The organism is Glutamicibacter sp. GQ173, from assembly GCF_059759215.1.
Map to the genome: position 1 here is coordinate 573,132 of NZ_JCAXDT010000001.1, position 113,962 is coordinate 687,093.

Annotated in this window: 110 protein-coding genes and 1 pseudogene (1 of these 111 running past the window's edge); 46 read left to right on the forward strand and 65 right to left on the reverse strand. The window is 59.2% G+C overall.

Annotation, left to right across the window (positions count from 1 at the left end; translation table 11 throughout):
- The 4 genes from AC6CHO_RS02710 to pdhA form a co-directional block, all read right to left on the reverse strand.
- On the reverse strand, positions 1-440 hold the 5' end (the start) of the coding sequence (locus AC6CHO_RS02710) for a DUF3093 family protein (protein WP_498213524.1). It extends 577 nt beyond the left edge of the window; only the first 440 of its 1,017 coding nucleotides appear in the window; the start codon lies at positions 438-440; its stop codon lies off the left edge, out of view.
- Positions 441-678: 238 nt separating this feature from the next.
- Complete coding sequence (locus AC6CHO_RS02715) at positions 679-2,115, reverse strand: dihydrolipoamide acetyltransferase family protein (protein ID WP_498213526.1); 1,437 nt, start codon at positions 2,113-2,115, stop codon at positions 679-681.
- Positions 2,116-3,198 carry an alpha-ketoacid dehydrogenase subunit beta gene (locus AC6CHO_RS02720; RefSeq protein WP_444662604.1) on the reverse strand — a complete coding sequence of 361 codons (1,083 nt, stop codon included), beginning with the start codon at positions 3,196-3,198 and terminating at the stop codon, positions 2,116-2,118. It lies immediately after the preceding gene.
- 1 nt (position 3,199) lies between these two features.
- Complete coding sequence (pdhA, locus tag AC6CHO_RS02725) at positions 3,200-4,363, reverse strand: pyruvate dehydrogenase (acetyl-transferring) E1 component subunit alpha (RefSeq protein WP_444662602.1); 1,164 nt, start codon at positions 4,361-4,363, stop codon at positions 3,200-3,202.
- 225 nt (positions 4,364-4,588) lie between these two features.
- Here pdhA and AC6CHO_RS02730 point away from each other — a divergent pair, with 225 nt between their 5' ends.
- A complete protein-coding gene (locus AC6CHO_RS02730) occupies positions 4,589-5,041 on the forward strand; it encodes an Lrp/AsnC family transcriptional regulator (protein ID WP_146275808.1) in 453 nt (150 codons plus the stop codon).
- A 130-nt stretch (positions 5,042-5,171) separates the two neighbouring features.
- On the opposite strand, the gene AC6CHO_RS02735 is transcribed toward AC6CHO_RS02730, so the two are convergent.
- From AC6CHO_RS02735 to AC6CHO_RS02775, 9 genes are all read right to left on the reverse strand, one after another.
- Positions 5,172-5,957 (reverse strand): enoyl-CoA hydratase/isomerase family protein, encoded by a 786-nt coding sequence (locus AC6CHO_RS02735; RefSeq protein WP_444662600.1) that lies wholly within the window; start codon positions 5,955-5,957, stop codon positions 5,172-5,174.
- Between the two features lie 17 nt (positions 5,958-5,974).
- Positions 5,975-7,135, reverse strand: coding sequence for a 1,2-phenylacetyl-CoA epoxidase subunit PaaE (paaE, locus tag AC6CHO_RS02740; protein WP_498213529.1), 1,161 nt, complete (start codon positions 7,133-7,135; stop codon positions 5,975-5,977).
- Positions 7,132-7,629: a 1,2-phenylacetyl-CoA epoxidase subunit PaaD gene (gene paaD / locus AC6CHO_RS02745; protein ID WP_444662596.1), complete on the reverse strand. Its 498-nt coding sequence runs from the start codon at positions 7,627-7,629 to the stop codon at positions 7,132-7,134. Before paaD ends, paaE begins: the two co-directional genes overlap by 4 nt.
- A gap of 31 nt (positions 7,630-7,660) precedes the next feature.
- Complete coding sequence (gene paaC, locus AC6CHO_RS02750) at positions 7,661-8,521, reverse strand: 1,2-phenylacetyl-CoA epoxidase subunit PaaC (protein ID WP_444662594.1); 861 nt, start codon at positions 8,519-8,521, stop codon at positions 7,661-7,663.
- A complete protein-coding gene (gene paaB, locus AC6CHO_RS02755) occupies positions 8,518-8,808 on the reverse strand; it encodes a 1,2-phenylacetyl-CoA epoxidase subunit PaaB (RefSeq protein ID WP_060702310.1) in 291 nt (96 codons plus the stop codon). Before paaB ends, paaC begins: the two co-directional genes overlap by 4 nt.
- 1 nt (position 8,809) lies before the next feature.
- Complete coding sequence (gene paaA / locus AC6CHO_RS02760; RefSeq protein WP_498213532.1) at positions 8,810-9,796, reverse strand: 1,2-phenylacetyl-CoA epoxidase subunit PaaA; 987 nt, start codon at positions 9,794-9,796, stop codon at positions 8,810-8,812.
- Positions 9,797-9,937: 141 nt separating this feature from the next.
- Positions 9,938-10,387, reverse strand: coding sequence for a DoxX family protein (locus AC6CHO_RS02765; protein WP_498213534.1), 450 nt, complete (start codon positions 10,385-10,387; stop codon positions 9,938-9,940).
- Between the two features lie 201 nt (positions 10,388-10,588).
- Complete coding sequence (locus tag AC6CHO_RS02770; RefSeq protein WP_444662586.1) at positions 10,589-11,344, reverse strand: amino acid ABC transporter ATP-binding protein; 756 nt, start codon at positions 11,342-11,344, stop codon at positions 10,589-10,591.
- Positions 11,341-12,807, reverse strand: a complete 1,467-nt coding sequence (locus AC6CHO_RS02775) for an amino acid ABC transporter substrate-binding protein/permease (protein ID WP_498213536.1) — start codon at positions 12,805-12,807, stop codon at positions 11,341-11,343. The genes AC6CHO_RS02770 and AC6CHO_RS02775 overlap by 4 nt, the downstream gene beginning before the upstream one ends.
- A gap of 200 nt (positions 12,808-13,007) precedes the next feature.
- Here AC6CHO_RS02775 and AC6CHO_RS02780 point away from each other — a divergent pair, with 200 nt between their 5' ends.
- The 6 genes from AC6CHO_RS02780 (at position 13,008) to AC6CHO_RS02805 (ending at position 19,698) form a co-directional block, all read left to right on the forward strand.
- Entirely contained in the window at positions 13,008-15,161 is a 2,154-nt protein-coding gene (locus tag AC6CHO_RS02780) for a S9 family peptidase (protein ID WP_498213538.1), read from the forward strand.
- A gap of 28 nt (positions 15,162-15,189) precedes the next feature.
- Positions 15,190-16,203: a GNAT family N-acetyltransferase gene (locus tag AC6CHO_RS02785; RefSeq protein ID WP_498213540.1), complete on the forward strand. Its 1,014-nt coding sequence runs from the start codon at positions 15,190-15,192 to the stop codon at positions 16,201-16,203.
- Positions 16,204-16,317: 114 nt separating this feature from the next.
- Positions 16,318-16,758, forward strand: a complete 441-nt coding sequence (locus tag AC6CHO_RS02790) for a hotdog fold thioesterase (protein WP_060703449.1) — start codon at positions 16,318-16,320, stop codon at positions 16,756-16,758.
- Positions 16,759-16,795: 37 nt separating this feature from the next.
- Positions 16,796-18,115 carry a phenylacetate--CoA ligase family protein gene (locus tag AC6CHO_RS02795; protein WP_498213543.1) on the forward strand — a complete coding sequence of 440 codons (1,320 nt, stop codon included), beginning with the start codon at positions 16,796-16,798 and terminating at the stop codon, positions 18,113-18,115.
- Positions 18,116-18,147: 32 nt separating this feature from the next.
- The gene (locus tag AC6CHO_RS02800; protein WP_498213545.1) at positions 18,148-18,765 is read left to right on the forward strand and encodes a TetR/AcrR family transcriptional regulator; all 618 of its coding nucleotides are present in this window, start codon (positions 18,148-18,150) and stop codon (positions 18,763-18,765) included.
- Between the two features lie 192 nt (positions 18,766-18,957).
- A complete protein-coding gene (locus AC6CHO_RS02805; RefSeq protein ID WP_498213547.1) occupies positions 18,958-19,698 on the forward strand; it encodes a hypothetical protein in 741 nt (246 codons plus the stop codon).
- 52 nt (positions 19,699-19,750) lie between these two features.
- Here AC6CHO_RS02805 and AC6CHO_RS02810 read toward each other — a convergent pair whose 3' ends face one another.
- From AC6CHO_RS02810 to AC6CHO_RS02820, 3 genes are all read right to left on the reverse strand, one after another.
- The gene (locus AC6CHO_RS02810) at positions 19,751-21,535 is read right to left on the reverse strand and encodes a carbohydrate-binding module family 20 domain-containing protein (protein WP_498213549.1); all 1,785 of its coding nucleotides are present in this window, start codon (positions 21,533-21,535) and stop codon (positions 19,751-19,753) included.
- A gap of 326 nt (positions 21,536-21,861) precedes the next feature.
- A complete protein-coding gene (gene paaZ, locus AC6CHO_RS02815; protein WP_498213551.1) occupies positions 21,862-23,985 on the reverse strand; it encodes a phenylacetic acid degradation bifunctional protein PaaZ in 2,124 nt (707 codons plus the stop codon).
- 143 nt (positions 23,986-24,128) lie between these two features.
- Positions 24,129-24,851 carry a tyrosine-protein phosphatase gene (locus AC6CHO_RS02820; RefSeq protein ID WP_498213553.1) on the reverse strand — a complete coding sequence of 241 codons (723 nt, stop codon included), beginning with the start codon at positions 24,849-24,851 and terminating at the stop codon, positions 24,129-24,131.
- 140 nt (positions 24,852-24,991) lie between these two features.
- On the opposite strand from AC6CHO_RS02820, the gene AC6CHO_RS02825 reads away from it, so the two are divergent.
- Positions 24,992-25,894, forward strand: coding sequence for a serine protein kinase RIO (locus AC6CHO_RS02825; RefSeq protein ID WP_498213555.1), 903 nt, complete (start codon positions 24,992-24,994; stop codon positions 25,892-25,894).
- Positions 25,895-25,974: 80 nt separating this feature from the next.
- Here AC6CHO_RS02825 and AC6CHO_RS02830 read toward each other — a convergent pair whose 3' ends face one another.
- From AC6CHO_RS02830 to AC6CHO_RS02840, 3 genes are read right to left on the reverse strand one after another with little or no spacing between them, the layout of a single operon-like run.
- Entirely contained in the window at positions 25,975-26,847 is an 873-nt protein-coding gene (locus tag AC6CHO_RS02830; protein WP_498213557.1) for a 3-hydroxyacyl-CoA dehydrogenase family protein, read from the reverse strand.
- A 2-nt stretch (positions 26,848-26,849) separates the two neighbouring features.
- Positions 26,850-27,644 carry an enoyl-CoA hydratase/isomerase family protein gene (locus tag AC6CHO_RS02835; RefSeq protein WP_498213559.1) on the reverse strand — a complete coding sequence of 265 codons (795 nt, stop codon included), beginning with the start codon at positions 27,642-27,644 and terminating at the stop codon, positions 26,850-26,852.
- A gap of 2 nt (positions 27,645-27,646) precedes the next feature.
- A complete protein-coding gene (locus AC6CHO_RS02840) occupies positions 27,647-28,870 on the reverse strand; it encodes a thiolase family protein (RefSeq protein ID WP_498213561.1) in 1,224 nt (407 codons plus the stop codon).
- A gap of 137 nt (positions 28,871-29,007) precedes the next feature.
- On the opposite strand from AC6CHO_RS02840, the gene AC6CHO_RS02845 reads away from it, so the two are divergent.
- The 3 genes from AC6CHO_RS02845 to AC6CHO_RS02855 all read left to right on the forward strand — a co-directional run bounded on the left by AC6CHO_RS02845 (position 29,008) and on the right by AC6CHO_RS02855 (position 32,087).
- Positions 29,008-29,970, forward strand: coding sequence for a 1,4-dihydroxy-2-naphthoyl-CoA synthase (locus AC6CHO_RS02845; protein WP_498213563.1), 963 nt, complete (start codon positions 29,008-29,010; stop codon positions 29,968-29,970).
- A 28-nt stretch (positions 29,971-29,998) separates the two neighbouring features.
- Positions 29,999-31,126 carry an AMP-binding protein gene (locus tag AC6CHO_RS02850; protein WP_060702326.1) on the forward strand — a complete coding sequence of 376 codons (1,128 nt, stop codon included), beginning with the start codon at positions 29,999-30,001 and terminating at the stop codon, positions 31,124-31,126.
- Between the two features lie 76 nt (positions 31,127-31,202).
- The gene (locus AC6CHO_RS02855; RefSeq protein ID WP_498213565.1) at positions 31,203-32,087 is read left to right on the forward strand and encodes a 1,4-dihydroxy-2-naphthoate polyprenyltransferase; all 885 of its coding nucleotides are present in this window, start codon (positions 31,203-31,205) and stop codon (positions 32,085-32,087) included.
- Between the two features lie 109 nt (positions 32,088-32,196).
- On the opposite strand, the gene AC6CHO_RS02860 is transcribed toward AC6CHO_RS02855, so the two are convergent.
- On the reverse strand, positions 32,197-32,487 hold the full coding sequence (locus tag AC6CHO_RS02860; protein ID WP_498213567.1) for a DUF4229 domain-containing protein: 291 nt from the start codon (positions 32,485-32,487) through the stop codon (positions 32,197-32,199).
- Between the two features lie 53 nt (positions 32,488-32,540).
- Here AC6CHO_RS02860 and AC6CHO_RS02865 point away from each other — a divergent pair, with 53 nt between their 5' ends.
- Positions 32,541-32,972, forward strand: coding sequence for a PLD nuclease N-terminal domain-containing protein (locus tag AC6CHO_RS02865; RefSeq protein WP_498213569.1), 432 nt, complete (start codon positions 32,541-32,543; stop codon positions 32,970-32,972).
- 267 nt (positions 32,973-33,239) lie between these two features.
- Here the strand turns inward: AC6CHO_RS02865 and ccsB are convergent, their stop codons facing one another.
- Genes ccsB through AC6CHO_RS02890 form a run of 5 tightly spaced genes read right to left on the reverse strand, consistent with a single transcriptional unit; the run spans position 33,240 to position 37,979 of the window.
- Positions 33,240-34,304 (reverse strand): c-type cytochrome biogenesis protein CcsB, encoded by a 1,065-nt coding sequence (gene ccsB / locus AC6CHO_RS02870; RefSeq protein WP_498213571.1) that lies wholly within the window; start codon positions 34,302-34,304, stop codon positions 33,240-33,242.
- Positions 34,297-35,925 (reverse strand): cytochrome c biogenesis protein ResB, encoded by a 1,629-nt coding sequence (resB, locus tag AC6CHO_RS02875; RefSeq protein ID WP_498213573.1) that lies wholly within the window; start codon positions 35,923-35,925, stop codon positions 34,297-34,299. Before resB ends, ccsB begins: the two co-directional genes overlap by 8 nt.
- Positions 35,925-36,680: a cytochrome c biogenesis CcdA family protein gene (locus tag AC6CHO_RS02880; RefSeq protein ID WP_257745372.1), complete on the reverse strand. Its 756-nt coding sequence runs from the start codon at positions 36,678-36,680 to the stop codon at positions 35,925-35,927. The genes resB and AC6CHO_RS02880 overlap by 1 nt, the downstream gene beginning before the upstream one ends.
- Positions 36,681-36,688: 8 nt before the next feature.
- Positions 36,689-37,312: a TlpA family protein disulfide reductase gene (locus tag AC6CHO_RS02885; RefSeq protein ID WP_498213576.1), complete on the reverse strand. Its 624-nt coding sequence runs from the start codon at positions 37,310-37,312 to the stop codon at positions 36,689-36,691.
- A gap of 4 nt (positions 37,313-37,316) precedes the next feature.
- Entirely contained in the window at positions 37,317-37,979 is a 663-nt protein-coding gene (locus tag AC6CHO_RS02890; protein ID WP_498213577.1) for a histidine phosphatase family protein, read from the reverse strand.
- Between the two features lie 176 nt (positions 37,980-38,155).
- Between AC6CHO_RS02890 and AC6CHO_RS02895 the strand changes: the two genes are divergently transcribed.
- Positions 38,156-38,914, forward strand: a complete 759-nt coding sequence (locus tag AC6CHO_RS02895; protein WP_444662543.1) for a hypothetical protein — start codon at positions 38,156-38,158, stop codon at positions 38,912-38,914.
- Between the two features lie 91 nt (positions 38,915-39,005).
- Here AC6CHO_RS02895 and AC6CHO_RS02900 read toward each other — a convergent pair whose 3' ends face one another.
- Both AC6CHO_RS02900 and AC6CHO_RS02905 read right to left on the reverse strand, forming a co-directional pair.
- Complete coding sequence (locus AC6CHO_RS02900; protein ID WP_498213579.1) at positions 39,006-39,641, reverse strand: redox-sensing transcriptional repressor Rex; 636 nt, start codon at positions 39,639-39,641, stop codon at positions 39,006-39,008.
- A 66-nt stretch (positions 39,642-39,707) separates the two neighbouring features.
- On the reverse strand, positions 39,708-39,953 hold the full coding sequence (locus AC6CHO_RS02905; RefSeq protein ID WP_498213581.1) for a glutaredoxin family protein: 246 nt from the start codon (positions 39,951-39,953) through the stop codon (positions 39,708-39,710).
- Positions 39,954-40,015: 62 nt separating this feature from the next.
- Here AC6CHO_RS02905 and AC6CHO_RS02910 point away from each other — a divergent pair, with 62 nt between their 5' ends.
- Positions 40,016-40,822, forward strand: a complete 807-nt coding sequence (locus AC6CHO_RS02910; protein WP_498213583.1) for an HAD family hydrolase — start codon at positions 40,016-40,018, stop codon at positions 40,820-40,822.
- Positions 40,823-40,922: 100 nt separating this feature from the next.
- On the opposite strand, the gene AC6CHO_RS02915 is transcribed toward AC6CHO_RS02910, so the two are convergent.
- From AC6CHO_RS02915 to AC6CHO_RS02935, 5 genes are all read right to left on the reverse strand, one after another.
- Positions 40,923-41,021: a 30S ribosomal protein bS22 gene (locus AC6CHO_RS02915; protein ID WP_005504750.1), complete on the reverse strand. Its 99-nt coding sequence runs from the start codon at positions 41,019-41,021 to the stop codon at positions 40,923-40,925.
- Between the two features lie 139 nt (positions 41,022-41,160).
- Entirely contained in the window at positions 41,161-41,385 is a 225-nt protein-coding gene (locus tag AC6CHO_RS02920) for a helix-turn-helix domain-containing protein (protein ID WP_022874253.1), read from the reverse strand.
- A gap of 254 nt (positions 41,386-41,639) precedes the next feature.
- Positions 41,640-42,983: an NADP-specific glutamate dehydrogenase gene (gene gdhA, locus AC6CHO_RS02925; protein WP_498213586.1), complete on the reverse strand. Its 1,344-nt coding sequence runs from the start codon at positions 42,981-42,983 to the stop codon at positions 41,640-41,642.
- A gap of 188 nt (positions 42,984-43,171) precedes the next feature.
- A complete protein-coding gene (locus AC6CHO_RS02930) occupies positions 43,172-43,609 on the reverse strand; it encodes an ArsR/SmtB family transcription factor (RefSeq protein ID WP_498213588.1) in 438 nt (145 codons plus the stop codon).
- 94 nt (positions 43,610-43,703) lie between these two features.
- Complete coding sequence (locus AC6CHO_RS02935; RefSeq protein ID WP_498213789.1) at positions 43,704-44,873, reverse strand: acetoin utilization protein AcuC; 1,170 nt, start codon at positions 44,871-44,873, stop codon at positions 43,704-43,706.
- A gap of 207 nt (positions 44,874-45,080) precedes the next feature.
- Here AC6CHO_RS02935 and AC6CHO_RS02940 point away from each other — a divergent pair, with 207 nt between their 5' ends.
- Complete coding sequence (locus AC6CHO_RS02940) at positions 45,081-46,514, forward strand: TrkH family potassium uptake protein (protein ID WP_498213590.1); 1,434 nt, start codon at positions 45,081-45,083, stop codon at positions 46,512-46,514.
- Between the two features lie 7 nt (positions 46,515-46,521).
- Positions 46,522-47,178: a potassium channel family protein gene (locus AC6CHO_RS02945; RefSeq protein WP_060703454.1), complete on the forward strand. Its 657-nt coding sequence runs from the start codon at positions 46,522-46,524 to the stop codon at positions 47,176-47,178.
- Between the two features lie 84 nt (positions 47,179-47,262).
- Here the strand turns inward: AC6CHO_RS02945 and proC are convergent, their stop codons facing one another.
- The 6 genes from proC to AC6CHO_RS02975 form a co-directional block, all read right to left on the reverse strand.
- The gene (gene proC / locus AC6CHO_RS02950) at positions 47,263-48,105 is read right to left on the reverse strand and encodes a pyrroline-5-carboxylate reductase (protein ID WP_498213592.1); all 843 of its coding nucleotides are present in this window, start codon (positions 48,103-48,105) and stop codon (positions 47,263-47,265) included.
- 4 nt (positions 48,106-48,109) lie between these two features.
- Positions 48,110-48,934 carry a sugar phosphate isomerase/epimerase family protein gene (locus tag AC6CHO_RS02955; RefSeq protein WP_498213594.1) on the reverse strand — a complete coding sequence of 275 codons (825 nt, stop codon included), beginning with the start codon at positions 48,932-48,934 and terminating at the stop codon, positions 48,110-48,112.
- 59 nt (positions 48,935-48,993) lie between these two features.
- The gene (locus tag AC6CHO_RS02960) at positions 48,994-50,013 is read right to left on the reverse strand and encodes a Ppx/GppA family phosphatase (protein WP_498213596.1); all 1,020 of its coding nucleotides are present in this window, start codon (positions 50,011-50,013) and stop codon (positions 48,994-48,996) included.
- A gap of 32 nt (positions 50,014-50,045) precedes the next feature.
- Positions 50,046-52,835 (reverse strand): type I DNA topoisomerase, encoded by a 2,790-nt coding sequence (gene topA / locus AC6CHO_RS02965; RefSeq protein ID WP_060702343.1) that lies wholly within the window; start codon positions 52,833-52,835, stop codon positions 50,046-50,048.
- Positions 52,836-52,983: 148 nt separating this feature from the next.
- Positions 52,984-53,634 carry an ArsR/SmtB family transcription factor gene (locus tag AC6CHO_RS02970; protein WP_498213598.1) on the reverse strand — a complete coding sequence of 217 codons (651 nt, stop codon included), beginning with the start codon at positions 53,632-53,634 and terminating at the stop codon, positions 52,984-52,986.
- A 23-nt stretch (positions 53,635-53,657) separates the two neighbouring features.
- The gene (locus AC6CHO_RS02975) at positions 53,658-55,247 is read right to left on the reverse strand and encodes a DUF7059 domain-containing protein (protein WP_498213600.1); all 1,590 of its coding nucleotides are present in this window, start codon (positions 55,245-55,247) and stop codon (positions 53,658-53,660) included.
- A gap of 73 nt (positions 55,248-55,320) precedes the next feature.
- Between AC6CHO_RS02975 and AC6CHO_RS02980 the strand changes: the two genes are divergently transcribed.
- A complete protein-coding gene (locus AC6CHO_RS02980; RefSeq protein ID WP_498213602.1) occupies positions 55,321-55,899 on the forward strand; it encodes a GNAT family N-acetyltransferase in 579 nt (192 codons plus the stop codon).
- A 71-nt stretch (positions 55,900-55,970) separates the two neighbouring features.
- On the opposite strand, the gene trhO is transcribed toward AC6CHO_RS02980, so the two are convergent.
- Entirely contained in the window at positions 55,971-56,870 is a 900-nt protein-coding gene (gene trhO, locus AC6CHO_RS02985) for an oxygen-dependent tRNA uridine(34) hydroxylase TrhO (RefSeq protein ID WP_498213604.1), read from the reverse strand.
- Between the two features lie 156 nt (positions 56,871-57,026).
- Here trhO and AC6CHO_RS02990 point away from each other — a divergent pair, with 156 nt between their 5' ends.
- The gene (locus tag AC6CHO_RS02990) at positions 57,027-57,683 is read left to right on the forward strand and encodes a GNAT family N-acetyltransferase (protein ID WP_444662516.1); all 657 of its coding nucleotides are present in this window, start codon (positions 57,027-57,029) and stop codon (positions 57,681-57,683) included.
- 100 nt (positions 57,684-57,783) lie between these two features.
- Positions 57,784-60,114 carry a DEAD/DEAH box helicase gene (locus AC6CHO_RS02995; RefSeq protein WP_498213606.1) on the forward strand — a complete coding sequence of 777 codons (2,331 nt, stop codon included), beginning with the start codon at positions 57,784-57,786 and terminating at the stop codon, positions 60,112-60,114.
- Between the two features lie 14 nt (positions 60,115-60,128).
- Here the strand turns inward: AC6CHO_RS02995 and AC6CHO_RS03000 are convergent, their stop codons facing one another.
- The 7 genes from AC6CHO_RS03000 to AC6CHO_RS03030 all read right to left on the reverse strand — a co-directional run bounded on the left by AC6CHO_RS03000 (position 60,129) and on the right by AC6CHO_RS03030 (position 64,759).
- On the reverse strand, positions 60,129-60,524 hold the full coding sequence (locus tag AC6CHO_RS03000) for an Rv3654c family TadE-like protein (protein ID WP_498213608.1): 396 nt from the start codon (positions 60,522-60,524) through the stop codon (positions 60,129-60,131).
- Entirely contained in the window at positions 60,521-60,856 is a 336-nt protein-coding gene (locus AC6CHO_RS03005) for a TadE family type IV pilus minor pilin (RefSeq protein ID WP_498213610.1), read from the reverse strand. The genes AC6CHO_RS03000 and AC6CHO_RS03005 overlap by 4 nt, the downstream gene beginning before the upstream one ends.
- A 3-nt stretch (positions 60,857-60,859) precedes the next feature.
- The gene (locus AC6CHO_RS03010) at positions 60,860-61,042 is read right to left on the reverse strand and encodes a DUF4244 domain-containing protein (protein WP_060702350.1); all 183 of its coding nucleotides are present in this window, start codon (positions 61,040-61,042) and stop codon (positions 60,860-60,862) included.
- Between the two features lie 141 nt (positions 61,043-61,183).
- A complete protein-coding gene (locus tag AC6CHO_RS03015; protein ID WP_498213612.1) occupies positions 61,184-61,720 on the reverse strand; it encodes a type II secretion system F family protein in 537 nt (178 codons plus the stop codon).
- Entirely contained in the window at positions 61,717-62,397 is a 681-nt protein-coding gene (locus AC6CHO_RS03020) for a type II secretion system F family protein (protein ID WP_498213614.1), read from the reverse strand. The genes AC6CHO_RS03015 and AC6CHO_RS03020 overlap by 4 nt, the downstream gene beginning before the upstream one ends.
- Positions 62,391-63,641 carry a TadA family conjugal transfer-associated ATPase gene (locus AC6CHO_RS03025; RefSeq protein WP_498213616.1) on the reverse strand — a complete coding sequence of 417 codons (1,251 nt, stop codon included), beginning with the start codon at positions 63,639-63,641 and terminating at the stop codon, positions 62,391-62,393. The genes AC6CHO_RS03020 and AC6CHO_RS03025 overlap by 7 nt, the downstream gene beginning before the upstream one ends.
- A complete protein-coding gene (locus AC6CHO_RS03030) occupies positions 63,638-64,759 on the reverse strand; it encodes a CpaE-like family protein (RefSeq protein ID WP_498213618.1) in 1,122 nt (373 codons plus the stop codon). The genes AC6CHO_RS03025 and AC6CHO_RS03030 overlap by 4 nt, the downstream gene beginning before the upstream one ends.
- A gap of 87 nt (positions 64,760-64,846) precedes the next feature.
- On the opposite strand from AC6CHO_RS03030, the gene AC6CHO_RS03035 reads away from it, so the two are divergent.
- Positions 64,847-66,496 (forward strand): bifunctional 3'-5' exonuclease/DNA polymerase, encoded by a 1,650-nt coding sequence (locus AC6CHO_RS03035; protein ID WP_498213620.1) that lies wholly within the window; start codon positions 64,847-64,849, stop codon positions 66,494-66,496.
- Between the two features lie 11 nt (positions 66,497-66,507).
- Here AC6CHO_RS03035 and AC6CHO_RS03040 read toward each other — a convergent pair whose 3' ends face one another.
- Positions 66,508-67,185, reverse strand: a complete 678-nt coding sequence (locus AC6CHO_RS03040; RefSeq protein WP_498213623.1) for an NUDIX hydrolase — start codon at positions 67,183-67,185, stop codon at positions 66,508-66,510.
- The gene (nth, locus tag AC6CHO_RS03045) at positions 67,182-67,958 is read right to left on the reverse strand and encodes an endonuclease III (protein ID WP_498213625.1); all 777 of its coding nucleotides are present in this window, start codon (positions 67,956-67,958) and stop codon (positions 67,182-67,184) included. The genes AC6CHO_RS03040 and nth overlap by 4 nt, the downstream gene beginning before the upstream one ends.
- A gap of 193 nt (positions 67,959-68,151) precedes the next feature.
- Between nth and acs the strand changes: the two genes are divergently transcribed.
- Complete coding sequence (acs, locus tag AC6CHO_RS03050; protein ID WP_498213627.1) at positions 68,152-70,155, forward strand: acetate--CoA ligase; 2,004 nt, start codon at positions 68,152-68,154, stop codon at positions 70,153-70,155.
- A 129-nt stretch (positions 70,156-70,284) separates the two neighbouring features.
- Entirely contained in the window at positions 70,285-70,737 is a 453-nt protein-coding gene (aroQ, locus tag AC6CHO_RS03055) for a type II 3-dehydroquinate dehydratase (RefSeq protein WP_498213629.1), read from the forward strand.
- A 14-nt stretch (positions 70,738-70,751) separates the two neighbouring features.
- Here aroQ and AC6CHO_RS03060 read toward each other — a convergent pair whose 3' ends face one another.
- Positions 70,752-71,942, reverse strand: coding sequence for a MarP family serine protease (locus AC6CHO_RS03060; protein WP_498213631.1), 1,191 nt, complete (start codon positions 71,940-71,942; stop codon positions 70,752-70,754).
- A 204-nt stretch (positions 71,943-72,146) separates the two neighbouring features.
- On the opposite strand from AC6CHO_RS03060, the gene AC6CHO_RS03065 reads away from it, so the two are divergent.
- Positions 72,147-72,824, forward strand: coding sequence for a Crp/Fnr family transcriptional regulator (locus AC6CHO_RS03065; protein WP_022874282.1), 678 nt, complete (start codon positions 72,147-72,149; stop codon positions 72,822-72,824).
- 75 nt (positions 72,825-72,899) lie between these two features.
- Here AC6CHO_RS03065 and AC6CHO_RS03070 read toward each other — a convergent pair whose 3' ends face one another.
- The 3 genes from AC6CHO_RS03070 to sp36 form a co-directional block, all read right to left on the reverse strand.
- Complete coding sequence (locus AC6CHO_RS03070; protein ID WP_498213790.1) at positions 72,900-73,817, reverse strand: NUDIX hydrolase; 918 nt, start codon at positions 73,815-73,817, stop codon at positions 72,900-72,902.
- Positions 73,818-73,878: 61 nt separating this feature from the next.
- A complete protein-coding gene (locus AC6CHO_RS03075) occupies positions 73,879-74,355 on the reverse strand; it encodes a RidA family protein (protein ID WP_498213634.1) in 477 nt (158 codons plus the stop codon).
- Positions 74,356-74,387: 32 nt separating this feature from the next.
- The gene (gene sp36, locus AC6CHO_RS03080) at positions 74,388-74,543 is read right to left on the reverse strand and encodes a Sp36 family protein (protein ID WP_098945512.1); all 156 of its coding nucleotides are present in this window, start codon (positions 74,541-74,543) and stop codon (positions 74,388-74,390) included.
- Positions 74,544-74,580: 37 nt separating this feature from the next.
- Between sp36 and AC6CHO_RS03085 the strand changes: the two genes are divergently transcribed.
- The 4 genes from AC6CHO_RS03085 to AC6CHO_RS03100 all read left to right on the forward strand — a co-directional run bounded on the left by AC6CHO_RS03085 (position 74,581) and on the right by AC6CHO_RS03100 (position 81,768).
- Positions 74,581-76,893, forward strand: coding sequence for a transglycosylase domain-containing protein (locus AC6CHO_RS03085; RefSeq protein ID WP_498213636.1), 2,313 nt, complete (start codon positions 74,581-74,583; stop codon positions 76,891-76,893).
- 119 nt (positions 76,894-77,012) lie between these two features.
- Complete coding sequence (locus AC6CHO_RS03090; protein ID WP_498213638.1) at positions 77,013-77,966, forward strand: metallophosphoesterase; 954 nt, start codon at positions 77,013-77,015, stop codon at positions 77,964-77,966.
- A 161-nt stretch (positions 77,967-78,127) separates the two neighbouring features.
- Positions 78,128-79,963 (forward strand): ABC transporter ATP-binding protein, encoded by a 1,836-nt coding sequence (locus AC6CHO_RS03095; RefSeq protein ID WP_498213640.1) that lies wholly within the window; start codon positions 78,128-78,130, stop codon positions 79,961-79,963.
- Positions 79,960-81,768, forward strand: a complete 1,809-nt coding sequence (locus AC6CHO_RS03100) for an ABC transporter ATP-binding protein (protein ID WP_498213641.1) — start codon at positions 79,960-79,962, stop codon at positions 81,766-81,768. Before AC6CHO_RS03095 ends, AC6CHO_RS03100 begins: the two co-directional genes overlap by 4 nt.
- An 81-nt stretch (positions 81,769-81,849) precedes the next feature.
- Here the strand turns inward: AC6CHO_RS03100 and AC6CHO_RS03105 are convergent, their stop codons facing one another.
- Positions 81,850-82,755, reverse strand: a complete 906-nt coding sequence (locus tag AC6CHO_RS03105) for a phosphoribosylaminoimidazolesuccinocarboxamide synthase (protein WP_498213642.1) — start codon at positions 82,753-82,755, stop codon at positions 81,850-81,852.
- Positions 82,756-82,769: 14 nt separating this feature from the next.
- Positions 82,770-84,056: a phosphoribosylamine--glycine ligase gene (gene purD / locus AC6CHO_RS03110; RefSeq protein WP_498213643.1), complete on the reverse strand. Its 1,287-nt coding sequence runs from the start codon at positions 84,054-84,056 to the stop codon at positions 82,770-82,772.
- A gap of 136 nt (positions 84,057-84,192) precedes the next feature.
- Between purD and AC6CHO_RS03115 the strand changes: the two genes are divergently transcribed.
- The 9 genes from AC6CHO_RS03115 (at position 84,193) to AC6CHO_RS03155 (ending at position 91,842) form a co-directional block, all read left to right on the forward strand.
- A complete protein-coding gene (locus AC6CHO_RS03115; protein WP_498213644.1) occupies positions 84,193-85,167 on the forward strand; it encodes an asparaginase in 975 nt (324 codons plus the stop codon).
- Between the two features lie 81 nt (positions 85,168-85,248).
- A complete protein-coding gene (locus AC6CHO_RS03120) occupies positions 85,249-85,629 on the forward strand; it encodes a sterol carrier family protein (protein ID WP_060702370.1) in 381 nt (126 codons plus the stop codon).
- A gap of 4 nt (positions 85,630-85,633) precedes the next feature.
- Complete coding sequence (locus AC6CHO_RS03125) at positions 85,634-85,960, forward strand: hypothetical protein (RefSeq protein ID WP_498213646.1); 327 nt, start codon at positions 85,634-85,636, stop codon at positions 85,958-85,960.
- Between the two features lie 105 nt (positions 85,961-86,065).
- On the forward strand, positions 86,066-87,589 hold the full coding sequence (purF, locus tag AC6CHO_RS03130) for an amidophosphoribosyltransferase (protein ID WP_060702372.1): 1,524 nt from the start codon (positions 86,066-86,068) through the stop codon (positions 87,587-87,589).
- A gap of 81 nt (positions 87,590-87,670) precedes the next feature.
- Complete coding sequence (gene purM / locus AC6CHO_RS03135; protein ID WP_498213647.1) at positions 87,671-88,810, forward strand: phosphoribosylformylglycinamidine cyclo-ligase; 1,140 nt, start codon at positions 87,671-87,673, stop codon at positions 88,808-88,810.
- Between the two features lie 77 nt (positions 88,811-88,887).
- The gene (locus tag AC6CHO_RS03140; protein ID WP_498213648.1) at positions 88,888-89,394 is read left to right on the forward strand and encodes a VanZ family protein; all 507 of its coding nucleotides are present in this window, start codon (positions 88,888-88,890) and stop codon (positions 89,392-89,394) included.
- A 62-nt stretch (positions 89,395-89,456) separates the two neighbouring features.
- A complete protein-coding gene (locus tag AC6CHO_RS03145) occupies positions 89,457-90,032 on the forward strand; it encodes a M15 family metallopeptidase (protein WP_498213649.1) in 576 nt (191 codons plus the stop codon).
- 38 nt (positions 90,033-90,070) lie between these two features.
- On the forward strand, positions 90,071-90,745 hold the full coding sequence (locus AC6CHO_RS03150) for a response regulator transcription factor (RefSeq protein WP_498213650.1): 675 nt from the start codon (positions 90,071-90,073) through the stop codon (positions 90,743-90,745).
- Positions 90,742-91,842, forward strand: coding sequence for a sensor histidine kinase (locus AC6CHO_RS03155; protein ID WP_498213651.1), 1,101 nt, complete (start codon positions 90,742-90,744; stop codon positions 91,840-91,842). Before AC6CHO_RS03150 ends, AC6CHO_RS03155 begins: the two co-directional genes overlap by 4 nt.
- Here the strand turns inward: AC6CHO_RS03155 and AC6CHO_RS03160 are convergent.
- Together AC6CHO_RS03160 and AC6CHO_RS03165 are read right to left on the reverse strand one after the other, a co-directional pair.
- Positions 91,839-92,729, reverse strand: a complete 891-nt coding sequence (locus tag AC6CHO_RS03160) for a Sir2 family NAD-dependent protein deacetylase (protein WP_498213791.1) — start codon at positions 92,727-92,729, stop codon at positions 91,839-91,841. The two genes, AC6CHO_RS03155 and AC6CHO_RS03160, sit on opposite strands and share 4 nt — an antisense overlap.
- A gap of 191 nt (positions 92,730-92,920) precedes the next feature.
- Positions 92,921-93,139, reverse strand: coding sequence for a DUF3073 domain-containing protein (locus tag AC6CHO_RS03165; RefSeq protein WP_060703458.1), 219 nt, complete (start codon positions 93,137-93,139; stop codon positions 92,921-92,923).
- A gap of 222 nt (positions 93,140-93,361) precedes the next feature.
- Between AC6CHO_RS03165 and AC6CHO_RS03170 the strand changes: the two genes are divergently transcribed.
- Entirely contained in the window at positions 93,362-94,030 is a 669-nt protein-coding gene (locus tag AC6CHO_RS03170) for a septum formation family protein (RefSeq protein ID WP_498213653.1), read from the forward strand.
- A gap of 66 nt (positions 94,031-94,096) precedes the next feature.
- On the opposite strand, the gene clpB is transcribed toward AC6CHO_RS03170, so the two are convergent.
- Positions 94,097-96,685, reverse strand: coding sequence for an ATP-dependent chaperone ClpB (clpB, locus tag AC6CHO_RS03175; protein ID WP_498213654.1), 2,589 nt, complete (start codon positions 96,683-96,685; stop codon positions 94,097-94,099).
- A 169-nt stretch (positions 96,686-96,854) separates the two neighbouring features.
- On the opposite strand from clpB, the gene AC6CHO_RS03180 reads away from it, so the two are divergent.
- The 3 genes from AC6CHO_RS03180 (at position 96,855) to AC6CHO_RS03190 (ending at position 99,303) form a co-directional block, all read left to right on the forward strand.
- Entirely contained in the window at positions 96,855-97,352 is a 498-nt protein-coding gene (locus AC6CHO_RS03180) for a DinB family protein (RefSeq protein ID WP_498213656.1), read from the forward strand.
- Positions 97,353-97,378: 26 nt separating this feature from the next.
- Positions 97,379-97,846 carry a GNAT family N-acetyltransferase gene (locus tag AC6CHO_RS03185; RefSeq protein ID WP_498213658.1) on the forward strand — a complete coding sequence of 156 codons (468 nt, stop codon included), beginning with the start codon at positions 97,379-97,381 and terminating at the stop codon, positions 97,844-97,846.
- Positions 97,847-98,118: 272 nt separating this feature from the next.
- On the forward strand, positions 98,119-99,303 hold the full coding sequence (locus AC6CHO_RS03190; protein WP_498213659.1) for a TerC family protein: 1,185 nt from the start codon (positions 98,119-98,121) through the stop codon (positions 99,301-99,303).
- Between the two features lie 74 nt (positions 99,304-99,377).
- Here the strand turns inward: AC6CHO_RS03190 and AC6CHO_RS03195 are convergent, their stop codons facing one another.
- Positions 99,378-99,788 carry a YccF domain-containing protein gene (locus tag AC6CHO_RS03195; protein WP_060702382.1) on the reverse strand — a complete coding sequence of 137 codons (411 nt, stop codon included), beginning with the start codon at positions 99,786-99,788 and terminating at the stop codon, positions 99,378-99,380.
- Positions 99,789-99,913: 125 nt separating this feature from the next.
- On the opposite strand from AC6CHO_RS03195, the gene trmB reads away from it, so the two are divergent.
- Entirely contained in the window at positions 99,914-100,771 is an 858-nt protein-coding gene (trmB, locus tag AC6CHO_RS03200; RefSeq protein ID WP_498213660.1) for a tRNA (guanosine(46)-N7)-methyltransferase TrmB, read from the forward strand.
- Between the two features lie 51 nt (positions 100,772-100,822).
- Complete coding sequence (locus AC6CHO_RS03205; protein ID WP_498213661.1) at positions 100,823-101,452, forward strand: GNAT family N-acetyltransferase; 630 nt, start codon at positions 100,823-100,825, stop codon at positions 101,450-101,452.
- Between the two features lie 38 nt (positions 101,453-101,490).
- Here the strand turns inward: AC6CHO_RS03205 and AC6CHO_RS03210 are convergent, their stop codons facing one another.
- The 6 genes from AC6CHO_RS03210 to dnaK all read right to left on the reverse strand — a co-directional run bounded on the left by AC6CHO_RS03210 (position 101,491) and on the right by dnaK (position 107,358).
- On the reverse strand, positions 101,491-102,438 hold the full coding sequence (locus tag AC6CHO_RS03210; protein ID WP_498213663.1) for a proline dehydrogenase family protein: 948 nt from the start codon (positions 102,436-102,438) through the stop codon (positions 101,491-101,493).
- A gap of 26 nt (positions 102,439-102,464) precedes the next feature.
- Entirely contained in the window at positions 102,465-103,283 is an 819-nt protein-coding gene (locus AC6CHO_RS03215) for an AraC family transcriptional regulator (RefSeq protein WP_498213664.1), read from the reverse strand.
- A gap of 19 nt (positions 103,284-103,302) precedes the next feature.
- Positions 103,303-103,731 carry a heat shock protein transcriptional repressor HspR gene (locus tag AC6CHO_RS03220; protein ID WP_498213665.1) on the reverse strand — a complete coding sequence of 143 codons (429 nt, stop codon included), beginning with the start codon at positions 103,729-103,731 and terminating at the stop codon, positions 103,303-103,305.
- Between the two features lie 118 nt (positions 103,732-103,849).
- Positions 103,850-104,824, reverse strand: a complete 975-nt coding sequence (locus tag AC6CHO_RS03225) for a DnaJ C-terminal domain-containing protein (protein ID WP_498213666.1) — start codon at positions 104,822-104,824, stop codon at positions 103,850-103,852.
- 85 nt (positions 104,825-104,909) lie between these two features.
- Positions 104,910-105,491: a nucleotide exchange factor GrpE gene (locus tag AC6CHO_RS03230; RefSeq protein ID WP_498213667.1), complete on the reverse strand. Its 582-nt coding sequence runs from the start codon at positions 105,489-105,491 to the stop codon at positions 104,910-104,912.
- Between the two features lie 13 nt (positions 105,492-105,504).
- A complete protein-coding gene (dnaK, locus tag AC6CHO_RS03235; RefSeq protein WP_498213669.1) occupies positions 105,505-107,358 on the reverse strand; it encodes a molecular chaperone DnaK in 1,854 nt (617 codons plus the stop codon).
- A gap of 164 nt (positions 107,359-107,522) precedes the next feature.
- Here dnaK and AC6CHO_RS03240 point away from each other — a divergent pair, with 164 nt between their 5' ends.
- Positions 107,523-107,840, forward strand: coding sequence for a hypothetical protein (locus AC6CHO_RS03240; RefSeq protein ID WP_498213671.1), 318 nt, complete (start codon positions 107,523-107,525; stop codon positions 107,838-107,840).
- 76 nt (positions 107,841-107,916) lie between these two features.
- On the opposite strand, the gene pulA is transcribed toward AC6CHO_RS03240, so the two are convergent.
- Entirely contained in the window at positions 107,917-110,961 is a 3,045-nt protein-coding gene (gene pulA / locus AC6CHO_RS03245; RefSeq protein WP_498213672.1) for a pullulanase-type alpha-1,6-glucosidase, read from the reverse strand.
- Positions 110,962-111,750: 789 nt separating this feature from the next.
- Here pulA and AC6CHO_RS03250 point away from each other — a divergent pair.
- The 3 genes and pseudogenes from AC6CHO_RS03250 to AC6CHO_RS03260 all read left to right on the forward strand — a co-directional run.
- Positions 111,751-112,239 (forward strand): annotated as a pseudogene (locus tag AC6CHO_RS03250) (DDE-type integrase/transposase/recombinase); the annotation flags it as partial.
- A gap of 338 nt (positions 112,240-112,577) precedes the next feature.
- Positions 112,578-113,465: a hypothetical protein gene (locus AC6CHO_RS03255; protein ID WP_498213673.1), complete on the forward strand. Its 888-nt coding sequence runs from the start codon at positions 112,578-112,580 to the stop codon at positions 113,463-113,465.
- A 5-nt stretch (positions 113,466-113,470) separates the two neighbouring features.
- Positions 113,471-113,728 carry a hypothetical protein gene (locus AC6CHO_RS03260; protein ID WP_498213674.1) on the forward strand — a complete coding sequence of 86 codons (258 nt, stop codon included), beginning with the start codon at positions 113,471-113,473 and terminating at the stop codon, positions 113,726-113,728.
- Positions 113,729-113,962: the final 234 nt, after the last annotated feature.

Consider the following 113,962-nt stretch of genomic DNA (forward strand, 5'->3'; position numbering starts at 1 on the left):
TAGGACTGGTACACGCCGCAAATCCACAGCGGAACAAGGGCCAACAGCGTACAGGCCGCCATGGGGAGCATCCAGATGCCGATGACGGCAGTCTGAGGTGTTTCTGCAAGCGCGGTTGGAACCACCGATCCGATGAAGACCCCTGCGGTGGTCCACGAAAGAAGGGAACCAATAAAGAGCAGGGCCAGCAACAAGGCCGGTTTGCTGCGCTGAGCCAATGAGCTCAACCCGATGATGGCTCCTGCGATACTCAGACCAATGGACACTGACACCAGTACTCCAGTGCGGGTAAATCCGTCTGGGTAGGTGGATGACCAGTGCGTAGCGGTGATGCCTGGCAATCGATTGGCCAATGGGAGGTAGACGCCCAGGACGATGATCACCGGAAGGATCAAAAGAACATACAACCACGGGCGGTTCTTCACTGTATGGATAACCATCCTCGTCCCATCCCTTATCCCAGTTGATCGACGCCCACTCCGGCGGAGCCACTGGCCCCGCGGATCTGTTTCCACCATGCAAGCGGATGCATTAACTACCCTATCAACTCTAACTTGACATGCGAATAAATGATCAATCAATACTGAAATATCAGCAAAAAGGATGATGCCCGCCAAACCTCAAGGGTTCGACGGACATCATTAGCACCGCTCGGCAAGCAGCTCCATGCCGTAGTGGCTACAACGTCGCCAGGGCCAGCTTCGGGTCGGTCATCGCATCGGCAACGTAGCGCAGGAACCCTGCAGCAGTGCCGCCGTCACAGACTCGATGATCAAAGCTCAGCGTCAATTCGCAGATGGAACGGACCTTGAGCCGGCCGTTGACAACCCATGGTTTTTCGATGATGCGCCCCAGGCCAAGAATGGCGGCCTCAGGATAATTGATGATCGCGGCCGAACCGTCGACGTTGAAGACACCATAGTTATTGATCGTGAAGGTACTGCCCGAAAGGTCAGCCACACCCGCTTTGCCATCTCGGGCCACCGAAGCCAGGCGCGCGAACTCGGCCGAAAGCTCCTGGGCATTGAGCTTATGGGCTCCACGCACATTCGGCACCACCAGGCCGCGCTCGGTCTGCGCAGCAAAACCAAGATTGACCCCCTCGAAGAGGGTATGTCGCAGGGAGCCGTCAGATTCCACCTCGATGCGGCTATTGAGTTCAGGGAAGCGTTGCAGCCCAGCCACGGCAAAGCGCGAAATCAACGCCATGACGCTCGGTGCTTGGCCCTCGGCTTCCTTGATCTTGGAGCGAAGCTTCAACAACTTCGTGACATCCACATCGACCCACACGGTGGCCTCCGGGATCTCTCGACGAGAAGTGCTCATGGCGTGCGCAATGGTCTTTCGAACACCAGCCAGCAGCTCGGAGGAAGCCACAGGCAAGCCCGTGCGCGAATCCTTGTCCCCAACGTCAGCCGCCTGCCCGGGTTTCGCTGCCGTCGCCGCCGAGGCTTGCGGCGAGCCAAGGGCCAACGAAGCGCTGGCAGACGGTTCTTGAACTGGACGAGCCAGTGCAGCTTCAACATCGGAGCGCAGGATCAGCCCCTGCGGGCCGCTGCCCTTCACCGAGGAGATATCGAGTGAATTCTCGCGCGCCAGCTTGCGCACCAGCGGATTGATCACGCGAACCGCTTCTCGCGCTTCCTGGACTGCGATCGAATCTCCAGCGCCCATGCCTCGCGGCTTGCGCCGGCGGCTGGTCTTGCGCTGGGCCGAACCGGTGCCGTAGCCAATCAGGACATTGCCGCTGCCCTCGTCCTCTTCAGAATCCTGTGCGGCATGGCCCGCCGGCGCCTGGGTTCCAGCCAGCTCTTCTTCCCGGTAGGACTGCGCGCGCTCGCCGTTGGACTCTGGCGCAGCAGGTGCCTCTTCCCCACCGGTATTCACGGAGATGAATGGCTCGTCCACCAGCATCATCTGGCCCGCTTCACCATGCAAGGTCGAGACGACGCCTTCGAAGGGACACGGGATCTCAACGAGGGACTTAGCCGTTTCCACTTCCGCAATCGGCTGATCCACCGCGACGATATCGCCGGCGGCAACCATCCAGCGCACGAGTTCCGCCTCGGTCAGTCCTTCGCCAAGGTCCGGCAATAAGAAGGTCTTGACAGTCATTTATGCCTCCCACTGAAGTTGATCGACGGCATCGAGGATGCGTTCGGCGCTGGGCAGATGGAACTTTTCCAGCGTTGGCGCTGGATATGGAATATCAAAGCCAGTCACCCGCAATACCGGCGCTGCCAGTGAATGGAAACAACGCTCCTGCACACGAGCAACGATTTCGCTGGCTACCGAAGCAAATCCCTGGGCTTCGGCCACCACGATGGCCCGACCGGTTTTGCGCACCGAAGCGCACACCGTCTCGTCATCAAAGGGAACGATGCTGCGCACGTCGATCACTTCCAGGTTGATGCCTTCTTCGGCTGCCATCTTGGCTGCCTCCAAGGCGGTTGAGACGCTTGGCCCGTAGGTGATCAACGTGGCATCACTGCCGGCGCGAGCGATTCGTGCGCGGCCTTCAGTCGGTGCGCTCTTTTTTGCCTCGTACTCTTGGGCCAGCTGCTCAAGGTCCACCTGCTCCTTGGACCAGTACAGCTTCTTTGGCTCGAAGAAGACCACCGGATCATCCGAGTCAATGGCCTCACGCAGCATCAGGTAGGCGTCTTCCACGCAAGAGGGCGTGAATACTTTCAGGCCAGGCGTATGGGCGTAGTAGCCTTCCGAGGAATCACAGTGGTGCTCGACGCCGCCTACGCCGCCGGCGTAGGGAATTCGAATCACCATCGGCAGCGACAGCTTGCCCTGGGTGCGGTTGCGCATCTTGGCCACATGCGAAGCGACCTGCTCGAAGGCTGGATAGGCAAAAGCATCAAACTGCATTTCGATGACTGGGCGCATGCCGTTGATGGCCATGCCAACCGCCATGCCGACGATGCCTGATTCAGCCAGCGGGGTGTCGAAACAGCGTTCGGCTCCGAAGCGGGCGGTCAGGCCATCGGTGATGCGGAAGACGCCACCGAGGGTTCCCACGTCCTCGCCAAAAATAACGACGGAGTCATCAGCGACAAGCCCGTCGGCGAGCGCGGTATTCAGGGCCTTGCCGAAGGTCACCGGCTGGTTTTCGCTGGCGGCTTTGGCAGCAGCACGTGCGGTAGCGGCACTCACATTGGGGTTGACGCGCGATGTTGTGGCGGTCATCCTAGGCCTCCTCGCGGTCTAGTTCATCAGCAAGCAGGGCCTGCTGCTCGGCGAGCTGGGTGCTCTTGGTGGAATAAACATGTTCAAAGAGTTCGCGCGGATCCGTATTGGCGTCCTGGTTCATGCCATCGCGCAGGGTCTTGGCCACGGCTTCGGCATCCTCGGCGATCTTGGCAACCACCTGATCGGTCAGCAGCCCGGCGTCGTCGAGATACGCCTTCATTCGCGTGACCGGGTCCTTTGCGATCCAGGCCTGCACCTCCGAGTCCTCGCGGTAGCGCTTGTCATCATCGGCGTTGGTGTGCGCCTGCATGCGGTAGGTATGGGCTTCAATCAGCAGCGGCCCATTGCCTTCGCGGGCCATGCGCACCGCACGGGTCATGATGGCCATCAGGGCCATCAGGTCATTTCCATCCACGCGCTCGCCGGCCATGCCATAGCCCACTGCCTTGTGAGCCAGCGACGGGGCGGCACTCTGGTGCGAAAGCGGAACGGAGATGGCGTACTTGTTGTTCTGCACGAAGAAGATCACCGGCAGATTGAATACTGCAGCGAAGTTGAGCGCTTCGTGGAAGTCGCCTTCGCTGGTGGCTCCGTCGCCGCACATGGCGACCACCACGGTATTTTCACCGCGCAGCTTGGCCGCGTGGGCAACGCCAACGGCATGCAGCAGCTGGGTGGTCAGCGGCGTGGACATCGGAGCGCACTTGTAGGCCTTGGGGTCATAGCCGCAGTGCCATTCGCCGCGGAAGCTGGTCATGACTTCCATCGGGGCTACGCCCTTGGTGAGCACGGCCACGGTGTCGCGATAGGTCGGGAAGAGCCAGTCGTTTTCTTCCAGGCAGAGCGCCGCGGCGATCTGGCAGGCTTCTTGGCCATGGCTTGATGGGTACACGGCCATGCGTCCCTGGCGAACCAGCGCGGAGTTCTGGTCATTCACACGGCGCCCGGTAACCAGCGCAGCGTAGGCTTCCATGAGCCGTGCAGGACTTGGCAGTGGGTACTCGTGCCCCGGTTCGGTGCCTTGCTCGTTCTCCGGGCGAAGCGATCCATCCGGGTTCAAGAGGTTGATCATGTGCCGTGCTGGCAGCATGTAATCTTCAGGGCTAATGCCGAACTTCTTGCTGACTTCAGACATGCGATCCGAGGTAGCTTCTGCGCTCATGTTCTCCCGCCTTCCGTACTTTGGGCTCAGTCCATGGGCGCACGCCCTTGTGACTCAGTTCACCTAAACATCATTTGCAATCAATTATGCGTAGCGATTGCATTCTGTATCCACTCAAGCCAAGAATCGTGGAAAGTTGTGATTCAGATACGTATACTTGTAGACGAAATGTTTCAATAAAATGTGTTTGGCGTTGAGATGTCAGACACATTGAAAAGGAGAGTCATGGCCGCGGAAGCGGAGCTGAAACTTGATGAGGTTGACCGTGCCATTCTGGCGGAACTGACCAAGGACGGACGCCAGTCGGTAACGACGGTTGCCCAGAAGGTCCATGTGTCGCGCGCCCATGCCTATTCACGCATCGCCAAGCTGCAAGAAGCTGGCGTGATCACGCGTTATACAGCAGTAATTGACCCGGTCAAGGCAGGGCTCAAGGCCAGCGCCTATGTCACTCTGAAACTTCGCCAGCATTCATGGAGGGAATTGCGAGATCATCTTGCCTCCATTCCCGAAGTTCAGCACATTGGCCTAGTCGGAGGAAACTTTGATGTGATTCTTCTGGTGCGCGCCAAGGACAATCTGGATTTGCGCCGGGTGGTTTTCGAGGAACTGCAGGCGTTGCCCACGGTGCTCGATACCCAAACCCATCTGATCTTCGAGGACACCGACACCCGCTAAGGCCTGGGACCCGACCATCGGGCCAAAGCGCATAAAAGACTAGAAGCTGCTCCTTGGAGCCACCGGTTCGAAGAGAACCAGCGGCCAGGGAGCAGCTTCTTGTTTCAGGCAGGAATAAGCCCGCCAGGCATTACTTCTTGCCGAAAAATACCGGCGGCCGTTTCTCCTGGAAGGATTTGAATCCTTCGGCATAATCAGGCGTCTCGCACAAAGCGGCCTGGGCACGATTTTCATTGTTCATTGAAGCCCAGAGCCCTGCTCTCTGGTCCCGGATTTCTTGCACTAATTGCTTGGACGCGACAAATGCCTGGGTGGCGCCTTGGGCAACTCTTGCAATCAAGACCTCGCTGCGGCTCGCCAATTCTTCGGCAGGAAACGCGCGGGAGAACAATCCCGAGCGCACGGCCTCGGCCCCCGAAATCAATTCGGCCGTGTAGATCATATCCAAAGTGCGGTGGGCCCCTAGGCGTTCAGTGAACAACCAATGCCCACCGGAATCCAGCGTCGCGCCAAGATTGGCAAAGGGGGAACCGATCTTGGCGTTCTCCGCAACATAGACCACGTCGGTAGCGATCGCCAGGCCCAGCCCAACTCCCAGGCACGCTCCCTGGACCAGGGCGAAGGTTGGTGCCGGGAAATTGGACATCTTTTCCAGCAAAGGCTGCACCTTGCCTTCGAGGTAGCCGATGACATCATCATCGGCCGGATCCACCCTGGAGATATCACGTCCCGCACAGAATCCCCTCCCCTGGCCGGTCAGCACCAACGCGCGCACGGTGCCATCGGCGACGCCAGCAGCCGCCGTGTCATAAGCTCGCGACAGCTCGGCCAAGGCCTGCTCATCCAAGGAGTTCATCTTCTGCGGCGCATTGAGCACAACGCGCGCTACCGAATCGGCAATCGTCAGTTCGATCATGGTTGCTCCCTGTTTTCCTATGCGTCGAAATCGACGGTCAGCTTGTCGCTGGTCGGGTGCGACTGGCAGGTCAGCACGTAGCCTGCTTCAACTTCTTCTGGTTCCAGTGCATAGTTTTCCGCCATCGTCACCGAACCGCAGGTCACCTTGGCTCGACAAGTGCCGCAGACTCCGCCGGCACAGGCGAATGGCACATCCGGGCGGACCCGCAATGCGGCGTTCAGGACTGTTTCGTTGGCACGGGCCGGGGATTTGACCTCGCCCTTGAGGCCGTCGAGGTTAAAGCTGATCTCATAGCTTTCCTCGTTTTCGTCCACGATCACCGGACGCCCGATGTGGCCTTGCGGCTTATTTGGTTCGCCCGTGCTGAACAGCTCGAAGCGGACCCTGTCGGCGGGGACCTCAAGGGCGGTGAGCTGGTCCCGGACCAGCTGGACCAGCTCGAAGGGGCCGCAGAGGAACCATTCATCGACCGTTGGCGCCTGGACAACATTGGTCAGCAGTGCTGTCAGCTTCTGCGCATCAATGCGCCCCGAGAGCAGTGGTGAAATCCGCTGTTCCCGGCTCAGCACATGGTGCAGGGCCAATCGTGCTGGATAGCGGTCCTTGAGGTCTGCCAGCTCTTCGAGGAACATGACGTCCATGGCGGCTTTGTTGGCATAGATCAAGTCAAAGCGGCTATGGTCGTTAGCTTCAAGAATCGTGCGGGCAATGGCAAGGACCGGGGTGATCCCCGAGCCAGCTGCAACCGCGACAAAACGATCTTGGCTGGTCGTATTGATCTTCGACGGGTCGTTGATTTCGGTGAGCTTGTGCTTGGAAATGAAGGCGCCGGCCGGGCTCATTACGTCGATTTGATCGCCGGCGGCCAGTTCTTCATTGGCCCAGGTGGAGAATAATCCGCCAAGGTCCCGCTTAATGGCAACCTTGATCTCATCGCCGGTCGGGGCTGCGCAGATCGAATAGGAACGGCGCAACTCGACGAGCTCGCCCTCTGTATTGGGGAGCTCCTTGCGCAGGGCCACATACTGGCCTGCTACATAATCGTATTCTTCGCTGAGCGCCTCGGGAATGGCGAAGCTGACTTCGATGGAATCCTTGGTCAGCCGACGCACGTTGGAGACAGTGAGTCGATGGAACGAAGCCCTGCGGCGGGTGGAAGTTTGTGGTTCGGTCATGAGAGCACCTTGAAGTAGTCGAAGGGTTCCAAGCAGTCTTTGCAGGTGTAGAGCGCTTTGCAGGAAGTGGAGGCGAAGCGCGCCAGTTCACGGGTATTCAGCGAGTGGCAGCGAGGGCATTTCACGCTCATTCCCAGCGTGATGCGACCGGCATGGCCTCGTCCGGTAGGCGGGGCGATGCCGTACTCCTCGAGCTTTTTCTTGCCTTCATCGGTCATCCAGTCGGTGGACCAGGCTGGGGCCAGCACCAGCTTGATATCGACCTTCCCATAGCCGGCTTGCTTGAACGCCTGGTACAGATCTTCGCTGATGACGTCCATCGCCGGGCACCCGGAGTACGTTGGCGTGATGACAATCTGCACCGCGCCATCGTTGTCGAGATTCACCTCGCGCAGAATCCCGAGGTCGGCAATGGACAGCACGGGAATTTCCGGGTCATTGACCTTCGCTGCGATGGCGAACAGCTCTTCGGCGTCAGCGATCAGTTTGCTCAAGACTGCTCCCCCTAACGGGCTTAATGTGTGGTTACCAGCTGGCGCCGGGATGCTTGCGGGCCAGTACTTGCATTTCAGCTAGCAGATAGCCAAGGTGCTCGGAGTGCTCGCCCCGGCGGCCGTAGGCCATGGCTTGTCCGGTGGCCGGAATCTCCAAACCTGCTTCGGCTAGTACCGCGGAGATCTCTTCCTGCCAAGCTTCGCGCAAGGTTGAAGGAAGTACGGCGATTGATTCCAGATTCTGATGGACCGCTTCGTCGCGGAACATCTCATCAACATAAGGCCAGAGGATTTCCAGGGCATGGCGCATCTTCTCGGCTGATTCCTTGGTTCCCTGCCCCAGGCGAATGGTCCACTGGATGGCGTGGTCACGATGGTAATCCACTTCCTTGACCGCCTTGGCGGCGATGGCTGCCAATGTTTCGTCTTGGGAGGTGGCCAGCTTCTGGTAGAGCAGGTGCTGGAAAATCGAGACAATCAGCTGCCGGACAATAGTGACACCGAAATGCCCGTTGGGCTGTTCGACGATCCACAGCGAGGTGAATTCCTCCTCCTCGCGCCAGTAGGCCAAATCATCTTCGGTCTTGTCCCACGCCAATCCCGCATAGGTCAAGAAGGACCGGGCATGTCCGAGGACGTCCAAGGCAATATTGCCCAGGGCAACGTCCTCTTCCAGCTCGGGGGCGCGCGAAATCCAGTTTGCCAGGCGCTGGGCCAGAATCAGCGCGTCATCACCGAGCGTGAGCGCATACTGCGCGACGTCCTCGCCAGGTGCGATGCCGTCCACGGCGATGTCTTCTGGGCGAAGCGCGTTGCCGGGGGTGACTCGGGTGGCCGAGGCCAGCGCGTCGCCGAAGCTGTCCAGCGCAGCATCCAATTCGTCGTGCTTCACAGGTGCTTCACCCCTTCGCTGGCCTTGTAGTACGTGGCATGTCGGTAGTCTTTGCCCTGGGGCGATTCAAAGAAGGAATCCTTCTCGTCGGGATCAGAGCTGATGATGTCGGTGGACTTCACAACCCAGAGGGAAACGCCCTCGTTGCGGCGGGTGTAAAGGTCGCGGGCATTGCGCACCGCCATTTGGGCATCGGGTGCATGCAAGGACCCGGCGTGCACGTGCGAGAGGCCTCGGGAAGAACGGACAAAAACTTCCCACAGGGGCCAATTGTTCTGCTGGCTCATATTAGGCGACCTCGCTCTGTGCTTGTTTTGCGGCAAATGCCGATGCGGCTTCTCGGACCCAGGCGCCCTCGCGGTGCGCTTCGCGGCGGCGTTCCAGGCGCTGGGAGTTGACCGGGCCGTTGCCCTTGATCACTGCCATGAATTCATCCCAGTTCAAATCCTTGTGGATCCACTGCTTCTTTTCTTCGTCAAAGCGCAGTTCCGGGTCTGGCAGGGTCATGCCCAATACCTTGACCTGTTCGGCGATCATTCCGACAAAGCGCTGGCGCAGTTCATCGTTGGAGAATCTCTTGATCTTCCATGCCATGGACTGCTGGGAGTTTGGCGACTGGTCATCAGGCGGGCCAAACATCATCAGTGACGGCTCGTAAAAACGGTTGATGGCATCTTGTGCCATCTTCTTCTGTGCTGCAGTTCCCCTCGAAAGCGCAAGCAGGATTTCAAAGCCTTGGCGCTGGTGGAAGGATTCTTCCTTGCAGATGCGCACCATGGCACGGCCGTATGGTCCGTAGGATGCCCGGCACAGCGGGACCTGGTTGGCGATAGCAGCTCCGTCGACCAGCCAGCCGATGGCGCCCATATCTGCCCATGAACGGGCGGGGTAATTAAAAATCGAGGAGTACTTTGCGCGACCAGTCAGCAGTTGGTCGTTGAGCTCATCGCGGCTGGTTCCGAGGGTTTCCGCCGCGGAGTACAGGTAGAGGCCATGACCCGCTTCGTCCTGCACCTTGGCCATCAAAATGGACTTGCGCTTCAACGATGGAGCGCGGCTGATCCAGTTGGCTTCGGGCTGCATGCCGATGATTTCCGAGTGAGCGTGCTGGGAGACCTGACGAGTCAGGGTCTTGCGGTAGGGCTCAGGCATCCAGTCGCGTGGCTCAACACGCGAATCCTGATTAATCAAGGCATCAAAGCGAGCTTGCGACTGCTCTTCTTCGTAGCTCGGAACGGCGCTTAGTCCCGGTTCCTGCGGTGTGGTCGAAGCCATGGGTTCACCTCATCGATTACAAATTACATACTGACCGTTCGTTCAGTATGTCAGAGTGCGCTCCGTCACGTCAACACGAGTTCCGCAGGTACAACAAAACCCCAAGGACTATTCCTTGGGGTTTGCCGCAAACGATGCCGGCTAGGCGTTGATCAACCCGCGCCGCGCGGCCTTTCGGCCAACGAACAAGCGGTCCAGGGCCCAGCTTCCCGGTCCCATCAATGCAAGGGCCGCGGCACCGGTGCCAAGGGCGAGAACCAGCTCAAAGCCGCCATTGGCCACGAACACGCCGCTTTGGGCATGAACCATGGCGATGGCTCCGAGCATGTCCAAAGCCAAAAGCGCACCGACGATTCGCGTGGCAAGGCCCAGGATTAGCGCCACGCCGCCAACAAGCTCCAGGGTTGCTACGACCGGGGCCACAAGGCTGGCCGCGGGAACCCCCATCTGGGTGAAGCTGGCAGTGGTGCCCTCAATGGTGAATTGCGAAAACTTCTGCCACCCGTGGGCTGCGAAGAGAAAACCGATCGCCAGGCGCAGCACGAGCTGCGCCGAGGCAAGCAAGCGGGGATTGTTTTCCAGTGTGGTCATTATCTAGCTCCTAGGTAAGGACGTCCGTTCAGGGATTTTCCTGCTTGATTTCTTACTCCACACTATGTGGCACAAGTTGAAGCTTCAAGCACCTTGACGTTAAAAGTCAGTAAGCTTGATCACGCAAAAAGCCGTGCCGCCCGATGCCAGCAAAAGCTGGAACGGGCAGCACGGCTCAGGAACTAGCCTTGGCTCGAAGGCCTAGAGGACCTTCGACAGGAAGTCGCGGGTGCGCTCTTGCTGCGGGTTGCCGAAGAGCTGTTCAGGTTCGCCCTGCTCGCAGACGACGCCGTCAGCCATGAAGATCACCCGGTCCCCCACTTCGCGGGCAAAGCCCATTTCGTGGGTCACCAAGACCATGGTCATGCCGGATTCTGCCAGCTCCTTGATCACCTGCAGCACCTCGCCAACCATTTCGGGGTCAAGCGCGCTGGTGGCCTCGTCAAAGAGCATGATTCCAGGAGCCATGGCCAAGGCACGGGCAATGGCAACGCGCTGCTTCTGGCCGCCGGACAGGGACGACGGACGAGCATCCGCCTTGTCCTTGAGCCCGACTCGCTCCAGCAGCTCCAGCGCGCGTTCACGGCCCTGCACCTTGTTCATCTTCTTCAGCTCAACTGGCGCGAGCATGATGTTCTCGGCAACCGACATATGCGGGAAGAGATTAAAGTGCTGGAACACCATGCCCACATGGCGGCGGACTTCATTGATGTCCACCTTGGGATCGGTGACGTCAAAGCCGTCAACGACGACCTTGCCCGAGGTAATGTCCTCCAGCTTGTTCAGGCAACGCAACAGCGTGGACTTGCCCGAACCCGATGGACCGATCACGCATACTACTTCGCCCTCGCGGATGTCGATGTCAATGCCCTTCAGGACATTATTGGAGCCAAAGGATTTATGCAGATCCTTGACCTCGATCTTCACCTGGGAGCTCTTTACAGTTTCCGCGCTCACTTGTTGAACCTCCGATCGGCGTAGTTAGCCAACTTGGTCAGGGCCATGATGGCAATGAAGTAAATGACACCTACGATGAGCAGGGTTTCGGTCACGCGGAAGTTCGCTGCGTAAATCTGCTGGCCCTGGTAGAGCAATTCGCCAAAGCCGATGGCCAACAGCAACGAGGAGTCCTTCAGGCTGATAATGAGCTGGTTGATCAATGATGGGGTCATCATCTTGAAAGCCTGGGGAACCACGACCTTCTGCATGGACTTGCCATAGCCCAGGCCCAGGGAGCGAGACGCTTCAAGCTGTCCCGGATCCACCGACTGGATGCCACCGCGAACGATTTCCGCAACGTATGCGCCGGCGTTGAGCGACAGTGTCAAGATACCGGCGGTCCACACCGAAATTTCCCAACCGGTCAGCTGCGGCAGGCCGAAGTAGAACATGAACGCCCAGAGCAGCAGCGGGGTGCCACGGAAAATATTAACGAACGTCGTGGCAATGCCGCGCAAGACAATGTTGTGCGAGATCTTCAGGAAGCCGAAGACCAGGCCAAGCACCATGGCAATTGCGAAGGAAATCGCCGTCACCAGCAGGGTGTGCCACAGGCCGGTCATCAGCGCCGGGAGGGACTTGGCGACCAGGTCGAAGAAGTTGCTTGGTACCGCGGCGCTGGGATCAGCAAGATACTCGTCGAGAATCTCCTGGTACTGGCCATTTGCCTTCAATTCGGCCAGGCCGTCATTAAACGCGGCCAGCAGGGCAGTATTTTCGCCCTTGTTCACGGCGAAGCCGTAGGAGCCGCCGGGCACCTTGTCGGTGACGGTCTTCAGGCCATTGCCCTGGGCGATGCCATAGGCCAGCACGGGATAGTCATCAAACACTGCAACAGCCGAACCGGACTTCACCGATTCGTACATGGTTGCCGACTGGTCAAGCGACTTGACCTTGAATCCATACTCCTTGGAAATGGACTTTGCGTAGGACTCGCCTTCGGAGCCGGTCTTGGCTACAACCGTCTTCCCGTCCAGGTCTTCATAGCCCTTGATGTCCTCATCGTTCTTGGACACGGCCATCTGAACGCCGGACTCGAAGTAAGGCTCGGAGAAATCGTAGATTTCCTTGCGCTCGTCGGTGATCGACATGCCAGCGATCACGCCATCCACCTGGTTGGCCGACAAGGCAGCCAAGGCGGCGCTGAAGCCGAGGGAACGGACTTCAACCTTGAATCCCTGGTCTTCGGCAATTGCTTGCAGGATATCCATGTCGATACCGGTCAGTTCCCCATCCTTGCGGAATTCGAAGGGGGCGAAGGTGGTATCTGTACCAATTACGTAGGTCTGGCCTTCGGCGCTCTCGCTGCCTTGGGCCATAGCCGATGGTGCGCCGACGACCAAGGCCATCAGGCCGATGGCCGCGGCCGCAACCCAACGCCTCAGGCGCCCGGTGCGGGCAACTCTTTGAATCTTTTCCACTGATGATCGCTTTCTCGTGCTGAAGGGCGAGTGGCCCAAGCTGCAGATAGGTTCCTATTCCAGCAAGCCTAAGCGCAATAAAGTCTAGCCGGAACCCTTGGCCCGTTGGCACCACGGTTTTTCGCATTGGACTTGGCGGTTCTGTCCGCGCTGAGCATAGCTTGCGCCCATCAGTCCCCGCAGTGGGATTGAATAGGGATATGACTGATCCATCGTTGACCGCCAATCCTCCGCACGCCGCGCAGCGTCCGACCACCCGCAGCTTCCATGGCGATGATTTCATCGACAACTACGAGTGGCTTCGCGAGAAGTCCAGCTCCGAGGTCATCGAGCACCTCAAAGCCGAAAACGACTACACCGACGCAGTCACGGCTGACCAGCAGCCACTGCGCGATGATCTCTTCAACGAGATCAAATCCCGCACCGTGGAGACCGATTTGTCGGTCCCGGTCCGCCGGCGCGGATGGTGGTATTTCACGCGTTCCGCCGAGGGAAAGCCCTACACCGTGCAGTGCCGGGTCAAAGCCGCGGATTCCTCGGACCCGGTCGCCGATTGGACCCCGCCGGTGATAGATGCCGAGCAGCCGCTGCCCGACGAAGAGGTCTTGCTGGATGGCAATGCGCTGGCCGAGGGCAAGCCGTTCTTCTCGCTCGGCGGCATGGCATTGAACGAAGAAGGCAATCTGCTGGCCTACTGCGTAGATAATGCCGGCGACGAGCGCTTCACCCTGTACGTCAAGGACTTGCACACCGGGCAGTTATTGCCCGATGTCATTGACGGCGTTTTCTACGGACTGGCTTTCTCCCCCGACTCCTCCACTGTGTTCTACACCGTCGTTGACGAGACTTGGCGTCCGAACCGGATTCTTGCCCACCGCCTTGGCACCGATGCAGCGCAGGACCAGCTGGTCTTTGAGGAAAATGATCCCGGAATGTGGCTCGGATTCGATCTGAGCCCCGATCGCAAGACCCTGATGATTTCCAGCGGCAACTCCGAGTACTCGGAAACCAGCATGCTGGATCTGACCCGCGATCAGGCGGAGGTGGCCTTGCTGGTTCCCCGCAGCCTGCGGGTGCTGCACGGAATCGACTTGATGCCAGGCACCGGGCAGGCCTTGATTACCCATGACTACCAGGCGCCAAACAACATGGTCTCCTTGGCGGCCTTGGACCAGCTGGGCCGGGATGCCAAGCCAGAGCAGTGGCAGACCGTGGTGGCTCATGAAAATACGACGAAGATCGAGGGCACCGCCTTGACCCGCTCGCACGTGATTCTTTCGGTGCGCCGCGATACCTGCGAACGAATCCAGCTGATCCCGCTAGAAGGCTTGGGCACTGGAGAACAGGCCCCCGCGCTCGAACCTCAGTTTGAAGATGAGCTGTTCACCGCCTCTCCAACCTTCGCCGAACTCGATGCCCCGCTGATCCGCATCAGCTACACATCTGATTTCACGCCGGCGCGCGTATACGACCTGTGGCTTCAAGACCAGTTGCTGGTGCTGCGCAAGCAGACTCCGGTCAATGGCTACGACGCCTCCAAGTACCTCTCCACTCGCGATTGGGCCACGGCAGCGGACGGGACCAGGATTCCGCTGACCATCATGCGCCGTTCGGACCTGGATACCTCCGTGCCCCAGCCGGTGCTGATCTACGGCTACGGTTCCTACGAAGCTTCCATGGATCCGGGCTTCGGCATCCCGCGCCTGAGCGTGCTGGATCGCGGCGTCGTATTTGTCATTGCGCATGTGCGCGGCGGTGGCGAGCTGGGCCGCGACTGGTACCTGCAGGGAAAGAAGCTGCACAAGAAGAACACGTTCACCGATTTCATCGATTCCACCCGGCACCTGATCGATTCTGGCCTGGCGGATCCGAAGCGCATCGTTGCCCTGGGCGGTTCTGCCGGCGGGTTGCTGATGGGCGCAATCGCGAATATGGCTCCCCACTTGTACACGGCGGTCATTGCCCAGGTTCCATTCGTGGACGCGCTGACGTCGATCTTGGATCCCGATCTTCCGCTCTCCGCGTTGGAATGGGAAGAATGGGGCAATCCCATCGAAAGCAAGGAAGTCTATGACTACATGAAGTCATACTCGCCTTACGAGAATGTCACCGCCCAGGCCTATCCCAAGATCGCGGCAGTGACTTCGCTCAACGACACCCGCGTGCTGTACGTCGAGCCGGCCAAGTGGGTTGCCAAGCTCAGGGAGCTGGGCACCGGAAGTGCCCCGATCGTGCTCAAAACCGAGATGGACGGTGGCCACGGTGGCGCCTCGGGCCGCTACGAATCCTGGAAGTCGAGGGCTTGGGATTATGCCTTTGCCTTGGACTCCCTGGGCTGCACCAAGCTCATCTGATTTCTGCCACTGACCAGGAAGGGCGGCCATGCGCCATATCGACATCAAGGACCACCGCGGCGATACGTCGGTGCTCCGGTTGCTGGTGCTGGCCGCCGGTCCTGTCGGAGAACAAGGCCTGCAAGACCTCCTGGATGAATGCGAGAACCTCCCGGTATTCGCTCACTTCACCAAGGAGGGCGACGTCGCAGCGCTGGCAGCGTATCGGCACAGTGATCAGTATTCGCTGTGCCTGGAATATCTTGCCGTTCTCCCTGAATTCCAGCATCGCGGTTTGGGACGAGCGCTGCTCGAAGAACTTCGCGCCCTGCATCGCAAGAATCTGTGGGCCACCACGGATGATGACGCCATCGATTTTTACCGCGCCCTGGGCTGCGTGATCTCCAATTCGGCAGGAGATCCGCGCTGGCCCGGTGTTGCGCGATACTTGTGCACCTTGCCCTATTTGCCGCTGCTGGCTAGCCAGCCCGAGGAAGATCCGGAATATGAGCCGGTCAACGGGCAGCTGACCCGGGGAAATATTCGCATCGAGGAACCCTCGCCGAGCTGGCCGCACGACTTCCAGGAACTCTGCGAGCAAATCAGCATGGCGCTAGGGCCTCAAGCGCTGGCCATTGAGCACACCGGTTCCACTTCGGTCCCGGGTCTTCCTGCCAAGCCCATCATTGATATCGCCTTGCTGGTCCCCGATGCCAACGATGAATCAAGCTACGCTCCAGCGCTGGAGCAAGCGGGCTTGGTGTTTTGGCATCGCGAACCCGGTTGGTATGCGCACCGCATGTTCAAGCCGCCCGCCGCCAGTGGGCGCATGGACGCCAATGTCCATGTTTTCCCCGCAGGCAGCCCTGAGTATTTGCGCATGATGCTGTTCCGCGAGCATCTAAAACTGGATGCTGCTGACCGCCAGGCTTATGCGCAGATCAAGCGACAGGCAGCAGCGCAACTGCTGGCCGAGCAGGGAGAGAATGCGCTGGTCATGGATTACAACCGCATCAAGGAACCCTTCATCCTCGAATTGCATCAAAAGCTCTTCGCCCCTTAATTCCGGCATCTGCGCTCCGCAATAGTTCACCGATTGCCGCCGGAAAACTTGACTTAGCTCACATTATGTTATTACCTAATGATCGTTCGGTAAATAAATGGGCGAAGGACAATGATGACCAACACACAGGTAGAAGAACCGGTACCCCACGCCATACTGCGCAATGACTATGCGACCCAATGGATGGGCATCAATGTCATCGAAGTTCGCGAAGGGCACGCTGTCATCAGCATGGAACTGCGCCCTGAAATGCTCAACGGATTCGGCATCGGGCACGGCGGAATGATCTTCGCCTTAGCCGACACGGCCTTCGCACTGAGCTGCAATCCAGCAGAAGGATCCGATCAGAGCATCACCGTAGCCTCCGGAGCAGATATCAACTTCCTGCGGCCTGCAATTCCGGGACGAACACTCACCGCCACCGGCAAATTGGTCTCGCAACAAGGGCGTAGCGGGGTCTATGACATTACGGTGACCCAAGAATCAAGTGACGGCGCCTTGGAAGTGGTTGCCGAATTCCGTGGACGTTCCCGCACCGTCCCGAAGCCCAGCTAAGGCCGCTCCCTCATTCACTTCTCACGAAAGTTTCAGCATGTCTCAGACACCCAGCCGCGATGCACTTCCGAATCCTCTCGATCCCGAAGAGACCATGAGCCGCGACCAGATCGAAGCCATCCAGCTTGAGCGGCTCAAGGAAACGCTGCACCACGCCTATGCGAATGTTCCGCACTACAAGGAAAAATACGACGCTGCCGGGGTCCATCCGGAGGATCTCAAGGAGCTTGGCGACCTTGCGCTCTTCCCGTTCACGGACAAAGAGGACCTGCGCAAGACCTACCCCTTTGGCATGTTTGCCGTGCCCCAGCACGAGGTCTCCAGAATCCACGCCTCCTCCGGTACCACTGGAAAACCAACCGTGGTCGGCTACACCCAGCAGGACCTGGCGGACTGGGCGAAGCTCGGTGCGCGATGCCTTCGGCTTTCGGGAGTCAAGCCTGGCTGGAAGGTTCACAACGCCTATGGCTACGGCCTGTTCACTGGCGGTCTAGGCGCCCACGCCGCTGCCGAACGCCTGGGTGCCACGGTCATCCCGATGTCTGGCGGTCAAACCGATAAGCAGATTTCGCTGATCCAGGATTTTGCCCCGGACGCGATCCTTTGCACTCCCACCTACCTGCTGACTATCGGCGATGCCATGCAGCGCATGGGCCTGGACCCGCGCAGCACCTCGCTGAAGGTCGCCGTCCTCGGCGCAGAGCCATGGACCGAGGAGATGCGCCATGAGCTCGAAGAGATGTTCAACATCGATGCCTGCGACATCTATGGGCTCTCCGAGGTGATGGGTCCCGGCGTGGCCGGCGAATCAAATGAGCGCAAAGACGGCAGCCACATCTGGGAAGACCACTTCCGTCCAGAAATCATTGATGCCTTCGACTCCAGCAAGGTTCTGGGTGACGGCGAACATGGCGAGCTGGTATTCACCTCGTTGACCAAGCAGGCTCTGCCAATTATTCGCTACCGCACCCATGACCTGACTCGCCTCATGCCAGGCAGTGCCCGACCTGGCCACCGCCGCATGGGACGCATCACCGGACGCAGCGATGACATGATTATTCTTCGCGGGGTCAACCTCTTCCCGAGCCAGATCGAAGAGCTGATCCTCAAGGTTCCGGGCCTCTCCCCGCATTTCCAGCTTGTCCTCTCACGCCCAGGCCGGATGGACCAGTTGGCGGTGAAGGTGGAGCGCCGCACGGATGCGTCAGCAGAGCAGGCGCAACATGCCGGGAAGGAACTGGCGAAACTCATCAAGATCCATGTTGGTTCTTCCTGCGCCATCGATGTTGTTGAGCCCGAATCGCTAGAGCGATCCATGGGCAAGCTCAAGAGGATCTATGACCTGCGCAATCAGTAATACGCGCAGGGACATGGAATAATCGATTCATCATGGACACTACCGACACTGCCAGCCGCCCGGTGAAACGCGGGCGCCCCGGGTACGACCAGGACGCCGTATTGAGAATTGCCGTCGAGGCTTTTAATGAATATGGCTATGACGCGACCTCGATGGGCAAGCTCGCCGACCGCTTGGGCATCAGCAAGTCCGCGATTTATCATCATGTTCCGTCAAAGGAGGACTTGCTGCGGCTGGCGTTGGACGCGGCACTAATCCCCCTGGAAGCGGTCAACACCGAGGTGCGCGCGCACGAGGGCAGTGCCGATGAGCGCCTGGAATTTTTCCTGCGCTCGACGATCCGCATTTTGATCGAAAAGCGCCCCTATGTAACCCTGCTCTTGCGCTTGCGGGGCAATACCGAGCTGGAACGCCAGGCTTTGGAACGCCGCCGTGCGATGGACCGCCAGCTTGCCGAGCTGGTCACGGCCGCGCAAAGCGACGGCAAGCTTCGAGATGATCTTGAGCCGCGTTCCACCGCCCGCCTCCTGTTCGGAACAATTAATTCGATCGTGGACTGGTACCGCGTTGATGGACCGCTCGAAGCTTCGGCGTTGGAAGAACAGGCCGTCTCGCTGCTCTTCCACGGTTTGCACATGGTAGTGAAGTAGGCCAGTTTTGAATCCCTCCAATGAGGCTCCCTGCTTTCGGCAGGGAGCCTCATTGGGCATTGCTGGCGGCATGAGCTCAGGTCTTGTGGCGCATCCAACCTTCTGTAATTCTTTGGCTCACAGGATTCACCGTTAGCATCGAAGGGGTGCCTTGTGCACCAGTCGTTGCCAATCGATCGAGTGAAGAGCACCGTGGATTCCATCTTAGAAACCCTGTTCATGGCTACTGCTGACAGCGGTAGTTCCTACGTTCAGATCCTGCTGTCTGCCGCTAGCATGCTGCTAGTTTTCGTCTCCGCAATCCTGCTTGCGCATCGCAATGATTTGGGCTGGTGGACCCTGATCCTCTCGGTTTTTGTCGGCCCGATGATTTCCGCGTTGCAGTTTGATCTCTTGGGGCTGATCTACGCAATCCCGCTGCTGCTGCTGCCGATGTTTGGCCTTTGGCGATTTTCGCAATTCAAGCTCACCGGCAAGTTCAGTCGCGAGGTCACCAAGACGTCCATCACCAGCTGGTCAGCCGTCGGCATGATCGCGGGCTTGATCTTGCTTGTGGCCCTCCGCTTTGGCCCCTTCCTGTTCAACTCCGGCTTCCTGAGCGCTACGCCAGAAGTCTGGGTCATGTACTTCGCTGACGCCGCTATTTTCGCTTCCTTCGTCATGATCGCCCGTGGCGTGCGTGAAGGCTGGCTGCTGCTAGCCCTTGCGGCCATTGCCGATCTGGTGATCTACTTCGTGATTTCGCCAATGCTTGGCATGCTTGGCCTCTACGTGTTCATTGCCCTGGCCGCAGCGTACGGCTTCTTCCTGTGGCGCACTTTGCCTGCGGCAGGGTCTGAGCCCGTGCAGGTGGAGCTGAGTGAGGAAGAGCTTGCCTTGCAAAAAGCGAAGCAGGCGACCTTGGACAAGATGAACGCTGAAACCGAAAAATAACTGAAGGCAACGTGTTCCCGCACCATTTTGGAGCGGGAACACTTTTTTGTTGCTAGTTGCGCCAGCTGTCAGTCAGGTTCAAGGATCCGTCGGCTTGCACGGTGGCGGTGCGGTTGCTCCCTGATTCCCATACGGCATTGCCGCTCTGGTCGTACTTGATGTACTTGTATTCAAACTGGGTCCCGGCAGGAAGATCTGCCGTTCCGGTCCAGCTGGGGTAGTTCGCCGGCGACAGCTGCACAGCCTTGGCAGGATCCCAGCTGCCTAGTTCTGGCTGGTTGCCAACTATGCGGATGTTCTGTCCCATCGTGGTCTCTGCGGTCACGGCCACGCTGACATCGGCGGTGTCTTCCACTGGATCCGGCGTTGGCGATCCGCCGCCGGAACCATCGGCAAGGGCTCCGATATGCAGTGCCACAGCGCCGTAGGCAGGCAGGGTGGCCGTGAATTTACCGTCCGCTCCCACCGTGATGGTCTTCGAGCAGTCTCCTGCACCCACCACATCGCAGTAGGTTCCAGCCGCCAGGGTGCTGGTGTATTCGCGGGTGGCGGCTGCCCCGGTGTTGTTGAGAGCTACAAAGCCCTTGTTCCCCCGCCCGTAGGCTATCTGGTTGCTTCCGTCATCCCACCAGTTGCTCACCGCTGCGTCGCCCACAGCGTTGTTGAAGCCGACCATGCCGGTGATTTCATCTTTCCGCTGCTCACAAGTCCAGGACGAAGAATCGCAGTTCGCATTTGGCACCGAGGAATCGCCCGCTCCGGGAGCGCCAGCTTCCTTGTCGGTGAAGGTGAAGCCCGAGTAGACCGTGGGCGACCCATACGGCCAGGAGAGCATGAAGACGTTGGCCAGCAGGTACTTGGCGCCCCACTTGTAGTTCATGGATTCGCCATTGCGCTCGGTGTCGTGGTTGGTGACGAAAACTCCGGCGCGGTCGCTAGCGAGCTTGCCATCGCCGATGAAGCGCAAGTTGGCGATCTGCGCGTCGAAGTCGTGCTTGAGCTGGCGGGAATAGTCGAATTCGTGGGAGTCGCCGCTGCCCAGGTATTCGCTTTCCTGGATTGGCTCTCCCGAGGCGCCGATGACTTCGTGCACCCAGTAGGCACCGGAGTTCTTCATCTTTGATTTGATGGCTTCCAGGTCTGTTGCCGGGATGTGCTTCGAGGCGTCGATGCGGAAGCCGGAGACGCCGAGCGAAACGAGATCATCCAGGTAGTCGGCGATGTTCTGCTGGACGTAGCTGCTGGAGGTCTTCAGATCCTGGAGGCCTACCAGGCGGCAATGCTGTACTTGCCAGCGGTCAGCGTAGTTGGTGATGTTGGTGCGGCAATCATTAAAGTCCTGGGCCGAGTACTCGGGGAAATGATCCTCGGAGAAGGGCGAGCCAGCGGTGCCGGTGCCGGCTTGGCCGGCGCCAGCCATGTGGTTGACCACCGCGTCGGCGATGACTTTGACGCCAGCGTCGTTGCAGCTATTCACCATGGCGGAGAATTCCTCGCGGTTGCCGAGCTTGGAGTCCACTTTGTAGCTCACCGGCTGGTAGGAGGTCCACCATGCCGTGCCACGCACGTGCTCTGCCGGAGGGGAAACCTGGACATAGCCGAAACCTGCCGGGCCGATGGTGGACTGGCATTCCTGAGCCACTGAATTCCAGTTCCATTGGAAGAGGTTGAGGATGACGTCTTTCCCGTCATTGGATGGGGTGGCGGCCTGGGCTGGCACCGTGAACAACGGCGCGGCGAGCAGGGCCAGCGAAGCGCCTAGGGCCGCGACTGGTTTGGCCCTTCCAGCGCCGATCCGGCGTTTTGTTGATTTGGCACGTGATGGCAAAAGTCCCACAGAAAAGCTCCTTTGAAGTGATGAATGGGCTGCGATCCATCGACGCCACTGCGCCGAGATCGCTCAACCACACGCTCCCCAACAACGTGTGACCTGCGACATAACTGTAAGCGTTTTCTGATGCCTTACCAACAAGTAAATTTCTGTAAACACATTAAATCCGCGAAATCAAAAGGATAAATTGCCATAAAATTTTCCGGCCACACTCAAAATCTTCTCTAAAATGGAAACGCTTACATAGCTGTTTGAAGACCCGGTGCTCGCATTGAGGCACAAAAAAGGGTGGACGCCGCATTCGCGGCATCCACCCCTGAACGGATCGGTTCTTAGACTCCGAAGTTGGCGTAGGTGAGGTTTTCTTTCTCCACCAAGGTCAAGACATCGTAGGTCGCAACAATTTCACCGTTCTGGTTATGCAAGATGGCTTCCCAGGCGACTTCACCGTATTCGTCGGTGACGCGAGGAGTGATCTTCTTGGCCGTGAGCGTCACGCGGATGGAGTCTCCCGCAGCCACCGGCGTGATGAAGCGCAATGACTCCAAACCGTAGTTGGCCAGCACCGGCCCCGGAGCCGGCTCAACGAAAAGGCCAGCAGCCCAAGAGACCAGGAGATACCCGTGGGCCACGATGCCCGGGAAGAACGGATTCAATTCGGCGGCCTTCGCATCGGTGTGCGCATAGAACGTATCGCCGGTCTTCTGTGCGAATTCGCTGATGTCCTCCAAATTCACAACACGAAGGTCCGAGGCGAACCCGTCTCCTATGCGCAGCTCAGCCAGCGACTTGCGAAATGGGTGGGTATTCTTGGCATCGCCACCAAATTTTTCGCATCCCGCCAGGCTCTGCTCAGCCCCTGCATGCCACACCCCGCTCAGGGCAGTGAGCATATTCGGCGATCCCTGCACCGCAGTGCGCTGCATATGGTGCTTGACCGACCGGATTCCGCCGAGCTCTTCCCCGCCGCCGGCACGGCCCGGGCCGCCATGCACAAGGTGAGGCACTGGTGAGCCATGGCCGGTGGTTGAACGTGCGGTTTCCCGGTTCAGGATATGCACGCGGCCATGGTGGGCAGCGATGCCCAGAGCCAGCGAACGCACGATATCGGCATCATTGCTGCACACTGTGGCCACCAGCGAGCCGGAGCCCATCGCGGCCAGTTGGACCGCTTCCTCAAGATTTTCGTAGCCAATGACGGAGCTGACCGGGCCAAAAGCTTCACGGGAGTGGACCAATGGGTTGCGGGCGTCGTCCCAGCGAAGAATTACCGGCGACATGAAGGCACCGGCTTCCGCCACGGCGTCTTGCTCCGGAGCCACGCGCACCGCCGGGGCTTCCAGGCGCCCATAGGCCAGCTCGCCACCGGCGTCGATCATGTCTTGAACGGCTGAGCGCACATCGGCTAGCTGTTCCAATGACGCGAGGGCGCCCATGGTCACGCCATCGACGCGCGGATCGCCGATAACAACTCGCTCGTCAATTCGCTGGCCAATGCCTGCGATAACCGGATCGACGAGGTGGGAGGGAACAATATTTCGGCGGATGGCGGTGCATTTCTGGCCAGCTTTGGAGGTCATCTCCGTGACGACTGCCTTGATAAATGCTTCGAATTCCGGGCTTCCCTCCTGCGCGTCAGGCCCAAGGATAGCCGCGTTGAGCGAGTCGGTTTCTGCCGCAAATCGCACTCCCCCGTCGATGACATTGGGATGGGATTTCAACTTGCTTGCGGTGGCCGCCGAGCCGGTGAAGGCGAACATGTCGCGGTAGTCGAGATGATCCATGATGTCCCTGGCCGAACCCGAAAGCAGCTGCAGGGAGCCTTCGGGAAGGATGCCGGATTCCAGCATCATGCGGACAGCGGCCTCAGCGAGGTAGCCAGTGGGAGTTGCAGGTTTAACAATGGTGGGAACGCCTGCGATAAAGGCCGGCGCAAACTTTTCAAGCATGCCCCAAACAGGGAAGTTGAACGCGTTGACCTGCACCACCACACCACTCATCGCAGTGTAGATATGCGTGCCGATAAAGGAGCCGTCTTTGCTTAGCGGTTCCGTGGGACCGTCGAGGATGACGTTGCTGTTGGGCAATTCGCGGCGGCCCTTGGAGGAAAAGGTGAAGAGCACCCCGATGCCGCCATCGATGTCCACCATGGAATCGATCTTCGTGGCCCCGGTTTTGAACGAAATCTCGTAAAGATCCTTGCGCCGTTCATTCAGATACAGCGCCAGCTCCTTGAGCTTCAGCGCGCGCTCATGCAATGTCAGCTTGGCCAGCTCCTGTTGCCCGGTACCGCGTCCATAGGCGACCGCTGCTGCCACATCCAATTTGTCATTGGTAACCGAGGCAAGCAGTTCCCCCGTGTTGGCGTCACGAACCTCCGTTCCGCCTCCGGATTCGGGAGTCCACCATTTTCCCGCGATGAAGCTGGGCACTACGCTGATCTGTTTTGTCGACATTGACACAATTCCTTCCTGAACGGTCGGTCAGTATTAATATTAACCATATCAGGAAGAGCGTGACCAAGGACACCCGCAATTGGCGATTTTGGGATCCTGAACCCAAACTCCAACCGCGCAATGAGGGCAATACCTGCAGCGAATCAGCGCTGTGCCGCCAGTGAACGCAGGCGCTCGAGATCGCCAGCTTCCATGCCTTGGGCCAGCAGATAAGTGCGCGCTGAACCGATCCAGGCGCAAAAATCCTCCAGTGCCTCAGCACGCTCGCTGATGATTTCCCGCAGTTCTTCCTCGGTGCGATAGCTCTCGTAGGGATGCTTTCGCCCAGAGACCCGGTGCCATTCATTAATGCCCCGCACCGCCAGCTCGTCGTGCACGAGAATGCGATCCGCCAGTCCGGCCAGGTCCAGCAACAGCGTGGCGATCAGCCCCGAGCGGTCACGGCCTGCCGAGCAATGGATGACCGTAGCGCCCTGCGATTTCGCCAAGTCCTCGAATACCGCACGCAGCTGGCTGCCGAATTCCTCGCAGACCAGCTGATACATGCCCGTGTGATTCATATATGGCACGGCCATCGATTCAAACCGCTGATTGCCCGGTGTTTCCAGCGGCAAGTTCACAAGTTCAATGCCGGCAAGACTGGCGTCCGGAACCTCCGGATCATGTTCGCGCCGATGAATCTCGCTTGGATTGCGCAGGTCAATGACCTTGGTGATGCCATCACCCTGCATTTGGCGCCAGCCTTCCGCGCTCAGCCACTCATGGCGCCCCATGCGGTAGAAGGCGCCACAAATATGCCGTGCGTTCACGGCCCCTGCCCACGGCAAATCCCCGGTTTGCTTTTGGTAGTTCAGGCTCTGGTTCATTCCCCCATTGCAACATATTGATTCGCTGTTGTAGAGTTCTAGTCATTGGTAAACGCCAACCAGTCTATTGAAGGAGGGGTAACGATGATTGCCTACCGCCGTTCCCGGTCATTTTTCCCTTTTTCTAAGGACTTTTCCCAATGCATTTTCCTGCTGGAGACCCATCCACCAGCTCGCGGCTGATTACTCCTGAATCCGCAGATCCTGACACGCAACTCAAATTCCACAGGCACAAGCCCGTCTGGAAAGAGTCGGCCATTGACGAGCCGCCTGCCGGCCAGCGCTATTCCACGTGGCCTTTTGTCGAGAAGGGCTTTCGCGGTCCGCAGCCCTATCCCCTGTGGCTGATCGAGGATGCCGGTGCCATGGACACCGAACTGGGCATTCTCAAAACGGGCAAGGAGGGTGATGTCTTCCTGCTCGAACGCGCCATCGGCGGGCGAACAAGCCTGCTGGCCGCAAAACGCTACCGCTCGCGGGACCGCCTGCAATTCAGTCGATCGCAGGCCTACAGCGATGGCCGATCAGCGCGTCGATCCCGTGACAATCGAGCCATTCGCAACAACTCCGCGTACGGCCGCGACATCGCCGCCTTGCAGTGGGCCAACGCAGAATGGGCCTACCTGTTGCGCTGCTACGAGGCGGGCATTCCGGTCCCGTATCCGGTCCAGATTGACGGCACTGAAATCCTGATGGAATTCATTGCGGACCCGGATAATCCGTTGGCTGCCGCGCCTCGCCTCCAGCAGCTCACGCGCTTTGACCCGCGGTTGCCCTCGCTGTGGGAGCAGCTCAGCGAGGCCCTGGAAAAGTTCGCCGGCCTGGGAGTGGCCCACGGCGACTTGTCGGCCTACAACCTCCTGGTTTCCGGCGAGCGCCTGGTGGTCATCGACGTTCCGCAGTGCGTGGATCTGGCCGGCAACCCGCAGGGAATGGACTTCTTGCATCGCGACTGCGTCAATCTTTGCGAGTGGTTCTCCTCCAAGGGGCTGCCCCGCGATCCCGATGAGCTTTTTGCCTCGCTGCTGGGCCACCTGTTCTAACCGCCCTGAAACGCCGCAGTCCCCGCCGGTCGCGTGACCGGCGGGGACTGCGGCGTTTCAGGGGCTCGGCTTGGCGAGTCCTACCAGGAATAGAATCCCTGGCCGCTCTTTCGACCCAGCTTGCCCTGGGCCACCATGTCCTTGAGGATCTGCGGTGGCGCAAAGCGCTCGCCCAGCGTTTCGTGCAGGTATTCGGCAATTCCCAGGCGAACATCCAGTCCGACAATGTCCGTGGTCTTCAACGGGCCGGTTGGATGCTTGTAGCCCAGCACCATGGCATTATCGATGTCCTCCGCGCTCGCCACACCTTCTTCAACCATGCGCATGGCCTCCAGCGCGATGGCCACGCCCAGGCGCGATGAGGCAAAACCCGGAGCGTCATTGACGACGACGGGGGTCTTGCCCAGGGCTTGCACCCAACCGCGGGATGCTTCGACCAGATCCTTGCCGGTTTCCTGCCCAATCACCACTTCGATCAGCGTTGAGGCCGGAACGGGGTTGAAGAAATGCAGCCCGAGGAACTTGGCTGGGCGTGCCAGCTCCTTGGCCAGCCCGCTCACCGACAAGGAGGAGGTGTTGGAGGCCAGCACTGCCTCCGCATCCAGCACCCGCTCCACCGTCTGCAATGAAGACACCTTCAGCTCCCAGATTTCCGGCACCGCCTCGATCACCAATTGCGCCGTGGCGAACTGCTGGTAGTCGGTGCTGACCAAGAAGCGTTGCATGATTTCGCCCTTGGCTTCGCTCGCCAGCCCGCGGGCGATGGAGCGATCCACTGATTCTGCGACCCGCTCGCAGGCTGCCTGTGCCGAAGCCTCATCGCGCTCAACGACGACCACGGTGCTGCCGCCCATGAGCAGGGCGTGGGCAATGCCGGCGCCCATGCGCCCGCCGCCAAGCACTCCGCAGCGCTGCGGCAAGTTGCCGGTGGCGCTATTGCTTGTTGCACTCATAGTTACTTCTTCTTTCGATCAAGGAAGGCTTGCATGCGATCAAACTTGGCTTGGGATTCAAAGAGCATTCCCTGGGCCAGGGTGTCAATGACCGGGTGCACTTCGCGCGGGGCATGGAACACGGATTTGGTGATGCGCACGGCCAACGGGTCTTGGGCCGCGATGCGATCGGCCAGCGCATTGGCCGCGGGCTCAAGTTCCGTGGCCGGATGCAGTTCGGTCACCAGCCCAGCGGCCAGGCATTGCTCGCCGGTGAGCACCTTGCCGGCCATCAGGATTTCCTTGGCCAGCGGTTCGCCGACCAGTTCCTTGAGCCGCCAGGTTGCGCCGGCGGCAGCCATGATGCCCAGATTGGTTTCGGGGTTCCCCATGCGCAGCTCGGGGGTGCCGATGCGGAAGTCAGCTGCGTAGGCCAGCTCGGCGCCACCGCCCAGGGCAAAACCGTCCATGGCTGCGATCACGGGCATGGGCAGCTTGGCGATGCGATCGAAAATTCCGGAGTTGATCCCGGCGAGCGCGTCTTCGCGCCGGCGTTCGCGCAATTGCGAGATATCGGCTCCCGAGGCAAAAATCCCTTTGTTGCCCTTGGGATGCTCTTGGCTCGGTGGCTGGCTGGCGGTTCCGGCCAGGATCAGGATCTTCGGGTTCCTCTCCAGATAGGTGCATACGGCATGCAGCTCGTCCACCATTTTCTGGTCGATGGCATTGCGCACTTCGGGGCGGTTCAGGCGCACCCAGAGCCGGTCGTCGCCCTCGGCCACCTGCAGGGTGTCAAATTGTTCAGCGGTGCTATCCATGCTTACGCGCCTTCCAGCAGAATTGCCGAGCCCTGGCCAACTCCGACGCACATGGTGGCCACCCCGAGCTTGCGCCCAGTTGTTGCCAGCTCGCGCTCCATGCGGCCCAGCAGCGTGATCACGATGCGCGAACCGCTTGAGCCCAGCGGATGGCCCAGCGCGATGGCTCCACCATCGCGGTTGACAATCTGCGGGTCTACCCCGAGTTCGCGCATGCTGGCCAAGGACTGGCTGGCGAAGGCCTCGTTGATTTCCATGGCTCCGATCTCGCCGATCGAAAGTCCGGCACGGTCGAGCACCTTGCGGGTGGCTGGCACCGGCCCCATGCCCATGATCTCTGGTTCCAGTCCTGCGGTTTGGCCATCTATGATGCGGGCCCGCGCAGTCAGCGCGTACTTCTTCAGGGCCCTTTCGGAAACCACCAAAATGGCAGAGGCGCCATCGTTGAGCGACGAGGCGTTTCCCGCGGTGACAACGTGGCCGCCTGCAACCACCGGACGCAATCCGGAGAGAACATCCATGCTGGTTCCCGGGCGCGGCCCTTCATCGGTATCCACGATGGTTTCGCCCTTGCGATGCTTGACCGCCACGGGCACAATTTCGTCGCGGAAGCGCCCCTCTTCGATAGCTGCCATGGCTTTGGCGTGGGATTCGACGGCAAATTGGTCGCAATCCTCGCGGGAGATGCCGTAGACGCGGGCTACTTCTTCTGCGGTCTCCGGCATGGAGAAGGTCGTTTTGCCGTCCCGGGATAGCTCGCCGGAGAGGAATTGCGGGTTGGTGAAGCGCCAGCCGATGGAGGTGTCGAAGACGGCTCCGGGCTTGGCAAATGGCTTATCCGGCTTTTCCATCACCCATGGGGCTCGGGACATGGACTCGACGCCGCCGGCAATGACAACATCCGCGGCTCCGGCTTTGACCATGTGGCTGGCCATGGTGATGGCGCTCATGCCCGAAGCGCACAAGCGGTTAACGGTAATACCGGGCACGCTCACTGGCAGACCCGCCAGCAAGGCCGCCATGCGGGCAACATTGCGGTTCTCTTCACCAGCGCCGTTGGCGTTTCCGAGGATCACTTCATCAACCGCGGCCGGGTCGATCCCAGAATCCTGGATGAGGCTGCGAATGGCCAGGGCGGCCAGGTCATCGGGGCGCACAGCGCTGAGTGCTCCCCCATAACGGCCCACCGGGGTACGTGTCCCGCCGACGAGAAATGCTTCAGTCATTTGTACTCCTTGCGCAAAAACTGTTCAGTGATCCTCAACACCTAAACTTACCGACCATTCGTTCAATAATAAAGTCATCGGCCCCAGCAATTTCCAGATTCTTAGAGATCGGACGGAAACCGACTAGCATTCATAGGGTGAGTAGCCAGAATAATTCCGCATTGCCCCAGAAGGTTTCCGACGTATTCGATCCCACGCGTTGGCGAGTGATTGAGGGATTCGACTTCACCGACATCACCTACCATCGCCAGGTGGAACGCGATGAACTGGGCAACATCGTGCGCGATCTGCCAACGGTGCGCATCGCCTTTGATCGCCCCGAGGTACGCAACGCTTTCCGGCCGCACACTGTGGACGAGCTCTACCGCGCCATGGATCACGCACGCATGACCAGCAATGTCGCCACGATCCTGCTCACCGGCAACGGCCCTTCGCCCAAGGATGGCGGCCATGCCTTCTGCTCCGGCGGAGACCAGCGCATCCGCGGCCGCGACGGCTACCGCTATGCAGAGGGCGAGACCCGCGAATCCATCGACCCCGCCCGCGCCGGACGACTGCATATTCTTGAGGTGCAGCGGTTGATGCGCACCATGCCAAAGGTCGTCCTCTGCGTTGTCAACGGCTGGGCTGCCGGTGGCGGGCACTCGCTGCACGTCGTGTCGGACCTGACCATCGCTTCGAAGGAAAACGGCAAGTTCAAGCAGACTGATGCCACCGTTGGTTCCTTCGATGCCGGGTATGGTTCGGCCTTGCTCGCCCGCCAGGTTGGGCAGAAGACTGCGCGCGAAATTTTCTTCCTCGCCCGCGAATACTCCGCAGACGACATGGTTCGCATGGGTGCGGTCAACGAATCCGTAGAACATGAGCGCCTGGAAGAAGTGGCCCTGGAATACGCGGCAGACATTGCCAAGCAGTCCCCGCAGGCCATTCGCATGCTCAAGTTCGCCTTCAACCTGGCCGATGATGGCCTGGCCGGCCAGCAGGTCTTCGCCGGCGAAGCCACCCGCATGGCCTACATGACCGATGAAGCAGTGGAAGGACGCGACGCGTTCTTGGGCAAGCGCGACCCTGACTGGTCCGATTACCCCTACTACTTCTAAGCGGCGGCACCGGCAAAAGGACTACTACATGGACGCACTGCATCAGGAACTGCTCACGGCCTTGGCTGGCGCTGCCAATGACAATGGTCCTGCGGTCGAGGTCATCGCCGATGACACCAGCAGCGCTGGCTGGCGCATCGAGTATCTCGGGGCAGAAGATCTGCCAGGATTCGAGCAGCCCATGGCCGTGGTGCGCACTTCTGGATCAACCGGGCGGGCCAAGCGCACGGTACTCAGCGTGGAAGCCCTGGCTTCCAGTGCCCAGGCGACCGCCGAATATCTCGGTTTCGAAGGCCAATGGCTGTTGGCCTTACCGGTGCACTATGTCGCTGGGCTCAGCGTGCTGACCAGGTCCCTCTTCGCTGGCACCAAACCGGTGATCATGGACTTGGATGGCAGCTTTTCGGCTACCGCGTTCACGCAGGCCGCCGGCCAGATGGTGGAAACTCATCGGCTCACCTCCCTGGTGCCTACCCAACTGGCGCGATTGCTTGATAATCCGGACCCTGCCACCTTGCAGGCGCTCAAGCGTTTTGATGCCATCTTGCTGGGCGGGGCGCGAGCCAGCAAGGACTTGCTGGTGCGTTCCCGTCACCACGGGCTGAAGATCTTCCAGACCTATGGTTCCTCGGAAACTTCGGGCGGACTGGTCTATAACGGCACAGCTCTTCCCGGAGTTCAGCTGGCCGAGCATGATTCCCGCATCTGGGTTTCTGGCCCGATGCTGGCCGATGGCTATGCCAATGCTCCTGAGGCCACGGCAGAACACTTTGTCGAGCGCGATGGCCGCCGCTGGTACGTTACCGATGATTTGGGCAGTGTCCAGGGGCAACGGCTGAGCATTGTCGGCCGCGTTGACGACGTGATCAACACCGGCGGAATCAAGCTTTCAGCATCAAAAATCGAGGGTTTGCTGGAGGAATTCTTCACCCAGACCTTGGTTGTTTCGGTGCCGGATTCGCAGTGGGGCCAAAGCGTTGGCCTGGCCTACTCTGGCCCCACCAAGACCGATGAAGCCTTTGACGCGGTACGCCGTACGCTAGGCAAGGAAGCAGTTCCAAAGCATGTGCGCCACTACCCGCAGGGCCTGCCATTGCTGCCCAACGGCAAGTTCAACCGTCGCTTGATCATTGATGAATTGGCAGTTCGGGACTAGCCTCGATTCGCCATACCCGCATGATCGCGGGAAACTAGAGGGTACGAGTTTTTCTCTTGCCCTGAAAGGACTGAAAGTGGCCACACTTTCCCAATGGGTTTCCGGTGCACGTCTGCGCACCTTGCCTATCGTCATTGCCCCGGTAGTCATCGGCACTGCGGCTGCACTGGGCGAAACCGGAACCATTCATTGGTTCCGTTTTGTCCTGGCCTTGCTGGTTGGCTTGTTGCTGCAAGTTGGCGTGAACTACTCCAACGACTATTCCGACGGCATCCGAGGCACTGATGATGACCGGGTTGGCCCATTGCGCCTCACCGGTTCCAAGCTCACCGATCCGAAAAATGTGCGCAATGTTGCCTTCGGCTGCTTTGGCCTGGCAGCAATCTGCGGATTGATTCTTGTCGTTGTCTCGTCGTCATGGCCGTTGCTGCTTGTCGGTGTCGCCGCGATCTTTGCCGCGTGGGGCTACACCGGTGGCAAAAATCCCTACGGCTACCGTGGACTGGGAGATATTTACGTCTTCATCTTCTTCGGCTTGGTCGCGACCTTGGGTACGACGTTCACGCAGATCAACGAACTGACCCTGACCTCGCTGTGGGGTGCAATCGGCACGGGATTGATTGGCTGCGCACTGCTCATGGCCAATAACGTCCGTGATATTCCCACCGATAAAGAGGTTGGGAAAATTACTCTTGCGGTACGTCTTGGCGAAAGCAATGCACGCCTGAGCTACGTCCTGATGTTGGCCATAGCGATCTTGTTGCCGCTTTTGGCAACCGGAACGTTCCCGTGGCTGTGGCTGGTGCTGATCACCTTCATCCCGGCGATTTCACCTTCCATGCTCATGCTGCGCGAGCACGAACTTCCTAAACTGGTTCAGGTCCTGAAGCAAACGGGCATGCTGAACATGGTGTACGCTGTGTTGTTTGCCCTGGCGATCATTCTTGGCGTTTGGTTCTAAGCAACACAGAAGGCCATAGATCATAGAAAAAGCCTTGGCTTGTCAGTCCATTGAATTGGTACTGGCAAGCCAAGGCTTTTTCGTTGCCGGCAGAAGCGCTCGGTGGATTTTACTCGGCAGGTGGCTGCGTCTTGCGCCGGGACTCATCGAATTCGTCCTCGATGGCTTCTTCCGCCAGCTGTTTGCTGCTCTTGTTCGCAGTGGTCTTATTAAAAGCATTGCGCACATCTTCGTTGGCTTTGAGCCGAAGATTGTTAAAGAAAAGGTAGGCAATGGCAAAGGCGAAAATCAGGCCAATAATTCCGGCGATGAAGATTGGCCAGCTCAGGCCAAGCCACAAGCCCAGGAACACTGCGCAGAATATGCCCAGACGAAGAACTGTATATTTCAGAAACTGCATAACTTCAAGTCTACCGATGAAGCTGTGAGCCGGATTATCACTAGAATGGAATCATGGTCCGCCTCCTTATATTCGCAGCAGTAGTTTCGGTCGCCTTGATGATTTACACGTTGATCGAATGCAGCCGCGCGCAGAAGCATCTCGTGCGGTCCTTGCCAAAGTCAGCATGGTTCGTGGTGATCATCATCCTTCCACTGGTCGGTGCCATTTTGTGGTTCGTTTTGGGGCGTCCCGTGAACACCGGCAATCAGCCATCGGCACACCAGACGGCACCGGATGACGATGAGGATTTCTTGCGCCAACTCGAAGTCTGGCGACGACAGCAGCAGCGAGAAGAAGAGTCGAAGGCCCGTGAGCAAGAACTCAAATCCCAGGCCAAGGATCCGAAGAGCTCCGATTCGCCGTCGAAGCCAGAGGACACCGGCTCAGCAGCTCCTGAGAAGCCCGAGGACACCGACAGCGACGCTCCTGATTCCAAGGCCTAGAATCCAGCTCCAGCCGCTTCCCAGCACAACCAGCCTCAAGCCCCGTGCCGACCCCCGCTCACTGATCTTGTGAAGGGGAACGCCGGGGCTTTCATGTACCCACGAGCGATGGATGCTTGACGGCCCTGGCACAGCCGCTTTGCGCCAAGTAGCCACGCGCTGCAGGAATTCCGGTAGCGCCCTAGCGCGTCCGAGCCATCCGGTTAAACGCAGGAAGCGATACCCCATCAGGGGTATCGCTTCCTGCTTGTAGAAGTTTTCTAGGCCTTAGACACCAGCGTAGGAGTGCAGTCCATCAAAGAAGATATTCACAATAGTGAAGTTGAAGACCACGCACAGGAACCCGACAATGGACAACCATGCCGAACGTGGACCTGTCCAACCACCGGTAGCACGCGCGTGCAGGTAGCCTGCATACACAACCCAGATCACGAAGGACCAAACTTCCTTTGGATCCCAGCCCCAGTAGCGTCCCCAGGCAGCTTCAGCCCAGATAGCGCCGGCCATCACGGTGAAGGTCCACATCACGAATGCAATGGTGTTGATGCGGTAAGCGAAGTTTTCCAAGGCGCCAGCACCTGGGACAACGCGCATGAAAGGAAGCTTGTCGCTCTGGCCGTTTGCCAAGCGGTTCATGCGGGAGTGCTGCAAAAGCTGAAGCACGTTCATGGCAAAGCTGATGGCGAAGAGCGAGGAAGCCAAAACGGCGATGGACACGTGGATGACGATCCATGGCGACTGCAGCGCTGGAACCAGGTGGCCAACCGGAGTCGGGAATCCGATGGTAGCTGCGCACAGCATCAGGGTGACCAGGCCAGAGATGAATGAACCCATGAAGCGAAGATCCTTGATGATCAGCACTACCAGGTACACCAGGGCCACAACGAAGGCGCCGGTGGTCAGGAACTCATACATGTTGCCCCACGGCACGCGGTGGGCCGCTAGTGCACGGGAGACCACGGCGAAGCCGTGCAGTGCAACTGCCAGCCACATCAGCACCACAGCCATGCGGGCCATTGGGCGCTTGGACGAGAACTCGGTGTAGTTCATCTTGTCGGTGACAATATCGTCGCTGATGTTGTCCGCACGCTCGCTCGCGCCGCGGCGCTTACGTCCGGTTCCGGAGACAGCGCCGCTGGCGCCAACCAGCATCTCTGCATCGCGCTTGAGGGCCGCGGAATCCATTTCCGTAATGGACTTGTTGGTCTTCGCCAAGTCGAGGGCGAAGATGATGAAGACAACCCCATAGACCATGGCTGCCAGCAGCATGAACAACTGGCTGTATTCACCGAGCGATTCATTAATTGGTGCTAATGCCCCAGCGTTACCCATTTACTGCTCCTTGGTTTTGCTCCTGGCTTGCCAGTGGCCAAGCCTTGTCAAAGATCTTCTGTAGTTCTGCCGCTTCGCGTTCCAGTCGCGGATCTTCGCCACGAGCCAACAATGCGTATTCGATACTACGCTTGCCATCCTGATGCTTCAGCTTGATCCAGACTCGGCGACGAGGAGTGAACAATGAAACACCCAAGCCGAGCAGTGCCAAGGCCGCGAAGATGCCGATGGGAAGCTTTCCCGGATCGTAGTTCACGTCCAGTGCAACATAGCGCTTGAGGTCATCAAAGCTGATGCTTCCCTTGCCGTCGGGCAGCTGGTAGGTCTGTCCGGCTTCGAGGATGATGCCGCCGGCGTCAAGCTCGCGGCTATTGAGCGCCTTCATCTTCTCGGTGTCCAGAACAAAAACGTTCTGCGGATTACCGTTATCCAGCCCCAAATTCCCGTAGAAGGAATTCAAGTGCAGCTGCGGGTTGATGGCATTGGGGTCACCTGAAATGCCGAATCCATTTTCATCAACCAATGCGGTAGGAAGCAAGAATCCCTGGAAACCCAGCTGATCCGGGACCGCGTCAGGAACCTTCAGAACGAACATCGAGGTGTAGACCGAGTCCTGCGGGACCGATACTGCCGGGCCCGAGTAGGCGACGTTGCCCTTGCTATCGCGCACGGTGATCACCGGGGCGTAGCCGTTGCCGACCAGATAGACATCTGCGCCATTGATGCGCAGTGGGTGGTTCACCTTCAGATCCTGCTTGACCGGATCTGACTGGGCATCCTTGCGCACCTGGACGTGTGCGGTGAAGTCCAGCGGCTGCCCGAAGTGCGACTCGGATTCACGGTCAAAAACAATGTCGAATTTCTCGAGCTTGACGGAATATCCAGGCAGTTTATCCGCGTTGAAAGTCGTGCCCGGAGTGAACGAATCATAGGCGACCAGCGAGTTGACGAAGGTCTCCCCCTCAACCAGCACGCGCTGTCCGGTGTAGCCGAAGGCCCCGCCAATTGCCGCAGATACAAGGACCCCGATCAAGGAGATGTGGAAGAGCAGGTTGCCAATTTCGCGAGTGTACCCGCGTTCTGCCGAGACCGAACGGACGCCGGCATCATTGCGCCGTTCCACGCGGTAACCGCGTTTCTTCAGAATCTTGAACGAGTCATCAATGACCTGGTCCTCATCGGGGGTGTCCGATTCGCCTTCCAGAATTTCATGCGACGCGTACTGCGGCAGGCGATCTAGCCGGGCCGGGGTGCGCGGTGGAGGCGTGCGCAATGCCTGGGCGTGCTTCTTCACACGCGGAATGATGCAGCCAACCAGGGAAACGAACAACAGGATGTAGATGGCAGAGAACCAGACGGAGGAATACACCTCGAACATCTGGAAGCGGTCAAGCCATGGACCGGCCACTGGATGCTGGTCCAGATACTGCACAACCGTCTCTGGATTGGATGCGCGCTGAGGGAAAATCGAGCCTGGCACTGCGGCGACGGCCAGCAGCAACAGCAAGAATAGTGCCGTCGACATGGACGTCAGCTGAGTCCAGATCCAGCGCATGGACCCTACAAATCCCAGCGCCGGAGCGTCCTGGGACCCTTTGAGTTTCCGTTGTTGTTTCGCCATTAAATTGGCAACCTCACTTCATTGGCAAACCAGTTTTGCAGTTCTGAAACCCATGTTCCCCATAGCCCGGTCACCATGACCAGGCCCAGGGCAATGAGCAGAGCGCCGCCAAAACGCATGATGAAAACCTGGTGCTTCCGGAAAAACGCCAAGGCCTGCATTCCGCGCTGCAGTCCCAGCGCAATAAGGATGAAGGGCAAGCCCAGCCCGAGGCAATAAAACACCGTGAGCAGAGTCCCCCGGGCGACGTTGGCATCGGAACCGGTGGACATGATCAACACGGCGCTCAGGGTTGGCCCGATGCACGGAGCCCAACCCAAGCCAAAGGTCAGGCCAAGGACAGGGGCGCCCCATAAACCGGCAGGTGGTTTCTTGTGGATCTTTCGATCACGCTGCATCCAGGAGAATCCGCCCATGAAGACGATGCCCATGAAAACAACGACAATTCCCAAAGCTTGGGTGACCCATGAACCGTTGAACCTCAGCCACGCGGTTGCTTGGCTGAAGAGAACCCCAGCGGCAATGAAGACAACAGAGAACCCCAGGACAAAGAGCAAGATGCCCAGAATTACTCGTCCACGGCGATGATCTTTCAGATCTGCGCCGGTCAAGCCGGTGACGTACCCAAGGTAACCGGGAACCAACGGCAGAACACAGGGAGAGAGGAAGGAAACCAATCCCGCCAACATGGCCACGGGCGCGGCAAGCAGTAAAGACCCGTCCAGGACGATGTCAGCAAATGGGTTTGAGGTCACCGCCTGGATCACAGCTCTTCGGTCAAGGCGGTGTCAATCAGCGACTTCAAGGTGCTCGGGTCGACGGCGCCGATAACTCGGGCGCGGACGCGTCCCTTGCGATCGAGCACCAGAGTCGAGGGCACGGCCTGAAGCGGCACATACTTGGTCATCGCCAGCTGCACGTCGCCGTTGGTGTCCTGAATGGATTCGTACGGCAGGTCAAAGGTACGCTCGAACGCCTTCGCGGCTTCTGCTTCGTCGCGAACGTTAACACCGATGAATTCAACCTTGTCGCCAAAGTTATTGGCGAGCTTTTTCAAGTCTGGTGCCTCGATGCGGCATGGTGCGCAGGCGGCGTACCAGAAGTTCATCACCACTGGCTTGCCCTGCCACTGGCTGAAATCAACGTCGGTGCCGTGGTAGGTCTTTGACTTGATTTCCACGGGTTCGCTGCGTTGGGAAACTTCGTATTCCTGTACGGCTCCGTCGCCAGCGATGTAGTTTTTCCCATCACCGCTATTGGCTTGGGCGGTCAAGGAATCCTCCTTGCCGCTGCAAGCCGCCAAGGGAACAATGGCGGCAGCTACCATCAGCGAACGCAACATCGTGCGACGGCTCAGATTGCGAGGATTAGGCACAGGATCAGTCATTTCCTTAGGCTCCCGGGATATTTGCGGCACCGGCCAACAGCTCGGGGCATGGTTCGGTGTATCGCACGGAGACTAATTCGTCCCCTTCAAAATCAAAGCTGGTGATGGATGCCAGGGTGCATTCCCGCTGGCGAGGGTCATGCCACAGGGGCTTCTTCTCAGCTTCGCGGCGGGTTACCCAGATAGGCAGCTGGTGGCTGACGATAATGACTTCGGCGCCTTCGCCGTGTTCGGCAACAGCCGCCCGACGGTGGTCATCCATGGCTTCGCGCATGCGCTGCACCTGCTCCGCATAAGGCTCGCCCCATGAAGGCTTCAGCGGGTTGACCAGCAGCGGCCAGTACTTCGGCTGGCGGAGGTGGTCTGCGACCTTGGACAGGCCCTGGAGCTTATTGCCCGCTTCGATGACACGATCTTCAGTATGAATCGGAAGGTCCAGGGCACGGCTTGTCGGTGCAGCGGTCTGCTGCGCACGGATCAGCGGAGAGGCTACAAGCCGGACCACATTGGCCCCGTCGGCTTGGCGCTGCGCGAAGAATTCGCCAGCAGCATCAGCCATCTTGAAACCGAGATCCGAAAGCCCGAAACCGGGGATCCGTCCGTAGAGAATACGGTCAGGGTTGAAAACTTCCCCGTGGCGCAACAAATGGACGGTCGATAAAGGCATGCTTCCAGTGTCTCAAAAATTCAGTTCGAAATAGACATATTGTGTCCACCGTCAACTATTCACAGCGCATGCATGGGATTCCCATATGGAAAAACCATCCTTTCGGAGGGCTCGCTCACAAAGTTGTCCCACTAGGCTTGGGTATAAAGGCAAGACGAACCAAAGGACGATGAACCATGAGCAACTACGATCCGAATCAACCGGGCCAACCATACAACCCGGAATCTGGGGCTCAGAGCCCGAATCCGAACCCATATGGCGAAAACCCCTACACGCAGCCGCAGCCGCAGTACGGGCAGAACCCCTACGGCCAGTCCCCCGTGGCACCTGGTTTCAACCAATACCCGGACCAGGGCGGCTATGCCGCCGTGCAGCCACCAGCTGAGCGGCCGAAGACCCTGCAGATTTCATTCCTGCTAATTCTGCTCTCAGGCATCGTCGGGGCAATTTCCAGCTGGATGATTTCCACCTCCAACATGTTTGGCAACATGGTTTCTTCCCAGTGGTCGATGGTTGAGCAAGAATTGCAGACCCAGATGCAGTCGACTCCTGAGATGGCCCAGGATCCCACCTTGCAGCAGATGATGAGCAGCCCAGAAGCGTTCATTTCCCAGGCCAACACCATGATGACCAGCTTTGCCCTGGTGGGTGCGGTCATTTCGGTGATTTTGTACTTCCTCGTCGGATTCTTTGTTGGCCGTGGTGTTGGCGCCATGCGCATCATCGCCACCATCTTGGCAGCCTTGTCCTTGTTGGGCCTGTTCACGTCCGTGCCAATGATCAGCATGTTTGCCGATAGCCAGGCCGGGGCCTTGAACGCCGTGTACATTATCGGCATCCTCCTCGGCATCGCTGGCGTGGTCTTCGCGTGGTTGCGTCCTTCATCGGAATACATCGCGCAGCGCCGCATGGCGCGTCGAGCAGGCTACCGGTAAACGGAAGCTCAGCCCGAGCCGTTAAGCAGCAAGCGGTGCCATTTCGTCAGCTTTGACGAAATGGCACCGCTTTTTGCGTACCGCCGCGGTCCTAGCCTTGGACCGCCAAGTAGGCCAAAATCTGGAGTTCCGTAGAAAGGTCGACCCTGCGCAGGTTCATGCCGGCTGGAACTTTTAATGGCTTCGGCGCAAATGAAAGTACCGAGCGCACAGATAATTCAGCAAGCGCATAGACCAGGTCTTGGGCAGCGTCGCCGGGCACTGCGAGAACGACGATGTTGATTTCTTCACGGTCTATGACTGAGGCAAGGTCGCTAATGGATTCCACCCGCAGCTCACCGACTGGCTCGCCAATGAGTGCAGGATCAACATCAAAAATGGCCTTGACGTTGAAACCTCGCGAAGTGAATCCTGCATACCCGCTCAAGGCCCGGCCAAGGTTACCGGCGCCGACAATGGCGACTTTCCAGTCCTGGTTCAGCCCAAGGGTCCTGCTGATGTGCTCTGCCAGCTCGCGTACGACGTAGCCGACGCCACGAGTTCCGTAGGATCCAAGCCAGGAAAGGTCTTTGCGCAGGATCGAGGGGTTCACGCCCGCTTCCTTGGCCAGCACCCCGGAGCTGGTTCGTTCCAGCCCTTGGGCTTCCAGCGCATTCAGTGCCCGTAAATACTGTGTGAGTCGCGCCAATGTGGCTTCAGGCAGGACACGAGCTTCAAGCTCAGACATCTTTGTACTCCTGCACTTTCCAATGGGCTAATCGAGCACAATGCGTAGTCAGCTTTGCCACCGCGGCTAGTTGCTGAGCAGACGCTCTAGCCGTTGCGGGTCGATAGTCCAGAAGTCTTTGACCTGCCCATCGATAAATAGCACCGGTACTTCCTCGTGGTGCCTGGACAGAAGTTCTGGGTGCTCGTCAATGTCAAGTTCAGAAAATTCCATGTTCAAGCGGCTCGTTACCTCAGCAACTGTTGCTCGTGCCGCGTGGCAAAGATGGCAGTCTTTACGAACCAACAGCTGAATCTGATGCAATGTACTCACCTGACTATAATCTCACGAGCCGTAACCGCGCTTGAACTTTACGATGAAATAAACTGGATCAAATGCCTTCCACCGATAACGCCTCCGCTCGCACCGAAGCCCAAGTTCCTGGAACTGTTGCCGCATTTTTTGATGTGGATAACACCTTGGTTCGTGGTGCCTCGCTGTATTTGCTGGCCCGCAAGCTCCGTGAGCATCGCTTCTTCCAGCTTCGTGAGATCCTCTGGTTCGCGTTGAAGCAATTGCGCTTCGCCGCACGCGGCGAGCATCTGGGAGACATCCATCAGATTCGTGACCGAGCGCTGATGATGGTTCGCGGCATCCCCGTGGCCGAGATTGAACAAATCGGCAACGAGATTTATGACGAATACATCGAGCCGAAGTTGTGGTCGGGCACGGTGGCGATTGCCCGCCAGCATTTGCGCGTCGGCCGTGAAGTTTGGCTGGTCACCGCTACTCCCCTGGAAGTGGCGAATGTCATTGCAGATCGCCTCGAACTTTCCGGCGCATTGGGCACTGTCGTGGAGAGCCGCGATGGTTTGTATACCGGAGCTCTGGCCAGCCCGATCTTGCATGCGGCCGAAAAGGCGCAGGCTGTCAGGTCCCTGGCCAAGGCGCGTGGCATCTCGCTGTCGCGTTCTTGGGCGTACTCGGATTCCTATAACGACGTGCCACTGCTGGAAGCTGTAGGGCATCCCGTCTGCATCAATCCCGATGCCCGGTTGCGCGCCTATGCCAAGCGTCGCGGCTGGCAGGTCTATGACTTCCGCACCGGTCAGCGGGCGGCGAAGTTCGGTCTGCGCGCCGCTGGCGTGCTCGGTGCCTTGTGGGCTGCAAGGCGCTCAATTCTGCGTCGTTCCGGCTCGTAGCGGGCCTTGGAACCTTTTGGATAAAGCAATCGCCACCGTTTGCAGGTGACCTGCGAATCGGTGGCGATGATTGCCTAGCGGCAAAATGCTCGAAGTAGATTTACTTCTTATTGCGACGCTGGTGGCGAGTCTTACGAAGCAATTTACGGTGCTTCTTCTTGGACATACGCTTGCGGCGCTTCTTGATAACAGAGCCCATAGTGGTTCCTCACAAACTAATTAAATGCGTCAACCTAAAGCATCTGCTTGCAAGCAAGCAAAAAGACAAGGTTGACCGGACGTTAAACGTTCCTTAATAGATTACCCGCTTTTCGGCCATGCTCTGACCATCGCGCGGACTATCGACCGTAAGAACCGGTACCGTGCTGCGGATCAATAGCCGCAGCACTGAGGTAGGATTCCACAGCGTTCTCTGGAACGCGATAGGAGCGGCCGAACTGAACGGCAGGCAGATCGCCTGCGTGAATCAGCCGATAAACCGTCATTTTGGAAACGCGCATCATGTCAGCCACTTCGGCCACCGTCATGAAACGGGCTCCTGCAAAATTCTGTTTATCCGTCATGCGGGATATTCTCCTGACGCTGATCTCTATTTCGTCGCGTTACTAGCGAAGGTGAACTTACACGACTTTGGATCAACATCGGCGATCTGGTTCACGTTCGCTTTGTCCTAGTCTAATCGCACTTTAGTAACTTTTGCATCACGAAACACTTCAGGACTCTTCAGAATCAAAATTTTGTTGCCTAAACGAGACAATCCGCACGGCAAGTCCCAGCTCAACGAGGTATGCCGTGCGGATCGCAACAAACCGTTTTCTTAGATCACACCCTGCGCAAGCATGGCATCGGCAACCTTCACGAATCCGGCGATGTTTGCGCCAGCTACGTAATTGCCGGGAATTCCGTATTCATCGGCGGTGGCGGCACAGCTGTCGTGAATACCGACCATGATTTCGCTGAGTCGGCGTTCGGTGTGTTCGAAGCTCCACGAATCACGGCTGGCATTCTGCTGCATCTCCAACGCGGAGGTGGCCACGCCACCGGCGTTGGCGGCCTTGCCTGGGCCAAAGAGCACGCCGGCACCCTGGAAGATGGCGGTGGCTTCGGCCGTGGTCGGCATGTTCGCGCCTTCTGCAACGGCGATGGTGCCAGCGGCGACCATCTTCTTGGCCGCTGCTTCGCCGAGCTCGTTCTGGGTGGCGCATGGCAACGCCACGGTGCCCGCTACGTCCCATACGCTGCCTCCAGCAACGTACGTGACGTTGCTGGTGCCGCGACGCTGCGCGTATTCAGAAATACGTCCTCGCTCGACTTCCTTGATCTGGCGCAGCAGTTCAAGATCAATGCCGCCTTCATCAAGGATGAAGCCGGCAGAATCTGATGCGGTGACAACTGTGGCGCCGAGGTCCTGGGCCTTCTCGATGGCATGGATGGCAACATTGCCCGAGCCCGAAACGACCACGCGCTGGCCGTCGAAGGACTGCCCGCGAGTCTTGAGCATCTCTTCGGTGAAGATTACAGCTCCATAGCCGGTGGCTTCTGGACGAACCAATGATCCGCCCCAGCTCAGTCCCTTGCCGGTCAAGACCCCTGATTCGTAGCGGTTGGTGATGCGCTTGTACTGGCCGAAGAGGTAGCCGATCTCTCGGCCGCCCACGCCAATGTCACCGGCAGGCACGTCGGTGTATTCGCCGATGTGGCGGTACAGCTCAGTCATGAAGGACTGGCAGAAGCGCATGACTTCGCCATCGGACTTGCCGCGTGGGTCGAAGTCCGAACCGCCCTTGCCGCCGCCGATTGGCATGCCGGTCAGGGAGTTCTTGAAAATCTGTTCAAAGCCAAGGAACTTGACGATGCCCAGGTAGACCGAAGGGTGGAAACGCAGACCGCCCTTGTATGGGCCCAGCGCGGAGTTGAATTCAACTCGGAAGCCGCGGTTGATCTGAACTCGGTTCTGGTCGTCAACCCAAGGCACACGGAAAATAATCTGTCGCTCGGGTTCGCACAAGCGCTGCAGAATGGCGGCCTCGGCGTATTCAGGGTGCTTGAGCGAAACCGCTTCAAGGCTTTCAAATACTTCCGTGACGGCCTGGTGGAATTCTGCTTCACCGGGATTGCGTCGGAAGACTTCGTCGCGAATCGAAGCTAAGTGCTTGTCCAAGTTTCTCTCCTCATCTTGGGACAGGAACAAGCGCCTGAGGTACCTCACACATGGCGTCACTGCCCCGTTCATGAGAATCCCACGCTGAGCACCGTGAGGAAAAATCCTCGGTTATAAATCGGAAACATGGCCGTAACGTGAATCACTTGCCACGCTGCCGGCAGCGCCAGAACAGTTAGAAGGATCAGCTAGCGACGGCGCCCAAAACGAGGGAGCCGTTCCAGGAATTCCTGGGCTCGACCGGTGACTTGTTCCAATCCGCGCCCGACGCTGCGGCCAATCTGCTGAGCTGTTGGATTCGCTGCAGTCGCAAGCTGCGAATTCGCTTGATTGCCAACCAGCTGCTCTTCGGCTTCAGGAACGGGCACCAAGTCGGCGCACCAATGCACTAAGTCCTCCAGCGCAGAAGTATCAATACTGTAGATACGACGTTGGCCAGCAGCGGCCATGCTGACCAGCTGCGCCTCGCGCAATACCTTCAGGTGCTTGGACACCGTTGGCTGGGAAATCTCCAGCTCGGTGACCAGCGCGCCCACGGCTTTTGGCTCATTTTTGAGCGCTTCAATTATCTTGCGACGGGTTGGCTCTGCCAACGCCGAAAAAACTTCATCAATTGCCACATACATAACCCTAACGGCATATGATCAAATGGTCATTGATTTGGCCATCCATTCCGCTACGAAATTCCAGGATCGAATGCTTGCGACCAAGTCATCCTGGCTAGTCAAACCACGGATCGAGACCATAGAGCGGGAAGATTTCCTTGCGCGTCGCAATAATCGTGCGGTCCACGGGGTCAGCAGGGTCGTATCCGACTTCCCAGTTTCTCCACCACAACTGCGCGTCGTCACCCATGAGATAGGGCACCGCGCGCCCGTAGCGTTCAAGAACGTGCCTGCGGAATATCTCAGGCACATACGTGCGCAGCGGAACCGGCTTGCCGGCAACGATGGCGGTCAAATGGGTCCAGGTTCTTGGCACCACAGCAGTGATGTTATATCCACCGCCGCCGGTCGCCAGCCAGCGCCCCTCGCAGACATCGTCTGCAAGCTGCGCAATATCCAAGGCCGCTTGGCGCTGCGCGTCAACCGAAAGCTTCAAGTTGGTCATGTCATCATCTCGATGGGCGTCACACCCATGCTGGGACACAATGATTTCTGGCTTGAAGGCATGTATCAGCTGCGGAACGATTGCGTGGAAGGCGCGCATCCAACCTGAATCCCCGGTCATTGCAGGCAAAGCCACATTCACGGCGCTGCCCTGGGCTTGCTCACCACCAATGTCATTGGCGAACCCAGTGCCAGGGAATAGGGACAGCCCTGACTCGTGCAACGAAATTGTCAGGACCCGTTCATCATCCCAAAAGATGGATTCTGTGCCGTCGCCGTGGTGGGCATCGACATCGATGTAGGCCACTCGCTGCGCGCCTTGATCAAGCATTCGCTGGATCGCGGCTGCCGCGTCGTTGTAAATGCAGAATCCGCTCGCCTTGTTCTTGGAGGCATGGTGCATGCCTCCAGCGAAATTCACCGCACGCACCGTGTCCTGGTCCATGATCGCTTGGGCCGCGATAACGGATCCGCCGACGATGCGCGCAGCGGCATCGTGCATTCCGGCAAAGACCGGATCATCTTCGGTGCCTAGCCCGAATTCTTCGGCTATCAGCGATGGGTCGTCGCTTACGCGCCGGACCTGATCAATGTATCCCTGGTCGTGAACCGTGCGGATCACCGTATCGCCGGCAATCTCGGGCGCATGAATCTTAACGTTGTCTGCGTCCAGCACCTGGAGCTCTTCGCTGAGCCGATAGGTCAGTTCGAGCCTGAGCGGGTGCATGGGATGCCAGTCGCTGAATTTGTACTTCAGGTACTGTTCATCCCACATGACCATGGTTGGCCGAGGGGCCTGTTGCGGATCTAACACTTTTTCAGGCTACCCGATGGTGATCCAACTCATGAATATATGGCGCTTTGGGCGACCCCGCCATTCTTTAGGCCCGCAAGGCAAGCGTTTAGCGCAGGAAACGCGTAAATTACTAGAAGGACTTCAACTTCCACTCTCGTTATCCACCTGTCCCTAAGAAACAGCGAGTTACAGATGAGCACTGCCAGTGATCTGGGCCCTCGGTCCCGGGCAGCTGAACTGCGCGAACAGCATCGCAAAAGATGGCTAATGTTCCGCATGTCGATTGCCGACTTCACCGTGCGCTCCCCCGCACGCTTGACCCTCGGCGTCTTCGTCCTGGCCATCACCGTCTTCACCTCGCTGCTGGCTGCGCCTTTTTCCTCGTCGGCTGGAGAGGCCACACCGCTGCATGATGCGCTGTTTACCGCTGTTTCAGCAGTCTGCGTCACTGGCCTGACTACGGTCTCCACCGCCGTGCATTGGTCTTTCCTGGGCCAGCTGATCATGCTCATTGCCGCCTTCATGGGCGGCTTGGGCATCCTGACGTTGGCATCAATCATGTCCCTCGCGGTGTCGCGCAAGCTGGGCGTCAGGGCAAAACTCATGGCTCAAAAGTCCATGGACAGTTCCGGCGCCTCAGCGCTGGGCGAGGTCAGCTCACTGCTGCGCATTGTCATCTTGACCGCCATTAGCCTGCAGGGACTTATCGCGCTGTTCTTGATTCCGCGTTTCTACATTTTGGGCGAAAGCGTCCTTTCGTCGATTTGGCATGGCATCTTCTATGCGGTTTCAGCCTTTAATAACGCTGGCTTCACTCCGCACTCCGATGGACTGGTTCCCTACGAGACCGACCTGTGGATCTTAACCCCGCTGATGGGCGGAGTTTTTGCCGGATCCCTGGGCTTCCCTGTGATCATGGTCCTGCTGGCTCACAAGTTCAATATCAAAAAGTGGAATCTGCATACCAAGCTGACCTTGTTGGTCACCACAATCCTGCTCTTCGCTGGTGCGTTCCTATGGCTTATCTTTGAGTGGTCCAACCCTCGGACTCTTGGCGAGATGTCCGTGAGCGACAAGGTCATACACGCTTTATTTGCTTCGACCATGACACGTTCGGGCGGATTCAACCTGGTTGATCAGAACGACATCCATCAAGTCACGGTGCTATTGACCGATGCCTTGATGTTTGCCGGTGGCGGTTCCGCTTCCACGGCAGGCGGCATCAAGGTCACAACCATCGCCGTGATGTTCTTGGCAATTATGGCCGAGGTCCGAGGCGATACCGAGGTGAGGGCCTTTGGCCGCCAGATCCCGCAGGGCACCATGCGCGTGGCAATCTCCGTGGTTGCCATGGGTGGTTCCCTGGTGATGGTGGCAACTGGTGCCCTGGTCACCATCGACGAGTCCGTTGGTTTTTCCCGGGCCCTTTTTGAATCGATTTCGGCTTTCGCTACTGTCGGTTTGAGTACCGGTGTTTCCCAAGAAATGCCGCCAGCAGGAAAATACGTCCTCAGTGTTTTGATGTTTGCCGGACGTATCGGCAGCATCACCCTGGCCAGCGCACTGACCATGCGCCACCGCAATTCACTATTCAAGCTTCCGGAAGAAAGGCCGCTCATTGGCTGACAAGAATATGGACCACAATGCCCCAGTCCTCGTAATTGGCCTGGGCCGTTTCGGTGCGTCCGTTGCCGAGACACTGGTCAAGCAGGGCCGAGAAGTCTTGGCGATCGAACGCAGTCCCGAATTGGTTCAGCAGTGGGCCAGCACTTTGACGCACGTGGTGGCCGCCGACGCCACGAACATTGACGCTTTGCGCCAACTCGGCGCCCAGGAATTTTCTTCTGCCGTCGTTGGTGTTGGCACGTCCATCGAATCCTCCGTGCTGATCACGGTGAATTTGGTGGACCTCGGCATTGAACACTTGTGGGTCAAGGCAATTACTCCTTCACACGGCAAGATCTTGACCCGTATTGGAGCCAACCACGTAATCTACCCAGAGGCTGACGCCGGTGTCCGTGCCGCGCACCTTGTGGGCGGACGAATGCTGGACTTCATCGAATTCGATGATGGCTTTGCCATCGTCAAAATGTATCCGCCTAAGGAAACCCAGGGCTTTACCCTTGCCCAGTCGCAGGTGCGCTCAAAGTATGGCGTGACCATCGTTGGCGTGAAATCGCCAGGTGAGGACTTCACCTATGCAGTCCCCGATACCATCGTGACGCGCAGAGACGTGCTAATCGTCTCGGGCCATGTGGATCTTCTTGAACGTTTCGCCGCTCGGCCATAGTTTCTGTACTGAAAACGCTCGTGGTCGGCACCCATCATTGATAGGTGCCGACCACGATTTATTTATTGGTGTTGCTGCTGGCGCCTAGCCGAGTTCTTCGCTGAGCTGTGCTGCACGGGCCGCTGCGGCCTGCGTACCAGCGGCGATGATCTTCGGAATGCCCTGCTCGTCAAAGGTCTTGATGGCCTGCTCTGTGGTGCCCTTGGGGCTGGTAACGGCCTTGCGCAACTCTCCCGGGATGGCCTGCGGGTCTGAAAGCATCTTTCCGGCGCCTGCGACGGTGGCACGCGCCAGGTCGATGGAGAGCTTTTCGTCCAGCCCCATAGCCACTCCGGCATTGGCCATGGCCTCGGCCAGGTAGAAGGCATAGGCTGGGCCCGAACCGGAGATCGCCGACAGGGCGTTCTGCTGCGCTTCATCAATGACATGCACGTCGCCGGATCCCGACAGCAGCTCGGTCACCAGGCGGGTCTGTTCTTCGCTGACGCTCAGTGCCGGGCTCAAGCCGACAACGCCGGCACCGACCATCAATGGAGTATTGGGCATGGAGCGGATGACCGGCTGATTAGCTGGCAGGTGCGCCTGCATGCTTTCCAGCGTGATTGCGGCGGCGACGGAAACGACAACCTTGTCCGGGGTCAATGCTCCCGAGATCTCTTCGCACAGGTCGGTGATGCCCACTGGCTTCACGCCAAGGAAAATGACATCCGTGTCGGCGGCGGCCTTGGCATTGGCCTCCGCGTCTTGTTCGCTGACTAAGACGTTGATTCCAAGTGCGCGAAGTTCTGGCGCGCGCTGGTCGCTGCGCACAGTGGCGGTAATCAGCTTGGGGTCATGGCCCGAAGCGATGATGCCTCGCAGGATGGCACCGTTCATCGAGCCAGCGCCGAGGAAGGACAGGGTCAGGTTTTTTGTTGCTTCGCTCATAAGTTCATTGTTTCATTGGGTTGCGGTCGTTGCTCGCAGATAAGTGCTCGCGGGCAAACTCAAGGGTCTTTCCCAGCCATTCTTCTTTTTGGCCAGCGTTCTTGGCTTTGCGTGTGGACACTTCCACAGCCAAGGTTCCTTCCCACGCGACATCTCGCAAATATTGCAGGGATTCCGCCACCCGCTGGGTGCCAAGGCCGGGGACCAGATGCTCATCTTTTCCGTTGTCCAGCCCATCGCAAAGGTGTACGTGCGACAGCCTTTGCCCAAGATCTTCCACTGCTTGCCGCGAATCCATGTTTGCGATGGCGGCGTGGGAGAAGTCCCAGGTGACGTGTTGATAATGCTGCGGGACGGGGTTCCAATGCGGAAGGTACATTTTAGCCTCGCGACCGCGAGCTCGCCAGGGATACATATTTTCAACGGCAATTTTCATGCCGGTGGTATCAATGAGCCGCTGTACTCCCTCGCCGAAATTTTCGGCATAGGCGCCTTGCCATCTGAAGGGCGGATGAGCAACAACTACGCTCGCTCCCACAGCTTGGGCCAGGATCACCGAGCGCTCAATTTTCGCCCATGCTGAACCCCACACCTGCTGCGTGAGCAGCAACGTCGGGGCGTGGATGGCCAAGATGGGCAATTGGTACTTGTCCATTAGTTCTTTTAGTGCGCTGGCCGACTGGCTAGCGGCATTTCCGGTAACCAATACTTCGATGCCGTCGTATCCCACGTCTTTGGCCATTGCGAAGGCATCATGAACGCTCAGCGGATAAACTGACGCGCTGGACAAGGTGACTGGCACCTTATAAGAACTCTTCTGGTCTTCCATGCCCTGCCTCCTGTTACCGTGGCCCTCGTGCAGAGGAACACCTGTATCACCGAGAAAGTCTAGTTGCTAGGCTCAGCGAGAAATTGATGTTTTTCATGAGCCAGCGCTACTTCTCCTACACCAACGCTACTACTGAGCGGTGTCGCGGAGTCAAACATCACGTGATCAAAACGTCGCAACATCAAACCTTCACGAATTGCCCAGGGACAGATCCGCACAGATTTCAATTTCAGCGCGCTCATCGCCTCGTGGGCGACAATTGCCCCAGCCAACAGCTGCGGGGCACGAATCTCGGAGACACCCGGCAATTCTGCACGTTCGGCCCAGCTCATGGCCGTCAGGCGATTGGTCCACAGCTTGAGTGCTTCCCGGTTCAAAACTCGCTTGACGTAGGGTCCTTCATCGCTCGGTGCCGCACCGGTGATGCGTGCCAGCGAACGGAACGTCTTGGATGTGGCCGTGGCCAAGGTCGGCTTGCCGTATTGGCGAAGTTCTGTCGCCGGGTCGCTGAGCACGTCGCGGACGTAGGTGCGCAACTCCTTCACTTCCTTGATGGAAGGCAGGTCGTTGGGCAGCCACTCACGCGTCAGGCGGCCAGCACCCAGCGGGACCGAATAGGCCGTCTGCGGAAACTCGTCGGTGCCCCATGCCAGTTCCAGGGAACCGCCACCCATATCGAGGTTGAGGATGGACTCCGAAGACCAGCCGAACCAGCGGCGCACCGAGTAAAAGGTCATGCCGGCTTCTTCTTCGCCGGTTAGTTCCATCAAGCTCACGCCAGTCTCGGTTTTCACCCGGTCCAGGACGCTGGAGCCATTGGAAGATTCGCGGATCGCCGAGGTGCAGAACGCCATGAAGTCTTCTACCTGATGGCTGCCGGCGAACTTGACCGCCTCATTGATGAACGAAATCAGTTCCTGCTGGCCCTCTTCAGTGATGGCACCGTATTCGTTGAGGTAGCGCACCAAGGACAGTGGACGCTTGTGCGATGCATAGGGAACCGGTCGGGCTCCCGGGTAAGCATCGACGAGCAAAAGGTGAACGGTATTCGAACCGATATCCAGTACACCTAGTCTCATGGTGCGCTCCTCGTTTGGCCGTGCAAGGACTGTTAGTCAGTCTTTTTTGCGGTGGTCTTCTTGGCTGTGGTCTTCTTCGCGGGTGCCTTTTTGGCGGTGCTCTTCTTGGCCGGGGCCTTCGTAGCCGTGCGCTTGACCGGACCGCGGGCTCGCTTATCGGCCAACAGTTCGATGGCCTTTTCACGAGTCAGTTCTTCCAGCGACGTTCCGCGAGGAACGGTGATGTTGGTGATCCCGTCAGTGATGTACGGACCGAAACGGCCATCCTTGACCACGATGTTCTTCTCGCTGGTCGGGTCCACACCGAATTCCGCCAATGGAGGCACGGCGGCACGGCGGCCACGCTGCTTTGGCTGGGAATAGATCTCCAAGGCTTCGTCCAAAGTGATGGTGAAGATCTGGTCTTCGCTTTCAATGGATCGCGAATCGCTGCCCTTCTTCAGGTAGGGTCCGAAACGGCCGTTTTGCACGGTAATCTCTTCACCTTCAGCGTCGGCGCCCAGCACACGTGGCAGGCTCATCAGCTTCAGCGCATCATCCAAGGTCACCGATTCCACGCTCATCGATTTGAACAGCGAGGCGGTACGCGGCTTGATCTTGACAGGCTTCTTAGGTGGCTTTGGCTTGCCGTTCTTGTAATACTCAACGGGCAACGCAGCCAAATCCTCGGCCGTTGGCTCTGGAATGATCTCGGTGACATAGGCGCCGTAGCGTCCATCCTTGGCCACGATCTTGCGACCGGTTTCCGGATCGTTGCCCAAATCCTTTTCAGCAACCTGGGCGGTGGCAAAGAGCTCTTCAGCTTTCGCTGCGGTCAGCTCATCAGGGGCAAGATCTTCTGGCACGTTGGCGCGCTGCGGTTCCGTGCCCTCTTCGGCGCCTTCCGGGATGGCGCGTTCCAGGTATGGCCCGAACTTGCCAACGCGCAAGGTGATGTCATCGGTGACTCGAATCGAGTTGATGGCACGGGCATCAATATCGCCGAGGTTATCGACCACATGCTTCAAGCCCTCGGTCTCTGACTCTGCGCCCTTGCCGAAGTAGAACAGGTTCAGCCAGTCGGTGCGTGCACGGTGGCCCTTGGCGATTTCATCCAGGTCGTCTTCCAACCGGGCGGTGAAGTCGTAGTCGACGTACTTGGCGAAGTGCTCTTCAAGCAGTCGAATCACCGAGAAGGCAATCCAGCTTGGCACCAATGCCCCACCGCGCTTGGTCACGTAACCGCGATCCATGATGGTGGAAATGGTCGGAGCGTAGGTCGATGGGCGGCCGATTTCGCGCTTTTCCAGCTCAGCGACGATCGACGCTTCGGTGTAGCGTGCCGGCGGGGTGGTCTCGTGGCCCAGCGCCAGCAACTCGTCGCCCGCCAGGTGCTGTCCCACGGACAGCTGCGGCAGGCGGGCTTCTGCCTCCTGGGCGGCAGCTTCAAGGGCCTGCTCGTCTTTGCCCTCTTCATAGGCGGCAAGGAAGCCGCGGAAGGTGATAACGGTACCCGATGCGGAGAACTCGGCAACACGGCTATCGCCCGCGGTGCCCTGCAGCTTGATCGTTGCGGTGAACCCCTTGGCATCGGCCATCTGCGAAGCCACGGTGCGCTTCCAGATCAGCTCGTAGAGCGCGTATTCATCCTTGGACAGCGACGAGCGCACGTCCTTCGGGCGACGGAACATGTCACCGGCGGGGCGGATCGCTTCGTGGGCTTCCTGGGCGGCATCGGACTTCGCCTTGTACACGCGTGGCTTGGCCGGCACGGAGTCGGCGCCGTACAGCTCGGTGGCCTGCTTGCGTGCCGCGGTGGTGGCTTCCTGGGAGAGGAACACCGAGTCGGTACGCATATAGGTGATGTACCCGTTTTCATACAGCCGCTGAGCGATCTGCATGGTGATCTTGGAGCTCCAGCGCAACTTGCGGGAAGCTTCCTGCTGCAGCGTGGAGGTGGTGAATGGCGCTGCTGGGCGGCGGGTGTAGGGTTTGTCTTCGACCGAGGTGACGGCAAAGTCGGCATCGGAAAGATTCGCAACCAGCGACTGGGCCGAGTCCTGGTCCAGGTGCGCCAGCTTGTTGCGCGAGGCCTTGAGCTGCCCGCGGTCGTCGAAGTCGCGGCCGGAGGCAACACGGGCGCCGTCCACGGCGGAGAGCTTGGCTGAGAAGCTTTCGCCGCCGGCGGTGGCGAACTCGCCCTTGACGTCCCAGTATCCGGCGGGGATGAAGGCCATGCGTTCGCGTTCGCGCTCTACGACCAGGCGGGTAGCCACGGACTGCACACGGCCTGCGGAAAGGCCACGGGCTACCTTGCGCCAAAGCACAGGAGAGATCTCGTAGCCGTACAGCCGGTCGAGGACGCGACGGGTTTCCTGGGCATCAACCAGGTCGGTATCCAGCTCGCGCATGTTGTCCAGTGCGCGGGCAATGCCTTCCTTGGTGATCTCAGTGAAAGCCAGGCGGCGAACCGGAACCTTGGGCTTGAGCACCTGCAGCAGGTGCCACGCGATGGCTTCGCCTTCGCGGTCCGCATCGGTTGCGAGGTAGAGTTCGTCGGCCTCTTTGAGCTTGGCCTTCAACTCCGAAACACGCTTTTTCTTGTCCGGGTAGACCATGTAGTACGGCTCGAAGTCATTATCCAAGTCGACTGCGAACTTGCCAACCGAGGTCTTTTTAAGCTCGGTTGGAAGCTCCGATGGCTGTGGAAGATCGCGAATGTGCCCCACCGATGCATCAACGTCGAAGCCCTCGCCCAAATACTTGGCGATTGACTTCACCTTGGCAGGAGACTCTACGATTACGAGTTTCTTACCAGTCTTTTCCTTGGCCTTGGGGGGCACAGCACTCCTTTATACAGTACGGATTCTCAGGACCATTATGTGGTCCATTTTAAATCCGCCATCACAGCTTCGTTCTTTGTGCCTACTCTATAGCCACATTTCCCGATGATCTTACACCGAAGAATTGCTGTGCTTTGAGCGAGGCAATTTATGTTGTTGCCTCCCCTGATGTCTGATATTCAGGAAGCAACGAGATTAAGTAGAACATACGACGCGAGTCAATACTGCGTTCCTCTGCAGTAGCTTTGGCCTCATACTCGTAGACGAGGTCCAACATTCTACGGTTGAACTCACGCTGCTTTTCTTCAGAAAGGAAGACCAAGCCGCTGGTGAGCATAGGTGGCCGATCCGGATCGGGGGTGATCCCAGCCTTCGCTTCCGCCTCGCGTCGCTGCACTTCAGCATTCAATCGCGTTCTAAATGCGTTCAATTGCACGTTCAGATATGCGGTCTTTGCGTTGGTCGAGTCGATCTGGGTATTCAGCTCCAGGCGTTCGCCGGCAGCGCGCCAGCGACGTTCGCGAGCATCACCCTCGCTCGCGGCGCGAATCACATACCCATACTTCTCCAGAGCCCGCAGGTGGTAGCTCATGGCACTGGGCGTCAGCGCGCACAGCGAGGCCAACTCGGTTGCGGTACGGGTCGTCTGGGAGGCGAAGAGCTCATCCAAGACGATGAGTCGAGCATCATGGGCCAACGCTCGAATGGCCTGCGGGTCTGTGATGGAGACGAGCTTGGGAATACCGCCCTCTATCGACAAGGCAACCTCCGCCTGTTCCTCAATTGTGTTGCGTGTCATAGGCAAAAACTTTAGCGCTTGTTTCACATTTTACGAAGCATGCCATGTAGCAAGAGGCGCTTCACTGCTTCATAAAGCCGATCCGCGAAGTCTTCCTGCCCCCCGCCGATCAACGAGTCCAAGGCGTTGACTAGCTGAAACACTGATAAATCACCGTCGCACGCCGAAACGAAACCAGCCTGCGCAGTGTCGAGCAACTCAGTCCTGCGAAGACCGGCTCCCTGCCGCAGCAGAATCACCCCAGGATGTTCCGCCCCGGGGCGCTGATGGCGTTCTTCGGTCACGTCGTCGGCAACGAGCAGATGCCATTCCTTGAAGCCCTCTCCGGCGCGCCCCAACTCATCTGCCATGGCAATATCCCGTTGCAATGTCGGAGCCAGAGGCTGCTCCACCGGATGATTAATCTGCTCGTAGCTTTGGATTACCGGACGCTGGCCATCGGGGCGCCGGAAGTACACGAGCCCAAAGCCGACGGCCGCAACATTCCTGGATTCGAAATCGTCGAGGTAGGCATTGTAGGCCGCGATATAGGATGCCTGGTCTTCTGTCTGCGAGGAGTCACGCAGCCAAGTTTCGGCATAGCCGCTTGGCGTGGTCTGTTCGCGTTCGATCACCCAGACATCCAGCTGATCGCCAAACCACTGGCGAACACGGGCATCCCATGGAGCATTTGAATCATCTTCCAGGCGAGGAATCTCCCAGTTGGAGAGCATCTGCATGGAGCCGCCGGGGTTCAAGAACTCGGGCGCCTGTTCTATGAGGGTACTGACCAATCGGTCCCCTGCCATCCCGCCGTCACGATAGGTGAAGCGGTCCTTGGCCCGCTCGGTGGAACTGCGTGGCGTAATCACGAACGGAGGGTTGCTGGCGATCAGGTCAAAGCGCTGCCCTTCGACCGGTTCAAACAAGCTGCCCTGAAGCAGCGTGACCCGGGACTCAAGGTTTTGCGGATCGAGCCCGAGCGTGCGGTGGTTCAGCAGCAGGTTGAAGCGAGCAAAGCCCAAGGCTCGCTTGGACAGGTCCGTTGCGGTGACGTGCTGTGCGTGGGAGAGCAAATGGAAAAGCTGGATGCCGCAGCCGGTGCCAAGATCAAGGGCTCGATCAACCGTGGAACGAATGGTCAGCTGGGCCAATGTAAGCGAGGCCTGCCCAATTCCCAATACGTGATCGGTGCGCAGAACTCCTGGGCGCTGATGCGCGCCCAAGTCATGGGCGACCCACAGTTCTCCGTCAGCGTCCGAGGAATGCAGCGACAAGGCGAGCGTGGCGCGGAATCCGTTGGCCCACGCTTCAATCAATCCCAGCTTGAGCAGGCCTTCGGTCTTCAAATTGCTGAAGGCCCTATTGATGGCAGATTCCGCTTCGGACTGCCCCAATTGGAAAAGGCGCACCACGGTGACCAGAGGCGTTTCCGGCTTTTGGCGCGCAAGAACCCGCAAAGCAGGATGAATCTGATCCCGGTCAAAAGCAGCGGCCGCTTCCTCGCCAAGCAGTTCGGCTACCTTCTCGTAGCCGTAGCCGACATGGTTCAAATCCTTGGCAAGCATGTCAAGCAAGAGCTGGTCGGCACTTTGAGGGGTCTCGTCTAGGGCAGAAAATTCGGCGGCATTCACGCGTTCAAGTCTACCTAGTCACGCCGCCGCCATTGGAAACGACCTGGCATGCTGTCGACACTAGGATAGTGGCATGACTCAAGTGACGGTTACCTTTCTCCAGCAACTGAGCGCCAGCGAAGTCATCCCTTCCAGCAAATCATTGCCGAAGAACGCGCGCATCGAGCAGGCTCAGCACATCACCCCGGAATTCTCGCGATTCCTCTACCAGGGCGTCGGCAGCGAATTGCATTGGGCAGACCGGTTGGATTCGACTCGCGCCCAGTGGAACGAAGTCCTGCAGCGCCCCGGTTCAGAAACCTGGGTCCTGTATCTGGACGGTTCTCCCAAGGGGTATTTCGAGCTCGCCACTACTCGCGGCGATTCCGGCAGCGAGGTAGAAATCTTCTACTTCGGGCTCTTCCCTGAAGCCACCGGACGCGGATTGGGCGGCGTCCTGCTTACGGAAGCGCTCAGTCGGGCCTGGGATCTGGCCTCGCGCTGGCCCGAGTTGCCAGAAATCGCCCGCGTTTGGCTGCATACTTGCTCCTTGGACGGACTAGCCGCCCTGCCGAATTATCAGGCCAGGGGCCTGAAAATCTATCGCACCGAAGACGAAGAGTCACAGATACGCGATGCCTCGCTGGAATTGTGGCCTAGCGCAGCTGACTAGTCCAGCAGCGAAAAACTCGGCACCAGCCTTCAAATGAAGGCTGGTGCCGAGTCAAAGGTTCATCTGCGCTATCAGGCGTCGACGCTGCTGCAATCCGGACAACGTCGCAGTTGCTCATCTTGTGCGCAGTCTTCGCAGAACAGTCGCAGGTTGCGGCAGGTTGGGTTCGAGCAGTTCTCGAACTTGTTCGTCGGGCCTTCGCAGCCAACGCATTTGCCGATAGTTGTCGCGTTCTCGGAGAACTCGGTGTGCATGCGCTTGTCGAAGACGTACAGGGAACCTTCCCACAGGCCTTCGTCGGCGTACTTCTCGCCATAGCGGACGATGCCGCCCTGCATCTGGTAAACCTCTTGGAAGCCGCGCTTGACCATCAGGGCCGAAAGCACTTCGCATCGGATACCGCCGGTGCAATAGGTAACGACGGGCTGATCCTTCAGGTGGTCGTATTTGCCCGAATCGAGTTCAGCGACGAAATCGCGGGTGGTGTCCACTTCAGGAACAATGGCTTCCTTGAACTTGCCGATCTGCGCCTCGAAAGCGTTGCGCCCGTCAAAGAAGTGCACCTTTTCGCCGGACTTCTTCTTGGTGTCCACCAGCTCGTGCAGCTCTTCGGGACGCAGATGAGTGCCACCGCCAACAACACCGTTCTCATCGACTTCCAGCTCACCCGGTGCGCCGAAGGTGACGATCTCATCGCGGACCTTGACCGAGATGCGAGGGAAGTCTTCGGCCGAGCCTTCGGACCATTTGATGTCCATTTTCTTGAAGGCAGGTAGTTCGCGGGTAGCTTTGACGTAGGCCTTGACGGCCGAGATTTCGCCACCGGCGGTACCGTTGATGCCGTCCTTGGAGATGATAATGCGTCCGCGCAATCCCCAGCGCTCCAATAATGAACGCTGCCACAAGCGGATAGCTTCAGGGTCAGGAAGCGGAGTAAATGCGTAATACAGAACAATGCGATGAATGGCCACCATACAATATTAGTAGCTTTTGGCCGCGAAACGCCGAGTAAAAGAGCAACGTCACAATGATTAGTCGTGATTTCTCGGGCAGTCCAAGAGTTTCAAGTAGGCAACGATTAGTTCAATGTCAGCGAATTCCTAGGAAAGACAAGGTAGGGTCAAATTATGGCATCAAACGCAAGCGACGAACTGATCAGCACCTGGGTAACCGGCTGGGCAGGAGCCCGTGGCTATGAAACTCGCAACGAGGGACGAGTCCACGCTGCCCTGCGTCACGACACCACTGAAGACTGGGAATACGTAATTTACGGCCCGTCCAAAGAGGAACTAGCCGCGGTTGCCGAGACCCTGAAAAAGCACCCTAACCGTCGACTCACCGCCTTCGACGATTCGGCCGAAAGCCTGGTCGCAATCGCCAATGAAGTTGGACTTCAGGTCACTGCCGACGACGAAGCACTTATGGTTACCGAACTTGCCGTGCATGACGTTGAGGTCCCACTTCCTGCTGACGGTTTTATCTTCCAGATTGAGCGCGATGGCACCCACGCATACGTGTCATTGCACCCCGAGGACGACCAGCAAGTTGTTGCCGCGTCCGGCCATGTATCTGCTGTTAATGGCTTCGCCATTTTCGACCGCATCATCACCGGCGCAGATTTCCGTCGCCGCGGCCTGGGCACGCTGATCATGCGCGCATTGGCGTCCCTGGCTCAGGAACATGACGTTGAGGAAGGCCTGCTGATCGCGTCGGTTGACGGACAGCAGTTGTACGCATCCTTGGGGTGGACTTCACTAGGCAAAGTTGTGATGTTCAAGGCCTAAGCCATTCAGAATTTCCCTCTCGCCGTACCCGACACATCAAAGTGTTGGGTACGGCGATAGTCTTTAACTTCAGCAATTCAAGGTTCCGAAAGGCGTTTACGTGAAGTCAGTGCGTTCCTTGTTGGATCCGAATGACCGCAGCAATGACCCCGAGGCCGTATTGCATCGGCGTTCTCGGCCAGCCAAGGATGAAATCACGAGCGATTGGCCGCAATGGCTGAGCCATGAACTGGTTGAAATCTTCCAGGGCTTGGGAATCCAGCGCCCGTGGTTGCACCAGGCCCAAGCAGCGAATCTCATCCACGAAGGCCAGCACACGATCGTGTCCACTGGCACGGCGTCCGGCAAGTCGATGGCCTATCTGATGCCTGGCTTGGACGCCCTCTACAACTCCCGCGATAGCGGATTTAATGACGCGGCTGCCGCCGCGTCTGTACTCTACATATGCCCGACCAAGGCATTGGCTGCAGATCAGCTTTCTGCGGTACAGGCCCTCGATGTCCCCGGCGTGCGCGCGTCTGCCTACGATGGCGACACCGACCAGGCCACGAGAACCTGGGTTCGCCAGCACGCGAATTTTGTCTTCACCAACCCGGACATGCTGCACCGCGGGATCATGCCGAATCATCCTGCCTGGTCTCGGTTCTTCAAGCGGCTGCGCTACATCATCATCGATGAAGCCCACTCGTACCGGGGCGTTTTTGGGGCACACGTGGCCAACCTGATGCGACGCTTGCGACGGATATGCGCCCACTATGGCGCCTCCCCCATTTTTATTGGAGCTTCCGCGACAAGCTCCGACCCGGAAGAATCATTTGGCCGGCTCATTGGCGCGCCGGCCAAGGCCGTAACCCATGACTTCTCTGCCAGTGGTGAGCTTGTCATTGGCTTGTGGGAGCCTCCTTTGACGGAACATCGAGGAGAAAATGGAGCGCCGGTACGCCGCACGGCTATCGCTGAAAGCGCGTCAATTCTTACCGATCTCATGGCGGATCACACTCGAACCATTGTTTTCATCAAGTCTCGTCGTGGCGCGGAAACCATCGCAACACTCACCCGGAAGCATCTAGAACGATTCGCCCCCGAACTCTCTGTACGATTAGCCGCCTACCGCTCCGGCTACCTGCCGACTGAACGCAGGGAAGTGGAAAGGCAGCTGCGCAGCGGCGAACTTCTAGGAGTCACCTCGACCTCCGCCCTGGAATTGGGTATCGATATTGCTGGGCTGGATGCCGTGGTCGTTGCCGGGTGGCCCGGGACTCGTGCTTCGTTCTTCCAGCAGATCGGTCGCGCGGGACGCTCTGGCCAAGATGCCTTGGCCATCTTTGTGGCTGCGGAAGATCCCTTGGATACCTATCTGGCCCACCACCCCGAGGCTATTTTCGATTTGGGTGTGGAAGCCACGGTTTTTGATCCGCACAATAAGTACGTGCTCAGCGGGCACCTTTGCGCCGCCGCCCAGGAATCTCCACTGCGCCCCGAGGAACTTGGGCTCTTTGGTCCGCACACCGAAGAACTGTTGGAGTCCTTGGTTCAACGAGGCTACCTCCGCCGGCGGCCAGCTGGCTGGTTCTGGACCCATCCGCAACACGCTGCTGCGATGTTTTCCATCCGTGCCGACGGCGGCGGCCCCGTTGACATTATTGATGCTGAAACCGGCGCCCTGCTGGGAACCATGGATTCTCCGCAAACTCATTATCAGGCTCATCCCGGAGCCATTTACGTCCATCAAGGAGCTAGCTACCACGTTGAAGAATTGGACGAGCAAAACCACGTCGTGGTCGTGACCCGAGTAAATCCTGACTACTACACCACAGCCCGGGATCTAACCACTGTGGCAGTAGATTCAGAAGAGCGGAGAAGCAGCCATCAGGAGCTGAATATCCATTTCGGCGAAGTGACCGTCACGACTCAAGTCGTCTCGTTCCAGCGAAAATCCGTCGCATCCAATGAGGTGCTCTCTGAGGAACCGTTGGAGCTTGAAGCACGCGATCTGAATACCAAATCGGTATGGTTCACGATGACGGAGCAAAGGCTACTTCGAGCCGGGCTCACCGTGGATCAGTTCCCAGGGGCGCTGCATGCCGCCGAGCACGCGATGATCGGCTTGTTGCCGTTGGTGGCAACCAGCGACCGATGGGATATCGGCGGTGTCTCTACCGCATTGCATATGGATACCGGGCATCCGACCATCTTTGTCTACGATGCACAGCCCGGTGGAGCAGGGTTCGCCGAGCGCGGGTTCGAGCGGTTCACCGACTGGGTGCGTGCAACCAGGCATGCTATCGAATCGTGTGAATGCCAATATGGGTGTCCTAGTTGCGTCCAGTCTCCGAAATGCGGCAATCGGAACAATCCACTGGATAAGGCCGGAGCGATCCTCTTGCTGAGCGCCGTCTTGGACGATGTCGAGCCGCGCCACCACCGCTAGTTCAGTGCTGGCTGCTATTCGGTCTGGTCTAGTGGCGGTGCTCCTGCCCGGGCCTTGGCCCTAGCGGCATACAGTTCGATTCCCAGGGCATGGAACGACACTGGGACTTTTGCCGAAACAGCCACCGTCTGGCCATCGGGCTCAACGATGCAGGACTCCAGCAATGCGCTATTTGCCTGGGCAAGGGATCGCGCGACGCCGCAGGGGTCTCCTGGGCGCAGTCCGCGTGCTGTATCCGCGCCGGCTAGGGCCGCCAGATCCGCAGCTGCCGCCGCGTTCATTGCGGCATGCACGGCAGCGACCCACGCAAGAAGCACCCCGGCCAACAGCAAAGCCATGATCACCAAGGCGGTGGTGACCACGGTACCGCTGCCTCGCTCAGAATCCAGATGTGAAATTCGTTGATTCATTCGACAGCCACACTCGCCTCGCCGCGTATTTGAACGCTGCCCACGATGGGCACCTGAACCGATTTGCGGACAGTGACTTTTGAAAATCCGCCACCGGTGGAAATAGCAAAACTCGCCTTGTTTCCCGCTAGCCGAACCCCACTGGCTTGCGCGGTTGCCCGGTTTTCACCCCGGGCCAATTCCCTGGCCATCGCTCCCGCGGCTTGTTGTACCTGTATCTGTTGGATGCCCAGCGCGCCAAAGCACAACAGCAACGACAGCATCAACGCGACCGCGGGGAGCAGCACCGCAAATTCTGCGGTGCTGCTCCCCTTGTCATCACTGAGCTTCATGACCTACAGCGACAAAGCTTTGGTGATCAGGCCCATCAGCATTCCACGTACATCGCCGCTGGAAAGGATGCTGATCAGCAGCCCGGCAAATGCCACGGCAGCCAGGGTGACCATGGCGAATTCGGCGGTAGTGGAACCTTGCTCGTCCTTCAGCTGGTCCATGATCTCGCGGAATTGTCGGTTCATTGTTTTGACCTTTCTCAATATCTTTTGTCGACGGCCTCGGTGCCGTTGACGGTGTGATTTCACTGTCAACCATTTGCCGCTGGCCGGGCTCCGGTTCGCGGCGATCTGGGTATAACTCTTCGAGCAAAAGGTGCAGGTCCGCTACATGCTGGGGAACAACGCAATGATCAGCGGAACAACACCTAGCGCGATGAATGCCGGCAGGGCGCAAGCACCCAAGGGCAGGACCAGCCTTGTACCGAATTGCGCGCCAAGACGAGCCACTTTCTGCGTGTGTTCTCGACGCTGCAGCGCCGCAGTGTTGCGCAGCAAGGTTGCGGCTGGAGCACCCGTGGCATGGGCGAAATGCAATGATTTTCGCAGAGGAGACAACCAGCTTGGTGCCGCTTCCCACGCTTTGTCCCACGGCAGATTCATTTCCAAACACCGGGCGACACTGCGCAGGACCTTGCACTGGTCAATGCTGCTTCCCAATAAGTCGAGAATGTCTGTAATGGGCATCCCTGAGTCCAGCAGGCTGGCGCTGAGGTCCAGCACCAATTCGATGGGTTGATGTTGAGTCTGGCCCTGGTCTTTTGCCTTTGCGGATCTCCCGCGGTTCGAAGCCCGCTCTGATGCGCCCGTGCCCAGCATGAAAGCTGCGGAAAGGGCTGCGCAAAGCAGAATCAGGAGATTCATGACAGTGCCTGAGCCGCGGTCGAATGCATCAGCCGTTGGCACCACACCCTATTGGCCATCCAGAGTGCCGCGCCGATGGCGACGCTTAGTTGCGCAGCCCATGAGGAGAGAAGTGTCCCGAGAACGTCGATGCCTACGAGCAGGCCAAAGCCGAACCCCACTAGTGGCAGCCAGGTGAGCAGCTTCGTCGTAGCTCTGGGCCCGGCCATGGCGGCATCGAATGACTGCTGGGCGACCGAGGCTGATTCCAAGTCCTCGGCTAGGCGCTCGAGAACTTCTGCGAGGGTTGCTCCGCTGCGCTGCGAGATCTGCAGGCACCAATGCAGCCGCTGGACGGCGGCATGCTCTGGAAGGTTATCTCCCTTGGTGTCGTAGCTGTTCTGGTTGTTCAATCGATGGACTGCCCGCAGGTCTTTCAATGCCTGGACAATATGGCCCGTGCCATTTTCAACTTCCAATAATGCGTCCAGCGCTGGGTAGAATCCGAGGCCGCTGCGAAGCAAGGCCGAGAGTTCTCGAATAATGCGGGCATCGTCGTTCAGCGTGTGCATCAGTTCATGGTTGTGCCGGCTGAAACCGCGCCACATCATCCAATTTTTCGTTGACAAGCTTGCCTCGCCGCTTATGGCAGGCAACCAGAGCCACAGGGCTGCGGCGCTCAGGACCAATATCAGCATGGAGTTTCTCCTGCACTGCCCACCGCGGCTAGTTCGGTTTCCAGATTCTCTGCGAGAGCATCTCCGAACTTCTGTTTCACCAGTTGCCGGCCATCTGCGGTCAGGGGCCGATTGCTGTGCAAGTCAATCAGGGTGCTCATGCGCATGCGCCCCGAGTCATCTGCTTCAAGGCAGCCCAGTCCGACCGGCCCGCGCTGTCCGTGCTCACCGCGGCTCATGTGGATGACCAGGTCCAGCGCACTCGACGCTTGCAGTGAGGTGGCCTGGACGCTCCAGCCTGCCAAGGCGCCGAGCGCAGCAAGCCGGGCGGGAACCGACGCCGGATTATTGGCATGCAATGTACCGGCAGCACCTTGATGGCCGGTGTTCATTGCTGCCAAGAAGTCCCTGATCTCTTCACCACGGCATTCCCCGACTATCAGGCGGTCTGGGCGCATGCGCAGGGCCTGGACGACGAGGTCCTTGAGCTGTACCAGCCCAGCTGATTCCACATTTGCTGACCTGGTTTGCAACGAAACCGCGTGCGGGTGATTGATTTGCAATTCCTGGGAATCCTCCACAACCACCAACCGCTGTTGTGCATCAGCTTGGGCAAGCATGGCCTGGAGCAGCGTCGTTTTGCCACTGCCGGTTCCCCCTGTCACCAAGAAATTCAGTTGCTTCTCAATGACTGCTTTCAAAAGCGGAACCCAAAATGGCAGGGAAGACTGCAAGACTTCTTCAAGGCCGAAGCAGGCTGCATGCTTGACGCGTATCGAGATCAAAGGCCCTTGCGTGGCAATTGGTGGAAGCACGGCGTGCACACGGTAGTTCTTCAGGCTCATGTCCATGAACGGGCTAGCCGAATCAAGTCGTTTCCCTGCCAAGGTCGCCAGGTGCACGGCCAATTCTCGGACTCGTTCCGCCGAAGGAAACTTGAAATCCATCAGCTCCAGTCCGCGAGGCGAATCGGTCCAGACCTGGCCTTGTCCGTCAACGAGCACATCGGTGACATCGGGGATCCTGGCGAAAGGTTCCAGGACCGATAACCCTGCGACCTCGTGCTGCAATCTCTCCAGGGACTGAGCGGCGCCTTGCGATCCCAGCGCTGCCCCGGAATCGTGGACCGCCCCCGCCAGCGCGATCGCGTCCAATTGCCCTCCGGATTGCAAAGCCCTTTCTCGCACCGATTCCAAAATTTTGGCGTTCAGTGCGTGACCGGAAAAGATCATCCCGCTGTCTTTGCTGTGTCGCCCGGAGTTCATGATTTCTGGCCTTGAAGTTGCGGAAGCAGGCGCAGGTTTGCCAGCGACTGGCGCAAGCCCCGGGATTTGAAGCTATCGAACAATTCGCCACGGCTTTCGGCTTTGATGATGCGTGAAGACGTTGGAAAGGTGCCAAGTATTTCTGCGCTGGAGGCTGGCTCATACCGCGGTTGTTGTTTTCCGCAGAGCACCACCTCGCCTTGTGCAGGAAGGCTTGAGCTATGCGCCGTGTACACCTGCCGGTTGATGAATTGGTTGATAACGCCCTGCTGCGGATGAGGGTAGCGCCCGGCATCCAGCACCACGAAGTCAAAGCCTTGGCGCGCGGCAGCCAGCAGGCGGATCATGAGTTGTTCTTCCACTGCTTCGTGCTCGGTTGCCTGGGACCAGGTCAGTACGGACGTAGTGCGCAGCTGCGGCAAGGTCTCGGCTAGTTGATGTGCCGCAAGCCGGCCGCCGGAATGCTGCAGTTCTTCCCACCCGATACCTGTTGGCGGCCGTGCAGTGGCCCGCGGCCACAAACCCTGGGAATGCGGATCCAGGTCAACGACTATGCTGCGCAGCCCGCTGAGTGTTCCGGCATGGGCCAGCAGCAACGCAAGAGTGCTGGTTCCCAGTCCACCGGCGGCGGCCCCCAAGGAAAGGGTATGGCCGTGGCCGGCACGCATGGCCCACAGTCCCAGATATTCTCCGAGCCACCGTCCGGCCGAAGGCAGGAGCGCCACCCGCGCTTTGGGGAACCTGCTGGCCAGCGACCACAACTCGCTGGCCGCAGTTTCGAGTCCTGCCAGGACATCGACCCTGTGCCCGGCATCGCCTGCCAGCCCAGCCATGTCGCTGCCCCAGAGCACTGGCCCGGTAGCGGCCCGGTTCAAGGCCTGCGGATCAGTGCATTGAACAATGCGCACAGCGGCGCCGACCGCAACGGCAGCGCACAATTCCACGATCTGCGGATTGCTGCTGACGATGGTGCAGACCGGTTCATCAGCAGCTCCAGGCCTGCTTCCGGGCACATGATCCGCCGGCAAGACGGTCCTCAAGTCATCAAGCTGCGTCATCACGAAGCGGTTGTTGTGCTGCTCTTGAAGCGCAGATGGGGAGCCAGTTAGCCATTTCATTTATCGATCGTGGCATTTGCGCACCGTGCTGATCCCCGGGTGCAAGCCAAATGGGGATATCTGCTCTCGGCACGGCACAATGTACTTATGAGTGCCATTGCCTTCCTCGCGCCTGATCCTGATGGCTACGCCCTCATAGACATCCGCGACAGCGATTCAGCTCAGCCGTTGAGAGCAGTGTTTCCGGTCTCGCGAGAGGATTTTGCACAGGTTGTGGCCCAGACTGAAGCCGAGCTGGGGCCCCGCTGGGCAATGCTTCGCACTACCCCGTGGATGCAGCCGCTGATTTCCGCTGGCGTTTTTCTTGCCAAGGCCCATGTATTGTCTTTGGCCCAGCGCATCATGCACCGCTCGCCCATGGCCAGTGGGCAGCTCGCCGATTTTGACCTTGAACATCCAGTGGCCGCTGCTGGACGCATTGACCAGGATGCCCTCTTTGATACGCCGGCCTTTGGCGAATCGCTGGATGACCTGATCCAGCTCTATGCCCAGCAGCGCCGCGCGCTGCCGCAAGACGCGGTGGCCCGCAAGCGCCTCGAGCTGCTGATTCACGCCGAATCGGTGGGCGCGCTGATCGCCTGCGAGATGGAGCATGCGGGGCTTTCATGGGATGAGTCTGGCCATCGCGCCTTGCTGCGCGAGCAGCTGGGCCAGAAGGTCTCCGACTATGCGCGCCCTCCAAAGCTCGCTGCCAAAGCCCAAGAGCTGGCGATCGCGCTGCAGACCCCCGGATTGAATCCCGATTCACCGCAAGAATTGCTCAAGGCTTTGCATAAGGCCGGTTTTGCGGTGCGTTCGGCCCGTGCCTGGGAGCTGGAGCAGATCAGCCATCCGGTGATCCAGCAAGTTCTGGACTACAAGAAGCTCTCCCGGTTGGCCAGTGCGCACGGGGATACCTGGCTGGACCAGTGGGTGAAAAATGGCCGTTTCCATCCCCACTACGTCTTGGGCACTGTGGTCTCCGGACGGTGGGCAGCTTCTGGCGGCGGGGCATTGCAATTGCCTCACGCCATCCGCCAGGTAGTCCGCACCCAGCCCGGACGCACCTTTGTCGTGGCCGATGGACGCCAGCTCGAACCGCGAATTCTGGCCGCAATCTCCGGCGATCAGCAATTGCAGCAGGCCGGCCAGCAAGATGACCTGTATCAATGGCTCCTGGATTCCAAGTTGGTGTCCACCCGCCAAGAGGCCAAGCTGGGAATGCTGTCGGTCATTTATGGCGGTGGCGGAGGCGCCAGCGGGGCGGTTGGAGCCGCGCTCACCAGGAGTTTTCCCGCGGCGATGCGCTTCGTCGAGCAAGCGGCGCAAGCCGGGCAGCAAGGAGCTGGCGTCCGGAGCTTTTTGGGACGCGGCTGTCCACCGGCCGATGAGCAGTGGATGCGAGCGCAAAGGGATACCGCGGATGAAGGTTCCCAGCGGGCTGCAGATGCTGCTGCTCGGGCCCGCGGCCGCTTCACCAGGAATTTTGTGGTCCAGTCCACCGCGGCCGAATGGGCCTTGGTGTGGATGGGCCATGCCCGCCATCTGATTCATCAAGCTGGCTGGGGCGAGCTGTGCCAGCAGGTATTTTTTGTGCATGACGAAATCGTCTTCGAATGCCCTGTGGAACATGCCGACCAGCTCAAGCAGCTGATCCAGCATGCCGCGATGCTGGCCGGACGCACCCTTTTTGGGGCCGCGTCCCCGCGCTTCCCGGTGAGCGTAGCCATCTGCTCGAACTATGCAGAGGCCAAATAGGCGCTGCGCCTTCAGGCCATGCGCATTTCCCGGTGCCGGTTCCAGGCGCGCGTCCACCCCAGTTCCGTGAAGAGCCGGTCAAGCACGATTGCGGTGAACCCCCAAATGATCCGGTCGCCAAATTCGAAGGCCGGCGAGGTGAACTTCTGCTGGTTTCGCTGCACCACCCCGGTCAGCCGGTTCCTGGGATCGAGAAGCTGCGCCACCGGTGCCCTGAAAACTCCGGCGCTTTCGGCGGGGTCAACGGCATGGACCGGGGATTCGGTATGCCACCAGCCCAGCACCGGGGTGACCAGGAAGTTGGTGACCGGCAGTTCGGTCTCGCTCAAATTGCCGAGCACCTCGACGCCGCTGGTATCCACCCCGGTTTCCTCCCAGGCCTCGCGCAGTGCAGCGTCTGAGGCGCTCGAATCGCCTTGGTCTATGCCGCCGCCGGGAAAAGCGATCTGCCCGGCGTGCTTGCGCAGCGTGGTGGCCCGCTCGACAAAGAGCAGGTCCAGATCCTGGGCGCGGGCCTGGTCGGCAAGCGGTGCGATGCCGGCAGCGCCAAAGAGGATCAGCACCGCGGCACGGCGGGCCGGGTTGCTGTCCAAATCCATGTTGATCCACTGGTTGGGCAGCTTTTGGGGTGCTCCAGCGGTGGCTCGATGTTTTGCGACGACCTGCTTCAATTCGCTGCGCGCGCTCATGCGTCTAATCCATATCCTTCGGCTCTCAGCTGCCTCCGGGTCGCACCTGCTTGCATTTTTGCCAGAAGATCCTCGCGCCCGGGAGCGAGCTCATACTTGAGCAACTGTTTTGCCTTGGCAGGTATTTCCTCGCCGAGGCCGAACGAGGGGCACAGCTTGGCTACCGGGCACACCCCGCAGGCGGGTTTGCGGGCGTGGCAGATCCTCCGGCCGTGAAAGACCACGCGGTGGCTGAGCATGGTCCAGTCGCGCTTGTCGAACAGTTCCCCTACCGCATGCTCGATCTTCACCGGGTCGGTTTCATCGGTCCATCCAAAGCGGTTGGCCAGGCGTCCGAAGTGGGTGTCGACGGTGATCCCCGGAACTCCGAAGGCGTTGCCCAGCACCACGTTTGCGGTTTTGCGCCCGACCCCGGGCAGCTTGACCAATTCCCCAAGCTCCGGCGGGACCTGCCCATCGTGGCGCTGAACCAGCGCGGCCGAAAGGCCCAGGAGCGAGTCGGTCTTGGCGCGGAAGAATCCGGTGGGCCGAATCAGCTCTTCGACTTCGCTGCGTTCGGCTTGGCTCATGGCTATCGCGTCCGGGAACCTGGCAAAGAGCGCCGGGGTGATGGCGTTGACCCTCACGTCGGTAGTCTGGGCCGAGAGCACCGTAGCGACCAGCAGTTCAAAGGGGTTCTCGAAATCCAGCTCCGGGACCGCATAGGGGTAGGTTTCGGCCAGCACCCTGTTGATCTTGCGAGCCCGCCGCTTGAGCCCCAATTCGGTTTCCATTTTTGCTTTATTCGCCACGCTTAGATCGTGCCATGAGTACCTGCACTTTTCACCCTCGGACACCGCGATCCGATGCAGTTCGTCGCGGCACGATGACCACTCGGCGCAGAATTCACCCGGAATTCCCCTTGCTGGTGACACAAACCACTGCCGCCGACCCCAAAGCATGTAACTTTGATCACAGAGAATATCAATGACTACGCGGAAGGATGCGAAGCCCGTGAGCGATTCGAAGACCTTGGATAACCTGTCGAATGAAACCCGTGCCTTTGCCCCCAGCAAAGAGTTCAGCGACCATGCGGTGGCCAGTTCGGCCAGCTATGAGGCAGCTGAGGCTGATCGCTTGGGCTACTGGGCGGACCAAGCCCGCAAGGTGCTGACTTGGGATACTGATTTCACGCAAACCCTGGACTGGTCGCAAGCGCCGGTTTCCAAGTGGTTTGTCGGAGGCAAGCTCAACGCGGCCTACAACGCGCTGGACCGGCACGTGGAAAACGGCCTGGGCGACCGGGTCGCGATCTACTTCGAGGGCGAGCCAGGCGATACCCGCACCTACACCTACGCCCAGCTGACCGAGGAGGTCAAGAAGGCCGCCAATGCCTTCGAGTCCCTGGGCGTGGCCAAGGGCGATCGCGTGGCCGTGTACCTGCCGATGATTCCCGAAGCCGTGATCACCATGCTGGCCTGCGCCCGCATCGGCGCCATCCACTCGGTGGTCTTCGGAGGCTTCTCCGCCGACGCTTTGCGCAGCCGCATCGACGACGCCGATGCCAAGCTGGTGGTCACCGCCGACGGCACCTGGCGCCGCGGCAAGCCATCGGCCTTGAAAGCCGCAGTGGACGGCGCGCTGGCCGCTGTGGGACACACCGTGGAAAATGTTCTGGTGGTCAAGCGCAACGCCGAGCCAGTGGAATTCGGACCCTTGGACAAGTGGTGGCACGAGGTGGTGGACGCAGCCTCCACCGAGCACACCGCGGTAGCCCACGATTCCGAGCACCCGCTATTCGTGCTCTACACCTCGGGAACCACCGGCAAGCCCAAGGGCATCGTCCACACCACCGGCGGCTTCCTCACCCAGGGCGCGGTCACCCATCGCGACACCTTCGACCTGCAGCCGGAAACCGATGTGTACTGGTGCACCGCCGATATCGGCTGGATCACCGGCCATTCCTACGTCACCTATGCCCCGTTGATCAATGGCGCGACCCAGCTGATGTACGAGGGCACTCCGGACACCCCGCACCAGGGCCGCTGGTGGGAATTGGTGGAAAAGTACGGCGTCTCCATTTTGTACACCGCGCCTACGGCCATCCGCACCTTCATGAAGTGGGGCCGCCAGATTCCCGATGGCTATGACCTTTCCTCCCTGCGCGTGCTGGGTTCGGTCGGCGAGCCGATCAACCCCGAGGCCTGGATGTGGTACCGCGATGTCATCGGCACCAACAACGGCAAGAATGGCGAGCGCAAGGAGCACCCGACCCCGATCGTCGATACCTGGTGGCAGACCGAAACCGGCGCGCACATGATCGCTCCCCTGCCCGGCGTCACCCACACCAAGCCAGGCTCCGCGCAGGTCGCGGTTCCGGGCATCAGCATCGATGTGGTGGATGAAGCCGGCGAGTCGGTGGGCAACGGCGAAGGCGGCTTCCTGGTGATCCGCGAGCCGTGGCCTTCAATGCTGCGCGGCATCTGGGGCGACATGGAACGCTACAAGGAAACCTATTGGTCCCGTTTCGAGAACATGTACTTCGCCGGCGACGGAGCCAAGAAGGACGACGACGGGGACCTGTGGCTGCTGGGCCGCGTGGATGACGTGATGAACGTGTCCGGCCACCGCCTGTCCACCACCGAGATCGAGTCCTCGCTGGTCGCGCACCCCTATGTGGCTGAGGCTGCAGTGGTGGGCGCCAAGGATGAAACCACCGGCGAGGCCGTGGTCGCCTTCGTCATCTTGCAGACCGAGCCTGCCGAAGGCGAGGATGTCGTTGCCACGCTGCGCAACCATGTGGGCAAGGACATCGGCCCGATCGCCAAGCCGAAGCACGTGCTCGTGGTCCCCGAATTGCCAAAGACGCGCTCCGGCAAGATCATGCGCCGCTTGCTCAAGGACGTGGCCGAGGGACGAGAAGTGGGTGACGCCACCACGCTCTCGGACTCGACCGTGATGAGCCAGATCGCTCAATCCATGGGCAAGTAGTCCGCACCGGACCGCCCGCGCTGCCGCCGGGCAGAATGCTGCTCGCGTTCTGCCCGGCGGCAGCGTTTTTTCTCATTCATCAATAAACAATTGCCGTGGTTCAAGACGCTTTGCATTAGATTTGAGTCCATGACTGACACCGCATCACGCACGATCCTGCTGCTCAACGGGCCGAATCTGAACCTTCTGGGCACCCGTGAGCCGCAGATTTACGGACATGACACCTTGGCCGATGTTGAACAGCTGGCCCGTGACACTGCCGCCGCGCACGGATTTGAGCTGCGCGCCCTGCAGTCCAATCATGAAGGGGTGCTCATCGATGCCATTCATGAAGCTCGCACCACTGCCGCGGGCATCGTGATGAACCCTGGAGCCTTCACCCACACCTCGGTCGCCTTGGCAGATGCCATCAGCGGTGTCCAGCTGCCCACGATTGAAGTCCACATCTCCAACGTGCACCAGCGCGAGGCATTCCGCCACCATTCCTACATTTCACCGGTGGCCAGTTCCATCGTCGTCGGCGCAGGCGTCAACGGCTACAAGCTGGCCGTGGAACAGCTGGCGTACCTGCTGGGCAAGTAATTTTGCCCCTTTGGCTAGTTGGCGATGCAGTCCCCGGTCTTGACCGAGGTGCGCTGCGAGCCGCCTAGTTCCATGGCGCGCTCCATCTCCTCAAGGCTCAGGGCGAATCCAATCTGCTCGTCGCTGCGGGACTTCGCGAAGATCAGGCCAACGGCTTCGCCGTTTTCATCCACCAGAGGTCCACCGGAATTGCCCTGGGCCACTTCGGCGGTGATCTGGTAGACGGAAATTCGCGACGGGTCGGTGCCGTAGATATTGGAGATCGAGACGTTGGCCCGCGAGGCGATCATGGCGCTGCGAATCTGCTGGGGTCCACCAGCCGGATAGCCGATAAACGCGGCGGCGTCGCCACGGGTGAGATCCTCATCGGCCAGGTCAATGGCCGGGGCCTCCAAGCCCTGTACGTACAGCAGCGCGATATCGGTCTCAGGATCGAAGTAGACCACCTTTCCGCGGTGTACTCCCTCACGACCGGTCTCCACGGTGGCTGCCCCCAGCCCGGCCACCACGTGGGCGTTGGTCATCACCATTTCTGGAGCCACCACAAATCCGGAACCAGTCAGGTTGACACCGCATTGCACTGCCGTGCCCGAGACCTTGGCGGCAGATTCTGCTGCGGTCCGCTGGAGATCGGTCGCCACCCAGTCGGTCTCCATGGGCTGGGCCACCGGCGGCGCAAAGGGCTCCAGGAATGCTGGCAGGGTTTCGGCGATCACCTTGGAGCGGGCCGAGGAAATGGCCGAGTTCACAAAGGGCGGCGTCGCGCCACGAATGGCCTGGATCATGGTGGATTTCCCAATTTCCAGGGACAGGCGCGGAATACCCATGCTGGAGGTGGAAAACGCCAGCGCGCCAATGATCGTGGCGGTAATCAGCACCGAGAGCACGCCACCGGCAATGCGGTCTGCCGAGCGCAGGAAATCGACGTTCATCCAGTGCCGGATGCGGGTGGCAATAACCCGGCCCAGCGCCTGGCCCAGGATGATCAGGACGGCAGCCGTGGCGGCCATCAGCGCAACACGCCACCAGGGGTTGTTGGCGAAAGTGGAAACCAGCGGGATGGCAAAGAACGCGGCAACGCCTCCCAGAACGAGGCCCACCATGTCGCCAACGGTCAAGAGAAAACCGCGGCGAAGTCCGATAATGAAAAAGGTCAGCAAAACAGCGCAGATGACTACGTCGAGCCAGCTGAAAATTCCGAGCACCAAGACTCCAATGCGTTCAAATTCTTTGTATTAACCCAAGGTACCCTTAGAAGCTGATGGATTTCTGCGAGCATATTCGCGAGTTTTGGCCGAATGAGCGTGACGTTCAACATTTTCTTGGTGAAACCACGTGTGGAAACTGTCACATTGTTACCGAATACGGCACAATGAAGTAAGCGCCTACTACTGTTGACAGGAGATTTAATGGATATCGAGGTACTGCGTCGCGCGCCACTGTTTGCGTCGCTTGGTGATGAAGTATTCGCCGCGCTCACCGAAGAATTGACCGAGGTTGATCTGTCCCGCGGTGCATCGGTGTTCCGTGAAGGCGATCAGGGCGATCGCCTGTACTTCATCGTTTCGGGCAAGATCAAGCTGGGCCGCACCTCTTCGGATGGTCGCGAAAACCTGATTGCTGTTCTTGGCCCAGGCGAACTGTTTGGCGAGATGGCCCTATTCGATCCACACCCACGCAACGCGACTGCAACCGCCGTGTCGGAAACCCGACTGGCTGGCTTGAGCCACGAGAACATGCGCAAGGCAATCCTGAACTCCCCTGAGGTCTCGATCCAGCTGCTGCAGGCTCTGGCTGCACGTCTGCGTCGCACCAACGAGTCCCTTGCGGACTTGGTCTTCTCCGATGTTCCTGGCCGTGTTGCCAAGGCTCTGCTTGATCTTGCTGACCGCTTCGGCCGTCCAGCAACCGACGGCATCCTGGTCGCTCACGAGCTGACTCAGGAAGAGCTGGCCCAGCTGGTTGGCGCATCGCGTGAAACCGTAAACAAGGCTTTGGCTGAATTTGTACAGCGCGGCTGGCTGCGCCTGGAAGCACGCGCCGTCGTGATTCTGGACATCCAGCGTCTGCGCCAGCGTTCACGCTAAGCCAGTCAAAATAGTGTGGGCCGAAGATCCTTTTGGATCTTCGGCCCACACCATTTTTAAGTTGTTCTAGCTAGTTCAATGCCGGCCCGCGGCGGCCTGCCAGGGACGCGAGGATTCGGCACTCATCGAGCCCAAAACTTCCAGATAGTAAATGCCGTCGCGCACCAGCAAGTCGGGGTGCTTCAATTCCAGGGATCGTGCCCGCGACAAATACGCCACCACCCCGTTGGCCTCGGACATTGCCTCAAGCATCATTTCCACGGCCGGGTAGCTGATCCGCGAGAAGTTCAAGCCCACGGTATTAGGCTGCCCCACCAGGTCGCCTAGCTCGCTGGTGTTTCGCTGGGCCAACACGCCGCTGGCCACCTGCCACCCACCCCATTTGCCCTTGCCGCGAAGCAGCGTCGCTTCTTGGCGGTTGGGCACGGTGGCTGCGAAGTACCAGGTATCAAATCTGCGCAGGGCAAAGTTGGGATTCAGCCAGTGCGAGACCGGCCGCAATAAATCGGTGCGAAGCCCTAGGCCGCGACGGCGAAGAAACTCATCGAATGGAAGATCCTGGCCGGCAATCGCTTCGCGGGCGCTCATCCACTCTTCGGGGTCGGTCATTTCGATGATGGATTGCTCGTCGGTGCCCGCCAGCAGGATTCCGGTTTCTTCAAAGAGCTCGCGAATGGCGCAAACGATATGCGCTTGGACCAGCTGCTGGTCCAATACGTCCATGCGCTTGGACCACTGCGAAAGGCTCGGTCCGAACCATTGGTAGGTTGCCCGGTCGCTGGCCTCGTGGCTGCCGCCGGGGAAGGCCACGTTGCCCATTGGGGAGCCGCCAGGCCGAAAGGTCAGGTAGGTCTCGACGCCCTTGGAGCAGTCCCGCACCAGGCACACGGACGACGCACGGCGCGGTGAGCGGGGGGTGCGGGAGCCGAAGGTGAACCAGTTTTCGGCCGTAGGGATCTGATGTGGCGGCAGATCAAAGACTCTGCGCACCATGCCGCTGCGCGGCCCGCAAGGGAAAGCCTTGGCAGGCCGCGCAAAAGGCAACTGAGGTGAACTACTCAAATTCGGCGATGACCTCAACCTCGACGGGTGCATCCAGCGGAAGCACGGCAACGCCAACGGCCGAACGCGAATGCAGGCCTGCGTCGCCGAGAACCTCGCCAAAGAATTCGGAAGCTCCGTTGATGACTCCTGGCTGCCCGGTGAACTCCGGTGCCGACGACACGAATCCGACAACCTTCACGATGCGCTTAATGCGATCTAGGTCACCAATTTCAGCCTTGATGGCTGCCAGTGCGTTCAGCGCGGCAATCTGTGCCTGAGCCTTGGCTTCTTCTGCTGAAACCTCTGCGCCGACCTTTCCCACAACTGAGAGTTCACCATTAATCAGCGGAAGCTGGCCGGAGGTGTAAACGTAGTTGCCGGTGGTGACCGCTGGCAGGTAGGCAGCGACAGGCTTGGCAACGCCTGGCAGGGCATAACCCAGTTCGGCCAGGCGCGTTTCGACACGCGAGGAAGTCGCTTCTTGCATGGGCTTTTTCTCCTTAAGGAAGTATGTTTTGGCTACTCTTTTGGACGCTTCATGTAGGCCACCGGCGATGAGCCGTTGGGGCCAGGAACTACAGTAACCAGCTCCCAACCATCATCCCCCCATTGGTCCAAAATCTGCTTTGTTGCGTGGATCAAAAGAGGCAAAGTGGCGTATTCCCATTTAGTCATACTGGATACGTTATCGCGTCCTTGTAAACTAGTGGGTATGGCAGCCAAGAAGTCCCCCTTTTTTGATACCGCCACCACCCTTGGGAAAGTCGTTGCGTTCTTCGGAATCAGCGCCCTGTGTGGTGTGCTCGCAGCAGGCATGCTCGTGCCCGTAGCGGCGATCGCAAAAACCGGTTTGACCACCGGTAACAACATCGTCAGCGCGCTCCCGAGCTCCTTTGAGAAGCTTCCGATTTCGGAGCCGTCAACGATCGTCGACGCCAACGGCAAGACCATCGCGAATTTCTACCAGCAGAATCGCGAACCTGTGTCACTTGATGACATCTCGCCGTATATGCGCAAGGCCATCGTCTCGGTGGAAGATGAACGCTTCTACGAGCACAAAGGTGTCGACCCCAAGGGCATCGCCCGAGCGATCGTCGGCAACCTGACCTCGACTTCGCGCTCTGGTGCGTCTACACTGACCCAGCAGTACGTGAACAACCTCCTGGTGAACAACCAGGAGCTCAGCGGTTCCGAGGAAACCACCGTTTCCGGCAACAAGGACTACTCGGAAAAGATCCGCGAGCTCAAGTACGCGGTAGCCATCGAAAAGGAAATGTCAAAGGACGAAATCCTCGAAGGCTACCTGAACCTCGTGCTGTTCTCCGGTCGCGAATACGGCGTACAGGCTGCCGCACAGCGCTTCTACTCTGTGGACGCAAAGGACCTGAACGTCCAGCAGTCGGCCATGCTTGCTGGCATGGTTCAGCTGCCGAACGTCTACAACCCGATCAACAACCCAGAGCGTTCTCTTGACCGCCGCAATAAGGTGCTGGGCAACATGTACCGCACCGGTGCAATCAATAAAAAAGAGTATGACGATGCGGTGAAGTCCGGACTTGAGCTCAAGCCCAGCACTTCCCCATCGGGCTGTTCAGCGGCCAACGACAACGCATACTTCTGCGATTACGTCACCAACCTGATCCTGGGCGACGACACGTTCGGCAAGACCAAGGAAGACCGCGAGGGCCTGCTGTACCGCGGCGGACTGACGATCAAGACCACCTTGAATAGCGAGCTGAATAAGAAGGCTGCCAACGACGCTCGCAAGTCCATCGACCCGAACGCCAAGTCCAATAAGGACGTGTTCTCCTCGATCGTCTCCGTGGAGCCTGGCACCGGAAATATCCTGACCATGGCCCAGAACACCACCTATGGTGCCGAAAAGGGCAACACCGCAAAGACCATGCTGAACTTTGCTGTCGAGAAGTCCATGGGTGGCGCAGGCGGCTTCCAGGCCGGTTCGACGATGAAACCGTACACCACGCTGGCTTGGCTCAAAGAGGGCCACCACATGTACGACACCATCAACGCCAAGCGGCCCTACTTCGCTCCTAGCCACAAATGGCGTGCCTCGTGCTTGCCCGGCGGCCAGACTGTCACCGGTGGTGGAGAAGCCTGGAAGCCCCTCAACGCGTCGCGTGGCTTCTACCGTCCCATGACTGTCGACTACGGCTTGAAGTGGTCCATCAACTCCGCAACCATCCAGGAAGCATCCAAGCTCGACCTCTGCAACATCACCGATTTTGCAAATAGCGTTGGGCTCCGCGATTTGGACAGCGGCCAGCCTGAGGAACTTTCGCCAGAGCATCCATCGTTTGTCATCGGTACGCCCAAGGTCGCTCCGCTGGCACAGGCTGCTGCCTTCGCCACCTTCGCCAACAAGGGCGAATACTGCGAGCCACGTGCGCTGACCAGCGTCACGGACAAGGACGGCAACCAGTACAAGGTCAAGAAGGAATCCTGCTCCCAGCAAATTGATCCGACCTACATCGCTGATCTGAACGGCACGCTGAAGAAGATCGCCACGGATCGCGTGTCGAAGGGCAGAGTCGCCGGTCCAATCGCCGGTAAGACCGGTACCAACAACTGGTCAACCTCCACTTGGTTCGTCGGCTACACAACCGGCATTTCCACCGCTGCCTGGGTTGGCCGAGTTAATGCCACTGCCGCTGAAGAGGCGAACACCCTGCAGGGATCGATGATCAATGATGAGCGCGCCCCAAGCACGCTCGACTCCTCGACCTACGCAGCTCCGCTGTGGGTGGACTTCATGGAGGAAGCAGTCCAGGAGTACGATCGCAGCGGCTTCGGTGCGCCTCGCAGCAAGCCTGCCCCCAAGCCTGAACCGAAGGAAGAGGATTCTTCCAAGGAGGATTCCAAGTCAGACTCCGAGGGCAAGGAGAAGGAATCCAAAGAAGACCAGTCCGAATCCAATGAGTCGAAGCCTGATTCCGGAGATAATGAATCGGATAACGGCAACGGCAACGGCAAGGGCAATGGCAACGGAAAGAAATCCGACGACTAGCTAAGCGCCGTTCAAGGCCGCGTTCAACTTTGGTTGAACGCGGCCTTCGGTCTAGATTGGCAATAGCGGACTTCACCAGAAGTTGCCCCCGGGCATGAAAGGACGATGGCAGACAGGTCATGGTTGAATACAAAACATTTGCTGCAGCACTGCGTCATGCGGCCGGTACCACAGCGCTGGCTGCCGGTGGAGCCCTGGCGCTAGGTGGTGCACTAGCTGGCTATGGCATGCTTGAGACCCAGAAATTCGGGTTGCGCCGCGAAACCCTGAACGTCCTGCCCCGTGGCGCCTCGGACATCAAAGTCCTGCACCTCTCGGACATCCATATGGTTCCGGGCCAGGAAACCAAGATCCAATGGCTACGCGAGCTTGCCGACCTCAACCCCGACTTCATCATTAACACCGGAGACAACCTCAGCCACCGCAAGGGTGTCCCTCCGCTGATCAAGGCTTTGGAACCGCTGATGGCCTTCCCGGGAGCCTTCGTGCCGGGATCCAACTGCTACTACGCGCCCAAGTTGAAAAACCCGTTCAAGTACTTCGCTCGCAACGACGGCATCCCCAACCCATCATCCCGGGATCAGCTCCCGTTCGAAGAGATGCACCGCGCCTTCGGCTCTGCCGGGTGGGTCAACATGTCCAATCGTTCGCATTCAACGGTCCTGAATGGACTGCGCCTGGATTTGACCGGCGTTGATGATCCGCACATCGACCGGGATCACTTCGCAGGCTGGCCACGAGGGTCCTCAACCAGCAGCCAAGCACCCCACGTCCGCATTGCGCTGACTCACGCGCCCTACCAGCGAGTCTTGGACCAGTTCGCCGAGGCGCAAGCCGACGTGATTTTTGCCGGGCACACACACGGCGGCCAGGTCTGCATTCCTGGCTATGGCGCATTGGTCTCGAATTGCGATTTGCCGACGTGGCGGGCCCGTGGCCTGAGCGATTGGGAGTACGCCGGCAACAGTGTTCCCCTGAACGTCTCGGCGGGCCTGGGCACCTCCCGCTTCGCGCCAATCCGCTTTGCCTGCCCGCCAGAAGCCATCTTGGTGACGCTCACCGGGCGCAAGTAGCCACGAAATCCATCTTCTGAATCCCGGTACAGCACAGAATATCGTGCGATGCCGGGATTCGCTCTAGCCTCATCTGAAGCATTTCTTTCCCAAATGAGAAAATCGATTGAATTCTCTCAACCACTGGCGGTAAGCTGAAGCTCTGTCTAACTTCTGGATGAATGCGGGGTACCGTGGCGCAAGCACAAAAGGCCGACTCTAGAGATCCGGTTCCCCTCTCAGCAACATTGAAGCGGCTCTACCCGTTCGTTAAGCCAATCCTCCCCCGGCTTTTCTGCGGCTTCCTCTGCGCGCTCGGAGCCGGCATCATCGCCCTGGTGATCCCCCAGGTATTGGCCTGGCTGGTGAACTCGGTTTTGCACCGGGACGGGGACTCGTCCGAGGTCTGGATCTCCGTTGCCATCGTGGCAGCCCTGGGATTCGTCGAGGCCCTGCTGATCTTCCTGCGCCGCCAATTTGTGCTGACCCCAGCCGCCGGGCTGGAAACGAAGATGCGCATCCGGTTCTACAAGCATCTTCAGCGCCTTCCTGTCGCCTTCCACGAGCGCTGGGGCTCCGGCCAGCTCCTCTCGCGTTCCATGTCGGATCTCTCGCTGCTGCGCCGATGGCTGGCCTTCGGCGCCATGATGCTCGTGGTGGAGACCGTTACGGTCATCACCGGCTTGATTCTCATGTTCACCCACTCGTGGATTTTGGGCTTGCTCTACCTGTTGGGATCCATCCCCATTGCCATCAAGGCGTACCGCTTCCGCAACGAGTACCGCGCCGCCAGCCGCCTTAGCCAGGACCAGGCCGGCGACCTCGCCACCGCCGTAGAGGAATCAGTGCACGGCATTCGCGTCATCAAGGCCTTCGGCCGCGGCCCGCACATCTACGAAGGCTTTAATACCCAGGCGAAGTCGTTGCAGGAAACCGAAATCGCCAAGGCCAAAACCCTGGCAAGTTTCCTGCTCACCGTTGTCGCCGTTCCAGAAACCATTTTGGGCATTGGCCTGTTCATCGGCATTGCCCAAGTTGCCAACGGAACCTTGAGCGTTGGCGCCCTGGTTGCCTACTTCGCCATTGCCGCAGTCATCGCCGGACCGGTCGAAGGCATGGGCATGCTCCTGGGCATGACGCTGAGCACCAAAACCGCGCTAGACCGCCATTTCGAGGTCATGGATTCGGCCAACGACATCATCTCTCCAGAACAGCCCCGCATCCCAGGAGAGCGTGATGGCAGCGTGCAGCTGCGCCACGTGCGCTTCGCCTACCCTGACACGGCCGGAACTCACCGGCCGATCCTGGCCGACATCGACCTGGAAATCCGCCCCGGAGAAACCATGGCCCTGGTCGGGATCACCGGTTCCGGAAAATCAACCCTGTTGAACCTGATCCCCCGGCTCCATGAAGCCACCGCCGGAGAGGTCCTGATCCATGGGCAAAACGTCAAGGAATGGGAGCTCGACCAGCTGCGCACCGAAATTGCCGTGGCTTTCGAGGACACCACCTTGTTCTCCAACACTATTCGGGACAACGTCCTGCTGGGCGCACCGGCGTCCTTGGACGAGCACGAGCGCGAAGCGCTGCTCGCCGAAGCACTGGATGTAGCCCAAGCTCACTTCACCTACTCGCTGCCGCAAGGCGTGGATACGCTCATCGGCGAAGAGGGCCTGTCGCTTTCCGGCGGCCAGCGCCAGCGCATTGCCCTGGCCCGCGCCATTGCCGCTCGTCCGAGCGTACTGGTGCTCGATGATCCGCTTTCAGCCCTGGATGTGCGCACCGAGGAACTGGTCACCGAGAAGTTGCGGGAAGTACTGGCCGGAACCACCACATTGATTGTGGCTCACCGCCCATCCACCGTGATGCTGGCAGATCGGGTTGCCCTGCTGCGTGATGGACGCATCGATGCGGTGGGAAGCCACACCCACTTGCTGAGCACCAACGAGCACTATCGATTTGTCATCGCAAGCCTGGATGACGAAGAACTGCCAATCGCCGAGGAGGCCTCACGATGAGTAAGCCATTGGGCGTCGCCAACGAGGACTCCATCAAGCTCTCGGCCGCTGAGCGCAAGGTGGTGCGCCAGCGCTCCTTCCGGTTGCTGGCCGCCCTCGCCGTGCCGCAGAAAAAGCTCTTCATTCTCACGGTCACGCTGGTCCTGGTCTCCAATGCCGCCCGCGTGATGCTGCCGGTGATCATCGCCTTTGCCATCGACTGGACCTTGCCCCAGGTCCGCGAGGGCAATTGGGGCGCCCTGGGGCTCACCGGCGCCGGATACATCGTCTGCGCAATCCTCAGCGGGGTCTTGCTGGCCTGGTACATCAACTCTGCGGCAAGAATTTCGCAGGCCATGCTGCTGGATCTTCGCCAGCAGGTCTTCCGGCATACCCAGCGGCTCAGCCTCGAATTCCACGAGAACTATACGTCCGGCCGCATCATTTCCCGCCAGACCTCGGATCTGGAGACCTTGCGCGAGCTGCTGGACCAGGGAGTCTCCGAGCTAGCGTCCTCCTGCGTATTCATCATTTTCACGCTGATTTCCATTTTCCTGCTGGACTGGCAAAGCGGGTTCGTGGTGTGCATCGCGGCCGTGCCGGTAGCCGTCCTGTTCTACTGGTACCAGCGCCGTTCCGAAGTCTTGTACCGGGAATCCCGTGTCGTTTCCGCGAAGGTCATTTCCACCTTCGTGGAAACCATGACCGGCATTCGCGCGGTGAAGGCTTTCCGCCGGGAACGCGCCAACGACCAGAACTACCAGCAGATCGCAGAGAAATACCGGGACAACTCGGTCCGCTCCTTCAACCTCTTCGGCATCTTGCAGCCGGGCCTGGTTTTGATTGGCAACCTGACGGTCGCGGCGCTCCTGGCCTACGGCGGCTTCCGCATCATCAACGGCTCCATGGAAGTCGGTGCCATGGTGGCCATCCTCTTGGCGTCCAAGCGGCTCTTCCAGCCAGTTGAGCACATTGCCATGTTCTACTCTTCCTTGCAGTCCGCCACAGCGGCCTTGGAAAAGGTCTCCGGGCTTCTCGAAGAAGAGCCGACCGTGCGCGAGCCGGAACAGCCAAAGAGCATCGGCAAAGTGGCCGGCGAGCTCGAATTCAAGGACGCGGTCTTCGGCTACGGCGACGGTCCGATCATCATGGACAAATTCGATCTGCGCATTCCAGCAGGCCAAACAGTCGCCGTCGTCGGGCAAACCGGCGCAGGCAAGTCGACCCTGGCCAAGCTCATTGCCCGTTTCTATGACCTGCGCTCAGGCACGCTGAAACTGGACTCGGTGCCGATCAACGAGCTGTCCAACAAGGAATTGCGCCGGCATGTGGTGATGGTGACCCAGGAAGCGTTCCTGTTCTCGGGTTCGGTTGCCGAGAACATTGCACTGGGCAGGCCTGGAGCATCCCTTGAGGACATCCAGTCGGCTGCACGAGCCGTAGGAGCCCACGAGTTCATCTTGGACCTGCCTGAAGGCTACGACACCGATGTGAATAAGCGTGGCGGCCGAGTCTCCGCAGGGCAGCGCCAGCTGATCTCCTTTGCCCGCGCCTTCTTGGCAGATCCGGCGGTATTGATCCTGGATGAGGCAACCAGTTCGCTGGATATCCCGTCGGAGCGGGCAGTTCAGCGCGGCCTGCAGACTTTGCTGGGCAACCGCACGGCTCTGATCATCGCCCACCGGCTCTCTACGGTTCAGATCGCCGACCGTGTCCTGGTGGTCCACGATGGGCGGATCTCTGAAGACGGCACCCCGCAGCAGCTGATTGCCGATGAGGGCCGCTTCGCCGCCTTGCACAAGGCGTGGAAGGACTCTCTGGTCTGATCAAGTCCAAACTGAAGCAGCCCCTGTCGACTCGGAAAACTTCCGAGTCGACAGGGGCTGCTTTTGCGCCGGCTGCAGGGGCTAGGCGGTGAAGCTCTGGCCGGTCAGGCGCTCGTAGGCTTCGATGTACCGGGCACGGGTCTTCTCGACAATCTCAGCGGGCAGCTGAGGAGGCTGCTCGCCGGAGTTCTTATCCCAGCCCGATGCGCTGCTGGTCAGCCAGTCGCGCACAAACTGCTTGTCGAAGCTCGGCTGGGCCTGGCCTGGCTGGTAGGCCGCGGCGTCCCAGAAACGCGAGGAGTCCGGGGTCAGCACCTCATCGCCCAAGGTGATCTCGCCGGTCGCGGGATCCGCGCCGAACTCTACCTTGGTGTCCGCCAGGATGATGCCGCGCGCGCGGGCAATCTTCTCGGCCTGCTCGTAGAGCGCAACAGTCTTTTCGCGCAGCGCTTCGGCCACATCGTTGCCAACGCGCTCGGCGGTCTGCTCGTAGGTGATGTTCTCATCGTGCTCCCCGACCTCGGCCTTGGCCGATGGGGTGAACAATGCAGGCTCCAGTCGGGAGCCATCCACCAGGCCATCAGGCAATGGCAGGCTGCACACGGTCTTGGAGACCTTGTACTCGGCAAGGCCCGAACCGGTGAGGTATCCGCGGGCGATGCACTCGATGGGGTACATTTCCAGCTTCTTGCAGACCATGGCGCGGCCGGCCACAGCCTCTGGCACATCGGTGGAGATCACATGGTTGGCGAAATCGCCCAGCTGTTCAAACCACCACAGGCTCAGCTGCGTGAGCACCTTGCCCTTGTCCGGGATTTCGCTGGTGAGCACAAAATCGTAGGCGCTGATGCGGTCCGAAGCGACGACCAGTACGCGGTCGGTTGCTTCGAAGCTCGCACCAGCTGGCACGTAGAGGTCGCGCACTTTGCCCGAGTAGAAATGGTCCCAACCTTCAAGGTCGAGAACTTCGGTCTGGAATCCTGCCATAGCTATCTGCTCCTCTACTTGCTTTGCTTTGCAACGACGATTTCGCCGCGTTCGGCCTTCAGCGCGATGTCGGTGCGCGACTGGGCGCCGTCCCAGCTGATCTGGGCGACACCGGCGTAGGCGGTGGCACGAGCACCTGCAAGGTCATCCCCCAAGCCGACTACTGCCAGAACACGTCCACCGGAAACGATGATGTTGCCCTCGGCATCAGCAGACGTGCCAGCGTGCATCACGTGCACATTCTCCAGCGCGTTGGCTGCATCCAAACCGGAAATTACTGCGCCCTTGACCGGGGTATCCGGGTAGTTCTCGGCGGCGATAACAACATCCACGGCGGTGAGCGGCGACCAGTTCAGCTGCTCTGCGTCATCCAACTGGCCCTTGGCAGCGGCCAGCAAGATGCCGCCCAGCGGGGTCTTCAACCGGGCCAGCACGGCCTGGGTTTCCGGATCGCCAAAGCGGGCATTGAATTCGATAACGCGGATGCCGCGCTTGGTGACGGCCAGGCCGCAATACAGCACGCCGGTGAATGGCGTGCCGCGCTTTTCCATTTCGCGCAGGGTTGGGTAGGCGACGCGGTCCATGACCTCGTCAACAAAGTTCTCTGGAAGCCATTCAAGCGGCGAGTAGGCACCCATGCCGCCGGTGTTCGGGCCTTCGTCATTGTCGAAGATGCGCTTGAAGTCCTGTGCAGGAGAGAGCGGAACGGCATGCTTGCCGTCGCAAATGACGAAAAGCGAAACTTCCGGTCCATCGAGGAATTCCTCGATGACTACGGTGCCGCCAGCTGCGAAGCAGGCTTCGGCGTGCTCCAGTGCTTCATCGCGGTCCGAGGTGACCACAACGCCCTTGCCAGCGGCCAGGCCATCGTCTTTGACCACATACGGTGCGCCGAAGTCATCCAGTGCGCTGGATGCTTCCTCGCGGTTAGTGGCCACGTGGGCCATGGCGGTGGGCACTTCTGCCGCAGCCATGACGTTCTTGGCAAAAGCCTTCGATGCCTCAAGCTGCGCTGCAGCTTTGGTAGGACCGAAGACGGGGATGCCAGCCTCGATCAATGCATCGGATACACCGGCAGCCAGTGGCGCTTCCGGACCGACAACCACCAGGTCGCTGGCCAGTTCGCGAGCCAGGGCGAGAACCGCGTCAGGATCCTGCGCGTCGATGTTGTGGGTGGTGACATCCTGCGCGATGCCGGCGTTGCCGGGGGCGCAATGGACTTCTTTGACGTAGGGGTCTGCACTCAGTGCTCGGACAATTGCATGCTCACGGCCGCCTGGGCCAATAACCAGTACCTTCACTCGCCCGAGTTTACCGGAGAAATCGACGGTGGATGCTGTCTATGACATCCGCTGAGCCTAGTGCTTTTACCCGCATCGGCTACTGGCTCGCAGCCCGCCACGCGGCACGGCGCCCCCACGCGAATAAACTAGGGGAATGAACCGACCAATGGATATTTCCGATTGCGCGCAGCTGGTACAAGTGACCCGAAACGGCGTCACTGAATCCCGCCACTATGGCGCCGCAGTGGTGCTGGGGCCAGACGGCTCAACGCTCCTGGCCTTGGGCAACCCCGAGGCGCTGATCTTCCCCAGGTCCGCGGTGAAGCCATTCCAAGCCATCGCTTCATTGCGCTGTGGCGCCGAGCTCGACGACGAGCAGCTGGCCCTGGCCTGTGCCAGCCATATCGGCACCTTCGCCCATCAGGACGTTGCCCGGCGAATGCTCGCATCCGTGGGGCTGAATGAATCGGAACTTCAATGCCCGCAATCCTGGCCCGTGGATTCGGCAACCAGGACGCAGATGACCCTTGAACACCTGCCGAAGTCCGCAGTGGCATTCAACTGCTCCGGAAAGCATGCCGGATTCCTGCTCGCGGCGAAGGCCTCGGGTTCTGGCACTGCTGGCTATCTTGATCCGGATCACGCTGTGCAGCAGATGGCGTACTCGGTCCTTGAAGAATTTTGCGGCCCGATGCCATTCACCGGGATTGACGGCTGCGGGGCACCGGCAGTCCAGATGTCGTTGAAGAGCCTGGCCCACGGCTTCCAGCAGCTCGTTGTTTCCGAGCAAAAAGAAGCCCAGCGCGTTGTCGCCGCGATGCGCAATCACCCGTGGGCCGTTCGGGGCAAGGGCCATCCCAATTCCGAAGTCATCGAACAAACCGGGGCCATAGCCAAGCTGGGTGCCGAAGGCGTGCTGGCCATGGCGGCACCCAATTCGCTGACCGTGGCCATCAAGATGCTTGATGGCTCTGCGCGGGGCACCGACCTTCTGGCCCTATCGCTGCTGCACGAATTCTCGGCCATCGAGGAAGCGGCTTATCGCGATTTGCGCCAGCAGCTGCAACCAGTTGGCGGCACTGCCGGCGCACGGGCTGCTGGACTACAGTTGGCTGGGGCCGATTTCTGATTTCCAGAGTTCCGCACCCCACATCAAGTCCAGGCAAATGTGACGGTTTTACGTCATCGAGAGAAAGAGATGCATCACCCCATGGCAATCAAGCGACGCGTTGACGAAATTGCTGGGCGCGCAGCGGTGCGCGAGTGGGCTGGTGCCGGGCAGGGACAAGGAAAAATAGCCCGCCCGGTGCTGGCCATGGCAGTTCGCTACCTGCTGGAGGAATTAGCCTCTCGTGCCGAGGGCAATTCCGTAGAGGTGCGCATCCCGCCCTTTGGTGTGACTCAGTGCATAGCCGGACCCCGGCATACCCGCGGAACCCCGCCGAATGTGGTCGAAATGCCTGCTGAACTCTGGCTTTCACTGGCTACCGGTCTAACCTCATGGGCCGATGCTTTGCAAACTGGGCAATTGCATGCCTCCGGACTTAGGGCAGACTTGTCCGCGCACCTACCACTTATTGAGTACCCTTAAGGGTATGGAGCAACACCCCGCTACCCCGACACCTGCAGATCAAAGTGTCGAAGTGCAAATTCACTCGGCGCCCAAATTCTGGCCATTCATTTTGACCTTCGTCGTACTTGGTGCGCTGATTGGCCTGGTCATTGGCTTGCTCGGCGAGCCATCGCAGGAGTACACCCGTGCATCAGCTTCCGGATTCTTTGCAATGTTCGGTGCTGGACTAGGTGTGGGTATCGGCGGGCTGGTGTTCGTGATCATAGATCGCTTCACCTCGCGTAAATCCACCAAGCATCTGGCAGTTCCTCTGGCCGAGGACACTGACTCCAGCGGACAACCAGGCTAGGCAGCTTTTCCCTTCCACTGAAAAGCGGGCGGCCGCGCACCTGGCCGCCACCCACCACACAAACGGTCGGTGTCGACCAAACCAGAACATGAGAGAATAACTGACATGGCGCGTGGCGATGGATTCTTAAATCACGACCTGCTTCCGGGCGAGAAGGGGCCGCAGGATGAATGCGGCGTTTTCGGCGTCTGGGCTCCTGGCGAAGAGGTTGCGAAACTGACCTACTACGGTCTCTACGCCCTCCAGCACCGCGGGCAGGAATCGGCGGGCATTGCGACCAGCGATGGCGCCCGCATCAACGTCTACAAGGACATGGGCCTGGTTTCCCAGGTCTTCGACGAGAATACGCTGAACTCCATGAGCGGCCAGCTGGCCGTCGGCCACTGCCGCTACTCCACCACCGGCGCCAGCCACTGGGCCAATGCGCAGCCGACTCTGGGCCCAACCCAGACCGGCACCGTGGCCCTGGCGCACAACGGCAACCTGACCAACTCCGCCGACCTGGCCGACATGGTCGCTGCCAAGCAGCAGGCCGACGGCGGCAAGGTCCGCGGCGAAATCGCCCAGGGCAACACCACCGACACCGCCCTGGTCACCGCCCTGCTCGGCGGCATCGAGGGCCAGTCGCTGGAAGAAACCGCGCTGGAACTGCTGCCAAAAATCGAAGGCGCCTTCTGCTTCGTGTTCATGAACGAAGACACCCTGTACGCTGCGCGTGATCCGCACGGCGTTCGCCCATTGGTTTTGGGCCGCTTGAACCGCGGCTGGGTCGTCGCTTCCGAGCAGCCTGCCCTGGCTACCGTGGGCGCATCGTTCATCCGTGAAATCGAGCCCGGCGAAATGATCGCCATCGATGAAAACGGCGTGCGCTCCACCCGCTTCGCCGAGGCCACCCCCAAGGGCTGCGTTTTCGAGTACGTGTACCTGGCACGCCCGGATGCTGCCATCGCCGGCCGCTCGGTGTACGAGTCCCGCGTGGAGATGGGCCGCCAGCTGGCCCGCGAAAACCATGCGGAAGCCGATATTGTCATTCCGGTTCCGGAATCCGGCACCCCGGCAGCCATCGGCTACGCCGAGGAATCAGGCATTCCCTTCACCCATGGATTCGTGAAGAACGCCTACGTGGGCCGCACCTTCATCCAGCCTTCCCAGACCCTGCGCCAGCTGGGCATCAAGCTCAAGCTCAACGCCCTGGAAACCGTGCTGCGCGGCAAACGCGTCGTAGTGGTCGATGACTCGATCGTGCGCGGCAACACCCAGCGCGCCGTGGTGCGCATGCTGCGCGAAGCCGGTGCTTCCGAGGTCCATGTCAAGATCTCCTCGCCTCCGGTGAAGTGGCCTTGCTTCTACGGCATCGACTTCGCCTCGCGCGCCGAATTGATCGCCAATGGCGCGGCTGTGGACGAGATCGCCACCTCCATCGGCGCCGACTCGCTGGCCTACATTTCCGAAGACGGCATGATCGAAGCCACCCGGCAGCCACGCGAGCGCCTGTGCACCGCGTGCTTCACCGGCGACTACCCGATCGCGCTGCCGCATGAGGAGCGCCGCGGAAAGAACCTGCTGGAGCGCAGCAACCAGCCAGGTTGCGAGCCCGGCCCGGATTCCGAATTCGAAAACGCCAGCTAACCCCGACCGTCCTCCCCCATATACCTCGTTGCAAGCGGCACCGGAGAACCGGTGCTCACGACAGAAAAGGAACCCTCTGCCATGAGCGGCAATGATCAGCCAACTTCCATCACCTATGCCGGTGCCGGCGTTGACGTCGAGGCCGGTGACCGCGCCGTTGAGTTGATGAAGGGTGCGATCAAGGCCACGCACACTTCCGGCGTCGTCGGAGGGGTTGGCGGTTTCGCCGGGCTTTTTGATGTCTCCTTCCTGACCGGCTACAAGAAGCCCTACCTGGCGACCTCCACCGACGGCGTGGGCACCAAGGTGGCAATTGCCCAGAAGCTGGACATCCACGACACCATCGGCCAGGACCTGGTCGGCATGGTCGTTGATGACATCGTCGTGGTGGGCGCCAAGCCGCTGTTCATGACCGACTACATTGCCACCGGCAAGGTGGTTCCGGAGCGCATTGCCGACATCGTGCGCGGCATCGCCGAGGGCTGCAAGCTCGCCGGCACCGCGCTGGTCGGCGGCGAAACCGCTGAGCACCCGGGCCTGCTGGCCGAGGACGAGTACGATGTGGCCGGTGCCGCCACCGGAGTCATCGAGGCGGACCAGCTGCTGGGCCCGGAACGCGTGCGTGCCGGCGACGTGGTCATCGGCATGGCTTCCTCGGGCATCCACTCCAACGGCTACTCGCTGGTGCGCCGGGTCATCGCCCACGCCAAGTGGGAGCTGGACCGCGAGGTGGCCGAATTCGGCAAGACCCTGGGCGAGGAGCTGCTGGTGCCAACCCGCATCTACACCAGCGCTTGCCTGGATTTGATTGGCGAGTTGAACGACGGCGAGAACTTCGGCGTGCACGGCTTCAGCCACGTCACTGGTGGCGGCCTGGCCGCCAACCTGGCCCGCGTGCTGCCGCAGGGCCTGATGGCCCGCGTGGACCGTTCGACCTGGGCCCTGCCGGCAGTCTTCTCCACCATTGCTTCCCTGGGCAACGTGCCGCAGCCTGACTTGGAGCGCACCTTGAACCTGGGCGTTGGCATGGTGGCGATCGTTGACCAGGCCGTGGCCGACCGCGCTGTGCAGCTGCTGAACGCTGCTGGCATGGGCGCATGGGTTATGGGCCAGGTTGAGAACCTGGATCCATCGGCTGCCGAGGCTGGCCTGGACTTCGTTCAGGGCGCCAAGGGCGTTGACGGTGGCGCCGTGCTGCTGACCGGGGCCCACGCCAAGTAGCAACCAGAGCTTCGAATTCACCGGCGGACCAGTTTTCTGGTCCGCCGGTGTTCGCTTATCCACGGAGGAATTCCGCCATGCCCGAATCAGCAGAAGCCTGCCAGCTTCGCGGCTGGAGCTTCATCTTCTCCGGGCTGTACCTGTTTTTTCTCGCGTGGATCATCCTCTTCAAGCTGGCCCTCCCGCATCTGGGCAGCGGCGAATTGCGTTCAATCAAGCTGCTGCCTTTCATCGCTGACGCCCGCTTTGCGGCCAGTGGCTTGAAGGAAAGCATCGTCAATCTGCTGCTGTTCATCCCCATCGGCTTGAACCTCCGGCTTTTGTGGCCCCGGCTGCGTTGGGTGCAGGCGGCCGCAGCCGGGCTCAGCCTGTCCTTGCTGCTTGAAATCCTGCAATACACGCTGGCGGTGGGAAGCTCCGACACCTCGGACCTGGCCACCAATGTAGCAGGGTGCCTGCTGGGCTTCGCCGCTGCTGGCCGGCTGGAACCGCTGCGGCGCATCTGTGCGTGGATTGGAATTGCACTGACGGTGCTGGCCTTGGCTTTCATCTCCTCCCCCATAAGATTCGCTGCCGCCGGATAGCGGAGAAGTTCTTCGCAACGCTCTTTACACTGGCTTAACACCTGATTTGATGTTCTTGGCTCATGAGAAAAACACGAGTCATGATTTCCACGGTGCTCATCGCGATCGCGGCCCTGTTCCTGGGCTCCTGCGCTGCATTGACCACCAGCACGAGTGCTACCGCCGATCTCGGGGCCAAGGCAGTGAAGACGATCTTCACGGCCTCGGAGGACGACGAGCTGCGCGAGAGCCAGGTGAGCCCCTTCGATGACAGCCATCGCGCAATCAGCAACCTGGATCCCCAGTTGCGCAAGGCACTTCAGGAAGCGGCCGCTGCCGCCAGGGAGCAGGGCATCAAGGATTTCTGGGTCACCTCCGGTTGGCGTTCACGCGAATACCAGCAGGAATTGCTGGATCAGGCGATAGCCAAATATGGCAGTGAAGCCGAAGCCTCAAAGTGGGTTGCATCCCCGGACGATTCCTCGCATGTCACCGGCGATGCTGTTGATGTCGGCCCGACAGATGCCGCGGACTGGCTCTCGCGCAAGGGCCAGCGGTTTGGGCTGTGCCAGAGATACGCCAACGAGCTCTGGCACTATGAGCTGGCGGCAGACCCCCAGGGCCAGTGCCCGGCGATGCGCCCCAGCGCCGCTTCCTAGCTGCTGCCGAGTACCCAGAACCGTCCTAGGATAAGACCATGAGAGTATTGCTCATCGAAGACGAACCGTATATTGCCGAACCAGTTCAGCAGGGGCTGCAGCAGGCAGGCATTGCGGCGGATGTGGCCATGGACGGCCACCGGGCCATCGAGCTGCTGTCGCTCAACGACTATGACGTGGCGGTGGTCGATCGCGACATTCCGGGCCCATCGGGCGATGAGGTTGTTGCATGGCTGCACGAGAAGCGCTTGGGCACCCGGGTGCTCATGCTCACCGCGGCGACTCGGCTCGATGACAAGATCACGGGTTTCGAGGCTGGCGCCGATGACTACCTGACCAAGCCGTTTGCGCTCAAGGAAGTCATCCTGCGGCTTCATGCGCTCTCCCGGCGTCCGGCGGTGAGCGCCCCTCCAGTCATGGAGCTGCGCGGCATCACGCTGAATCCCTTTAAGCGCACTGTGCAGCGCAACGGCGTTGGAATCGACCTCTCAAAGAAGCAATTTGCCATCCTGCAGATTCTGATGGAAGCAGATGGCGGCGTAGTCAGCTCCGAAGAACTGCTGGAGAAGGCCTGGGATGTGAACGCAGACCCGTTCACCGCTGTAGTCCGCGTAACCATGTCCTCGCTGCGCAAGAGGCTCGGAGAGCCAACCCCCATTGAAACAGTGACTGGTGTCGGCTACCGGCTTGTTGACCCGGAATTTTCTGCATGAACAATGTCGATCGTCCCCGCGGCCTCAGCGCCCGGCTCAAGCTGAGCATCACCATGTGCCTGCTCGTCGTTGGCACAGGTGCAGTGCTGTTCGCCCTGGTCTACGTCTTCCTGCTGCGCTATATCCCCGATGGGGTGCTGAACACGAAGTTCGGCGAATTCGCTCCGAGCCGCAAGGACCTGGCCAGGGCTTTTATTCCGCGGGCACTCTGGGCGCTGGGTTTCCTCGTAGCGGGCAGCGGCATCGGCTCCTGGTTCTTGGCAGGACATCTGCTGCGCCCGCTGGCACGCATGCAGCGGACCGCGAATTCGGTCAGCTCAGGGGATCTGAACCGTCGTGTCCATCTTCATGGTCCACGCAGTGAATTCTCTGACGTGGCCGACGCCATGGATTCCATGCTTGACCGGCTCGAAAACCAGATCACTCAGCAGCAGCGATTCGCGGCGAATGCATCCCATGAACTGCGCACCCCTTTGGCCGCGCTGCGCACCACTTTGGAGGTGGGTCCCAGCCAGCAGCTCCCCGGGCCGCAGTTCATCCAACGCCTGCAGCACATCACTGCCAAGGCCGAGCGTTCCGTGGATTCATTGCTCACGCTCTCGCGCGCCCAGTCCAATGGCCTGGCCAAGAAGCCCATAGACCTCTCGCTGCTGCTTGAGGATTTGGTGGAGCAATACCTTCCCGAGGCGATCAACCGCGGCCTCGATTTCGACATTCAGCTAGGTGATCTTCCCGCGGTGGAAGCCGATGCCGACCTGTTGGAACATGCAGTGGCCAACTTGGTTCGCAATGCGCTGGCCTACTCGAATTCGAAGGCTTGGCTCTGCTCCAGATCTGATAGAAGCACGGTCGAGATTACCGTTGAAAATGATGGCGAAGTGCTCACCGCTGAACAGGCCGAGCTGATCCAGGAACCTTTTCACCGCCTGGAACGCATCGGAAGCATCAAATCCTCGGGAAGCGGCCTGGGGCTGCCAATTGTTGCCGCCGTGGTCCAGGCCCATGGAGGATCCTTCCGGCTTGCTCCCCTGCCCGCCGGAGGCCTGTCAGCGGTGATACGGCTTCCGGCCGTGAAACCCTGGTCCCCGAAAGTCTAGGTCAGCTGGGACAGCGCGGTTTCCAGCGGAACTCGCCAGCGCCAGGTAGCCTTCTGTTCCCCACGCACGTGCCCGTTGGTAATCAGGGCTACTGGCAGTTCCCTCTTGACGAAGTTCAGCAGCACCTTGTAGCCGCTCATCACGGCCAGGGATGATCCGAGGACCAACAGCGCGCTGGATTCTGCTTCCAGCGCCGCCATGAGTTCCTTGCGCTCAGGCGGAACGCTCTCGCCGAAGTACACCACATCTGGTTTCAAGGCATAGGAATCGCAGTTCAGGCAGCGGACCATGACAAACTGGTCGATCAGGTATTGAGGCAGCTCCACGTCGCCATCGGGATTCACTGCGGAAGGGTCGATCTCTACCGCTTCGAGGTATCCTTCATTCGCTGCCTCAAGACGGACATCGAAGTCTCGACGGTCCTCGCTGAAGCCACAGTTCAGGCATCGAACGGTAGACAAATCCCCGTGCACGGGGATGACCTGCTTAGATCCAGCCTGCTGGTGCAGGCCATCCACATTTTGCGTGATGATGCCGGTAATTTTTCCTTCTTGTTCCCATTGCACCAGCCGCCGGTGGATCTGGTTCGGCTCTGCCTTGTCCATGTGGCGCCAGCCGACATAGCCTCGGGCCCAATAGCGCTGGCGCGCTTCCGGGCGATAGCGGAACTCTTGGTACGTCATTGGACGGTGGCGCTGCAGCGAGCCGTTCGGTCCGCGATAATCCGGTATGCCCGAATCGGTGGAGACACCTGCGCCGGTGACCACCAGGACGCTGCCTGAGTTCAGCATCTGCTGCACCCCGGCACGGGCTTCATCCCCTGGTGACGCTGGCGCTTGTTGCTCCACTATGCGCTGCATCGAGCGGATCGCCGAGTGATGCGCCATCTGGATGGCTAGCTCTTCTTTGGTGCTCACGTTCCACCTCATGCTTGTTGGACACGACAAAGGCCGCAACGACTTAAAGCTAATCTAGCTTAGTCGCTGCGGCATGTCGCAAAATGTACTGAAGAGCTGTACCACTGCGTGCTCAAGCTGTGGCACTCCGAGCCAAGAACTCCCGGTCTCAGAAAAGGAACTTAATCCTCGTCGTCGTCTCGCGAGTACTTCTTAGTCAGCTCGTCGTAATCCGAATATTCTTCGTCATACGATGAATCATTACGCTCGGTGTTCTGAGCATGATGATCGGACTGAACGCCCAACTCGCGTTCAAGTGCCGAAAGGTCAGTGGACGGCGAGTAGTACTTGATATCTCGCGCCTGACGCTGTGCTTTAGCCTTTTGACGGCCGCGCCCCATGGCGTGACCCCCTCTTTTCAGTAGAGTCGGGAGGTGGTCCATCTAATTAGATGAAGGCCCCCGAATATGTGATCAGTTCTTTCGTAATTAAAGGTTAACATGATTCACCGGCGAGCGCTGAACGCAACACCCGTCGATACAGCTAGACTGTCGATTAGTCCAACGACTATGTATTGAGCTGACGAATAACTGAACGCCCCCGACCATGAAGGAGCTCAGCAGGTGGTGGAAGAAAATCTGCCCGAGCCGCAGGCGGCTTTACCGCCATTGCAGCCCGAACCGGAAAAGCCCAAACGGCATGGTGGCCAGTGGGCCCTCCTGATCATTGCCGTCTTGGCGCTGGCCGCTGCTCTGGTTTTCTTGGTGTTGCGCATCATAGATCCCCCCGCTTCGCCGGTTGCGAACAACGTGGAACGCAATGAAAATCCGGGGCTTGATGGGGTCATCGCTACCGGAATGCCCCCCGCACAGTTGCAGCTGGGTGATTGCTTGCGCGGTTTTGATTCACCGCTGGATGCCCAAACCGTGGTCACCTGCGATTCAACGCATAATGCCCAGATGATCGGTTCTTTTGAGGTCTCCGGCACCGATTATCCTGGCGCCAGCGAATTGCTCACCCAGTCAGAGGACCTGTGCAAGTCGGTCTCGCTGGATCCAAGCGCTGGCCTCGACTCCACTTGGACCTATCACTTCTCTCGTCCCTCCCAGAGCACCTGGGAACAGGGCGACCGCGCGGTGTCCTGCTTCTTGAGCTTGGCTGAAGGGAACGTGCGCACCTCGCTGTTGCCACCAGAAGCAACGGACAACGCGACCGATGAAGATTCTTCGGAACCCGACAATGGGAACTCCGACGATGAGAGCCAAAAGGCTGAAGAGACCACCGAGAGCTAGCTGAATTCAAGCAGTGCAAGCCGAGGGCGTGAACAGGATGCTGTTCACGCCCTCGGCCGTATTGAGCTAGCTCTTTTTCTGCACCTTCAGCTGGTCACCGGGCTCATCCAGCGACACCTGAACGGTGTCCCCGTCTTGCACTGTGCCGGCAAGGATCTCCTTGGCCAGCCGGTCCCCGATCTCGCGCTGGACAAGTCGACGCAGCGGACGAGCTCCATAGGCGGGATCGTAGCCTGTCAGGGCCAGCCATTCGCTCGCCCCCTGGTCTACCTCCAAGGTCAAACGGCGTTCGGCCAGGCGCTCCGAGAGCAAATCGATCTGAAGCTTGACGATATTGCCCAGTTCCTCAATGCTCAGCGGATCAAAGAGGATCACCTCATCCAGTCGGTTCAGGAATTCCGGCTTGAATGACGCGTTGACGACGTTCATCACGGCGCCCTTCTTGGCTTCGTCCTCCAATGCAGGATCCACCAGGAACTGCGAACCCAAGTTGGAGGTGAGGATCAAGATGGTATTCCTGAAGTCCACCGTGCGCCCCTGGCCGTCGGTCAACCGGCCGTCATCGAGCACCTGCAACAGGATGTCGAAGACTTCTGGATGGGCCTTTTCGACCTCGTCGAGCAAGATCACCGAGTATGGGCGACGGCGCACCGCCTCGGTGAGCTGTCCGCCTTCCTCGTAGCCGACATATCCCGGAGGGGCACCGACCAGCCGGGAAACAGCGTGCTTCTCGGAGTATTCCGACATGTCGATGCGCACCATGGCACGCGGGTCATCAAACAGGAAGTCCGCCAGGGACTTGGCCAGCTCGGTCTTGCCCACGCCGGTTGGGCCAAGGAACAGGAAGGATCCGGTAGGCCGGTTCGGGTCGGCAATGCCGGCCCTGGTGCGGCGGACCGCATCCGATACGGCAGACACTGCCTGCTTCTGCCCCATCAGGCGCTGGCCGATGATCTCTTCCATGTCCAACAGCTTTTGGCTCTCGCCCTGCAGCATGCGCCCGGCAGGGATGCCGGTCCAGGCCGAAATCACCTCGGCGATGTCATCCGCGGTGACTTCCTCGGCGACCATGCTCGGCTGCACAGAGCGGTCCGCTTCAGCCAGGGCTGCTGCGTCGAGTTCCTTTTGCAGCGCAGGGATCTCCCCGTAAAGCAGGCGGGACGCCTTTTCCAAATCACCTTCGCGCTGCGCCTTGTCCGCCTGCCCGCGCAGTTCATCCAGCTTGACCTTGAGATCACCGACGCGGTTCAGGCCGGCTTTCTCGGATTCCCATTGCGAGTTCATAGCATCGAGCTTTTCCTTCTTGTCTGCCATGTCCTTGCGCAGGGATTCGAGGCGCTCCACCGAAGCTGGATCTGTCTCATCCGACAAAGCGAGCTCTTCCATGGTCAACCGGTCAACCTCGCGGCGCAGCTCGTCGATTTCCTCCGGAGCGGAGTCAATCTCCATGCGCAACCGGCTGGCGGCTTCATCAACAAGGTCGATGGCCTTATCCGGTAGCTGCCGTCCCGAGATGTAGCGGTTGGACAGCGATGCCGCAGCGACCAGCGCAGAGTCGGCGATGGACACCTTGTGATGGGCTTCGTAGCGTTCCTTGAGGCCTCGGAGAATAGCGATAGTGTCATCCACGCTTGGCTCCCCGACGTACACCTGGGCAAAGCGGCGTTCCAGAGCCGGATCCTTCTCGATGTTCTCCCGGTACTCGTCCAAGGTGGTTGCACCGATCAAGCGCAGCTCGCCGCGGGCCAGCATCGGCTTGAGCATGTTGCCTGCATCCATGGCGCCTTCCGAGGCCCCAGCACCAACCACTGTGTGGATCTCGTCGATGAAGGTCACGATCTGGCCATCGGAGGATTTGATCTCTTCCAGCACTGACTTCAGGCGTTCTTCGAATTCGCCACGGTATTTTGCACCCGCGACCATCGCGCCCAGATCCAAGGAGATCAGTGTCTTGCCGCGCAAGGACTCTGGCACATCCCCAGCGATCATCCGCTGGGCCAGCCCTTCAACTACAGCTGTCTTGCCCACGCCAGGCTCACCTATGAGCACCGGATTGTTCTTGGTGCGGCGCGACAATACCTGCACCAGGCGCCGGATTTCGCGGTCCCTTCCAATGACCGGATCCAGCTTGCCCGAGCGCGCCAGCGCTGTCATGTCGGTGCCAAACTTTTCCAGGGACTGGAAGGTGGCCTCGGGATTGGGATTATCAACCTTGCGGTCACCGCGAATGGTCGGCAAGGTTCCAACCAGCAGCTCGCGCGTTGCGCCGAACTCCCGCATGGCTTCGCCGGCCTTCGACTGGTCGGCTGAGAGGGCAATCAGCAGGTGTTCGGTGGAAACATAGGTATCGCCCATTTCGGTGGCGGTTTCCTGGGCGTTGCCGACTACCTGCAGTAGTTGGCGGGAGAACTGGGCCTGGGCCACAGAACTTCCTGAGCTGGAAGGCAAGGCGCTGATTGTGGCGCTGGCCTTAACGGAGAGCGCGTCGACATCAAGCCCGGCCGTTTTCAGCAAGGCAACGGCGACCGAGTCGCGCTGGTCCAGCAACGCCTTGAGCAGGTGCGCAGGTTCAATCTGCGGATTTCCTGCCGTTGAAGCGTTCATGCCGGAAGCTGAGAGAGCCTCTTGGCTCTTGGTGGTGAGTTTGGTGTCCACGCGCATCCTTTCCCTTGTTGGGTGAACCCATAAACTTGAGTGTACTTAACTCAACTCTACTCCCTGCCTTCTTATTCCGCCTAGCACTAGTTTTCTCGAAAAATTTTTATCGCTTTGCCTGCAACTCGAAAATCCGCGCCACGGGCAACGCCTCCGGTTAGGATGAGGCATGCCAAACCCGGATTCGCATGACATCTACCAGCTCGACTACAACGACATGGTGCAGGTATTCATTGATCAACACCGCCTCATGCTCATGACGTGCCTCGACGGACTCACCGAAGGCGAAGCCCGGGCCAGCTTGGTAAAGTCCAAAACCACATTGCTCGGGCTGGTCAAGCACGCAACCTTTGTCGAACGCGTGTGGTTCGGCGAGGCCGCCACCGGTAAGAGCCGGTCAGAACTGGGAATCGCCGCCACACCGGACGAGTCATTCGCGCTGAAAACCTCAGACACCATCGAAACGGTGCAGCGCGACTACACCCAGGCCCTGGAAGAATCCCGCCAGGCGCTCAGCGGCAAATCGGGTGACGACATTTTCCCCGGCAACCGCCGCGGACCACTACCCGTGCGATGGGTGCTGCTGCATATGCTGCGCGAATTGGCACAACACTGCGGCCACGCAGACATTCTGCGAGAACAAATCCTGGCTTCGCGAAAGCAGTAACCCGGACAGCCAGCTAGACTCCGAATATGCCGCTTACACTTCTTCCACTTCCTGCAGAACAATTTTCGTCGTGGATGAAGAGGAGCATTGCCGAATACATCGCAGACCTTCTTGCCACCGGGGTCACGGAAAGCAAAGCGCAGGCAGACGCGTACGGCACCATGGCGCGCGCCTTCCCAGATGGACTGCCCGGTGCAACAAATGAGGTATTCACCCTGGAGAGCTCCGCACTTGGCAATGTTGGATACATATGGATCGGATGCGACTCCTCAGGGGATCCTGCCTCGTGGTGGGTATGGGACATCGTCGTCGATGCGGAGCACCGCCGCAACGGCTTTGGCCGCCAGGCCATGATCCTGGCTGAAGGATATGCCCGCTCCCAAGGCGCAGAAACCCTAGGGCTGAATGTGTTCGGGTTCAACACTGCCGCCCGCGGTCTCTATGAATCATTGGGCTACGAGACCACGAGCATCAAAATGCGAAAAACGCTTTAGTGCGCATCCGAATCTTCGAATTGCCCACAGCACCTTTCCAAGCGCAAGGCAACGAAGTACATTACAGTTCACAACGACATTTAGAAGACAAGAACTTTCCTCAGAACACCAGATCAGGTTAGGCTGGAAGCACGTAAGGGAGTATTCCTAAGCGCTTGACCCGTCAATACGTAGATCTTCGTGGATCCACCGGGTTTTGCGGCCAGCCTCCGGGCAGGCGAAGAGACTTACTCGACAGCGTGTTTGCGCGCCTTACGAAAGTAGGAAACCCTATGGAAGTTTCTCCTTTAATCTGGGCCATTACAGTGGCCGTCATCCTGGCGCTTCTCGCCTTCGACTACTTTTTCCATATTCGCAAGGCGCACGTGCCCAGCCTTCGGGAAGCTGCAATCTGGTCGAGCATTTATGTCGGCCTCGCCTTGATTTTTGGTGTGGTCGTGCTGGTTTTCGGCGGCATCGATATGGGCGCCGAGTACTTCGCGGGGTACATCACGGAGAAAGCGTTGTCCGTTGACAACCTCTTTGTCTTCCTGATCATCATCGCAAGTTTCCGGGTCCCGCGCGAAGACCAGCAGAAGGTCCTCCTCTTCGGCATCGTCTTCTCCCTCATCGCCCGAACGGCCTTCATCTTTGTTGGTGCCGCGTTGATCAACCAGTTTGCCTGGGTGTTCTACCTCTTTGGTCTGATCCTGCTGCTCACCGCAGGCAACCTGCTGAAGAAGGACGACGAATCGGACGAAGCGAACAACTTCATCATCCGCATCGCCAAGAAGCTCTTCCACACCACCGATAGCTACGACGGCGACAAGCTGTTCACCAAGATTGATGGCAAGAAGGTCCTGACCCCAATGCTGCTGGTCATGGTGGCCATCGGCGGAACAGATATCCTCTTTGCACTGGATTCGATTCCCGCCATCTTCGGGCTGACCCAGAACGTGTACATCGTCTTCACGGCAACCGCCTTCTCCCTGATGGGCCTGCGCCAGCTGTACTTCCTGCTTGATGGGCTGCTTGACCGCTTGATCTACCTTTCCTACGGATTGGCAGCCATCCTCGCGTTCATCGGCGTCAAGCTGATCCTGCATGCGCTGCACGAAAACAATCTGCCATTTGTCAACGGCGGAAAGCCAGTCCACGTGATCGAAATCAGCACGGGCCTGTCCCTGACCGTAATCATCGGTGTGCTGGTGGTGACAGTCTTGGCTTCCCTGTTCAGCAAGGCTGGCAAAGCCCAAACTGCCATTGGCAACCTGCGGCGCCACGCAAACAGCTACACGGATTTGACCTACACCGCCGATGCAAACGAGCGCGAACGCATCTATCGTGCGCTAGTGGAAGAAGAAGCCTACTTGAAGACCATGGAAAAGAAATACCGCGACAAGGCCAAGGACGTGGATAAGATCCGCGAAGAGGTCAAAGAAGCCCATCGACAGCACGATGAGTACCTCAAGAGCTAGCCTGCTGCTCGGCATTAACTGACAACGGCCGCCATCCCGATCCAGGGACGGCGGCCGTTGCCGCATTGTGGCAGCTAGCGCTTCATGCCAGCAATGTAGTAGTCCGAAGGGACGATAACTTTGCCCAGCGGCATCAGGGAAATCGGGATCATCTTCAAGTTCGCGATGCCCAGCGGGATGCCGATGATCGATACGAACATCGGAATAGCGGTCACCACGTGTCCAATGGCAATCCAGATGCCTGCGAAGACCACCCAGATGACATTGCCCAAAGTGGAGAATGCCCCGACTGGCCCCCGGTCAACTACGGTGCGGCCGAACGGCCACAGCGCATATCCGGCAATGCGGAAGGAAGCGATGCCAAAGGGAATGGTCACGATCAGCAAACAACAGATGATGCCGGCCAAAACATACCCCAAGGCCAGCCAGAGCCCGCCGAACACCAACCAGATAACGTTGAGAATACCTCGCACTAAATCAGTCATGATTTCATTCTTCAGCCCCGCCCGGCTTCACGCCATAGGTGATCCCCCGGATCATCCCCTAGGGTGTCCAATCCCCTAGTCCCTGGCGAGCAGTGGAGCCCTTGGCTCAGCTAGGATTAATCATCATGAGCGAATCGAGCGATCAGCAGCGCCCAGCCCACGGCACTGCCCCCAGAGACCCGAATCTTTTCCGCGCAGAGCCAGTGTCGTTCGTACGCCGCGGCAACCGCCTGCAGGGCCGACGCGCCAGCGCGTGGGAACGCAATGCCGAGCAGTACGTCATCGAGCCACCGCGCAAAATTGCCGACACTTCGGTGGCCGACGACTTCCAGCTAGATCCTGCCGAAGCTTTCGGCCGCACCGCCCCATTGGTGGTCGAGATCGGCACGGGTCTGGGCGAGTGCATCGCCAACGCAGCCAAGGATGATCCCGAGCGCAATTACCTGGCCGTCGAGGTTTACCGCCCAGGGCTGGCACAGCTGATGCTGAAGGTCGAGTCCTTCGGCATCAGCAACGTCCGCGCCATCCAGGCCAATGCGCCAGAAGTCCTGGACGTGATGCTCGATGAGAACAGCGCGGACGAAATCTGGATCTTCTTCTCCGATCCGTGGCACAAGCCTCGCCACCACAAGCGCCGCCTGATCAAGAAGTCGTTCCTCGACAAGGCCTCACGCGTGCTCAAGCCAGGTGGAACCCTGCGCTTGGCGACCGACTGGTCCAACTACGCCGAACAGATGCGTGAAGTTCTTGAAGCACATGCGGATTTTGAGAACCAGCACCCGGGCAACCTGGCTGGTGAAGACAGCAACCTGACCAAGGTACGCCGTGGCGGCATGGAAGGTTTTGATCCGGAGCCTGAATTCACCGATGAGCAAGGTGGCTGGGCGCCACGCTTTGAGCGTCGCATTCTCACCAGCTTCGAAGGCAAGGCGCTAAAAGCCGGACGCCTGGTGTTTGATTTGGCTTACACCCGCGTCGGTTAATGTCGGCGACGAAAGCCACAGAAGGGCCATGGAATCCATAGGATGGATTCCATGGCCCTTATTACTTCATCCGAGATCAATAGCTACACGCAGGCGCCCACGATGGACTATGCCGGGGTGCGTTTAGAACAGCTCTCCCTTGCCCATGCCGAAGACTTGTCCGAGGTGGTCACCGCCGGCCAGCTGGATGGAATCTGGTACACGTCTATTCCATCGGCGCAGGAAATGGCCGGCGATATCAACAAGCGCTTGGCCCTGCAGGAAGCTGGAGCGATGGCGCCCTTTGCGATCATCGATTTGTCCACGGGCAAGGCTGTGGGCGCCACAACGTATTTGAACATTGATGAACCGAACAAACGCGTTGAAATCGGCTCAACCTACCTGTCACCATCGGTACACGGCACAGGAATAAACCCTGTAGCAAAGTTCATGCTGCTGCAGCGGGCTTTTGATGAGCTGGATTGCTATTCGGTGGCGTTCTGCACGCACTGGCACAATGCCGCTTCTCGGGCAGCCATTGCCCGCCTAGGCGCCAAGCAGGATGGCGTGCTGCGCAATCACAAGTATGATCCGGCAACCGGCACGCTGCGCGACACTGTGATTTTCTCGATTCTTCCGCACGAGTGGCCGGCCGTGCGCACCAACTTGCTGGCGCGGCTCGCACGCCATGGCCGCTGCTAGTTCGCGCTCATCCCAGATCCCTGGGCGGCCTTGTGCGATCACTGGAGATCTGCCACTGCCAGCATAATTCGCAGTGGATCCTCAGCCAGCCGGTTCAGCACGTACAGCCAGTATTCTCCTCCGAAAACCGCGTATTCCCGGGTAGTGAAACCCTCCTCTCGCAACGCGTCCAGCTGCTGCGTCCCGAGGCCCTGGAGCATCTCGAATTCCACCTGCGGTGATAGCAACGCCGCTCCGTGTTCCTCTTTAAGCCTGCGGATCAGCCGCGCGTCGTGGGTGGCAATATTTGTCCGCCTGCCTGAGGAGATCAGCGCTCCGGCCAACTGCGCGTACCTGTCGGCCAGGTCTGGATCGTTGCGCGCCATGGCCGTTTCCAGCGGCTCTTGGAAGGCCCCCTTGACCAGCCGGACAGGGCCTGCCCGAAGCTCCAGGACGCGCACGAGATCCTGCGGTGTTCGCGATAGGCGAGCCTGCAAGGTGATGCCCGTTTCCGGAAAATCGCAGATCAGCCTCTCCCAGAGCTCAAGCACCAGGTCGGTGCGATCCGATCCTTCGGCCGAAATCATCAGGTAGGTTCCCGCTTCGCGCGCGGCTCGGGCGACGCGCAACGCATTGCGCAATCCCAGCTCGGGATCAATGGCGGAACCGAGATGCGAGAGATCGAAGCTCAAGGTCGTATTGGTTTTCGAGCGCTTCAAGCGTTCGGCGATGCTCAGGAATATTCCGGTTTCCGCCTCAGCGACGTGGCGATCCCGAATCGATTCGCCCACGCATTCAATGCTGCTGCGATGCCCTCGCGCCGTGATCTGGGCGACCTGGGCGAAGGCAGAGTCGATGGAGTCCCCGGCCAGGTATCGTTGCGAGATCCGTTGCGCAATACGGGCCAAAGCCGGCGTGGCCATGACTTGCGCCTTGAGCCCTTCGTCCAACGCCAATGCACGCAGATTATCTGCGGCCAATTCAAATTCTTCAGGTGAAATGAGCATGGGATGATCATTTCGCACGCCTAATGCTAAGGTCTTGAACGATATTGCAGCGGCGCTCGGTACTTTCCGGGGGCCGCTGCAACGTGCGAGCGAAAGACCCGGTGGAAGTGGCTCTGGTCTGAGAAGCCCAGCTCTGCCGCGGTCTGCGCTATCGAGGCTCCCGAGCGCAAGAGTTCACGTGAGCGGTTCACCAGCTGGTTATGCCTCCACGCGATCGGGGTGAAGCCGGTACTGCTTTGCATGAGCCGAATCAGCTGATACTTGCTCAAGCCGGCGAGCAGTGCCAGCTCGCCCAGCTGCGGGGCGACAGCATCGTTGCCCAATCGGTGCAGGACCGGAAGCAATCGCGCATCGCGGGGCCCTATCCCCGGCGGGAGCGCCTCGAAGACTGGAGCCAGACCCTGCATGGCAGAAAGAATGGACCCCAGCGACTGCTCAACGGATCGTTTTCCCATCCCGGCAAATAACTGCTGGTTGAAGGTGTTCATCAATTCGTAGAGCTCCGGCGCCCTGAATATCCGTATGCCCCAGAACAGATCCTGCGCTGTGTTTGGTACAAGCTGGGACATCCACGATTGGTCTGCATGAATCATCTGGTATCGCCAGTAGCCATTCTTCGGATTGCAGGCATGGAGGTGATCGCGCGGAATGACGATTACATCGCCGGGGACCAGCGTTGCCTGCTGCCCGTCATGCCCAGTGAATTCAGTTTCGCCTTCGTCAATGATCCCCATCGAAAAACGTTGATGGGCATGTGGCCGGTAGCAGGAGATTTCTTGGCACGAACGCCTCGACTCAAGTTCCGGGAACTGAGGGTCATGCCAAAATTCGGAGTCGTCCGGCATTGGCAGATTTACTGCCAATCTAGCGGCCAATGGCCCGGCGGGCGGTAAACAGCGTGACGGTCGGTTCACGGCGTTCCGGACGCATGCCGCGAGCCAAGGACACCACGTCACCCCCGGAGGTTCCTGCAGCAAAGATGCGGGTTCGGCCTTGGCGTACCGCGCTGAGTTCATTGCGCAGGTCGTTCACTTCTGTTTGCAGGTACGCGACTTGATCTTGCAGGTCAAGGATTCGCTTGATGCCTTCAAGGGATACGCCGTCCTTGCTCAACGCCTGGACTTGGCGGAGCAGTGAAACATCGCGCTGCGAATAGCGGCGTTGCTTGCCCGACTGGCGGCTCGGCGACACCAAGCCGATCCGGTCATATTGGCGTAGCGTCTGCGGGTGCATATCTGCCAGTTGAGCGGCGACGGAAATGACGAAGACAGGTCGCAGGTACTCCCCGTTCACGTTGCTTCGACCACCTTTCTACTTGGCTAAATGGCTCTTCAGCCTCTGGTTATAGAGTCTAGCTTCCCCGGCCGGGCCACTTCGAGGGCACGACCGGGAAGGCAAGACGCAGTCTCTCCTAGAGCTTGGCCTTGGCAGCCAAGTCGGCACGTGGATCTTCGCCTTCGGTGGCAGCGGCGAAGTCCTCTACCGCCTTTTTCGCGGCATCCGACAGATTCTGCGGAATCACCACATCCAGGATGATCAACAGATCTCCGGTGGCCTTCGAGGTCTTCACGCCACGGCCTTTCAGGCGCAAGGTGCGACCGGAATTCGAGCCGGCCGGGACCTTCATCGCGACCGTTTCGCCATCCAATGTCGGAACGTGGATCTTGGCGCCCAGCACTGCTTCGTCAAAGGTGACCGGCACATGGATGCGGATGTTGTTCTCTTCGCGCTTGAAGAAGGGATGCTCGGTGACCTTGACCTTGACCAGCAGGTCGCCGTTGCCGGCCGCCCCTGGCTGGCCCTTGCCGCGCACGCGCACGGACTGGCCGTCCTTGATGCCCGCAGGGATGCGCACATCGATAACTTCGCCATTCTGCTCCCGCAGCCCGATAGTGGTTCCCTTGATGGATCCGGAGAAGGAGATCGTGGTATTCGCGGTGCGGTCCGCTCCCTTGCGTGGCGGCGCGCTCTGGCCGAAACCGCCACCGCCGCCAAATCCTCCGCCACCGCCGAACAGGTCGGAGAAGTCCGGCTGTCCGCCGCGGCTTCGCGACGAGCCGCCACCGCCAAAGAGATTGGAGAAGATGTCCTCGAAGCCCGCTTGGCCTCCCGGAGCCCCGCCAGGTCCTCCGGCCGAGAAGCGCGCTCCCCCGCCCATGGCCCGGATCGCGTCGTATTGCTCGCGCTGTTCCTTATCCGCGAGCACCGAGTGGGCTTCGGAAATGTCTTTGAATTTTTGTTCCGCTGCTGCATCGCCCTGGTTGGTATCTGGGTGGTACTTGCGTGCAAGCTTGCGGTATGCCTTTTTGATGTCCGCCTCGCTGGCGTCCTTGGCGACGCCCAAAATGGCGTAGAAGTCTTTTTCGATCCAGTCCTGACTTGCCATCAGGGCACCGTCCTTTCAATGCCAATTCGAAACTGCCCACTGACGATTTCTCGGCAGTGGGCAGTTTCAAATGTGTTATTCGTGGCTATTCGCCGGTAGCTACCAGCACCTGGGCTGCGCGCAGGATGGTGGCTCCCTTGCGGTAGCCGCTGCGCAGCACCCGCCCCACGTGGTCGGCAGGAACTTCCGGAACAGCCTGGCGAAGCAGTGCTTCGTGGATGTTCGGATCGAATTCCACGCCGGCCTCGTTGATTCGCTCCAGGCCATGCTGGACCAGAATGGTATCCAGCTTGTTGGCGATCGAAGCGAACGGCCCGTCGGTCAGATCCCCGTGCGCCCGAGCTGCATCGATATCATCGAGCACTGGGAGCAAGGTGGTCAGAACCGACTGGACGGCGTTTTCCCGCGCAACAGCCCGGTCACGCTCAACGCGCTTGCGGTAGTTGACGTATTCGGCCTGCAGACGCAGCAGGTCGTTGCGCAGCTCGGCTTCGCCGGCGCCAGCTTCTTCCTGCTGTTCGGAGGACTCGTCGACACCAGCGGCAGCTTCGTTCAGGATCGCCTCGGCCTGGCCCAGGGCGTCAGCGGTTGGCTGCTCGCTGGCAGCCTCTGGCTGGTTCTCCGACTCGGCGTCGAAGTTTTCGTTCTGGTCTTTTGCCTCGGACATGTTCCCTGGCTCCCTACTTCTTGTCGGCTTCGTCTTCGTCGATGACCTCGGCGTCGACGATGTCTTCATCAGCGTTTGGAGCCTGCTCGCCCTCAGGAGCGGCAGCACCTTCGGCCTGTGCGTTGGCGTAGATTGCCTCGCCCAGCTTGGTCTGCGATGCCTGCAGCTTCTCGAACGCGGCCTTGACCTCGTCGTCGTTGTCCTGCTTCTCAAGGGCAGCCTTCAGGGCGTCGACGTCGGCCTGGACCTCGGTCTTGACCTCTTCTGGCAGCTTGTCTTCGTTGTCCTTGATCAGCTTGTCCACCGAGTAGGCGGCCTGCTCAGCGGCGTTGCGGGTCTCAGCAGCTTCGCGGCGTGCCTTGTCCTCTTCGGCGTGTGCTTCAGCTTCCTGGACCATGCGCTCGATGTCTTCCTTGGACAGCGAGGAACCACCGGTGATGGTCATCGACTGCTCGGTGCCGGTGCCCTTGTCCTTGGCGGATACGTGCACGATGCCGTTGGCGTCGATGTCGAAGGTGACCTCAACCTGCGGGATGCCGCGAGGAGCCGGTGCAATACCGGTCAGCTCGAAGGTGCCCAGCGCCTTGTTGTCGCGGGTGAACTCGCGCTCGCCCTGGAAGACCTGGATGGAAACCGAAGGCTGGTTGTCCTCGGCGGTGGTGAAGGTTTCCGAACGCTTGGTCGGGATCGCGGTGTTGCGCTCGATCAGCTTGGTCATCACACCACCCTTGGTCTCGATGCCCAGGGACAGCGGGGTGACGTCGATGAGCAGAACGTCCTTGCGCTCGCCCTTCAGCACGCCTGCCTGCAGGGCTGCGCCAACGGCAACAACCTCATCAGGGTTCACGCCCTTGTTCGCTTCCTTGCCGGCCAGGTCCTTGACCAGTTCAGCAACGGCTGGCATGCGGGTGGAACCGCCAACGAGGATCACGTGGGCGATGTCCGAAACCTTGACGCCTGCTTCTGCGATAACGTCGTTGAATGGCTTGCGGGTGCGCTCCAGCAGGTCCTTGGTCAGGTCCTGGAACTTGGCACGCGAGAGGTGCTCGTCCAGGTGCACTGGGCCTTCTGGGGTGACCGACAGGTACTGCAGGGAGATGTTGGTGCTGGTAGCCGAAGACAGTTCCTTCTTGGCCTGCTCAGCAGCTTCCTTCAGGCGCTGCAGGGCAATCTTGTCCTTGGACAGGTCTGCGCCCTTGGCCTTGGCCTGGGCCAGCAGCCAATCCACGATGCGCTGATCCCAGTCGTCGCCGCCCAGGCGGTTGTCGCCAGCGGTGGAGCGAACCTGGATGGTTGAGAAGCCGTCGTCGTCCTTGCCAACTTCGAGCAGGGAGACATCGAAGGTACCGCCACCGAGGTCGAAGACCAGGATGAGCTCGTCTTCGTTGCCCTTTTCCAGGCCGTAGGCCAGTGCGGCAGCGGTTGGCTCGTTGACGATGCGCAGCACGTTCATGCCAGCGATCTCGCCGGCTTCCTTGGTGGCCTGGCGCTCAGCGTCGTTGAAGTAGGCAGGAACGGTGATCACTGCGTCGGTGACCTTTTCGCCCAAGTAGGCCTCGGCGTCGTTCTTCAGCTTCATCAAGGTACGTGCGGAGATTTCCTGCGCGGTGTACTTCTTGTCGTCAACGTCGATGGTCCAGTCGGTGCCCATGTGGCGCTTGACCGAAGCGATGGTGCGGTCGATGTTGTTCACGGCCTGGCGCTTGGCGATGTCGCCAACCAGAACTTCGCCGCTCTTCGAGAAAGCAACGATCGACGGGGTAGTACGGTTGCCTTCCGCGTTTGCGATAACGGTTGGCTCACCACCTTCGAGCACGGAAACTACGGAGTTGGTGGTTCCTAGGTCGATACCTACGGCACGCGACATAATGGCTCTCCTTTGCCTTGGTTGAAAGTACTAACGCCGAGGGCCCTTGCCCTCATTGAGCGTTCTGGACTCAAGTTTACTCAGCCGTTTTCGACTGTCAAATCAACTTGAGCCAACCTCACTCAACTTTGCGTTCTGTCTTATTCAACGGACGAAGTGCGAAAATGATTCCCATAAACCAGAAAATTTTCGGCACCCCGCCACCAGCGGTGGCACTTGTCGAAAACCCCCAGATCAAGGAGCACATCATGGCAGCAGCAAAGAAGAAAAAGTTCTCCGAGCTATCCCTTGCCAGCAAAGTTTCGCTGATCACAGCTGCCACCGCGCAAATCACGTTGCTGATCGCCGCGCAGATCGATCTGAGTCGGCGCGACAGCTCCCAGGTCCGCGGGAATAAGCCAGTATGGGCCGCGGTGAACTTCATCAGCTTTATCGGTCCGCTCAGCTACTCCACCTTTGGGCGCACCCATGACAAGCGCTGAGCCCAAGGCTTAAAACCAGCGGGCCGGTAAACCTGTGATCAGGTTTACCGGCCCGCGATTTTCGCAGTGCCCAGAGCTACCGGGCTTCCTCTTCAGCTTCCACCAGCACCGCAGCGGTCCTTGCAGGAATCATCAGCTTGCCCGACGAGCTGTCAAACGAAGTGGACTTCACTCGCTCATCGCTTCCCTGTTCGAGCGCTTCAGCCAAGTCATATTCATGTCCGGCCAATTCCCCGACGACTTGCGTGTGATCCTGCGGTGAAGCATTGAAGACCACCAGGGCTCCGTCATGCTCGCTATCGGCGTCCTCGCCCGCCGTGTCATCGATACGCATCACGATGATTCCTGGTTCCGCTTTCGGACCACTGAGCGGGAAACTCACCTTCTGCTCGATCAGCTCAGCAGAGCCCAATCGCAGCAAGCCGACTTCTCGACGGGTGCGCAGCAGATCAAGTGCCGCACCTTCAGCCCGAGACATCGCTTGCGCATCCGGCTTAAGCTCTGGATCTTCCAGCAATGGTGCCATCAGGTCCCATTTCTCTTTATTATCAGCCTCCGGCGGCAGACCCGAACCGTAGGTATTCTCCTGCCCGGAGAAGTCAATGCGATTGAACCAGTCCCCCGAGTTGTAGCTATTGCGGTCCAGTGATTTGGAGCGCAGCAGCTCGGTTCCGGCATGCCAGAACGGAACTGCTTGCGAGTACATCACTGCCGCCTGCGACAAAGTATTCATGCGCACCCGCTCCTCCATGGATGTGTCACGAGGCAGCTTGAGCACGGTCAGATCATAGAGCGTCTCATTGTCATGGGCATCAACATAGTTGATCACCTCCCCGGGCTGCGAGGCATAGCCGGCTGCCGCTCCGCGGTAGTCCAGTTCATCACCGCGCTGCATCTGGCCCTCAGACGTCAGAAACTCATACCCGGCAAGGTTGCCAACTAGACCCAACCGCACGAGGTCGGTTTCGTGGCCCAGATTCTTTAGCGCTTCTTCCGCAGTGCCGTTGACCGCATGCCCGTTGGGGTCGGTTCCCAAACCGGTTCCAAAGCCCTGCTGGAAAGTCGAAGACGAATCGACCGGACTGCCACCGTGGATCGCATCGCGCAATCGATCATTGAAGGTACCAATTCCGGTGCCGTTCAGCTGTCCCTGGGTCGCCTGATAGAAACGGGCATTGTCGGCGACTTCCCCGAAATTCCATCCCTCGCCATACAGGTAGATGGACTCGCCATCCACGCCATCGCGCCCTGGCTCCAGCTCATCCAGCGCACTGCGTGCTGCTTCCATGGTTTCCCGCGAGTGGTGTCCCATGAGATCAAAGCGGAAACCATCAACCTTGTAGTCCTTCGCCCAGACCATCAGTGAATCGATCATCAGCTTCTGCGCTGCGGCGTGCTCGGTTGCCAGATTCTGGCAGCAGGTAGAGGTTTCGACCTGGCCGGTGGCATCCAGCCGGTGGAAGTAGCCGGGCACGATCTTGTCCAGCACGCTTTGATCCGCCTGCCCCGAAGCCGCCGTGTGGTTGAAGACCTGATCCAAGACGACTTCCAGACCCATCTCATGCAGAGACCCAACCATGCCGCGGAATTCCTCTACGCGCTCGGCGCCATCGGGATTGCTCGCATAAGATCCCTCAGGGGCCATGAAATGGAATGGATCATAGCCCCAGTTGAATCCATCGTCGGCAGCGTGCGCGCTCACGCATTCTTGCTGCTTGGGTGAGGCGGCGGACAGCGATTCCAAATCGCAGCTGGTTTCGATGCGCTGGTTTTCATCTTCTTCGATGCTCGCAATATCGAAACTTGGCAACAGGTGAACTGTAGTCAGCCCGGCTTCGGCGAGCTGCTTGAGCTGCTTGCTACCAGCACCGTTGGTTCCGAAGGCTCCGTAACGACCTCGCTGTTCTTCCGGCACCGAAAAGTCGGAGACCGAGAAGTCGCGGATCTGCAGCTCATAAATGCTTCGATCCACGTCTTTTTCCACGCCGGCTGCTTTGGCTTTGCGCCACTGCTTGGGCTGATGCTTGGGATCTTCCAGGTTCACGGCCACCGACTGGGTGGAGTTGGTGGTCAACGCGACCGAATACGGGTCGGTGACAATATTCGTTTCAATCTTGCCGGTCTCTGGCACAAAGACCTGAACTTCCCAGAGGTATTTGGCTTCAGTGAATTGAGGCTTGCCCTTGACGGTCCATGCTCCGCTGTTTTTGTCGAAGGTGGCATCATGCCGCGAAGTCTTCTCGTTTTTATCGGTAATGAGAATAGTTGCCCGATGCGCGCTCGGAGCCCAGAGCCGGAATGTGGGCTTCTTTCCTGTGAAGCTGACGCCTAATTCGACATTCTCAAGCCCCTGAGCGTAGAGCTCATCAATCGCTCCAGCAGTCTGCACGCCGGTGAAGGCGGTCAGCTTAGAGTCCTCGCCCTGCGTCTCAAAACGTGCCAGCACCAACTGGGAGCGCAAGGCGGTGGCAGTTTCTTCGCGTGCCATGTCTACACGTACGGCACGGTAGTTGGCCAGATGCGGGAATTTCTTCCGCTGAGCGTCAGTGAGCCCACCTATAACTGTAGCTAGTTCTATGGGTTTGGCTCCCGAGATCGCTTCCCCGTCCAAGCTCAGACTGGCGTCCTGAGAAGCATAGAGGGCAAACCTCTGCCCACTACCCAGATCCCGGGGGATGGCAATCGTATCGGTTGAGATCCATTGAGCCTTGGCCTGTCCTACGCCGGCCACTGATTCACTGGTTCCGCCGATTTGGACCATGTGAGTTTCAGAATCATATTTGAAGCTCACTTGGTCCCCCGACTTTACCGAGAGAGTGTAGTTCGCACCTCCAGCAGCCCCGTCTACACCATAGTTTTCGTCCCAGCCGAAGTTGTGCGTTGCCTTGAAATTGTAGGTCCCATCTGGAATTTGGTCTGTCGTAAACTCATAGATTCCGTCCCTGTCAGAATCGTCCATCAAGGTGGCCGCGCAGCTTGGATCCCAGTCTGCAGCGCAACCCAACTCGTCTTGGAAACTACCTGCCAATGTCACAGTGGCTTCCTCGGCAGAGGCAGGGGACACGACTAGTGGAACCATGGACACTAGGACCAGCAGGGGCGTGGCCGTCAGAGCGGTCAATCGGCGGCGCCATAGGTGCTGCGGCCCTTGGAGTGGCGGATATTCTTTGCACGCAGCTAAGGCAGCGCTTTTGCTGTTCACGAAATGCTCCATTGGATTCGAAGGGGCGAACGACAGGCCGCAAGAAGCAGCATGCCAGTGATCCGAACCACACTACTTAACGGTAGCCTTCGAGTGCAAGCGTTTCCAATATTTACATTATTGAACGCGATGAGGTGAAAATTTTACAATTTTTATCGGTCTTTTTTGAGGTAAGCGTTTCCAATACGACAGCACAGTGCCGCTACGCTAATCTTTTCCGCGCAGCGCGCAGGAAGCAAGCCACCCTCATTTCTAACGAGGGTGGCTTGCTTCCCGCAAGGGTCATTGAAGTGCGAAACCCCAGAAGCGGGTTTCGACGCGGTTCGCTAAATCAAACTCGAGTTAGAACGCAACCTACTTAAGTTGCGGAAAATTTCCCAAGTCTTGGCGACTGCGTTATTAGACTCAATCGAAGGATGATTTGACCATGTGGAGTACATATCCGCTAGATACGCAAACAGCGTAAATACCACAAACACCACTACATCCACACGGCTTGAATGAGCAAATTCGATGTAGACCAGGCTCAGGGCTATAAGAACCATTACCACCGGAATCAATCGTATTTTCCTCGTGGGCAACCGTCTGAAAAACAGTCCGGAACCGATACCAAAAATCACTGTCCGCGCCTGCGCTACTACTTAATGATGCGAGGACTTGGTTAATTACATCATCGATAATACTTATCGATGATTGACCATCTATTGCCGGGGCTCCTTAGACAAAGTTTGTATCAGCGATATCACCTTCCTGTGTTCCAGCGAGGGCTGTCCGTACTTGTGCGCTGTGCGTGACCGTTGTTCTCACAGGGTGCTGGGATGGGCGTTAGACAGTGTGCAGAACACTGACCTAGTAGAGCGGGCACTGCGCATGACTAAGACACCGCGTGGGCATCGCGCTCCTGGTCAGATCGTGTTCCATGCAGATCAAGGCTCGCAATTCACCTCAGCTCAGTTGCATGGGGTCACCGTCGAGCTGGATCTACTGCTAACGCCCGGGCGCACAGGCGCGTGCTGGGACTACGCCCTGAACTGGTCATTCTGGGCTACGTTGAAGACTGAATTTTATGACCGGTACCGACTGGCCGCCAGAGCTGAAGCGAAGCCGAAAGTGGCGTGGTGGATCAATGACTCCTATAATCGCCGACAGCTGCATTCAAGCCTGGAAATGGTTCCGCCAGCGGACTTTCATCAGTAGATTCGTAGCCACCGAAAGCTGTCCAGGCACGAGAAACTGCCCTTACGCTTGCCGCATGAGGCAGGTCACGTGTCCATTAGTCGCGGGTAGCCCAAGTCAGGCTGGAGCGCTCCCGTACATATGCGGCACTCAAAGTGCTTCCTTCGATGTTGGGGAATCAAATTGGCTGGAATCGATGGACATCCGGCGCGCAGCCCTTTGATGGGCATCATCTACTCGTTTATGATCCCCACCTGTGCCTGCTCTTCAACGATTCGGAGATCCAAACGCCATTCGACAGCCACTCCGGCCAGTTTGACCGTGCCTGCAGCCGATGAAAACTCGCACGCTGGCCGAGTATGGCACGACTCTGCGAAGCAGAAAGCATTCTTTTCATCAATCAAAGGGAAATTGAAGCGTCGAGTCAGCGACACAAGGTCCTGCTAAGTCCAGCCAAAGGCTGCTTGTGGCTACAATTCCAAACAAGGGGTTTTATAAGCGCTGGAATTCTGGGAACAGAACCAGATTTCCCACATTCAACTGCAAAGAGTCATAATTTGAAATCGACTTCTGTGAACCTTTCCGCGATCGGCGCATGCGCAGCGATAGTTATTGCCATGCTGGTGCCGTCCCAAGCCTGGGCAGAGACTCAGAAAGGTGCTCCAGGGGACACCGCAGCGGAAGCGGCCTCAAAAATTCTCGATCAACAACTTGATCTATCTGTTGAGGAAGCTCTTCAAATGACCGGCGAGCAGGGCCTTGCGAAGGCCGCGGTTGATGCCGCAAAAGCTACCGGCAACGAATTTGCAATCCAGCTAACCCGAGCTGGGGCACAAGCAATGCATGTGACCTGTACAGGAGCTAACACTGGAGGGAAAGCTCTTGCAACACCGCACTATTCGAAAGGTGCGGGTGGAACAATCTTCAAGACCAACATCAAGTGCACCGGCTACGGCGCTGCCACTGTAAGACTTCGTGCCCAAGGCTTACTCTCTTTCGCTTCGGCCAAGAATTCGAACAACACTGCCAATAAGACCTTCAGATCGCGGGCGACGAGTGACTACTGGCAGACGATCACGGTCAACGGGCCCGCGAAGACTTTCTACACTCCACGGACCGGGAAGCATGGCGGTGTTGGCAAAGGGTTCTGGATCAACACATCAACCTGGTATTTCAACGCCGCGGGTGTGACGTCGACAGTAGGCAGCGAGACGAAAATTAACTTCCTGAATATCGTAAAAAGGTAAATCCCATGATCGCTAAAAGTGTAGATCCTCGATACGCAAACGAGCAGGATCTTTCACCCACTTACCGTGTTGACTTCTGGTCCGCCGATGGTGCCAGTGAAGAATGGCAACTTACGGATGTAGAAGACGTGCACGAAGTCTTCGAGTGGGTCAGTGAAAAAGCGAAGGGGCGAGAGGCCTCGGTTTGCGTAGAATTTTCCTATCTCAGCGGCGAACAGGACACCACGATACTTCTTAAGCTGAGTGGCCCAGCTCCAGCTTAAGAAGAATCGTGCTGTAGGGCTACCTAGTGGCTCAATAAAAACAAAAATCGAGTAGGTGGGGATGTCTAGCCCCCACCGCTCACGCCACAGGACATGCGGGCCCGCATCCGGCGGTTCGCCAAGTCACTGAAATCGATCCCAAGCCCGGCGAAAGAACACCACACCCAACTCCTCCCAATAGGAATTTAGCAAGGCGCATTGAAGGATCGGGACTTCGCAATACGCCAATAAGCG

Coding starts and splice junctions, on each gene's coding strand:
- AC6CHO_RS02715 (WP_498213526.1), bottom strand. CDS start 2,115: ATGACTGTCAAGACCTTCTTATTGCCGGACCTTGGCGAAGGACTGACC.
- AC6CHO_RS02720 (WP_444662604.1), bottom strand. CDS start 3,198: ATGACCGCCACAACATCGCGCGTCAACCCCAATGTGAGTGCCGCTACC.
- pdhA (WP_444662602.1), bottom strand. CDS start 4,363: ATGAGCGCAGAAGCTACCTCGGATCGCATGTCTGAAGTCAGCAAGAAG.
- AC6CHO_RS02730 (WP_146275808.1), top strand. CDS start 4,589: ATGGCCGCGGAAGCGGAGCTGAAACTTGATGAGGTTGACCGTGCCATT.
- AC6CHO_RS02735 (WP_444662600.1), bottom strand. CDS start 5,957: ATGATCGAACTGACGATTGCCGATTCGGTAGCGCGCGTTGTGCTCAAT.
- paaE (WP_498213529.1), bottom strand. CDS start 7,135: ATGACCGAACCACAAACTTCCACCCGCCGCAGGGCTTCGTTCCATCGA.
- paaB (WP_060702310.1), bottom strand. CDS start 8,808: ATGAGCCAGCAGAACAATTGGCCCCTGTGGGAAGTTTTTGTCCGTTCT.
- paaA (WP_498213532.1), bottom strand. CDS start 9,796: ATGGCTTCGACCACACCGCAGGAACCGGGACTAAGCGCCGTTCCGAGC.
- AC6CHO_RS02765 (WP_498213534.1), bottom strand. CDS start 10,387: ATGACCACACTGGAAAACAATCCCCGCTTGCTTGCCTCGGCGCAGCTC.
- AC6CHO_RS02780 (WP_498213538.1), top strand. CDS start 13,008: ATGACTGATCCATCGTTGACCGCCAATCCTCCGCACGCCGCGCAGCGT.
- AC6CHO_RS02785 (WP_498213540.1), top strand. CDS start 15,190: ATGCGCCATATCGACATCAAGGACCACCGCGGCGATACGTCGGTGCTC.
- AC6CHO_RS02790 (WP_060703449.1), top strand. CDS start 16,318: ATGACCAACACACAGGTAGAAGAACCGGTACCCCACGCCATACTGCGC.
- AC6CHO_RS02795 (WP_498213543.1), top strand. CDS start 16,796: ATGTCTCAGACACCCAGCCGCGATGCACTTCCGAATCCTCTCGATCCC.
- AC6CHO_RS02800 (WP_498213545.1), top strand. CDS start 18,148: ATGGACACTACCGACACTGCCAGCCGCCCGGTGAAACGCGGGCGCCCC.
- paaZ (WP_498213551.1), bottom strand. CDS start 23,985: ATGTCGACAAAACAGATCAGCGTAGTGCCCAGCTTCATCGCGGGAAAA.
- AC6CHO_RS02820 (WP_498213553.1), bottom strand. CDS start 24,851: ATGAACCAGAGCCTGAACTACCAAAAGCAAACCGGGGATTTGCCGTGG.
- AC6CHO_RS02825 (WP_498213555.1), top strand. CDS start 24,992: ATGCATTTTCCTGCTGGAGACCCATCCACCAGCTCGCGGCTGATTACT.
- AC6CHO_RS02830 (WP_498213557.1), bottom strand. CDS start 26,847: ATGAGTGCAACAAGCAATAGCGCCACCGGCAACTTGCCGCAGCGCTGC.
- AC6CHO_RS02835 (WP_498213559.1), bottom strand. CDS start 27,644: ATGGATAGCACCGCTGAACAATTTGACACCCTGCAGGTGGCCGAGGGC.
- AC6CHO_RS02840 (WP_498213561.1), bottom strand. CDS start 28,870: ATGACTGAAGCATTTCTCGTCGGCGGGACACGTACCCCGGTGGGCCGT.
- AC6CHO_RS02850 (WP_060702326.1), top strand. CDS start 29,999: ATGGACGCACTGCATCAGGAACTGCTCACGGCCTTGGCTGGCGCTGCC.
- AC6CHO_RS02860 (WP_498213567.1), bottom strand. CDS start 32,487: ATGCAGTTTCTGAAATATACAGTTCTTCGTCTGGGCATATTCTGCGCA.
- AC6CHO_RS02865 (WP_498213569.1), top strand. CDS start 32,541: ATGGTCCGCCTCCTTATATTCGCAGCAGTAGTTTCGGTCGCCTTGATG.
- ccsB (WP_498213571.1), bottom strand. CDS start 34,304: ATGGGTAACGCTGGGGCATTAGCACCAATTAATGAATCGCTCGGTGAA.
- resB (WP_498213573.1), bottom strand. CDS start 35,925: ATGGCGAAACAACAACGGAAACTCAAAGGGTCCCAGGACGCTCCGGCG.
- AC6CHO_RS02885 (WP_498213576.1), bottom strand. CDS start 37,312: ATGACTGATCCTGTGCCTAATCCTCGCAATCTGAGCCGTCGCACGATG.
- AC6CHO_RS02890 (WP_498213577.1), bottom strand. CDS start 37,979: ATGCCTTTATCGACCGTCCATTTGTTGCGCCACGGGGAAGTTTTCAAC.
- AC6CHO_RS02895 (WP_444662543.1), top strand. CDS start 38,156: ATGAGCAACTACGATCCGAATCAACCGGGCCAACCATACAACCCGGAA.
- AC6CHO_RS02900 (WP_498213579.1), bottom strand. CDS start 39,641: ATGTCTGAGCTTGAAGCTCGTGTCCTGCCTGAAGCCACATTGGCGCGA.
- AC6CHO_RS02910 (WP_498213583.1), top strand. CDS start 40,016: ATGCCTTCCACCGATAACGCCTCCGCTCGCACCGAAGCCCAAGTTCCT.
- AC6CHO_RS02915 (WP_005504750.1), bottom strand. CDS start 41,021: ATGGGCTCTGTTATCAAGAAGCGCCGCAAGCGTATGTCCAAGAAGAAG.
- AC6CHO_RS02920 (WP_022874253.1), bottom strand. CDS start 41,385: ATGACGGATAAACAGAATTTTGCAGGAGCCCGTTTCATGACGGTGGCC.
- AC6CHO_RS02930 (WP_498213588.1), bottom strand. CDS start 43,609: ATGTATGTGGCAATTGATGAAGTTTTTTCGGCGTTGGCAGAGCCAACC.
- AC6CHO_RS02935 (WP_498213789.1), bottom strand. CDS start 44,873: ATGGTCATGTGGGATGAACAGTACCTGAAGTACAAATTCAGCGACTGG.
- AC6CHO_RS02940 (WP_498213590.1), top strand. CDS start 45,081: ATGAGCACTGCCAGTGATCTGGGCCCTCGGTCCCGGGCAGCTGAACTG.
- AC6CHO_RS02945 (WP_060703454.1), top strand. CDS start 46,522: ATGGACCACAATGCCCCAGTCCTCGTAATTGGCCTGGGCCGTTTCGGT.
- proC (WP_498213592.1), bottom strand. CDS start 48,105: ATGAGCGAAGCAACAAAAAACCTGACCCTGTCCTTCCTCGGCGCTGGC.
- AC6CHO_RS02955 (WP_498213594.1), bottom strand. CDS start 48,934: ATGGAAGACCAGAAGAGTTCTTATAAGGTGCCAGTCACCTTGTCCAGC.
- AC6CHO_RS02960 (WP_498213596.1), bottom strand. CDS start 50,013: ATGAGACTAGGTGTACTGGATATCGGTTCGAATACCGTTCACCTTTTG.
- AC6CHO_RS02970 (WP_498213598.1), bottom strand. CDS start 53,634: ATGACACGCAACACAATTGAGGAACAGGCGGAGGTTGCCTTGTCGATA.
- AC6CHO_RS02980 (WP_498213602.1), top strand. CDS start 55,321: ATGACTCAAGTGACGGTTACCTTTCTCCAGCAACTGAGCGCCAGCGAA.
- AC6CHO_RS02990 (WP_444662516.1), top strand. CDS start 57,027: ATGGCATCAAACGCAAGCGACGAACTGATCAGCACCTGGGTAACCGGC.
- AC6CHO_RS03000 (WP_498213608.1), bottom strand. CDS start 60,524: ATGAATCAACGAATTTCACATCTGGATTCTGAGCGAGGCAGCGGTACC.
- AC6CHO_RS03005 (WP_498213610.1), bottom strand. CDS start 60,856: ATGAAGCTCAGTGATGACAAGGGGAGCAGCACCGCAGAATTTGCGGTG.
- AC6CHO_RS03010 (WP_060702350.1), bottom strand. CDS start 61,042: ATGAACCGACAATTCCGCGAGATCATGGACCAGCTGAAGGACGAGCAA.
- AC6CHO_RS03015 (WP_498213612.1), bottom strand. CDS start 61,720: ATGAATCTCCTGATTCTGCTTTGCGCAGCCCTTTCCGCAGCTTTCATG.
- AC6CHO_RS03020 (WP_498213614.1), bottom strand. CDS start 62,397: ATGCTGATATTGGTCCTGAGCGCCGCAGCCCTGTGGCTCTGGTTGCCT.
- AC6CHO_RS03025 (WP_498213616.1), bottom strand. CDS start 63,641: ATGAACTCCGGGCGACACAGCAAAGACAGCGGGATGATCTTTTCCGGT.
- AC6CHO_RS03030 (WP_498213618.1), bottom strand. CDS start 64,759: ATGAAATGGCTAACTGGCTCCCCATCTGCGCTTCAAGAGCAGCACAAC.
- AC6CHO_RS03035 (WP_498213620.1), top strand. CDS start 64,847: ATGAGTGCCATTGCCTTCCTCGCGCCTGATCCTGATGGCTACGCCCTC.
- AC6CHO_RS03040 (WP_498213623.1), bottom strand. CDS start 67,185: ATGAGCGCGCGCAGCGAATTGAAGCAGGTCGTCGCAAAACATCGAGCC.
- nth (WP_498213625.1), bottom strand. CDS start 67,958: ATGGAAACCGAATTGGGGCTCAAGCGGCGGGCTCGCAAGATCAACAGG.
- acs (WP_498213627.1), top strand. CDS start 68,152: ATGACTACGCGGAAGGATGCGAAGCCCGTGAGCGATTCGAAGACCTTG.
- aroQ (WP_498213629.1), top strand. CDS start 70,285: ATGACTGACACCGCATCACGCACGATCCTGCTGCTCAACGGGCCGAAT.
- AC6CHO_RS03065 (WP_022874282.1), top strand. CDS start 72,147: ATGGATATCGAGGTACTGCGTCGCGCGCCACTGTTTGCGTCGCTTGGT.
- AC6CHO_RS03070 (WP_498213790.1), bottom strand. CDS start 73,817: ATGGTGCGCAGAGTCTTTGATCTGCCGCCACATCAGATCCCTACGGCC.
- AC6CHO_RS03075 (WP_498213634.1), bottom strand. CDS start 74,355: ATGCAAGAAGCGACTTCCTCGCGTGTCGAAACGCGCCTGGCCGAACTG.
- sp36 (WP_098945512.1), bottom strand. CDS start 74,543: ATGACTAAATGGGAATACGCCACTTTGCCTCTTTTGATCCACGCAACA.
- AC6CHO_RS03085 (WP_498213636.1), top strand. CDS start 74,581: ATGGCAGCCAAGAAGTCCCCCTTTTTTGATACCGCCACCACCCTTGGG.
- AC6CHO_RS03090 (WP_498213638.1), top strand. CDS start 77,013: ATGGTTGAATACAAAACATTTGCTGCAGCACTGCGTCATGCGGCCGGT.
- AC6CHO_RS03095 (WP_498213640.1), top strand. CDS start 78,128: ATGCGGGGTACCGTGGCGCAAGCACAAAAGGCCGACTCTAGAGATCCG.
- AC6CHO_RS03100 (WP_498213641.1), top strand. CDS start 79,960: ATGAGTAAGCCATTGGGCGTCGCCAACGAGGACTCCATCAAGCTCTCG.
- AC6CHO_RS03105 (WP_498213642.1), bottom strand. CDS start 82,755: ATGGCAGGATTCCAGACCGAAGTTCTCGACCTTGAAGGTTGGGACCAT.
- AC6CHO_RS03115 (WP_498213644.1), top strand. CDS start 84,193: ATGAACCGACCAATGGATATTTCCGATTGCGCGCAGCTGGTACAAGTG.
- AC6CHO_RS03120 (WP_060702370.1), top strand. CDS start 85,249: ATGGCAATCAAGCGACGCGTTGACGAAATTGCTGGGCGCGCAGCGGTG.
- AC6CHO_RS03125 (WP_498213646.1), top strand. CDS start 85,634: ATGGAGCAACACCCCGCTACCCCGACACCTGCAGATCAAAGTGTCGAA.
- purF (WP_060702372.1), top strand. CDS start 86,066: ATGGCGCGTGGCGATGGATTCTTAAATCACGACCTGCTTCCGGGCGAG.
- purM (WP_498213647.1), top strand. CDS start 87,671: ATGAGCGGCAATGATCAGCCAACTTCCATCACCTATGCCGGTGCCGGC.
- AC6CHO_RS03140 (WP_498213648.1), top strand. CDS start 88,888: ATGCCCGAATCAGCAGAAGCCTGCCAGCTTCGCGGCTGGAGCTTCATC.
- AC6CHO_RS03145 (WP_498213649.1), top strand. CDS start 89,457: ATGAGAAAAACACGAGTCATGATTTCCACGGTGCTCATCGCGATCGCG.
- AC6CHO_RS03150 (WP_498213650.1), top strand. CDS start 90,071: ATGAGAGTATTGCTCATCGAAGACGAACCGTATATTGCCGAACCAGTT.
- AC6CHO_RS03155 (WP_498213651.1), top strand. CDS start 90,742: ATGAACAATGTCGATCGTCCCCGCGGCCTCAGCGCCCGGCTCAAGCTG.
- AC6CHO_RS03160 (WP_498213791.1), bottom strand. CDS start 92,729: ATGGCGCATCACTCGGCGATCCGCTCGATGCAGCGCATAGTGGAGCAA.
- AC6CHO_RS03165 (WP_060703458.1), bottom strand. CDS start 93,139: ATGGGGCGCGGCCGTCAAAAGGCTAAAGCACAGCGTCAGGCGCGAGAT.
- AC6CHO_RS03180 (WP_498213656.1), top strand. CDS start 96,855: ATGCCAAACCCGGATTCGCATGACATCTACCAGCTCGACTACAACGAC.
- AC6CHO_RS03185 (WP_498213658.1), top strand. CDS start 97,379: ATGCCGCTTACACTTCTTCCACTTCCTGCAGAACAATTTTCGTCGTGG.
- AC6CHO_RS03190 (WP_498213659.1), top strand. CDS start 98,119: ATGGAAGTTTCTCCTTTAATCTGGGCCATTACAGTGGCCGTCATCCTG.
- AC6CHO_RS03195 (WP_060702382.1), bottom strand. CDS start 99,788: ATGACTGATTTAGTGCGAGGTATTCTCAACGTTATCTGGTTGGTGTTC.
- trmB (WP_498213660.1), top strand. CDS start 99,914: ATGAGCGAATCGAGCGATCAGCAGCGCCCAGCCCACGGCACTGCCCCC.
- AC6CHO_RS03205 (WP_498213661.1), top strand. CDS start 100,823: ATGGCCCTTATTACTTCATCCGAGATCAATAGCTACACGCAGGCGCCC.
- AC6CHO_RS03210 (WP_498213663.1), bottom strand. CDS start 102,438: ATGCTCATTTCACCTGAAGAATTTGAATTGGCCGCAGATAATCTGCGT.
- AC6CHO_RS03215 (WP_498213664.1), bottom strand. CDS start 103,283: ATGCCGGACGACTCCGAATTTTGGCATGACCCTCAGTTCCCGGAACTT.
- AC6CHO_RS03225 (WP_498213666.1), bottom strand. CDS start 104,824: ATGGCAAGTCAGGACTGGATCGAAAAAGACTTCTACGCCATTTTGGGC.
- AC6CHO_RS03230 (WP_498213667.1), bottom strand. CDS start 105,491: ATGTCCGAGGCAAAAGACCAGAACGAAAACTTCGACGCCGAGTCGGAG.
- dnaK (WP_498213669.1), bottom strand. CDS start 107,358: ATGTCGCGTGCCGTAGGTATCGACCTAGGAACCACCAACTCCGTAGTT.
- AC6CHO_RS03240 (WP_498213671.1), top strand. CDS start 107,523: ATGATTCCCATAAACCAGAAAATTTTCGGCACCCCGCCACCAGCGGTG.
- AC6CHO_RS03255 (WP_498213673.1), top strand. CDS start 112,578: ATGGCACGACTCTGCGAAGCAGAAAGCATTCTTTTCATCAATCAAAGG.
- AC6CHO_RS03260 (WP_498213674.1), top strand. CDS start 113,471: ATGATCGCTAAAAGTGTAGATCCTCGATACGCAAACGAGCAGGATCTT.